The organism is Bacillus sp. 275 (genome assembly GCF_001999205.1).
In the GTDB taxonomy this organism is placed as follows: domain Bacteria; phylum Bacillota; class Bacilli; order Bacillales; family Bacillaceae; genus Bacillus; species Bacillus velezensis.
Genome location: NZ_CP019626.1, coordinates 1397501 through 1511087, shown reverse-complemented (window position 1 = coordinate 1511087; position 113587 = coordinate 1397501). Strand labels below are relative to the sequence as shown.

Here is a 113587-nt window from a genome sequence, read left to right as displayed (position 1 = left end):
GAGACATCCAAAAATCCCGATCCTGAAACTGTATAACTGCTTATTGGTATCCATCCAATGGGAACTTGACGACCAGACAGCTTTGCATTTTCAAGAAGATCTGCTGAACAAAATCTATGAAACCGGCGCAAACGGGGTCGTCATTGACCTGACATCCGTTGACATGATCGATTCATTTATCGCGAAAGTGCTCGGCGATGTCATCACCATGTCTAAATTGATGGGCGCAAAGGTCGTATTGACGGGAATTCAGCCGGCTGTGGCGGTCACATTGATTGAACTCGGAATCTCACTTGAGGAAATTGAAACGGCGCTCGATTTAGAGCAAGGGCTTGAGACATTGAAGCGGGAATTGGGGGAATAGCGATGAACGACCAATCCTGTGTGAAAATCATGACAGAATGGGATATCGTAGCCGCAAGACAGCTTGGCCGCAACGTTGCGAAGGAATTAGGCTTCGGCACGGTGGACCAGGCCAGAATCACGACGGCTATCTCAGAATTGGCCAGAAACATTTACTTATATGCAGGCAAGGGCCAGGTCAGCATAGAACAAGTAAACGACAGAGGGAAAAAAGGCCTTAAAATTATAGCGGAAGACAAAGGACCCGGAATCCCCGACATCCGTAAAGTGATGGAAGACGGCTTTTCAACGTCAGGCGGACTGGGAGCGGGACTTCCGGGCGTCAAAAGGCTGATGGACGAATTCAGCCTGCAATCTGTTGCAGAGGAAGGAACAGAGATTCAAGCCGTGAAATGGCTTCGGTAGGAGGTTAGAACGTGGATTTCAGGGAGGTTATTGAGCAGCGGTATCATCAGCTGCTTAGCCGATATATAGCCGAATTAACAGAAACATCTTTATATCAAGCCCAAAAATTCAGCCGAAAAACGATTGAACATCAGGTTCCTCCGGAGGAGATTATCAGCATCCACCGAAAAGTAGTAAAGGAACTGTATCCGGATCTGCCGGAAGATGTTTTTCATTCGCTGGATTTTTTAATAGAAGTCATGATTGGCTACGGGATGGCTTATCAGGAACATCAAAGTCTGAGAGATATCCAGCAGGAGCTTCGTTCGGAAATTGAAATTGCTGCAAATGTTCAGCAGACGCTGCTGGGTACAAAAATTCCTGAAGAAGAAGAGCTGGATATCGGGGCGATCAGCGTCCCCGCCAAACAGATGAGCGGGGACTATTATCACTTTGTCAAAGACAAGGAATCGATTAACATCGCGATAGCCGATGTCATCGGAAAAGGAATACCCGCCGCATTGTGCATGTCGATGATCAAGTATGCCATGGACTCTCTTCCGGAGATCGGCATTCACCCCTCCCAAGTGCTGAAAAACCTTAACCGCGTTGTAGAACAGAACGTGGACTCAAGCATGTTTATCACCATGTTTTACGCAAACTATAATACGGAAAATCACCAATTTACATATGCCTCTGCGGGGCATGAACCGGGCTTCTACTACTCTGAAAAAGAAAAAAAGTTTTATGATCTGGAGGCAAAAGGATTGGTGCTGGGAATTTCTCAGGATTTTGATTACAGCCAATATGAACAGCACATGGACGAAGGAGACATGATCGTTCTTTTTTCTGACGGCGTCACCGAATGCCGTACCGAAAACGGTTTCTTAGAACGCAGCGACATTCAGCGCATGCTGGAAGAACACATGGACTGCTCCGCGCAGGATATGGTCAAAAATATTTACGACAGCCTGCTGAGACTCCAGGACTTTCAGCTTCATGACGATTTTACGTTAATTGTTTTAAAAAGAAAGGTTTAAAAAAACAGCAGCACGGGTAAAAAGCCATTAGCACGAGTAAGGATAACTTTCAGAGGTGATACGATGAATTTAACGGTAGATATGAAGGAGAATCTTTCAGATATACAAATCAATATCGCTGGAGAAATCGATGTATACTCAGCTCCGGCGGTTCGTGAAAAGCTGATGCCCCTGGCAAACGAGGGGAAAGACATGAGAATCTGCTTAAAAGATGTAAATTATATGGACAGTACGGGTTTAGGCGTTTTTGTAGGCGTGTTTAAAACGGTGAGCAAGGAAGGCGGCTCTCTGAAGCTTGAGAATCTTTCCGACCGGCTCGTCCGTCTGTTTGAAATTACGGGGCTTAAGGACATCATCGACATTTCGGCAAAGTCAGAAGGTGGCGTGCAATGAGTACATCAGTTGATTATATAGAGATGAAAATTCCGGCTGAACCGGAATATGTAGGAATCGTCAGGCTTACGTTATCAGGGGTCGCAAGCAGAATGGGCTATACCTATGATGACATTGAAGATTTAAAAATCGCTGTCAGCGAAGCTTGTACAAACGCTGTCCAGCATGCATACAACGATGAAAATAAGGGAGAAGTATCCGTGCGGTTCGGTGTGTTTGAGGATCGGCTGGAGGTCATTGTCGCCGATCAGGGAGACAGCTTTGATTTTGATCAGAAGCAGCAGGATCTCGGGCCGTACACTCCTTCGCACACAGTCGATCAATTGTCAGAAGGAGGGCTCGGTCTGTATTTAATGGAAACGCTCATGGATGAAGTCAAAGTTCAAAGCAACTCTGGCGTAACCGTGGCGATGACAAAGTATTTAAATGGGGAGCGAGTTGATCATGGCACAACCATCAAAAACTACGAAACTAACTAAAGATGAAGTTGATCGGCTCATACGCGACTTTCAAACACATGATAATAAAGAAGCCCAGGAAACACTCGTCGAGGTGTATACCAATCTCGTCGAAATGCTGGCAAAGAAATATTCAAAAGGAAAAAGTTTTCATGAAGACCTCCGCCAGGTCGGGATGATCGGACTTCTCGGAGCCATTAAACGGTATGATCCCGAGGTCGGCAAATCCTTTGAAGCATTTGCGATTCCGACCATCATCGGCGAGATCAAACGCTTCCTCAGAGATAAAACATGGAGCGTACACGTCCCGCGACGGATTAAAGAACTCGGGCCGCGCATTAAAATGGCGGTGGATCAGCTGACGACAGAGACGCAGCGGTCGCCGAAAGTCGAAGAAATCGCAGCCTTTCTCGATGTGTCAGAAGAGGAAGTGCTTGAAACGATGGAGATGGGTAAAAGCTATCAGGCGCTGTCTGTCGATCACAGCATCGAAGCGGATGCGGACGGAAGCACCGTCACGATTTTAGATATCGTCGGGTCGCAGGAGGAAGGATACGAACGCGTTAACCAGCAGATGATGATCAAAAGCGTGCTTCATGTGCTGTCCGACCGCGAAAAACAGATTATCGATCTAACATTTGTGCAAAATAAAAGCCAAAAAGAAACAGGGGACATTCTCGGAATATCTCAAATGCACGTCTCGCGCCTGCAGCGGAAAGCGGTGAAAAAACTGAGAGAGGCCTTGATTGGAGATCCCTCCATGGAGCTAATGTAATGATTCAGGTTGAAGAAAATGAACATGTTCAAACTCTTGTATACCAATTAAATAAAGAAGGCAAGTCCATATGCGGCGACAGCTTTTTTATGAAGGCGAATGAAGAAGAATTAGTTTGCGCGGTAGCGGACGGTCTCGGCAGCGGATCTCTTGCCAACGAATCCTCGTCAGCCATTAAAGACATCGTGGAAACGTATGCGGATGAGGATGTGGAAAGCATCATTGAGCGCTGCAATCAAGCGATGAAAAACAAAAGAGGGGCGACTGCCTCCATCTTAAAAATCAATTTCATCAAAAGGGAATTGACATACTGCTCGATCGGCAATGTCCGTTTCTTCCTGCACTCCCCATCAGGCGAAGTCTTTCATCCGCTGCCGATTTCGGGTTACCTCTCAGGCAAACCGCAAAGATACAAAACGTATACGTCATCATACGAAAAAGGGGCGAGGTTCATCATCTACACGGATGGGCTTGAGGTTCCGCATATCCGCACCTGCTTAAAGCAGGGACACTCAATAGAAGATATATCAAAATCACTTCATCCGTACACAACATCCAGACGTGATGATTTGACCTATATTCTAGGGCAGCTTTTATCGTAAGGCTGCTTTTTTTATGTTCCGCCGTTTTTTGATACACTAGAGAAAGAATGAAGAGATGGAGGCTTTTGTGATATGGAAACGTTAGCCCTTTTGAAAAAACAAATTGCTGAAGAAACAGCGTTATCCCAAAAACATGTCGAAAGTGTCATCCGCCTGCTGGAAGATGGCAATACCGTCCCGTTTATTGCGCGGTACCGAAAAGAGCAGACCGGCTCAATGGACGAGGTGCAGATTCAGGCAATCTCCGAGCGGTGGCAATACATACAAAACCTGACGCAGCGGAAAGAAGAAGTCATCAGATTGATCTCTGAGCAGGACAAGCTGACGGAAGGGCTGAAGCAAAAAATCGAACAAGCGGTCAAGCTTCAGGAAGTCGAGGATTTATACCGTCCCTTCAAACAAAAACGGAAAACAAAAGCCACCGTCGCCAAAAGCAAAGGTCTTGAACCGCTTGCGGACTATATTCTTTCTCTCCCGAAAGAAAACCGCTTTCACGACATCGCTGACCAATATATCAGTGCAGAAAAAGAAGTCGCTTCAAGAGAGGAAGCCATTGAAGGCGCGAAGCACATCATAGCCGAACAAATCTCGGATGATCCTCATTTCAGAAAGTGGATCCGCCAGGAAACGTATAAAAAAGGAATTCTCACTTCCGCGGCAGGCAAGTCAGCCGCTGATGACGAGAAAAACGTCTATGAAATGTACTACGAGTACGAAGAGCCGATCCAAAAGGTCGTTCCTCACAGAGTGCTTGCGATGAACCGCGGTGAAAAAGAAGGCATTTTAAAGATTGCGATCGAACCGCCCGCCGATCAGATAAAAGCTTATTTAGAAAAGCAAATTATCAAACACCGTGAAACGCCTGTGATAGAAACGCTGAAAGAAGCCATTGAGGACAGTTACAAGCGCCTGATCCAGCCGGCTATTGAGCGTGACATCCGCAAAGAGCTGTCAGAAAAAGCAGACGCGCAGGCGATTCATATTTTCGCTGAAAACCTGCGTAAGCTCCTGCTGCAGCCGCCGATGAAGGGGAAAGTTGTGCTCGGCGTCGATCCGGCCTTCCGTACGGGGTGCAAACTGGCAGTTGTTGATGAGACGGGAAAAGTGCTGAAAATCGACGTCATTTACCCGCACGCTCCCGTAAAAAAGACAGCGGAAGCCCGGAAAAAAATCAAAGAATTGCTGGATCGGTACGAAGTCGAGGTTGTGGCGATCGGAAACGGCACGGCATCACGGGAGACAGAGCAATTCGTCGTTGATGTGCTGAAAGAAACAGAGCGTGACATTTATTATGTCATCGTCAATGAGGCCGGAGCAAGCGTGTATTCCGCGTCAGAAATCGCCCGTGAGGAATTTCCGGATTTTCAGGTCGAAGAGCGCAGCGCCGTCTCCATCGCGCGGAGGTTGCAGGACCCGCTGGCCGAGCTTGTAAAAATTGATCCTAAATCCGTCGGCGTCGGGCAATACCAGCACGATGTCAGCCAAAAGCAATTAAACGAATCTCTCCGTTTTGTCGTAGAGACCGTCGTCAACCAAGTCGGGGTGAATGTCAATACAGCTTCAGCCGCGCTGCTCCAATATGTAGCCGGGTTATCCAAAACCGTTGCCGGCAATATCGTCAAAAAAAGAGATGAACTAGGCAAATTTACAAATCGCAAAGAACTGAAAGAAATTCCGCGTCTCGGCGCAAAAACATATGAACAGTGCATCGGCTTTTTGAGAGTGCCCGGGGGACCGGAGCCGCTCGACCGCACCGGGATACACCCGGAAAGCTATAAAGAGACAAAGGCGCTGCTCAAAAAACTGCAGCTCACTGCGGATCAGATCGGAAGCGCGGACGTAAAAGAGAAAATAAGCGCATTGCCGCTGTCTGAAACGGCTGAAGAGCTCGGTATAGGGGAAATTACGCTTGCGGATATTTGCGGGCAGCTGACAAGGCCGGAGCGCGATCCTCGTGACGAAGTGCCGAAGCCTTTGCTGAAAAAAGACGTTCTGCAGCTTGAGGATTTAAAGGAAGGAATGGAATTGCAGGGCACCGTCCGCAACGTTGTAGACTTCGGCGCTTTCGTCGATATCGGCGTCAAGCAGGACGGGCTTGTGCACATTTCAAAACTGAGCAATCAATTCGTCAAACATCCTCTCGACGTCGTATCGGTCGGAGACATCGTCACCGTATGGGTTGAAGGGGTGGACGTGCAAAAAGGCAGAGTGTCGCTGTCTATGGTAAAATAAAAGCACTGCTTACGAGCAGTGTTTTTTTCTGTAGAAATACCAGCACTGATTCAGCAGTTTGATTTGGTAATTGTCCTTTTCTAAAAACGCTTTTTGCATTTGTTTCATCAGCCAATTCGGCATGGCTCATTCCTCCTCAGCTTTTAGTTAGAGGTCGGTTTTAACTCATTGTATGCGAACGGTGAATTGTCCCGTTCAATGTTTTTAAAGCGGGGTGCACTTATGGATAACGAACAACTTCAAAAGCTGACGGAAGACATCTCTGAACAAGATTTCGGAAAGCCGTTCCGTCACAGAGCCTTCTTCAATGACCGGCTGAAAACGACAGGCGGCCGGTACATGCTGTCTTCCCATAACATTGAATTAAACCGAAAATATCTGCTTGAACACGGACGGAGCGAGCTGGTAGGCATCATCAAACACGAGCTGTGCCATTACCATCTTCACCTTGAAGGAAAAGGGTACAAGCACAGAGACAAAGACTTCAGAGAACTGCTTCAGAAAGTCGGAGCGCCGAGATTCTGCAAGCCGCTCCAAACCAAAAAGACACAAAAGAAAACATATATGTATAGATGCGCGGCTTGCGGCCAACAGTATATAAAGAAGCGGGCAATGAATCCGGAAAGATATGCCTGCGGAAAGTGCAGAGGAAAAATCAAAAGAATTTTTTAAAAAGGCTTGACTCATTTTAATGTTCTATGTTAAATTATAAAAGTCGTTGAGAGACAACGACACTTTCTCAAAAAAATAAATGTTGCTTCTTGACACAATATGTCGCATCATTTATAATGAAGAAAGTCTGATTATTCCACAGTAGCTCAGTGGTAGAGCTATCGGCTGTTAACCGATCGGTCGCAGGTTCGAATCCTGCCTGTGGAGCCATATGGAGAAGTACTCAAGTGGCTGAAGAGGCGCCCCTGCTAAGGGTGTAGGTCGCGTAAGCGGCGCGAGGGTTCAAATCCCTCCTTCTCCGCCAGATAAGTTCTCAACCAGACGGCCCGTTGGTCAAGCGGTTAAGACACCGCCCTTTCACGGCGGTAACACGGGTTCGAATCCCGTACGGGTCACCATTTACCTTCGTTGGGCTATAGCCAAGCGGTAAGGCAACGGACTTTGACTCCGTCATGCGTTGGTTCGAATCCAGCTAGCCCAGCCATTTTATTTAAAATTTTTGAATCACTTTTAGAGCGAGCCATTAGCTCAGTTGGTAGAGCATCTGACTTTTAATCAGAGGGTCGAAGGTTCGAGTCCTTCATGGCTCACCACTTGTCACGCGGGTGTGGCGGAATTGGCAGACGCGCTAGACTTAGGATCTAGTGTCTTACGACGTGGGGGTTCGAGTCCCTTCACCCGCACTTTCTTTTCAAAGTGCTGATCATCATCACTAGCTTATATGCTTAGTGGAAAGACAGCTTCATAACACGCGGTCGTGGCGGAATGGCAGACGCGCTAGGTTGAGGGCCTAGTGGGTGAATAACCCGTGGAGGTTCAAGTCCTCTCGGCCGCATCTCAATGATACCAAGGGTTTAATCACCTTTGGTATTATTTTTTTATGCTGAAAATACGGCCTTTAAAAAGGACTTGCTCACCAAAACTCACCAGTTACTTAAAGTAAGTTGTCCAAACGGTCGGCAGTTTCCTTCTGCTTATTAGGAAAAAGATGTCCATAGGTGTTCATTGTAAAGGCAACTGAACCATGTCCCAGTCGTTCTTTTATCACTAGATAATCTTCGCCTTGGTTGATAAGCAAAGCGACGTGTGAGTGTCTCAAATCATGAAAACGAATAGGTTCAATATTTCCTCTTTTACATATCTGTTTTATCTTTCTGCTGAAAATATCCTTTGTAGGCGGTCTATCTTTGTACTGAAACATATAGGATCCCTCTGTTTGTTTAATTCCTAATCCATCAAAAATTTCTTTTTGTTTTTGCTTCCACTGATCTAGCAGTGCTATAAGTTTTGAATTGATACTTATTCTGCGAATTGAGTTTTTGGTTTTTGGTGGAGTAATAATGTATTCTTGGTTGATGTACGTTATTGCTTTGTATACATTGATTTCTCTTCTGAAATTGTCTAAGTCTTTCCATTGGAGTGCTAAAATCTCACCTAAACGCATTCCTGTTAAATAATCAGTAGTATAAAACACTTTGAATATAAACTCGTTATTACTGATGAGATTAATAAATTCTTTGAATTGATCAGGAGTCCAAAACTTCATTTGTTTTTTTTCGACACTTAAATTTTTTACTTTTGCACAAGGATTCTTGATCAAAACATCTTCCACTATCCCTATATCGAAAATCTTACTTAGGATAATCATCGTATTATTTATTGTCTTGTTCTCAAGTCCTTTTTTGATAAGTAATCTTTGAAAGTCTTGAATCTCATTATGAGTTACTTTTTTTACAATGCAGTTTTCAAAATGGGGGAGGATATGTTTTTCAATCGTGTATTTTTCTATATTGAAGTAATTTGGCTTATGATGAAGCTTACATTGCTCAAGATAAATGCTAACTAACGTTGGAAAACTTACTTCCTTATAGCTGGTCAATAAACCATCACTATTTGCTTTCTTAATTGCATGGTACATTTCTTCTGCTTGTTTTTTTGTTTTTAGTGTCATTGTTTTTCTCTTGCGTTTGCCTGTAACAGGATCAAAGCCAAGGCTCACATCAATTCTATATCTTCCATCCTTTGTTTTTCTTATTGACATTCCTCTGCTCCTTACCGCTGCGTTATTAAATTAAATTCATCAAAATTAAATGATTGTGGAGGTGAGAATTTCATCTGGTCAAGCTTGTATTTAATGATAAAGGGAGGTACTTTAAAGTAAGATGCAATCTTGTTTAGCGAGCATCCTTTGAGGTTTAAGCCTGCTTCAAGAATCATCTTGTCTGTGACTAGAAGCTCAGAAGCAAAAATGTTAGCTTGCTGTTCTAATTTTTCTTCCAACACGACTGAACAATTAGATAATTTAAAAGAGTTTAATTTCTTATGGAGGAAAAAATGCCCTAATTCATGGGCAATTACAAAATTCCTGCAAGAAGCATTCTCATTAATATGAATGAGGTATTCGTCTTCATCTTCAAAATACTGAAGAAATCCATTAACGTTGCCTAGATTACCTTCTAAGCGTGAAATGTTAAGATTTTTGCATATAGTTGATACATTATTTGTTTTATGTTCTCTTATGACTTTTTGAGCTTTGTGTTTGATGCTTTTTGTTGTATAAATAACCATCACTCTTTCAATATTAATTATTATTTGTCTTTACGTTTCATTTCATTTATAAATCGGACTCCATTCTTTAAAGCCTTTTTTATTAACTCGGCTGTCTCTTCATCAATATCTCCGTCTTTCATAAAAAGAAGCGTTTCTTCATCTTTGAGTTCTTTAATGGCTTCGTTAAAAGCCTTCTCAAGATTACTGTTTTTCTTTTCAAGTTGAGGTCTGTTTAATAAATAATCAATGGACACATCAAAGAAATTTGCTATTTTATTCAAAGTTTCGCTTGTTGGTAGGATTTCATCCTTTTCAAACCTTGTTATTGAACTCTGACTTAAAAATAACTTTTCAGCAAGTTGTTTTTGGGTTAATCCTTTTTGTTTTCTTAAAGTTTTTAAATTATGACCAAAACTCATTATTTAGCCCTCATTTTTATTTTTATATTACAATTAGTCATATTTTTTTAAAAGTAAATATGCGTATTTTGCATTTTTTTGGTTGACATTATGCGCATGAGCATTTATTATAGAGTTAGTTAATGATTATACGCATTTTCTTGGGGGTGGGAAAATTGAGTGAATTCCTTACTGCAAAAGACATTCAAAGAATTTTAGGTGTGAAGCAAGCCAAAGCATATGAAATCATTAGGGTTTTAAACACTGAAATGAAGAATGACGGTTACATGGTTATTCAAGGTAAGGTCAACCGTTCAAAGTTTGAAGAAAGATATTGTTACAGAAGCAGATCACAAGAACAGGGTGTTCAAAATGAATCAATTTCAAACTCAATCATTTATGCGTAAAGCTGTGCCACTAGCCAGGAGAATGGAAGGCCATTGGACGGCACGAATGAAGATTGCTCTTAATTTGGTAATCACAGATTATTATTTAAACCTTCCTCTGACACCTGCGAATGTTACTGAGCTTCTACAAAGAGGAGTATCGTACCGGCGCATTTGTAAGAATTACGGTATCGGCAGAAAAGATCTTTCTGCACTTCAACAAAGGCTTATAGTGTGAAGTCATACACCACTATCGGTATTGTTGGAAAAATTGAGAGGGGGAATGCGATGAAAGTAAAAGTGAATGCGACGATTGTTATGGATATTGAAGCCTTAGAAGCTGACAAGAATTTTGAACATTTTGCTGATTATGTGATTTCTGAATCTTATGTAGTGGAAGCACCAACTTATGATTTAGCCAATGTGGAAGTGTCAAAACAGCTTGAAGGATGGCATTGGTGGTGCATATGGTCGGTTGAACCGACAGGCAAGAAAGATAACCGAGTGTTCGTCTTGTACAATGATGAATTGTACGAAAAATGCCATTAGAAAGGATTGTGCTCTTTGAAAATTACATACAGACAAAGAAAGCGCCTTGATGATTACCATCAAGAACGCCCGCAATAAAACCTCAACAATTTTATTATAGGGCATTTTTGATGAAAAGTCATGCGTGAGTATTTGAGTGATGAACAGCAATCACTTTAAATGCTGTAGCAGGCTAGAATAAGCGTGCGGCATGGCTGTGTAATCAGCCTGATGGCTATAAATAGCCTACTAGGTCGCCATGAAGGAATTTTCCGTTAGCGACTGACAAGCGCCACGATGGAGACACCGGAGCGAATCTTTGAATATAAAATTGAAATTGAAATAACCGAATAAAAATAACGGAATGGAGATGTAAAAAAATGAATTTAAATTTTATCGTGCCAGACATCAATATGACTTTTGGAGAAATGAAGTACATGGGACTCAACAGAGAAAGATATGTGTATGATCGGGAAAATAATAAGCGTACTGACGTACTGGAATCACGAATTTATAACATTGCTAGTGCTGTTCAAGGTGGTCAAATTGAGGTAACTATTCCTGAGTATGCTGGAGCAAAAGAAATCCCTGCTTTTGCTGATGTTGAGTTGAAAAATCCTAAAATCAGCGCTATGGCAACTAGTCAAAGGGATTCAACCTTTGCCAATGTAATGTGGAAACTTGAAGCTGATGATATTGTTGTTAAGGGCAGCTCTTCTGTAAAACCTGCGGCGGCAACTGGCGGGAATGATAAGAAATAAATAAAAAACAGCGTGCTCATAGTTGAAAATGGGCACGCTATTTCTCAGAATTAAGGTTAATCTTTCTCGTCAATAATAGTTCCAAAACCAGACATGATTAAATTAACGCAATTAAGAATAGCTCCTCCTATACCGATGCAACAGAAAAGAAAAACAAACGGAGCATTCTTAAGTAAATTTAATATTAAATCTTTAAAAGGTGAAAATGATGTAACATTTGTTTGTATAAACAAAGTAATACTGAGTAGGAAAAGAGTAGTTAACTCAGAACTTTTATTATGAATTGAAGCCATATGAAATGATGGATACTCTTTTATGTCTAAACCGACTTCTCTCATTTTTCTAATATAATTTCTAGGGAAAAAATATCTCCAAATAATTCCTATCCCTGAAATAGCTGAAACGATGGTGAAAACGTAAAATACATCAGTCTGATCTATATTTTTTTCTGCAAAATAGTTAATAATTGATACTGGAATAAATTTTATAAGTGCATTAAAAAAGTGTATGAAAACTTGGGGGTGAAAGGAAGCCAAGATAATACTAAACAAAAGAAGATGGGTTAAGTAAATTGAAAATTTGAAATAAAATCCTATAAGTTTATCAAACATATAATATTCCCTTTCAAAGTTATTAATTTTGTATATTTTATCATTTTTAGAATGATTGGTAAAAGTTAAGGGGGTATGTCCATTTACTGTAAAGTGGAAGGGGTTTTAAAAATTATAAAAAAATCTCTAGAAACATTTAAAACAAAAACAACTCTCTCAATAATCATTCGTGTTGTTTTGTGGGCCGTATTTTTCGTGTTTTACGCTTGGTATCGTAAGCCTGTGGGTTGGTTGCCTTTTGATATTTTCATCACCGTTTTTCTGTCAATTTGTATATTTGCTTTGTTTGGTGGCCGGTTTCTAATTATGGACATAAGGGAGTTGTGGCGTGAGAAAAAGAGGGATAAATCTAAACGTTAGGAGTGTATTATCATTTCTAGGCTTAGAACAATGCTTTGGAAGTATAGGGGGGTTCGAATCCGGCCTAGAATGAGAAACAATGTAATAATGACAGGTGCAATCATATTTGTACCTGTTTTTTTATTATCTATGTTTTTCTTCTGGGAAGATCATTTGCTCCACTTGGATGTTATGAAAACCGTAAAGCAATTTGAATGGAATGTCCCGTTGCTAATTAAAAGTGTGCTGTGCTCTCTTTTATCCGCGGCGGGAGCTGTCATCCTAGCTTATTTTCTGTTTCATGATGCGTATAAAAAGCTGTATCATAGGCAAAAAATTGCGAGGATGATCTTTTCGAATAAGTTTTATGAAAAGGAAAGCGTTCAAGTGAAAAAGCTGTTTTCGAATGACACGGCTGCTAAAGAAAAAATCACTTACTTTCCAAGAATGTATTATCGAGTCAAAGACAATCACATTTATATCCGTATAGCTATGGACATGGGCCGTTTTCAGAATCGCTTCCTAGACTTGGGAAAGGATTTGGAAAACGGCTTATTTTGTGACCTGGTGGATAAAGAAATGGAAGAAGGCTTTGTCTGCTTTAAATTGCTTTATGATGTGAAGAAAAACCGAATTTCAATAGATGACGCAGTGGCGAAAGATGGTGTCTTGCCATTAATGAAACATGTGTCGTGGAAGTTTGATAAGTTGCCGCATATGCTGATCTCCGGCGGTACAGGCGGAGGGAAAACTTATTTCATGTTAACGATCATAAAAGCGTGTGTAGGGCTTGGGGCCGATCTGAAAATCTTAGACCCGAAAAATGCCGATTTAGCCGACTTGGAAGAGGTGTTGCCGAAAAGAGTCTATTCGCAGAAAAATGGCATCCTTATGTGTTTGAGAAAGTCGGTTGATGGCATGATGGAGCGAATGGATGAAATGAAGAAAATGCCCAATTACAAGACGGGTGAAAACTATGCCTATTTAGGGTTGAAGCCTGTATTTATCTTCTTTGATGAATACGTGGCGTTCATGGATTTGCTGGACATGAAAGAGAGGAATGATGCTTTATCCTACATGAAACAATTGGTTATGTTGGGACGACAAGCTGGTTATTTTCTTGTTTTAGGGGCACAGCGTCCGGATGCAAAATATCTAGCGGACGGAATACGAGATCAGTTTAGTTTCCGTGTATCGTTAGGCTTGATGTCTGATACAGGTTACGGAATGATGTTTGGTGATGTTGACAAAGCGTTTGTGAATAAAAAAGTGACAGGGCGAGGATATGCCGATGTCGGCACAGGTTCGGTTTTAGAGTTTTACAGTCCAATTGTGCCGAAGGGGTATGATTTCATGTCATCTATTAAGGAATCGCTGGTTGGAGTCGAGGGAGCGCAGGCGACGGCAGTCGCCAGCGGCAGCGTAAGCGACCAGACGGCCAGCGGTGAGCGAAGGAGCGAAGCGAGTGAGTGAACTACAAAAACCCCCCCACGCTAACAGGGGGGTAGTAATCGTAAAAGAAAAAGAAGAAAACGCTGAAAAGCCTTTAACATCAATGGTTGACTATATTCGTGTGACTTTCAAAACGCATGATGTTGATCACATTATCGAGAACATTCTTCACTTGAACAAAGATTTCATGACAGAAAAGCCAAACGGCTTTTACGGATATGTCGGAACGTTTGAACTGGACTTCATCAAGGTTTTTTACTCTCCGCCCGGAGATAATAGGGGTATTCTGATCGAGTTATCGGGTCAAGGCTGTCGACAATTTGAGTCGTTCTTAGATTGCCGGAAGAAAACATGGTTTGATTTCTTTCAAGACTGTATACAGAATGGCGGTTCATTTACTCGCCTTGATCTGGCAATTGACGATAAAAAAACATACTTTTCAATACCGGAATTGTTGAAAAAAGCCCAAAAGGGCGAATGTATTTCACGGTTTAGGAAATCTGATTTCAATGGCTCATTCGATTTATCGGATGGCGTAACAGGCGGAACGACAATTTATTTCGGCTCAAAAAAATCAGAAGCGTACCTCTGTTTTTATGAGAAAAATTATGAACAAGCTGAAAAATACAATATCCCGTTAGAAGAATTAGGCAATTGGAATCGCTATGAATTGCGCTTAAAAAGTGAACGGGCGCAAGCCGCAATTGATGCTTTGATGAAAACGAAAGACTTAACATTAGTCGCCATGCAGATCATTAATAATTATGTAAGGTTCGTTGATGCTGACGAGGAAGTCACTCGGGAGCATTGGAAAACGAGCCTTTTTTGGTCTGAATTTATAGGTGATGTAGGGAAACTTCAACTGTACATGAAGCCGCAAAGAGACTTTTACCAAAAAACAAGGAACTGGCTGAAAAACTCATGTTCCCCCACCATGAAAATGGTGCTGGAAGCTGACCAACACTTGGGACGTAATGACCTCTCGAACATGATTATGGAAGCCGAGCTGTCAGAGAAACAAGAAAAGATGCTGGATGTGTTTCTTGCTGAAGTGGCGGACATGGTCGTTTAAAGGTTTAAATAGACTGCTATCGCTCTTAAGCACAGGTGATGCGATTAAACGTATGTGTCAACGGTACCGGAACGAAGTGAGGATAAGGAGTTGACATATTCAGCGCCACCAAAACCCTCTTGGCATTGAACAAACAACCGTTTGTTCCTGCCTACCGGCGAGGGAGTCCCCCGATGATTCGGGGGAATAGGGGGATAGATTATTAGCGATCCAACGGGCTACCGTTGGTGGGTTTGGGTGAAACCCAAGATATTAAACAAGAAAGGTGTGCTGTCATGATAGTGCATCATCTAAAGATACTTCCGGAAGAGTTTGAAGCTATTTCTAAAGGGGCTACAGAGGTTACAGTCAGCGAAAATATTTATAAGGCCAATGATGTTTTGTGCCTTCATGAATGGAAGGGCGAGTGTACGAAGCGAGTCATAGAAGTGCTTGTTTTGGATAGGCGTCAGTCATTGACTCCTGGTCTTATAGTGCTAAGCGTCGAAAAAATTAAGGAAGGAGAAAATAATAGCGTCTTATTCAAATAATTCATGCATGAGGGAGGAATAAAGGTGAATAATGTCAATCTTCTCAATCGGGCGGCTTTGGAAAGTGCATTGGAGGCACTTGGATGTGTGCATGATGCTGAAAGTATAGTAGAGAAAATGCAGGACTACGTCATTTATTACACAAGAGAAGCTGAACGATTTTCAGTTGAAATCTTAACCGTTGTAGAGAATTACACAAGGAAGCTGTTTGTAATGTTCAACATCTTAGAAGATGAAGATGGTGAAACAGAAGGAAAAAACGTGGAATTTGAAAGTGCTCACTTAGATAAGGGGTGAGCAGTATGTCTGCTGTTGACGATCAATTCAGGAGCTTGGGGTTTAACGTAGGTATCCCGTCGTTGGTTTTTGTAAGGAGTCTAAGCAGAGATTGTATGTTGGTTGTGGAAGGTCAAAGGGTCAAAGGTTTTTCTGAGTACAGATACACCTTTTATAAAACGAGGTATCTACCGGATGGACGAATGACAAGTGTAAAAGTGTATATAGAGAATCAAGCCATAAAAAGGGTGTTACTTCGTGTAGCATCCTTTTTATCTTTCCTTGAGAGTACAAGGCAAATAGAAAGCGAGGTTTTAAGATGAGGGAAGTCTTGAAAAGTATTAATGGTAGGCCTGTAAAGTTCCTTGTTGGGGATGTAAATGAGCCGAATTATGAAAAAATCGCTCGTTCTATATTAAGGCTATCCCGAAAAATAAAACAGCCTGAAAGTGAGAAAGGCACAGCTTAAAGGGGTGAAAAGATGCTTCAAAAGGAAAATGAAAACGAGAAAAAAGAAGAATCATTTTTTAAGGCTGCTTTCAAAAAAATAAAACAAGTCCGTCGGCCTGAGAAAGCAAATATAAAAGTGCCGCGAGACCGTACCCGGCTGGTCGCAGGGACGTTGTGGACGTGTGTAGGAGCATTACTTCTCTTTTGTCTCCTGTCTGTTTTGTTGTCTGTTAACACCCGATCTGCTGTAAATGATTTAAGGAATCAATCCAGTAAGCCTGCTGATAGCGAAAAACAGAATATGTCTACAACGGCGGCTGAAAATTTCTTGTCAGGCTTCATCAATGAATATATCAACGTGAAAAACAATCAAGACGCCATCGACGAAAGAAAAAAGAATCTTGAGAGTTACATGGTGAAACAGACACAAACAAGCTTTGATGAAGGCGATCGCTTCGATATGGATGGCTTTAAGGGAGATCGTCAGCTAAATGATTACAGCTTGTATAACGTGAAAGAAGGTGATAAAGGAAAGCTTTTTCAGTACAAAGTGACATATACGAATCTCTTTCCGGTAGAAAAAGAAGTTGAGAAAAAAGTAAAGGATGGAAAAAAGGAAAAGAAAGTGAAGGAGAAAGTCACAGAAAATGAAAAAGCTGAAAAACAAGTGCTGTTAAATATTCCTGTAGTCAATAAAGGCGATGCGTTCGCTGTCTCTGCTGTCCCCTACTTCACTGAGATATACGACTTAAAGGGCAGTGTATCAGCTTCAGAGAAGGAAGAAACGAGGGATGAATACGCAGGAGATAAAAAGGAAGCGATTGAGTCATTTCTTACATCTTTCTTTGAAAAATATGCTTCTGAAAAACAAGAAGAAATGGTGTATATGATGAAAAAGCCGGAAGCGCTTCAAGGAAGCCTTGTATTCGGTGAAGTGAAAAGCGCTAAAATCTTCGGGACGAAAAAAGGTTTCGAGGTTATTTGTGCTGTCCAATTTAAAGAAAAAGAAAACGAGATACCTGTCAATGAAAGCTTTACGCTCGAATTAACAGAAAACAGCGGTCAATTTTATGTGAATGAATTAAAACACAATTAGAAAGGGGAAAACAAAATGGATTTATTCAACCATTTGATTATGGGGGCTGGCCTCCCTACTCTTAGCGGGGTTAAAGGCTGGGTTTTGGACATTGTCTCGCAGTTTATTGTGATTGTTGTCGTTGCTTTGGCTGCTAAGCACTTCGTGAAATTGAAAATAGGCGGAATTGTGGCGGCTTGTGTTCTAGGAAGTGCTGTTACATGGACTATTCGTCACTGGTCGCAGTTCTCCGGCTGGGTTGACGCACTCATGAACAAATTGTAAGGAGTGATATTGTGGGGCGTCTAGTTTTTAATTATCGGAAGGCAATGCGGGAGCCGAAAAAAATTCAACAGCTTACCGAGAATTTTTCATTGCCGTTTGCTATTGAGTTGATACCTGCAATCAACTACTTTATTTTTGTGGCTCTATGCTTCGGTTTTTGGTACGGCGTGAGGATGATTTTCCCTCACGCTTTTGAAAATACATTCTTTATCGTGATTTTTGGTACCCCGGTATTGTTAACCATGCTTGTAACGAAAATTAAACCGGAAGGAAAAAACATCTATCTGTATTTCTTTGACTTTGCAAAATACTATTTTCTGATTAAGCTTCCTGAAAAGAAGTTTTGTAATGACCGCAAGGTAGATTTAAGTAATGAAAAACAAATTGAGTTCCGAAAATTAGTAGAGGTGGTGGGAAAATCGAATGAAATTAAGAACACCGATGAAAGCCATTTACAACAACCTGTTATTGACAAGAACGGGAGACGTTTGGGCGTATTACCGCATAAAAAGCAGTTCCATCCCAATGCAGAATAAAGAAAAAGTCGAGAATTACAAGCAAAAATGGAAACACTTATTCGAAGAAATTACATCATATGATGACTTTCATTTAATGATGTATCCAAGTGAATATGAGTTGAAAAAACGATTTGAGGATTTAGAATCTGATCTTGCCGAAGATGCTTTGGATGTGGCTCGTTATTACAATGAGGAAACGGTAAGGCTCTTGGAACAACGTTTAGGACGGCTTACCAAGTATGATTTTATCTTCGGCATTAAATTGAAAAACAGCCTTGTTAACATCAGCGTTGAAATGAAAGACAATGTATTGTCATTGTTCAATACGGCGACTGATACAGTCGTTAAAATGTTGGGGTGGGAACAAAATGTTCCGACCTCCTTTTTTTATAAGTATGAAGAGGTTGAAGAGACATTAGCCAATGTAATGGCGTCCATTCGGGGCGAACGGCTGACGAAGCAGGAAATGACGTATATGAATCGTTATCATTTTGTGCGTGGCTTAAAGCATCGAATCGAAGAGGAAAGCGAGATTAGAAACGTCAGATCGCTCACGAATACACTTATTGATCCTACAAACCCTTCTGTATTACATCTCCATAGTGATCAAGATGAAGGCTTCACTTCTTTTGTTGTCGTTGATGAATTTTTGCACAACATGTCTGAAAGTGATTTGTTTTATGAAGCGCAGGCTCTTCCGTTTCCAGTAGAAGTACAGATCAAGGCACAGACAGAATCGAAGTCTATCACTAAACCAGCCCTAAATATCAAGAAGCAACAATTGAAAGAGGAACAGCGTGAACAGCATAGCACAGGTGACCGCAGTGACGTTTCAACTGTGACAAGTGCGACGATGGTGCGGCATCTGCAAGATGAAATAAAAAAAGAAGAAGTGTACTTGATGAACTGGCTGGCCGTCATTGTGGTTCATGGCAAAGATAAAAAGGACAGTACCCGAAAGGCTACGATTGTTAGGCGTCATTTAAAAGGGGCAGGCATCACATGCAGGCTTCCTGTGGCGGATCAATTGAAACTGTTTTATAAGATGCTGCCCGGCGAAAAGTTAGATATAACGGATAAAAACTGGATTCAAAAAACAACACAAGATGGGCTGGCTGAAGGTTTGTTTGCTGTTAACTCTGATATAGGTTCAAAAATAGGATTCTTTCTTGCTTGGGTAGATCGCTTTATAGAACATACTGACTTGGAAAGCGCCATTTTATCAAGTCGTGATTTTGTCTTATTTCACCCATTCTTAGCGAACCAACAGTTAAAAGGATCGAAGACACGCTCTCCTCACTGTCTAATTACAGGAGACACAGGGAACGGGAAGTCATACCTCGCAAAATTGATTTTTAATTATATCAGCATGCTGAACGTTAAGGCGCTTTATATTGACCCGAAAAAAGAAATGAGGAAATGGATACGCCGAGTTTTAAACGATCAAGAGATCAGAGAAAAGTTCCCTCTGTATATCGCTCATTTAGAAAAATACAACTATATTACGTTAGATCATGAGGATAAAGGAAACTGGGGCGCATTAGACCCGATTTCCTTCCTCCCTCCTATGAAAGCGAAAGACCTCGTTCAAGTCATCTTTGAGCAAGTCTATGACTTTAAAGGAAAAGACGATGTGAATACGGCGTTTCTACGTGCGACATCAAATGTCATTGAGATGAAACAAAAAGGGGAACAAGTTGGCTCCCTCCATATCGTGAAGGAAATGCAGAATCATCCGGAAGAAGCCGTGAGAAAAGCAGGCGATTATTTAAATGAAGTTGTGGCGGACTCCATCCTGAAATTATGTATTCATGATGGATCAAATCCGGCTCTATCACTTGAAGAAAGAATCACGATTTTAGAAGTGGAAAATATGGATTTGCCGGAGCACTCGGAGCGATTTGAGAATTATACAACCACACAATTAAAATCAAGTGCGGTTATGTTTGCGCTCGGTAAATTCTGTGAGCTGTTTGGAATGAATCAAGATGAACAGACAGTTGAGTTTATAGATGAAGCGTGGATATTCACCACTTCCCAGCAAGGGAAAAAAGTCGAACGTCAAATGCGGCGTATAGGTCGCTCTTATAATAACGCTGAGTATTTTATTTCACAGTCTACAAAAGACGCTTTGAAAGAAGAGGACAACGGTAACTTTGGTGTTGCTTTTGCTTTTGATGAACCGAACGAACGTGAAGACGTGTTGAAATGGATGAACATGGAAGTCACAAAAGAGAATCTAAAAATGATGGAATCCATGTTTCAGGGGCAATGTCTCTTTAAAGATTATTATGGCCGTACTGCCAAAATATCAATTGAATGCCTGTTTGAAGAATGGGAAGGCGCATTGAAAACAGTTGAGAAAAAAGCTGTCGCATACGCCGAGGAAAAATATTTATAAAGGGGATGGAGAAATGGAGGTTGCGCTCTTAAATTCTTTGGTACTGACCAACTCTGGTTTTTATAAGGCTGACGAAATCACGATACAGGAAGTGTATGGAGTGTTAGAACGTTGCGGTTGGTGCTATAAAAGCTTTATTGGGCACAGGTCAACGGCTCTATTTATGCAAGCGCTGCTAGGAATCAGAGTGGAGCATAATCGCAAAATGTTCAGGCACATGAGGTATCAAAAAGCAATTTGTTTTAAATTGTATGATCGTTTTCCTGAATGGAAGGTGCTGACCGAAAGGGATTTAGCGAACGCAAAATATCAGTTCTATTTACTGACAAGGCTGGATTAGGAGGAACGACATGAAAAAGAAAAAAATTCTTATAGTGTCAGCTGTCATTTTGCTGTTTCTCACCATCATTACAGCAGTGTCTACCATTGCGGCGGATGGAGACATAACCACACAGCCCAAAATTGAAAAGTCGGGAGGCGTTGAATTAGAGTCGAAACGATTTCCGATTTCCCGGTATCAGGCGAATAATGAAGCATCTGATAAATTTCTTGAAGGACCATTTGTGGGGATGACAAATGTGACATTCTCTTTTGCCGCAAATATCGTTCGTGTGGTCGATGCGGGTATGGATGTCATGTATAACCTTAAGCCGATAGATAAATTTGCGGACAGCATCACGAATGTATCAAAAACGGTATATAAATCGCTGAAAAAGAATTTTGGGGAAGCGCTTTTTATCTTTGTAGGCGGTTATGTTGTGTATCTATTTTTTGTAAGAGGAAGTGTGAAGGATGCTATGAGACGTAGCATTCTTTTTATTGTTGTATTAGTTATTGGGGGCTTATGGGTATCAAACGCTGGCTATTACATGAAGGCATTGAATGCCCTTTCTGTTGAGATACAAGGGAAGCTGTTAAAAGCAGGAAACGGTTTGATTGGAATAGTAGAAAATGAGGGCATTTATGCTGATGCTTCAAAAATAGAGAAAGGTAAGGAAATGGAAGGAACAGTCGCTGTAATGCGTAATGTGTACTTTGAGATTGCCTTGAAAAAGCCCTATCTCATTGTGAATTATGATCAAACAAGTGCGGCTAAAATCAATGAGAAAGGAGACAGCAAAGAAGAGTTAAGTCGTGTTGATAAGCTGTTGTCCTATAAATTGTCTGATGAAGGACAGAAAGAGAAGATGAAATATATAAAGGAATATGAATCGGATAAATATAAAAATGACGCAATGACAATAGGAAATGTGTTTAACCAGTTGGGGGAATCGTTTATAGCTGTTGCGGCGGCGTTAGCGATTGGAATCCCTTTTCTTGGTTTGGCGTTTCTCAGTTTCTTATTACAGATTATCGCCTTAGCGATTGTATTTTTTATTCCGTTTGCGTTTATTATTGCCTATGTCCCGCAACTTGCTATGTCGGGCTTTGTTGCTTTAGGACGTTTGGGAAGCGTTTATCTCTTAAAAGCAATGTTGGGTATTTTAATACTTTTTGTATATGTCCTCTGTTTCATGGTTGATACACTCATCCCTCCTAACGGTTTTGGAATGTATCTGTTAAACACTGTTGTATTGGCGGCTATAATGTGGATTGCAATTAAGAAAAGAGATTCGATTGTTCAATTTGTGACTGCCGGAAAAGTTGTATCTGTTGATAATAACATGGTAGACAACATGAGAAAGGAATATGTACAGCCTTCTTGGGAAGCCGCAAAAAAAGGTGCAGGCAGACTATCTGGGGCAATTGGACAAATTGGAAAGGTGTTTGGCAACAGAAAAGGAAAAGGCGGATTCGAAGATCAAGAATCGCCATCTTCTGAGGGAGCGAGTGCAGGCGGAAGCAGTCCGGGGATGGTGACTGGATTCAACAAGGGAACTATTTCGAGGACGCCGCAACAAAATGAAAAAGCATCTGTAGCCCCGCCATCTGATCAAGAGAGAAAGGCACTTGAAAGAAAGCCGCAAAACATGAGAAAAGAACAGCCTAGATTAACGCCGAGTGAATTACAGAAAAAACAACAGCTTAACTCTTCTACAAGAGACTGGCGGCGAGAAGGTGTTAAAGCTCCTATGATGGATGATGTTTTGAAAGAAGAGCAGGAAGGCGCTTATAAGCGTGCACCAATGCTTCAAGAGAAGATGGATGAAAAAGACCGGTCTGACCAAAGGCAATTTGTTGAGAATGCTGCTTCTCATGAGACGAACGGAAATCTTCATCAGCAGGAAGAAGAAATAATAAAAAGAGCACCTTTACATCAAGAAACGATGACGGAAGAAGAACGAACAGACCAACAACAATTGAGTGAAAGAGAGCATCGGGCAAAGGGTTATGGTCATCAAGTAGCAAAAATGCAACGAGAGAACGTTTCTCTGGCTTATCAAGAGGTTCAGAAAGAAACACAACACACTCCGTATTCAACTGTTAAGCAGGAGAATAAACAGCCGAATCAACCAGTTATAAAACCATCTGAGACACCTTCAAAAGTCCGAACAGATGGTTTTTCTATGGAGAAAAAACAATCTGTGTCTTCCAGCGGTGAAAGCAGATTCTTAAATCGTGAAGTTCCAAAAAAGGTCACTGGAAAGCCTGTGACGCTGAAGCGTAATAGTCCAAAAGTGGTGAATAAGGTGGAAACTCTTCCCCTGCATGACATTGTCGGACGCTCATCAGAGAAAGGCATAGACAGACTAAGAGAGGATGAAAGGACATGACAGTTTTAAGTAAGACAAAGTCAAAAACAAAGCTTTGGATATTCATATGTTCAACTCCTGTCATCCTCTTCTTTCTTTTGGGGGTGGCTGTCGTTATGTTGATTTCGAGAGAACATGATGTTGGAAACGATGAAATCGGGGGCGGAGATGGAGAGTTTGAAACGATCGGCATTGCCCCGGAAGTTGAACGTTTCCGATTTGCGTTTGAAAGATACGCTCGTCAAGAGGGCGTATATGATCAAGTGAATGTGATTATGGCGCTCACCATGCAGGAAAGTGGTGGGCGTTCTTTAGATATTATGCAAAGTTCAGAAAGCATAGGGTTGCCGCCAAATACCATTACAGACCCGGAATATTCTATTGAAGTCGGTATCAAACATTTTAAAAAAGTGTTTAAAGAAGCTGGAGGAGATGTCCGGCTGGCTTTACAATCGTATAACTTTGGCTCTGGCTTTATCGGATATGTAAAGAAGCACGGCGGCAAATACACAAAAAAACTGGCTTTAGATTTCAGTCGTATTCAAGCCATTAAGATGGGCTGGAAAAGCTACGGTGATCCGAGTTATGTAGATCATGTGATGCGCTATCTCAAAGGCTCTAATAAGGATGTGAAGCCTGTTGATGGCGCAATAGATGGCTATGAAAACATTATGAAAGAAGCTCTGAAATATGAAGGACAGCCATATGTATGGGGCGGTTCAAACCCAAAAAGCGGCTTCGACTGTTCAGGACTTGTTCAATGGTCATATGCGAAGGCTGGCATCACTCTTCCAAGAACAGCACAGGAACAGCATGGAGCAACGAAAAAGATCAGTGAAAAGCAGGCCGTACCGGGTGACCTCGTATTCTTTGGCGGCACATATGAAGGAAAGGCAATTACTCATGTCGGCATTTATGTTGGTGAAGGTCGAATGTTCAATTCGAATGACAGCGGTATTCAGTATTCTGATCTAAAATCCGGCTACTGGCACAGTCATCTGGTTTCATTTGGGAGAATAAAATTTTAAGGAGTGGAAGCATGAAAACACATATTTCATGGATTTGTGTTTGTTTCTTTGTAGGCTTGGTAACAGCGTATTGGTTTCATGGGGCACAGCATTCTAAAATTGACCAACTCAATAAGAAAAATGATGTGTTAATAGAGAAAAACAAGGAATTGAGTCAGATTCAGAATGAGGGCAGCGCAAAAAAGAACAAGGCATTTTTTGAAGCGTTTCTGAATTACAGTGATATTGATAAGCGATACGATGCGGTAAAAAAATACACCACGGAAAAAGGTTTTGATTATGCCTTCCCTTCTCGATCTGACAAAAAGCATTCTATCAGTGTAAAAAGCAAATTACGTTCATTGGAAAGCTATTCAAAGCCGATTGATGATTCGACTGAATTGTTTTTGAACATTGTAGAGGTATCAACTACTGCGAATTCAGTAACCAGTCAGCAAGTGCTGATTGTCCAAACAAAGATGAAAAAGAAAAAGAACAAGTGGCTGGTAGATGATGTACAGGTAAAAGGAAATGGATAAAAAGTGGAAAAACATCTATATTTTGAGTATAATGAATATTGAAAAAAGAGGAGGTGCATACTTTGAAGAACCTTTTTATTTTCCTTAGTATATCCGCCATTCTACTGTTAACTGCATGTGGTGGAAATAAATATGATGATGCGATTAATAATGTAATAAAACAGGAGAAAAAAACCAGGAAAGAAACAAATATAGATTCGGATGAGTATAAGAGGGAGAATTCTATAGTTCGTGTATATAATAACGGAAAGTATATTCAATTGGCATTTTATAAGCCCGAGGATAATTATAAAAAGCTCACCGCATTTTCGTATTATGAGAAGCTTGGTGATTCATATGAAGAGCTGACCCATATGCCTGTCGACGGAGATCAAGATCGTCTAGGCTTGTATAAAAAAACACCAGATTATGAAGAGGTTAAAGGCAAGGAAATAAAAAACTAAGGAGTAGACTTTATGTCTGCTCTATTTTAGTACTTAAGATTGTTTATATCCATTTTACAGATAATTCCGTCAGTACTTTGTTCAAAGTAGTTCAGATAAAGTAAAGGGAACAAAAAAGAGCGGAAAGGGGTTTCCACTCTTTTTAAAAGAAAACTATAATAAGTTTTTAAGGACAATTTTTAATGCTTTTACATAATTATCATTAAAATCACTAGTTCCCTCTACTTTTATACTTATAGGACGTAAACCTGCTTTAATCATATCCCTTGCTTCATCAGGATGGAGATTATTTTGTATAATAAAATGTTGTCCTCCTAAGTTTTTAAAAGAGTTATCATAGATATCTTTGAAATATTCGTCATCAAATGAAAAACCAATGAATAAAAGGTTTTTCGTTCCCATAATAGCATTAAGATAAGATTTTATTCTGTCATCCTTATATAGCTTCTCATAGTCTTCTTTAGTTATTATCATAGATCTAGGGGATCTTATATGACCATGTAAATGTAGAACAATTTGTTTTCCTTTGTTAAGTAATTCATGAGCGTCTTCGATTTGATCTAGTGTATAAGGGTATGTATCTCCCTCTTTATAGTCTATCAAAGAAGAATCATAATTAGTTGTTATGAAAAATGCAGGTTCTAAGTTAATAATATCCTTTATATTATGATAATTTTCAGCCAACCCACTTTTATACTTAGCCTCGATTTGACGTACTATATGTTTTTTTATATCTTCATCAGTTGAAAGGTTTAAGGTGTTATTTTTAAGAACATCGATTGCTCCTAAATAGTCTCCTTTGTTAATACGTTTGTCAAAAAAATCTCTATCTTGTTGTTTTAAAGAACCACCCATTCCACGCAATAAATTTGGCCAATTATCTAAACCCAAAGGAAGTGAAGTTCCAGCTCCGAGAAAAGGTATAATAGTGTCTATAGTATCTTTTAATTCATAAAAGATACCTAAGAAATGGTCGTCAATTACTGATTTTAATATTTCTTCATTTCTCAAATTAAGTTCCTGACTTAATTCATTTTTCAGTTTGAATAAATCTGTTATTTCATGCACAAAGGTGTTTTTTAACAACTGATTGCAATAATCGCAGTGTGTAGTCTTCAGAGGATAGATTTCTGTTTCTTCTCCACAATCACATTGTATGTATTCATCAATATAACCACTACTTTTTAATGTGGAAAAGAGAATTTCAACATCATCCTGTATATTCTTTAATTGATTTTTTCTAAAAAAGTTATTTTTAAAAGTGTTTGATATTTTGGTCAATAGAGCTACTGCTTCTTCTTCACTCATCGACAGGTTTAAGTGAACGTTGTTTATTAAGTTGTCTAACGACATAGTTTATTATCTCCTCATTTAGTGGTTTTTTAGGTAAGAATACTATCTTGAAATATTTTGAGGTGCTATATACAGTAGTTTGTATAACGTCAATATTTTTTTCGTCAGAAAATTTCGTATCCGTAAACCATGAAATGCCCCAATGTTCTAGTTCCTTTGCTCCTTCAAAATTTATATATAAACTGTGAAACATATCACTTTGAGATACAGGGTGTTTTGAACTTGAGGAGCGAGTGGAGCCTGTATTAGAGTTGTTTCCCTTGAATTTTAATTTAGTCGTATATCCAATCAAACTTAGCTTTTTAGCCTTTTTCACTAATTGTTTAGCATCAAATTTGTTATTAATATAATTCGATAATAATAAAGACTGAATATTTTTCACTAATTCTTCCCGATCTTGTTTTCCTGGACGTTCGTTTACTGTATATAATTTTTTCATATAATTATTAACACTCTCAACTATTGTTGTGTAAGCTTTATCAGTTACTTCTTGTCTAACATCTTTAAGTAAATCTTCATCAAGTTTCTTGCAGATTCTATACATCGATTCTCTGTCACTGTCTCTATTTATAACGATAAAATTACCAAGCAATTTTTTTATTATTCGTTCCTTTACATAATTATAAAGTTTGCTGATTGATCTATTATAATCACTTGTATTTTCATCTGGCTCTTTTATATTTGGAATGTTTCGAATCAATATTAGACAGGTTCTCTCTATAAAATTAACCTCAATACCAGCAATGAAATACTTATTTTTGTTTTTCTCATTTTTTACTGTTTGAACTAATAAAAGCCTTGCTTTTTGAATTTCACCATTGTTTTCCACGTAATCTAAGCCACCAATAAATGTTGATCCAGGTACAGTGATATTTAACGCATCCATTAAATAAAAACCATCTTTATTCATGTACCTTCGAAAATTTGTATGAATATTTGAGTCAGTTTTAAATTCACCTAAAATTTTATCCATATTTTGTTTGAAAAGGTCTATTGATAACTTGTTAAATGTATGTACGTATACATTTTTTAGATGGCTGTATAATATAGATTCAAAATATATCTTATCAACAATTTTTTTGGAACCCCAATCTTCTTCATTAACTATATATTTATAAATATCCTCGATATTTTTTTTGTCATTTACTTCAAATCCAGCTTTAATTACTGCTTCTTGAAAAAGGTTAAAGTCTACATATTCTTCAAATAGAGAACCACCGTAAAAGTACTGGATATTTTCTTCCTGGCTGAGAGTTGTCTTCATTAAGAAACCTCCAAAATCCCTTGTTTGGTATAGGAAGATTATAACACAATTCTGACAAAAGAAGGCACATCAAAACTTTATGTTGCAATATATAGGAGAGGAAATGAATATACGAGTAGAAGAGATGAATGAACAAAAGCTTACGATAATATGTATTTTCGATTAACAGCCTAGTGGGTAGATGACCTGGGATGTATGTCTGTTTTGGATCAGACGTTATGTCTGCCCTTATTTTGTTTGCTTTATAATCTGTCAAGACACAAAAGCCTTACAATAACCGCAATAAAGACGAAAAGAATAATTCCTTCAATAGACAATTCGTACCTTTTTACATTTTAACTTTGTAAAGAAATGTCCGATCTGCCATAATACAATTAATGTAAATATTCCAACAATTTAGTGGAGATGGGGGAGCTTTCTTGCAGCAGGGTTTTTTAAAGAGAAGCAAAATTCCATATGATTTGGTGACAAAAAAACTAAATGCTTGGTACATGGCGATAAAGAGTGATTTGGTTGAGGAAGCAGAACGAATTAAAGCTGAAGCTGAAGCTGAACTAGCTAATATGGAAGAAAATCAAGATGCTCTATTATATTATCAGCTGCTAGAATTCAGACATGAGATCATGTTGAGCTATATGAAGTCAAAGAATATGGATAGCTTGGAAAATGCATATGAGACGCTAAGGGAAATTGAATCCCAAGGTCAATTAACCGGTATGTTGGAGTATTATTTTTATTTCTTTATGGGAATGTATGAATTTAGAAGGAAAGAACTGACTACAGCAATAAGTGCTTATCGAATCGCGGAGAAAAAGTTGTTTGAGGTGGAAGATGAAATTGAAAGGGCGGAGTTCTTCTTCAAAGTCGCCCATGTGTATTACTATATGAAACAAACTTATTTTTCTTTAAATTATGCCAATCGGGCGCTTAAAATTTTCAAACAGTACGATGCGTATGCAGTTCAAACCATAAGATGTCAAAATATAATTGCTGGTAATTTAATTGACTCTTTGGATTATGAAAGAGCACTAGATGTGTTTAGAGACACATTGCGTATAGCTGAATCAGTTGGAGCGGATTACTTGATTGGTATGTCTCGAATGAATATTGGTATTTGTTATGATTATATAGGTGAATATGATAAAGCCGCTGAGTATTTACAAACATCACTAGAATTTTTTGAAAAGACTGAACACGTCTTTTTGACAAAAACATTGTTCAATATTGTAAATGTTAAAACGAAACAGAAAGCTCTGGCTGAAGCCTTACTTTATTTAAAAAAGGGGCAATCTGTCGCAAAGAAATACGGAGATTCAGAATATGAAGCAAAGTTTAAGATTATAGAAGGACTTTATTTTAGTGATGATGAATATTCTTTAATTGAAGAGGCCTTTTCGTATCTGAATGAAAAAAGAATGTTCGGAGACATTGAAAATTTTGCAATCAGAGTAGCGGATTATTTTTATGAAAAAGGGGATTTGTCACGTTCAAATGAATATTATCGACTGAGTATTGAAGCGAGACGAAAAATAAAAAAAGGGGAGATTATTAATGAAGATCAGCCGGACTTTGTTTTCAGTCATTTTATTGGGTAGCATCGCAGGAGTAATTTTAACAAATGATGCCCTTGTTATCAAAGCTCCTTTCCATGTTGCTGACGACAGAGTAGGTGCTTAGTAAGCGGGATAAAAAAGTATAAAAAAGCTCTAACTAGCAACCTTTGTGGTTTTGTTAGAGCTTTTTTATTTGACCATGTTTTCCGCTGTAATCCTGCATTTAGAAACGACAAAACAGAATTCGTTTAGGAAGAGGAAAATCGGTCATTACGGTTTAGATATAACATCAAGCTGATTTAAGGGTTTCTTCTCATTAGTTATGATTTTTTATCAGCAGTTGGATACAAGAACAAATTTCAATTTCTTAAGTGTCTATTTAATGAATCAAAAATCTCCTTGGATTGGTTCGCCAAATCTGATCACTTAATAGGTTTAATACTTCGAATTATGTCTAGTAGCGCAATAGCGTTCTACTAAAAGTAAAGCTTGCAATGTTCACTAAAAAAGATAGGCAGAAGAAGGTATAGTTATTGCACGTTTTAATTCTAATTAATGCAAATCTTCTAGAGGGTCCACTTCAACCAATTTTTCTTCAAGAATCTCTATGCTTTTTAGTAACTTAATGTTTGGTAAGATCGCTTTTTGTTCAAAAAAAGGCTTCAGACGTTTATAATATAAATCAGCTTCTTCGGGATCGTAATATGCAAATCTACCTAACAATGCCTTGACTCTTCTGGTGATATTTGCAGAAGATTGTTTTAAGCACCACCTGTATAATTGCTCCATATCTTCATCTTCTGTGTCATCAAGCCTATTATAGAATTCTTCTATTTTTTCTTCAGGTAAAAGATCTATCAATTTCCTTCTTATATTGCTTGAGCCAAAGAATTTTTGGATATAGTCTGTAGCATTAATTAACTTAGGATACTCAGTAGAATCTTTAAAACTATTATTTTGCTCTAGTGTTCGGATGTTTTCAATGTCTTTAGTAACATTTTCAACTTGTTCTTCTGTAATATCAGTATAGAGGTGCTCTTTTGCATATTTAACAAATCTCTCTGTTCTATACATAAAAAACTTTTGTTTAGTTTTATTGATGAATTCCTGAATTAATAGGGGATGAGGTCTTTTAATATTATCTTGTTCATCTTTTTCCCACCAATCTTCTTTTTTCTCTTCAGTGATAAATATTACTGGTTTTGGATTTTCGGAGTTTTTGATTTTATCAATTATTTGATTCCAAAGAATTAAGTCACCATAGATTTGTTTGTATCTAAAATCTCCATACGTTCTATAGCCTTCTTTCTTTTTATTGCCTTTATCTTTGAAACCGGGGGGGACATCAAATTCGTAGCGTTCTTTTCCTGCAATTTCAATCTTATCAATTTTTGTTTGAACATAGGGATCACCAATAATATTTTCAAGTAAGTTGCTTAGATCGTCTTTTATTTTTTCAGTATTCGGTAAGTTTTCTAACTCTTTTTTTAGAATCTTATCAAGTTTATAATTTAGTTTATCTATTTGTTCAATATAAAATTTGAATTGCTTTGTATTTATATATGGATAATCACTTTGAGCTGTCCGCAAAGTTTTCTCTGCCTCATGTTTTAATTTGTGGAGTCCGTCACTTAAAAAGAGATAGCCCTCTTTTTGTTTGGACATATTAGAATCAAGATTGAAAAAGTATTCTAGCGCCACTTGATGGGGAATCCATAGTCTATCTGAATCCTTTAAGGATTTTAAAATTTTCAGTAAACTTTTGGTTGCCTCTTTTGATGTATACTTATAGAAATTCAATAAAACATTTGTATCAACTACAAATATTGCATTTTCCCATATTTCCTTGAATTCAGAATCATCATAACCTGTTAATCCTTTGAAGTTTTCTAGCAATTAAAATTCCTCCATTCCCTCAATTTTCATATATTTAGAAATCGTTTCATTCAATTTATATACTTCACCATGTTTTCAGAATTTTTTCTTTGTCAAAAAACAAAAGTTTATCTAATACAGCAAAAAACACGCAACCATGTATCAAAATTAGCTAAAATGTACTTTCTACATTATAAATTGTAATTGGCTTTTTGATCTGACATAAAACAATTACATAAATATTAATATTTACACAATATGGATAGTGTGTTAATCCATTAGAAACCTGAAATATAACTTTATTATGAATATAAATGACTTAAAACTAAATCTATAATGTCGTCATAAGTTTTAAACATGATGTTTCTATAATCATTTTCTAACTTTCTCCAATCTGGGGTATCTAGCATCCATCTTCTTCCCATTACCAAAATTCTTTTCGGATAATGAACTTTTATTCCATGCTGTTCTTCCGCAAACTCTCTATTTTTAGGGTCCTCAAAATACTCCTCATAGTTTCTTGTTTGACTAATATATGAATTAATCTCCGCGCTGAAGGTTTCTCTATTCTCCCGCCCCACTATGCTTTTTGTATTTTTTAAATTATGTAATTTAAATTCAACAATATCCGAATAACCATTTGGTCCTTCTACAAAAAAATCTGGTCTAATTGCTTTGCATTCTACTGATTGCCATTCTAATTCACATTCAGAATATATATTTTTACCCATAAAAGCCATTTTTAATATAAACTGATTTTCAGGCTTAGCTAGAAAAGCAGTTATTTGGAGTTCACTCGTATCCTTAGAACTAATCAACTCAACAAAGCGATTTAAACTATACCATTTTTCTTCTCTATATCCAGAAGGAAGAGGGTATTGAAAGTGGACATCATGTATTATGACATCTGAAATATTGGGCCACATATAAAATTCAAATGTATCTACTTCTACGTCTGTATCATCTAACTGTAGTGGAAACAAATCTAACCATTTTACATTTCTGGTAACTAAGCCAGACCTGTTAGTTCCATAAAAGAAACCATTAACTATTCTATGACACATACCTTCCTGTAATACAAATTCGCCTGCATTGAGACCTATTATCATTGACTGACCATCTAAATTCCATCCATTCTTTAACATGATGTCCATGGCTTCATTGGTAGGATGAACCAAATCAACATTATACTCCGGTAATGGCAGTACTGGACCTGTTTGTTTACTATAATCAATGCCTAAAATATCTGTTAAAAGATTATCTCCTGTTGAATAGTCTGAGAACTGACACTCAAACTTATGATTCAAACTAATTTCTTTAGAATTAACATTTCCTATATACTCTACACCCCAATGAGTTTTACCTAAGTATAATATTACTTTCTCTGGGTTCACTAAGAATTTTGTAAAATTCTTTTTTAATTCAGGATTTAATTCTAGAAACATCAATAATTTTGTGAAATATTTATTCTTAAGCATTGTTATCAACGAATTAGCAACATCCTTCAATGTTGATATTTCTTTTCTCTCCATCTTATCATCCTCCCTTTAAATTTAAACGAGACTCTTTGATCTATTTTTCAACACATCAATACAACAAATCATATATATTATAAATTATATAACCCACTTATGCTGAGTTTAGTTTATAAGATGGAAAATTACGAGGGTTATCTTTTTCTATTTGCAAGGGTAACTAAACGAACATGGCATCAATGACATGTTTGCAATCTATATGGGCACAATTTAATCACCGATTTTTAACCATAATTCATGAAAACATATAAAAATGATGAAAGTGGAGGATAGAGAGTGTAATGAAAACAAGCTTTCATAACCAGTGATATGGATTCACTATGTTGAGGGCCTAGTGGGTGAATAACCCGTGGAGGTTCAAGTCCTCTCGGCCGCATCAATGATACCAAGGATTATAGAGATCCTTGGTATTTTTTTGTGCTTATTTTTAAATGATCTACTGCCCACAAACTGCCCACTTACCTAAAGTAAGTCATCTGCAGTAGACATCGCACAAATATTTTCATCATTATAGGTAGTTACTGATGCCTCAAACTCAAATTTGCAAAAGCAGAGAAAGTATTGCTAAGCATGGAAGACCTTGTTATATGATCAGCTATTAGAATTTAGACACGAGATAATAGGGTAGGGTCATAAGGGTACTGAAAAGGCTTAATCTTTTTTAAAAGGTTAAGTCTTCTTTGGGCTATAAATGTAATCGGTGTCCAATAGTTGCCCTGAATTCATGAAAAAGGATAAAATAGGTGTAAATAAGTTGTGATTTTAAAATTAGAATCAAATCCTTATCAAAACTAATCGGCGAAGAAAGGATAACAGTCAAATGAAAACATTAGTTATCGTTATACACCCTAATTTGGAAACGTCTGTTGTCAACAAAACCTGGATGAATCGTTTAAAGCAAGAGAATGACATTACGGTTCATGACCTGTACGGTGAATACCCTAATTTTATCATTGATGTAGAAAAAGAGCAGCAGCTCCTGTTAGATCATGAGCGTATCGTTTTTCAGTTCCCAATGTATTGGTACAGCAGTCCCGCGTTACTCAAACAATGGGAAGATGATGTGTTAACACATGGCTGGGCTTATGGAACTGGAGGTACTAAATTGCATGGAAAAGAACTGCTCTTAGCTATCTCCTTAGGCGCACAGGAATCTGATTATCAAGCAGGCGGAGAATATAATATCACGATCAGCGAGCTTATCAGACCGTTTCAAGTCACTGCTAACTATATAGGAATGCGTTTTCTTCCTGCCTTTACACAATATGGGACACTTCACCTTTCAAAAGAAGATGTTAAGAACAGTGCGGAGAAATTGGTTAACTATCTTAAAGCTGAGCATTGATCCGGTATTCGCGAGGGAAGCTGAAATAAATGATGTGTTGTGAAAATAAGGATTTGTGATAGATGTTAATTAAACTTTATTTCAAAGTTACATCGACTGAATGCAGGAGGGCATAGAGCGAGGACTTAATTATAAAAAAGAGACCAAGCTATTCACCTGGTCTCTCACTATTTCAACTTTTTACTGTTAATTAACGCCAAGCTGACGGAGAATATCATGCACATCCACATGAGATCTATGTTCAATAATTTTACCGTCAACAATACGTAACAACATCATAAGAGAGAATTTAACGCTTTTTCCTAAATTCAATTGTCGGTGATTGGCCTGTTTAAATGCATCCATTATTTCATACCCGGTGCTACTTATTTCTGTTGTAGTCTGTATCCTGATTAATAGGTAAAGAAAGTCGAAAAGGTATACGAAATTCTTCATACAAATTAAAGTTTTGAATGAAAGAGCAGGATTACTCCTGCTCTTTTTCTTTCTGATTGGGCTGGATTAAACGCAGACGGTTATTCCTTGGGAAAAACAAAAAAATTTCTTCTATCCATTGACTAGCTGGGCTTTAGCCGGGTTTCTATCACCCTGTTGAGCTTGTCAGATTTTAAAAAGATATGGTACGTTTATAGTGTTTTGTTTCACCTGATTGTGGGGTAATAAAGATAGGATCAGTAAATAATTCTTAGGAACGACCTCAATCTTATAATAAACATATTGGAAGACGTAATGGAAGAACTAAAATAAAGGTTTAGGATACTTTGAAGAAATAAAAGTTTTTGTTCGATTGTGATAATATTCACAATGGAGCTTTATTAAGGGGAATCATTTCTCCAAATAGTCTGCAGAAAATACCAACCACAGCCCAAGGATATATCACTAACCGCTTTGCTGGTATTATCTGTTGGATGTTTCTCTTTTTGTTGCTTTTTGTATTATTTTTAGTCCAATCGGCAAAAATAAGTTAAGGAAACCAGCGAAAAAACTGAATTTCATCCTTCTTTCCTGGTTTACAATGTTATTTGGCGCTGATATGGATATTATTCTAGTCTTTTAAGGTACAGTTGAACCAATCATCCACTATGCCGTTAGCTCTCCATCAGGTGAAACAGAAACCCCCGGACTTTTAGAGAAGCATTACGCTATACATTCTGGGACTGCATGCTTGGACCGTTTATGCGCTTGTATAATGTGGATTTGATAATTAAGGAGTCGATATTATTAAATGAAGTTTAACAAGAAAAAAATTAACGTTGTAGACATTCAAAAAGCGAAGAAAAGCGTGTTTGCTACAGGGATAGGAAACGCGATGGAATGGTTTGATTTTGCTTTATATTCTTATTTGGCAGTTATTATTAGTAAAAACTTTTTCAGTCCAGTTCAAAACGATGAATTAAAGTTAATATTTACTTTTGCTACATTTGCAATTGCCTTCTTACTTAGACCGGTAGGCGGAATTATTTTTGGTAAAATGGGTGATAAATTTGGTCGGAAAATAGTATTAACAATTACTATTTTAATGATGGCTTTATCTACTTTAATAATTGGTGTGCTTCCTACCTATGAACAGATTGGTGTATGGGCCCCTATATTATTACTCTTAGCTCGTATTCTGCAAGGTTTTTCTGTGGGTGGAGAGTACGCTGGTGCAATGGTATATATCGCAGAATCTTCTCCAGATAATAAGCGTATAAGGTTAGGCAGCGGTTTAGAAATCGGCACATTATCTGGTTATATAGTAGCTTCTGTTTTAGTTACAGTACTTTTCTGGACTTTATCTGATGTTCAAATGAATAGTTGGGGATGGAGAATTCCTTTCTTCTTAAGTATTCCAATAGGATTATTTGGTTTATATTTGAGAAGTCATTTAGATGAATCACCAATTTTTGAAAATGACATCTCTGAAAGCCAAGAACAACAACCAGGTTTATTAGAAGTCATTAAAACATATAAAAAAGATATCTTTTTATGTATCGTATTTGTGGCATTTTTCAATATAACCAATTACCTATTGTTAGGTTATATGCCTTCTTATTTAGATGAGAATCTTGGTATAAGTGATAATATAAGTACACCGGTTACAGCAATTGTATTGATTATTATGGTACCGTTCGCTTTAACTTTTGGTAAATTGGGAGATAAATTAGGAAATAAAAAAGTTATAACAATTGGATTAGTATTAGGAATTGTATTTTCGATTATCTCTTTTCAATTTCTTAATATGGGGAATATAACATTCTTATTTATAGGACTTTTAATGTTAGGGATTGTATTATCTGTATACGAAGGTACTATGCCAGGATCTTTACCTACGTTGTTCCATACTGACATTAGATATCGTACGTTATCCTGGACATTCAACTTATCAGTTTCTATTTTTGGTGGAACAACACCTTTAGTTGCTTCTTGGTTAACCCATGTGACAAGAAACAATTTGGCGCCGGGTTTCTATTTATTAGCAGTTAGTTTAATTGGCTTAATTGTTGTGTTAACCTTATTTAAAGATACTTCAGGTAAATCTTTAAAAGGTTCTTACCCAACAGTTGCTTCTAAAGCTGAGTTTCAAGAAGCTGTTGAAAATCCAAAAGATTCACTGTGGTGGAAAATGGAACAAACAGAAAAGGAATGAAAAAAACATCCATTTAATTGACCGGCTACTCGACATACAGACTCAGAATAAGCTGGGATTATCCGAGCAGCAATGATTGCAGCTCTTTTATATTCTGGAGGGCTTACTGCTTTGCAAAAGCAGCGTTGTTATTCTCGATCGTCATTATTTTATTGGTTGTGTCCTAATAATAAAACGTTGACGCAAGAACGAAGAGAAATTAAAAGGTCCGAGCAATACAGCAAAATAAGAAGCAAGAAGCTTTGTTATGCCAGTTCTTCTCCCGAAGGAGAGCTGGCTTTTTATTTTCTATATGGGGTCCAAAGCAGAAAACGAGAACTTGTACGCTAATCACAGTACTTGGTTCTTCTTGTTTTATGGGAGAAGGAAAAAATATCTGTTAAAGGTTTAGGCGAAGAATTATATCTAGACTCCGGAACATTAACTCCAGTTTTAAAACGACTTGAGGAGCGAGGTCTTATTATAAGAGAGCGTTCAAAAGAGGATGAACGAAGTGTAATTATTACGTTAACAACTGAAGGGAATGAGTTTAAAGAAAAAGTCACAATGATACCTAATGCAGTATTTGATAAAACCGGTTGTAATGAAGAAGAAATTAAAAGTTATAACAAGGAAATTCGTAATTTACTTAACATGCTGACAACTGAGCAATAGTTTTATGAATATAGATGGCGGGCCCAGCGGGTGAATAACCCGTGGAGGTTCAAGTGCCTCTCGGCCGCATCAATGATACCAAGGGTTTGACACCCTTGGTATTTTTGGTTTATAGAAATTTATCTGTTACTGTCCACTTACTTATAGTAGGTCGTATGATTTGTCAGTCACCTTCATCCTTCTGCTGACTGCGTGCGGCGGTAGTAAATATGATAATGCAATTAATGAAGTGATGAAGCAGGAGAAGAAAGTCAGAAAAGAAATGCGAGCAGATTCAGATGAGCACAAAAGAGATAACGCCATAATTCGTGTATATGATGACGGGAAATATATTCAACTTGCGTTTTATCAGCCAGAAGAAAGTTCTCGTAGGCTGACTGCTTATTCTTATTATGAGAAGCTTGGAGATTCTTATGAGGAAATGGCACATATGCCGGGTGATGGTGATGGCGACCGCCTTGGTCTTTATAAGAAAACGCCTGATTATAAAGAGGTTAAAGGCAAGGAAACAAAAACAATGTGCTTGTTCATTCCTGATAGGGGAACAATTGTTTTACCGTTAAGTTGTTGTGTGAGAGCCAGTATGTTAAAATGCTACGTAGATTTAATAATAAAGTTTAGATTCAAGGAGATTTATTTATGAAGTTGGATGAATTTACCATCGGGCAGGTTTTTCAAACTAAATCTTTTGAATTAACAAAAGAGAATATAATGAATTTTGCAGAAGTGTATGACCCACAGTACATGCATTTAAATGAAGAAAAAGCAAAAATGGGCAGGTTTAATGGAATTATTGCTTCTGGAATACAAACGTTATCTATTACTTTTAAGCTTTGGATTGAAGAAGGGTGTCATGAAGACGATATTATTGCTGGGACAGGAATGAATAATATAAAATTCCTAGCACCCGTTTACCCTAATGATAAACTGAACACTATTGTTAAGGTTATTGATAAAAAACCAAATAAAAGCCAGACGGGGATACTTACTGTATTGTTATCTACCTATAATCAGAAAGAGGAAAAAGTGTTTGAAGGTGAGTTATCAGTATTAATTAAACGCTAAATGACCTTTGCGGCATATCATCGTCACCTTTCATTTTTTATAGGTGTCTGCATGAAGTGAGCAATCATCTTAATTAATAAAGTGGACTTTGAGTCTGCTCTTTTTTTATTTGTTCAACCTATGTCGAGAAACAAAGGGCTCACAATAACGAAAAAATCATCTCGTAAATACGAATTTAAAAATTGCTGCCTTGAGGTTTTTTGCATATTCCTCTGTATCATTGCGCCGGGTGAATATCTATAATGAGCGTTCTATCCTTCGATGTTATGTTTTCTTTTTACTTTTTGGTTTTGTCAGTTCAAAGCTGTACTTTACCATGTCATGGATTTGGTGCTCTGGGAGTCCCTCATCTAAGGTAAGCGTATTCCAATGCTCCTTGTTCATATGGTATCCGGGCTTGATTTCTTCAAAAAGACCACGCAGAAAATCAGCCCTTTCAGGTTCGCATTTAAGGTTGACACATAAGTGTTCGTCGCGAGTGAAGATAGATGCAAATATTTTCTTATTCCCTTTGTGCCGAATTGCAGTCCAACCATCTCCAAAAGGGTGGTCTTCATAAGAGTTTGGAAAGGTTAGGCAGTAATCTTTTATTTCATCATAATTCATTATCAATTCACTCCATACCTCATTATTTTTATATACAGAACATATTCGTTCAAACTAAGATTTGCGGTTTCTTTTATACCAATCCGAGATTTCCTCAAGTCTTTGTTTGAACTTAGCTTCTCAACCTTGAGTTGTTGGATAGTAATACTCACGCCCTATTAAAGAATCTGGCATCGTGTGCATTGTCGTTAATTTTTTCTCTTTATCATGAGCATATTTATATCCCTTACCGTAATCTAAATCTAAAATCAATATCAATTCGGGGCTGGATTCAATATGACCCAGTCCATTTTTGTTTTATTGATTTTTCTTATCCCCAGTCTGATAAAAGATTTTCTGTGAAATCATTTAACAATTATTGGTCAATTTTTCTTTTTCAATAATATCCTTTACCACATCCTCAATTGTGATATGCCCAAGAGCTTTTTCCAAGGCACATTGTGCGATTTCAAATATTGGACCAATTGTACTTTGAATGTTCCGGCCTACAGGACATTGAGGATTGGGATTTTCATGTATACTAAACAATTCTTTATCTTGAACAACATTAACTGCTCTATAAACATCAAGTAAGTTGATTTCAGTTAAATCCTTCGCTAATTCAGCTCCTGCAATACCTGGCCGAACATTTACTAAACCTGCTTTTTTCAGCATCCCCATAATTTTTCTTATGAAGGCGGGATTTGTATTTACACTTCCAGCTAAAAATTCAGAAGTGCTAATTCCGTCTTCATTTATTTCAATAAGAGCCAATATATGAATTCCTACAGCAAAACGGCTGCTAATAGACATGATTTCTTCACCATCCTCATTACTTTACACTCTTTATAGTACACTTGTAACTGAATGAATTACAAGTTCTTTTACTCTAATATGCTCAATTAACAAGTTGACAAATAAATAAGGTGTAACTAAACTTATTACATGTAATCGATATGGTTACATTTAAAATTTTGAATGATTAGGAGGACTTTAAATTGAAAATTGGAATCATTGGTGCAACCGGAAAAGCTGGAAGTCTTATCTTGAAAGAAGCGGTAAGCAGGGGACATGAAGTAACTGCAATTGTAAGAGATGCTGCAAAACTTAAAGAGGAAAAGATTGCAATCATTGAAAAAAATATAATTGATCTTACATCGGATGATCTAAAAAAATTAGATGTAGCAGTTAATGCCTTCGGTGCTCCATTAGGAGAAGAACAGGCACATGTAGATGCTGGCCGGGCATTAATTAGGGCATTAAAAGGAACGGGTACAAGAGCCGTAATTGTAGGTGGAGCAGGGAGTCTTTATGTAGACGAAAATAAAACTGTCAGTGTAATGGATACACCTGATTTCCCGGAGATTTTTATTCCGACAGCTAAAGGGCAAGGTCGTAACTTGCAAGAACTAAAGGAAACTTCTGATATGAACTGGACATTTATCAGTCCTTCAGCGGTATTTGACCCAGACGGGAAAAGAACTGGATTTTATCAGTCAGGAAAAGATCATCTTCTTGTGAATTCGAAAGGCGAAAGTTATATCAGCTATGCAGACTATGCAATTGCAGTATTGGATGAAATTGAAAATCCAAAACATATAAATGAACGCTTTACAGTTGTTGGAGAAGCTGAATAAGTGATTGAGTAGAAACAAAGGGTGCCATTAGTGTCATCGCTAATGGTATCTTCCTTCTAAGAATGTACGGAGACATTGAAAACTTTGCAAACAGAGAAGCGGATTATTTTTATGAAAAAGGGGATTTATCACGTTCCAATGAGTATTATCGACTGAGATTAAAACGGGACGGAAAAATAAAAAAGGGGAGATTATTAATGAAGATCAGCCTGACTTTGTTTACAGTCATTTTATTGGGCAGCATCGCAGGAGTGGTTTTAACAAATAATGTCCCTGTTATCAAAGCTCCTTTTCATGTTGCTGATGACAGAGTAGGTGCTTAGTGAGTTGGACCAAAAAAATACGTATAAATAGCTCTGACTAAAACCTTTGTGGGTTAGTTAGAGCTTTTGTAAACCCACTCGTTTTCGTGAGTGGGCTTTTTTAAAATACATCTATCAACACGATATTTATTATTAAGTACGGTAAGGGGTCCGTCCAAACTTCTAAATTACAAATGAAGGTTCTCACTAAAAAAACCTGCCGCACGTTTAACAAATAAAACCCTGAATGAAACATAATATTAATTTGCAGTTATTTCCGTTTCGTGCTATGATAAAGGAGAATTATTTTTGTTCGTGTAAAGGATAGTATGAATATCGACTTTTCGTCTTGATGATACTTTGGGCAAGGATAGTAATACAATGTGTAACACACTAGGAGGCAACAAAAATGGAACAAGGTACAGTGAAATGGTTTAATGCAGAAAAAGGTTTTGGATTTATCGAACGTGAAAATGGAGACGATGTATTCGTACACTTTTCTGCAATCCAAAGTGACGGATTCAAATCTTTAGACGAAGGTCAAAAAGTAACGTTTGACGTTGAGCAAGGTGCTCGCGGAGCTCAAGCTGCTAACGTTCAAAAAACTGCTTAATCTTCAATCGTTTATACAAACAGGCTCTTTATATAGGGCTTGTTTTTTTATGTTCTCTGTATCATACTGAATAAAAAAACCCTACTCAACGTTCGAGTAGGGACAGTTGCTACAAGGTAAGAAAAAGGTTTAAAACCTCAAAGGATTGTTTACAGTATAACATACCGGATTGACGATATGTGGAATATATATAAATGATTTGTTTTTATGTTCTCAAGATAACTGTATGTTATTCTTTGTTACAATTCGCATATCTCTTTTATGAAAAGAAGAAAACAACTGCTATTCACTGTGGAAGCAGATGTAAGAAATTCTTAAAGATAAAGAGGGGAGTGGTTGTTTTTTCTTCCGGAAATAATCACTTAGACCTAAAACAATGAAAGCCCTGCCTCTCTTCCATCCTTACGGCTCCTTGTCCGTGCCAGTGTGAATCAGGATTACAAAAATCAAGTGACTATTTCATCGAGTTTTTTGATAAAACATCAAATGTTCGTTGAAGAAATTTTTAATAATAAAAACAGATTAGATTGTAGGAATAATAAAAGAGGTTAATGTTCTAAAAGTAAGTTGAAGAAGTTAAAGCGTCTTTGAAATATTTTAATCGTAATATTCCGAAAACTCGTGGGTGCTTTTTGGAATGCAAAACATTATTTAAAATTAACCTTAGCAGAAACTTTTTATTTGTTTTTCAGTGATTCCTTTAATGACTTCCAGTTCACTAATCAAAAATTCATATGCATCATCCAACATTTTTTTTTCGCTTGAATTAAGTGCTTTTTCTTTCTTCATTCGCATTAAATCACGTACAACTTCAGCGCCTTCTTGTATTTCACCCGTTTTTATTTTGTTCGTGTTTACTATATACCTTTGCTTCCACGGCAGTAACCTATCTGATTCTCCATGCTGAAAAATGTGTATAATGTGTTTTAATGCACGTATATCAGTAACTGGCCGTATATTTGAACTCAATATTTTACGCGTTGGAATCATAACTGTCATATTACTTATTGACATTCTTATGACATAATACTGTTGTTTTTCCTCTAAGAATTGTTTTTCTTCTATGGCTTCAATTGTACCTGCTCCGTGCATTGGATAAACAATGTTATCGCCAATTTGAAACATATAATCCACCTCCATATATGGGAACTTAACTTAAGGTTATCATATATGGAGTTAGATATCAAATTTTTAATGATAACATGGTCATTTATTGGTGTCAATAACTTTTTTGAAAAAACAACATCAAAACAAGAGGGAACCTGTGGGATTCCCAAAAAAGGAAAGATCAATTCAATTGGTCCGTGTATATCTTGGAATCTCGACTAATTAACAGAGATCAGTTTTTCGTTGAAAATGAGTTATTAAATCTCCTTTAGGAGTCCATGCCTTGACATCAATGACAGGTTTACTAATCTATATGGGCACAATTTAATCACCGATTTTTAACCATAATTCAATTAATGAAATGATAAAATAGGAGAAGACAGCCAAAAAGAAATGAGAGCAGATTCAGATGCGAAACACAAGAATAACTTATCGTGGTCGTATTCGTACACATTTTTACAGAGGAGGACAATTATGATTGGAATACTGGCAGGAATGGGGCCAAAATCTACTGGGCCATTTGTAGATAAGGTAGTAGACGAGTGCCAAAAAATATATGGAGCAATACATGACATGGATTTCCCTCATATGATGATTTATTCTTGTCCGACTCCTTTCTATATGAATAAACCTCTCAATCATACGGACATGGAAAAGGCAATTATTGAGGGGGCTGTAAAGCTTGAAAAAACGGGTGTTGATTTTATTGCCATCCCATGTAATACCGCACATATTTATTTTAACCAAATAAAAAAATCGCTTTCAGTCCCTTTACTAAACATGGTTGATGAAACCATAAAAAAAATACCTAAAGGCTCCAAAAAAGCAGCTCTTTTAGCCACCGTTCCTACGGTTCAATCTGGAATATTTCAAGAAGCGTTAAACAGAGAAAATTATGATTTTTTACATCAAGATAGTTGGCAAATCTATGTCGATCACATAATAGAAAAGATTAAACAAGGTCAAATCAATGAGGCTCGTACATTATATGATGAATTACACCGTGACTTAGCAGAAAAGGTTGATACGGTTATCATTGCATGTACGGATTTAAATATGGTCACGGATCAAAAAAGCAGCGGACTTACCTTTGTTGATTCATCAGCTTGTCTCGCTCAAGCCATTGTAAATAAGTATGTATTATTAACAAAATAAGCCGTCTGATTTATCAGCAAATTCAGGGCGCTTTTTTTCCGTTAAAGCGCCCGGATTCGGCAAATACATGATCCTCGATTACTTCTTTGAATGTAACTTCCCCCGCGTTATTGTTCTTTTAACAGTGAATACTTTCGATACGCTTTATAGAAACTGCAGCCAAATAGAACAGCCATAAGGGCGGGAAGCGACCTCAAAAGGGCAAATGGAGTTTCAAATAAAAATGCTTTCCAAAACATTGCGCCTTCCATACTCCACAGACCTTCAGCTAAATACAAACCTGAATTCGTGTAAAGCATATTACAATAAAACAAGCACAGTAACCCAAAACAAGATGAAAAACTCATTAGTCTTTTATAATAATTACTCTTTGATTGGCGATCCGAGAAGATTTCATTTTGATCATCATCTTCTTTTTGCCAATATCGAGTTCCAAGCCCCCAAGGGCCATTTATATAAACCCAGCCGAAGTCTTCATAGATCTCTTTGTAGTCTTTGAACTTTTTCTTTGATAAATAATCTTGATAATCCAGTCGCATCACATATTTTTTGTCGGTTTTTTCGAAAGTGTATATTCCTAATCCGCTGATATTTGTACAGCGATAGCCTTTTTGTAATTGCTCGTTCAGCCATTGCTCCTCTTTTTCAATATCAAAAAACACCTTAAATTTCTTCATTCGATTCACTTCCTTCGTACAGGGATAAAATATGCAGTAACCTGTTTTGTTCCATTTTCAAAATGGCGCTTCCTTCCGCAGTTATCATATAAACTTTTCTCCGGCCCGACTCTCCGACAGGTTCAATCCAGCCATGCTTATTCAAGTTTTCAATCGCGCCGTATAATGTGCCGGCCGCTAAAATAACAGTTCCGTTACTCATCTTTTCGATCTTCTGCATGGCGGCATAGCCATGAAGCGGCTCCCGCAGAGCTAATAAAATATAATGCATGGTTTCAGACAGCGGTAATAATTTATGTTTCATATCCTCATCCTCTATTCAGTCTGACTATATAGTTAAACTTAATACAGTTCAACTGAATAGTCAAGAGTCTTTTCAAAATTTGTCAAAGGAACTTGAAATTCAAATCTAAAAAGCCGCTTTTCTTACGTAATGGGAAGCGACTTCTGGGTAGTCCTATTCAATTAAATGGCCCGATTGTTGGTTGTAATGCCTAACTTCAGTGTTTGAAATGCCGGGCGGTAATAAGCTTTATCGAATGCCCAGGGTATAAATATCCCGTGAAGGTCCTAATTCTCTCAGCCGCATTAATAATACCAAGGGTTTTGAGTCCCTTGGTATTTTTTGTTCATTGTTTTAAGATGTGAATTTCCTTAGTGGCTGTCGTTCCAGTTTTTCTCTAGAAATGTATTCACAGGCTGTAAGTTGGTTTTGTTCGCAATTTCAATGACAGCGGGAACCACGGAAGGGTCTGTTTTGGAGAAGTTAGGAATCCGCGGATCTAACCGGAAAAAGCGATCTCCCAGCAGATTCGCACTGACCATGGATTCATAGTAGCCATTTCCGCCGGAGATCATCTGAAGAAATGGCAGTAATGGTTCATTAGGCGACCTGTCCAAAAGGACTCCCCAATTTGGAGGAAGGTTCTTCAGATTTTCGGGACGTATGTTATCCGCACTTACCATTCCCCACCCCCTCGTATCTCTTCTTAACCGAGTCGGGGCTTCGCCTGTACCGATGGATAGCGCCGCAATTTGATCCAATGGCACGTTGGCTTTACCAACCGCAAACGCGATACTGGCCGTACTGGGGTTCGTTGCCACTACATATCCGTCCACGTAATTTTGATAGGCTCGCTGCGTCGCGGGGGCACCGCTGCTCCGCAGTATGACATCACTCACTTTCTCATTTAAATAGGGAGAGCCGGGAAAGTTGTGAAATAATACGGGCGTCCAACGATCCAGTGCTGGGGAGTATAGTTTGAATGAAGGGACAACAATTCGTTTTCTTAGATCTTTAAGGCGAAGGCCTGGCGGGAAAAAGTTTCGTACCGCTTTAATAAAACCGGAATATGGTAATTGTTGATTGAAAACAGGTCCTCCCGGCCGGGAAGTGCTGAATGCGGGCAGGATTTCATCCTCAAAATACTGAAGTGTTTCCTTCGGAGATCTTCCGCTTGCTAATGCAAGGGCAGTAAATGAACCGATTGAATTTCCCGCAAATACATGGGTTCGGCTTATTAATGCTGGATTTTCTTCAGCCAGTCTGTTCAATAGCTGTAAACTTAAAGCACCTAAGGTACCGCCCCCGTCAAAGGTCATGATCCGATACTTTGCCAAAGCTGATTTCTCCTTTCTGATGAAAACTATCATTCAGTATATGTTCAGCCAGAGTCTATTGTATGGATGAATGAATATCTTCTTATCTTAAATTACCAATCCAGCGAGTTGGGAAAGAATACGTTTTTTATTTAAAGAGGTTTTTTCCGGGAAGAAGGAGAATTATTTAAAAATAAAAGGGGGAAAACACTTGAATACGATTGACCTTATTATTTTAAATTTTGAAGAAGTAAGACGGCGAAGCATCAAGTTATGGACAGCTATACCTGGGGAAAAAATGGACTGGCGCCCGGATTCCGAAGCCATGTCGTGTAAGGAAATGATAAGACATGTATTAGAAGCAGAATTTCTTTATCATCACATTTTACTAAAACAAATGAATGAGTCTTCAGAGGAATCTAAAAACCCGTATGAGTCAAAAACGTTTACCACAGTAACCGAAGAATTAGAATTTGCAAAACCGTATCGGGCCGAGTTTTTGACATTCATCAAATCGTTAAACGAAGCAGATTTAACAAATATAAAGATTGACAGGTCTGATGTTGGATATATTCGCGAACTAGGAGACATGTTATTAAGAATCGCTTATCATGAGTCCGTACATACCGGTCAGCTTTTAGACTATCTCAGAACTGCTGAAGTGGACAGGCCTTTAATTTGGGACTAGTTAAATGATAGAGTTTTACAAGGAAAGCGGAAAGAATGGAATATAAACCGATTAATTTTCAAGAGAAATTAGCTGCGTTCCAAGATCAATGGTCTCCAAAAGTAATCGCTGAAATGAATGATTATCAATTTAAACTTGTTAAAGTACAAGGGGATTTTGTTTGGCATAAGCATGACGAAACAGATGAAGTCTTCATTGTCATTAAGGGTAATTTGATCATTGAATTTCGTGATGGAGAAGTAACATTAAATGAAGGTGAAATGTTTGTCATTCCGAAAAATGTTGAACATAAACCTTATGCAGAATCAGAGTGTAACATTTTGCTTGTAGAGCCTAAAGGTGTTGTGAATACGGGGCAGGAAATAACTGATCAAACAGCTGAAAATGATGTCTGGGTCTAGCCTGTAACAAAAAACGATCAAAAATCCGAAAGATCGAATGACGATTAGAGAAAATGATCAGGAAAACCAATTAAGAATGATTTAAGGTTAAATATTGAAAAATTGTGTTAATATTATAATACATTGTTTGGAAATGTAATCATTTTATAAGGAGTTTTCTAATTGCGTTGGAGTAAATGGTTCAATATTTGTTGCATAGCAGCATTGGGATCAGTATATGGCTATAAATTGTTTACTAACCAAGAAGTCAGTACGGCTCGTTTGATCATAGCTGCTGCAATTATCTTGTGGAACATTGTCGGACTTTTTAGCAAAGAACCAGTAAAACAAACACAGCAAGCAAACTAAAAGTCAAAAACACAAAAAGTTGGTACAGAAGGATGCTGCAGCGCGCAGCATCCTTTTTACGCTGCTTATTATAATCGTCAAAAATCATTCAAGTTTCATCAGGCATCCAGAATCTGTTGTATCGATAAATCAAAATTGCCCTAAAATGTGCCGGTTCATCAAAATACCAGTCCAAGCTGCAGTTATTTCTTTACATAGTATGTAAAGATTAAAAGATGAGAGAAGGAGTGGCGTAATGTATTATAACGAAGGTGAAGATCAACAGTACGTTCAGAAGAAAAAGCCATACAACGAAGCCTGTGACCTTGGCCATGATTTTGATATGGCGGAAGACGAAGCAAGAGCAGAAGCAGCAAGAGAAGCAGAAGCGAGAGCCAGAGCGGAAGAGGCGATAGCCAGAGCGGAAGAAGCAAGAGCCAGAGCAGCAGAAGCAGCAAGAGCAACGGCAGAAGCAAAGGTAAAAGCGGCAAAATTAGCAGCAAAAGCGAAATGTAAAAAACGTCATAAGAAAGAGAAAAAACAGGATTGCAAACGTAAGCACAAGAAGAAAAAATAAGAGCTTTTCATAACGTAAAAGATAAGATTTTTGACTGAGAAAATCAATACAGGGGTGCAAAAACGATAAAGAATAAGATTCTTGTCGGGGGATCAAGCAGAAAGATTGCTCAGCCGGTGTCTCAGCAGAACCATGCATGGCAGGGCAAACATAATTTTCTATGGACTTCCATAGTTTGGTCGGGATATCACGCCAATAAATGTAAGTGCCTATCATGATAAAAAAGGCAGGAGAGACAAGAGTTTCGGCAGCTTGCCGCTCTTGTCTTTTTTTTGTTTTTATATCATCTTCGCGTATATGTATCTATTTTTAAGTTTGCAGAACATCTGTCTAAGAATTTGTCCCATTCCTACATATACTGGTATCGGAATCAAATGCTTATTGGGAGTGAAATAGATGGGATCAGCACAGTTAACAGGACGCGTCATCTTCAAAGGGGACCCCGGCTATACACAGGCGGTTAAGAATTGGAACCCTTATGTTGATGTCTGTCCGCTTGTCTTTGTTTTTGCACAAAATTCATACGATGTAAGTAATGCTATTAAATGGGCTCGTGAGAAGAATGTGCCTATGCGTGTCAGAAGCGGCCGCCATGCTCTGGATAAAAATCTTTCCACGGTAAGTGATGGAATTGTTATTGATGTGAGTGACATGAATAAAGTTTTCTTAGATGAAAAAAACGCGGTAGCAACCGTTCAAACCGGCATTCACGTCGGCCCGCTTGTAAAAGGTTTAGCTCGGGAAGGTTTTATGGCCCCGTTCGGAGACAGTCCAACCGTCGGAATCGGAGGAATCACGATGGGAGGCGGATTTGGAGTGCTTTCACGATCGATCGGCCTGATAAGTGATAACCTTCTCGCACTGAAAATGGTAGATGCCAAAGGCAGGATCATACAAGCAAATCATTCCCGCAATGAAGATTTACTGTGGGCTTCCAGAGGCGGCGGGGGAGGCAATTTCGGATATAACACCCAATATACATTCAAAGTTCACCGTGCCCCTAAAACCGCAACCGTCTTTAATATTATTTGGCCGTGGGAACAGTTAGAAACGGTATTTAAAGCGTGGCAAAAATGGGCGCCGTTTACAGACGAACGATTAGGATGCTACCTTGAGATTTACAGCAAAGTAAATGGCTTGTGCCATGCGGAAGGATTGTTCCTCGGTTCAAAACCAGAGCTGGTTCAATTATTAAAACCTTTATTAAATGCCGGAACGCCGGCACAAACAGTAATCAAAACACTATACTATCCGGATTGTATAGATTTCTTAGATCCTGACGAACCGATTCCCGGCAGATCTGATCAGAGTGTTAAATTCTCCTCGGCGTGGGCGCTCAATCTTTGGCCGGAAGAACCTATTGCAGTAATGAGACAATTTTTAGAAAAAGCGACTGGGACAGAAACCAATTTCTTTTTTATCAATTGGGGCGGCGCGATAAGCAGAGTACCAAGCAGTGAAACAGCCTTCTATTGGCGCCGTCCGTTGTTTTATACGGAATGGACGGCCAGTTGGAAAAATAAATCACAAGAAGCTTCGAATCTTGCATCAGTTGAAAGAGTGCGTCAGCTGATGAAACCATATGTAACAGGTTCATATGTGAATGTTCCGGATCAAAATATCGAGAACTTCGGAAAAGCATATTATGGCTCAAACTTTGCAAGGCTTCAAAGAATAAAGGCGAAATACGATCCCGAAAATGTATTCCGTTTTCCGCAAAGCATCCCGCCATCGTATAAATAGTTTGATCGTTTTGGTAAACAAAATAAAAACGCTGCGTTTTGATCTGCATTCTAAACATTATCTCAAACACACCAGAACATTCAGGTGTGTTTTTATCGTTGCTAAATTTGGTTATTCAATTGCATCCCAGTGCGGATTCCAAACGATTTCCCATAAGTGTCCATCGGGGTCTTGGAAGTGACCGGAGTATCCGCCCCAAAAAGTATCATGAGCGGGATCAGTTATCGTTGCTCCTGCCTGTTTTGCCTGTTCCATGACTTTATCGACTTCAGCTTTACTGCCAACATTATGTCCTCATGTAAATTCTGCAGGGCTTGGCGCAGTTAACGTAACGTTTGTTTCATGTGCGATGTCTTTGCGGTTCCAAATGGCAAGTTTCAGTCCTGTTTGTAAGTCAAAAAAGGCAGCTGCGCCATGTTCAAATTCTGTACCGGCTATTCCCTCTGTAGGCAGACCCAAGCCATCTCGATAGAAGTGAAGCGATTTTTTTAAATTGTCTGCGCCTAAGTAATTACTGTAATCCGCGGCTTCATAGCAATCATTGATCAAGAGCAATATAAAGTATTGGACATTTTCATTGAAAAGATTTTGACATTTCAGTAAAGAACCTATATATTCATATATGAGCACATAATCATATAAGGTTATTTTTTTGTCCATGTTAGAATGCTTCATAACAGAAAAGAAATAATAAATGCAGTGTATGAGATAAGGAGGAGATTTTTATGGGGCACAATCACAATCACGCTGGCGGAGCCAATAAGAAGGTTTTATTGATCTCTTTTATCATGATTACAGGTTATATGATAATAGAAGCGATAGGCGGATTTGTAACCAATAGTTTAGCGCTTTTGTCAGATGCAGGCCATATGCTGAGTGACTCGATCTCATTAATGGTTGCTCTGATTGCTTTTAAATTGGCCGAAAAAAAGGCAAGTCATCATAAGACATTCGGCTACAAACGATTTGAGATTCTCGCAGCTGTGATAAACGGTGTTGCATTAATATTGATTTCCCTTTACATCATTTATGAAGCAATCAAACGTTTCTCTCATCCGCCGGAGGTAGCAACAACCGGCATGCTGACGATTAGTATCATCGGGTTAGCTGTAAATATATTGGTCGCTTGGATTATGATGAGTGGCGGAGATACAAAGAATAATCTGAATATAAGAGGAGCTTATTTACATGTAATAAGCGATATGCTCGGCTCTGTAGGTGCCATTTTAGCTGCCATACTTATCATCTTCTTTGGATGGGGCTGGGCAGATCCATTGGCTAGTATCATTGTGGCTATTCTTGTTCTAAGAAGCGGTTACAATGTGACTAAAGATTCCATTCACATCTTAATGGAAGGAACTCCAGAAAATATCGATGTCTATGATATCATTCGTACAATTGAAGGGACAGAGGGAATTCAAAACATTCATGATTTACACATATGGTCTATCACAAGCGGATTGAATGCTCTTTCTTGCCACGCAGTTGTTGACGGTCAACTGACCATTTCAGAAAGTGAAAATATTTTACGCAAAATTGAACATGAACTTGAGCATAAAGGCATTACACATGTAACCATTCAAATGGAAACAGCAGCGCATAATCACGACAATACGATTCTTTGTCAGGCCCAGACTGAGAATCCGCGTGACCATCATCATCATTAAAGGAGGAAATAGGGACTCACTTTGTCTGCTGACAATTAAGATAAAACCGGAGGGGGGATTCATATGTACGACGCGATAGTAATCGGAGCCGGTCAGGCAGGAATCTCAGTAGGATATTATCTAAAGAAGTCGAAACAAAAGTTTATCATTTTGGATAAAGGTCATGAAGTGGGAGAAAGCTGGAACAACCGGTATGACTCATTGGTTTTATTTACTTCTCGAATGTACAGCTCTTTGCCTGGAATGCAGCTTGAAGGAGACAAGCATGGACTCCCTTCAAAAAATGAAATTGCTGCTTATCTGAAAAATTATGTTGAAAGATTTGAAATCCCGATCCAATTACGGACAGAAGTAATAAGTGTCCAAAAATTAAACAACTATTTCTTAATAAAAACAAACCGGGAAGAATATCAAACGAAGAATCTTGTGATGGCCGCAGGTCCTTTTCATACCCCTAACATTCCATCAATATCAAGGGATGTAGCCGATCATATTCATCAATTACATTCTTCACAATATAAACATTCAAAACAACTGGCGCCTGGGAATGTACTGGTAGTCGGCGGCGGGAATAGCGGGGCTCAGATAGCTGTTGAATTATCCAAAGAAAGAGTTACATATTTGGCTTGCAGTAATAAATCGGTTTATTTCCCTTTATGGATTGGAAAAAGAAGTATCTTTTGGTGGTTTGATAAATTAGGAGTTTTACATGCAAGTCATACATCCATATTAGGCAAGTTCATTCAGAAGAAAGGCGACCCCATATTTGGGTATGAATTAAAACATGCAATAAGACAGAAGAAGATCATCTTAAAACAAAGAGTCATAGCCGGAAAGCAAAATGAAATCATTTTTAAAGATTCATCTTCATTAGAAGTAAACAATATCATTTGGGCAACTGGTTTTAAGAATCCGCTTTGTTGGATGAAAATAGAAGGTGTTTTGGATAAGGAAGGCCGAATTATACATCACCGGGGTGTTTCAGCTGCGGAAGGATTGTATTTTATTGGTTTGCCTTGGCAGCATAGGCGAGGTTCAGCGCTGCTTCAAGGTGTAGGAAATGATGCTGAATACATTGTAAAACAAATGAACGGCGGATAGACAGAGGAGAGCAGTAACTTACGTGTTTACTGCTCTTTTTTGTGTTGAATAAGTCCGGTTATGTGACTGTGTAAAGCCGAAAAAATCTTTTGGCTTAATTAATAAGAAGATCCCTGACTCATTGATTGTGCAACATTCTGACGTACTTCCCGAGCTAACTGCGCGGCACGTAAGGAAGCCTGCCAAATAGCCGGACTCACTGCAGATTGACTGATGGATAATGCCTGTTGTGTGGCTGGAACCATTGGTCTTAGGAGATTTTCCGCCTCGTCTACAGATGACGCGTATTGGTGACCGGCTGCTCTTCGCAGGTCTGCTATCGCTGCGGGGAAGTTTGACCATAGACGAAGTATTGAATTCATGCAGCCTACCATAAGAGGAAAATGAGGAGCCCGGCCTTGTCCGGAGGCGAGAAGCTCTGCTGCGCCTAAAGCAGAATAAACGTGATAGCTCAACGGAGTAAGATATTTCGCGTGTACAGTATGAAGTTCTCGTAATCCCCAAGTGTCTGGAAGAAATCTGAATTCTGAACTCATACCGCATCCCAGAGCGAGTGCTCTGCTGACAGCCTGCAAGTGTTTCACTACCGCAGCCATTGATTGTTGAAAGGAGGATGAGTGTATTGGAATTTGTTGAATCGCAGATAAATGGCTTCGCATTTTATGATTTGCCTGACTTAAATCAGGCTGCTGTCTGTAATCATATACATAATACGGATAATAATAATAATACATATCTAAACTCCCTTTATGAATGGCTTTTAGGAGCAGGATATGCACCCAGATTGTTTTTGATAAGGGCATGTGCCTAAATGAATCCGTCAAATGTTGTTGAGTCTGAATATTTTAGCCCGCCAAAACCAATGGGTAAAACAGTTAAGGCCGAAGCTATGAAGCAGGCTCTCTTTGCCTGCTTTTTTTGTGTGTCGGCCTTTACATCTGACATGTAAAGTTATCTGAAACTGTATCTTTTTAAATGTCAGACAGTGTTATATGATACTCTGCAGATATTCAAGAATATGTACTTGGAGGACATTCTCATGCGAAATTTTAATGTTGCTATCCCTACGCCTTTTCATGAAGATGAAAGTTTATATGTAGAAGGATTTGATGCTATTGTCGAACATTTGAAAAACAGCGGTATCCATTCGTTACTCATATGCGGTACGACTGGTGAACAGCATTCACTCAGCATAGATGAGCGTCTTCAGATCATTGAGTATGTTCATCAGCGAAAATTTGAAGATGTTGAACTGATGTTCGGTGTTTCAGCCGTAAGAACCAGTGATGCCGTCAAACTGATGAAACACATCGAGAAAACCAATATTGATTCTGTACTGATTGGTTTTCCTCCTTATATAAGACCGACACAGCAGCAAGCCGTTTATTACGTTGACGAACTTCTCAGTCATACCTCTAAAGAGGCTGTGCTTTATAATAACCCCGGCCGGACCGGTTTTAATCTGAGTGAGAAAGCGCTTAAAGACTTAATAAGCCGGCATCCCCGGATAAGGGGGCTGAAAGAAGGAGGAGACGTTCTGCGTCATAAACAAACAGAGTTCCCTGATCACTTTATTTTGTTTGCAGCAGGAGACGTTGAATTTCCGAAGATGCTGAGTAACGGGTGTAACGGCCTGTCAAGCATGGCCGGAAATGTCTATCCTGAAGAAATCAGAGAAAGCTTCAGCAGCTTATCAGAAAATAAACCGATTAATCTGGATCGAATAAACGATCTGATTGCTGAAGTGACAAATCATCATACTGTCATGAATATAAAAAATCACTATAGGAAGATTGGGATTCAAGCAGGCAGCTGCCGGTCACCCATTATATAAGAAATGTTCCGTCGCGGATAAGTGAAAAATGTGATCAGCGCGCTTTCTGTACTTGGATTAGGCTTAATAAGCAAGTTATATAATACTGTCATTAGCGGGGGCGTAAGCATTTGTTTAGCTTTACATAAGGGAAACCTTATGATATGGTGATTATTGCTAATATTGACAAGAAAGAGGTGAAAGCGATGATAACGATTTATGGAATTTTGTATGGTGAAAATGCAAAAATTGGAAATGCCTTGGCGGACAAAGGGAGCAGTCTGTCCTTTTTTAAGCCAAATCACCATACAAAAACAGTTATCGGTGCTTTTTCTCTATGTCAAATAAACGATAATCCAATGACATAATGTCCTTGTTTATTTGTGCATGATGTTATTTAAGCGTAACACCGATAATTGTGTCGGTGTTTTTTTGTGCCTGATTTTAAAAAAAGGTTAGATTGATCACTCCCTTCTATTTACTCAAACAAACAAGAGTATTATGGAAGGATGAGAAAACATGCAACAAAAAAACAAGTATATAAGAATCCAAGAGTTCCTGAAGCAAAATAAATTTCCTGATTTTAGAATGAATCAAATCAAAAATGCTGTATTCCAAGGGAGAATAAATCATTTCAATGAAATAACGGTTCTTCCTAAATCCTTGAGAAAATTGTTAATAGAGGAGTTCGGAGAGTCAATTATAAATATTGCTCCTTTAAAAGTGCAGCATTCTGAGCAAGTTACAAAAGTCTTATTTGAAATTTCAGGAGACGAAAAAATAGAAACGGTTAATATGAAATATAAAGCCGGTTGGGAGTCATTTTTTATATCCTCGCAGTGCGGCTGTCATTTTGGCTGTACATTTTGTGCAACAGGAGATATTGGTTTAAAACGCAATTTAACGTCAGATGAAATGACTGACCAAATTTTGTACTTTCACTTAAAAGGACATTCAATTGACAGTATTTCTTTTATGGGAATGGGAGAAGCATTAGCGAATGTACAAGTTTTTGATGCTTTACATGTGCTTACAAATCCGGAGTTGTTTGCTTTAAGCCCTCGCAGGTTATCTATTTCGACCATAGGTATTATTCCGGGCATTAAAAAAATCACTCAGGATTATCCGCAGGTCAACCTGACGTTTTCATTACATTCTCCTTTTAATGAACAGCGAAGCAAGTTAATGCCGATTAATGAACGCTACCCGTTATTGGAGGTAATGGACACATTAGATGAGCATATACGTGTGACCTCAAGAAAAGTTTATATTGCTTATATTATGCTGCCGGGAGTTAATGATTCTATTGATCATGCGAATGAAGTAGTAAATCTTTTAAGAAGCAGATATAAGAGAGGGAACTTGTTCCATGTAAACATCATTAGATATAACCCGACTGTTAGTTCACCTATGAGATTTGAAAAAGTAAATGAGAAACAAGTTGTAAATTTCTATAAAAAATTAAAGTCAGCAGGAATTAACGTGACCGTCAGAAGTCAATTTGGCATTGATATAGATGCTGCTTGCGGACAATTATATGGAAATTATCAAAAAAATAAGAACCAATAAATCAGGTGCAGAACTCGGTTTGACTTCATATTATTTCATTTGATAACATAAAATGGTTATCGTGATTGAAAAAAAGATACCCGTTTTTATAAAAAAAGGAGTCATAACGTTGCTGAAAAGGTTTTTTCTTGTTTTTCTTACGCTGATGATGTCTATATTTGCTGTATTCGCGGCTGCTGAAGAGTCTCCCGGCGATCGTGTCATTTCTTTTGACGAGCCTATGATTTTATTGATCTCACTCGGAATCATCTTATGTTTGTTCATTCCGCCATTCGTCATGTCCTTTTTTGGCAGTTTGGTTGTGAGAATCATATCCGGAGTCTATCAATGTTTTATCGTCCTCACGTTTGCGGGGCTCATTCCGATTGGATTTCTGATCCCCAATGGCTTTTTGACAATTCTTGCCGCCGTACTGGGGACTTTGGTCAGTTCAGCGAGTGTTGCCGTGACCTTATTCGTTGGCAGGAAAAAAGAGGCCGGAAGGTTTTAAAACTAGTGGGTAAGCTGCAATATTTGAAGGGAAAGTCATTGTTTGACTATTTATATGGAATAGCATAGAATTAAAGTAAATATTTATAAAAAGTCACTAGGGGAGCTTTAATAGCTGAGAAGAGACAATACGTCCTGACCCTTTGAACCTGATTTGGTTAATACCAGCGTAGGGAAGTGAAAAATTAGAGAGATTCTTTATCTTATCTATATTTAAGCCACTTTCCATAGAGGAAAGTGGCTTTATTTATTTTGAAAGGGTGATATGAAGTGGCGACTAAAAAAGTTTTTCTGGCAGGGCCTTTTAAAAGTTTAGTAGATGAGAAAACTGGATTGATGAGTACGTATGAGAGGGGAAAGCTGGAATCATTAATTTCCTTTTTTGAGAATGAAGGATGGCTGGTTCATAATGCTCATAAGCGGGAAGGGTGGGGGAAAGATTTCATGACACCCCTTCAATGCACTAAAATTGATTTTGATGAAATAAGTACTTGCGACCTTTTTGCAGCATTTCCCGGATCACCCGCTTCTCCTGGAACACATATAGAAATTGGATGGGCTTCCGCCTTGAAAAAAAAGATCGTGCTATTTCTAGAAAAGGACAAGGATTATGCTTTCTTAATTCAAGGGTTACATGCAGTGGCGGATGTTGAGTACATCAGCTATAAAGATACAGATGATTTAATAGAGAACATTAAAAATACCTTTGCAGCATATAAGGCGGAATCTCAATGAGAAAGAGAACTTTTCATGAAGCATATACGGAAACGCTGTATGACATCTATCACAACCCTGAATTTTTCAATTCACCGCGCGGACAAAAAAGCAGAGAACAATTGAACTACCATCTGACTTTGGAAAATCCAATAGAACGTGTTACTTATTTATCCTCAAGAAAAACCAATATCGTGTTTAATTTTGCTGAAGTGCTATGGTATTTATCGGGGAGTAACGACTTAGATTTTATCAGTTATTACAATAAAAAAATGCCCTCATATTCAATGAATAAAAAAACATTAACAGGCACTGCGTACGGGCCTAAAATATTTGAATTCGGAAATGCAAAACTAAATCAATGGAATAGAATAAAAAATCTTTTGACACAAGAAGATATTGATTCAAAAAGGGCATTTATTCAAATATTCGATGCTTCGGAACTCTTCGTTTTAGAAAATATAGATGTTTCCTGCACAATCGGTTTGCAGTTTTTTGTGAGGGAAGGCGAATTATACATGTCTTCTGTCATGCGTGCAAATGATGCTTTTCGCGGGATGATCAGTGATCTTTTCTCATTTACCTTCATGCAGGAATTAATGGCCAGAGAACTGCGTGTAGAAGTCGGAGAATATTTTCATAATGCGGGATCAATCCATATTTATGATTCAGATCATGAATGGGCGAAAACGGTGCTTGAAGAAGCTGAAAATTACCATGATATTCCGGAATTTGAATTCCCGAAAATGCCTGAGGGAAATAACTGGCCGTCCATTGAAACAGTCTTAAAGTACGAAGAATTACTTAGGAAAGATCAAATTTCTATGACTAAAAACGATATTGAAATGCTTGATTTACCTGATTACTGGAAACAGATTCTTTTCCTTTTCAGTATATACCAGCATATTGCATATAAACGTGATATGGATCATTCTCTATTTCAAAGTTTACTTCCTGTATATCAATTTTTCGTCAGGAATAAGTGGCTTCATTATTTCTCAACTGAGCAAAAGGAGGAAATTCAATGAAAACTTCATGGAAAGAAGACAGTGTTGCTGGTAAATTCGATGCTTATAACGACGTTTTAGAACAAACGTTAGGTTTTGAGTTTGTTTTTCGTACTTTTGATAAAGCGGAGATTAAAAAGGTGCTCGATTTCGGATGCGGTCCAGGAAAGGTAGCTTATAGGCTGGCTGACAGAATAGGCTGCAATGTGATCGCAGTCGATGAATCAAGGAAGATGTTAGATATAGCAAAGGCAAAAAGACAACATCCTCATGTGGACTATCATTTAATTGAACACGATAATCTTTCCTTCTTACCAGATCACTCAGTTGATGCTGCAATGGCCTGTTATGTTTTTATTAATACGGATAGTGACCAGCGTATCAAAGGTATCATAGATGAAATTTTTCGTGTGTTAAAACCAGGAGCTTCATTTGTCATACTCGATACGAATCCTGATTCAACCGGAATTGAATTTTCAACCTTCCGTAATGGAATACCGGGGAAAGAATATTCTTACGGAGAAGAAAGAAATGAATGGCTCCATGTTCCCGGACAAGCAGATTTAATTTTAAATGATTTTCATTGGCCGAAGTCAATGTATTATAAACTATTAACTCTTGCAGGTTTTGAAAATGTAACTTTATCAGAACCAACGTTAAACGATATTGACCAAGAGCATGTAAAAGCCATAGAGAAAGAGTTTCAATTTAATAATTGGAAATGTGAAAAGGAATATCCGCCTTTTGTCATTTTTAAAGCAGTGAAACCTGCCTGAAGGAGGAGTGTAAATTGACGGATACTTATAAAGCGCTTTCGATTGCTGGGACTGATCCTTCCGGAGGGGCGGGAATTCACGCGGATTTAAAAACATTTCAGGAACAAAAGGTATATGGAATGGCAGTTATTACATCAGTTGTTGCACAAAACACACTTGGTGTGAAAAGTTTTGAGGAAATGTCTCTTCAGAATATATCTCAGCAAATAGACTGTGTCATGGATGATATAAAACCGGATGCTGTCAAAACCGGTATGCTTGCAAGTATAGGAATTATTGAATTGCTGGCAGAAAAGTTAAAAGACGCAAATATTCAATCGTATGTGATGGATCCGGTTATGATTGCTAAAAGCGGACATCATCTTCTCCATAAGGACGCCATTGATCATTTGAAGAAATTATTAATACCCCAAACAACTGTTATTACACCGAACATTCCGGAAGCGGAAGTAATCATCGGCAAATCAATCGAGACTGTACAGCAGATGCGTGATGCGGCGAAAGAAATAGTGGAGGTATACGGGGCAAAAAGTGCTGTCGTAAAAGGGGGGCACCTGAACGGAGAAGCCCGTGATATTTTGTACTTTGACGAGGACTTCGAGGAATTTGTTTCTCCCCGCTTTGATACAAAGCATACTCATGGAACAGGCTGTACGTTTTCAGCTGTGATAACTGCAGAGCTGGCAAAGCAGCACAGCATACCGGAATCAGTGGCAACTGGAAAGGAATTCATTTCAGCAGCCATTAAACATCCCTTAGGAATCGGGAAAGGACAAGGCCCTACAAATCATTTTGCATATCGCTCAACTATTAACCAAGAGACAACCGCTTAAGGAGTGTTATGATGATCTCCGAGAATTATGATGTATTTTTATTTGATTTAGACGGAGTGATATATATAGGAGATAAAGCTTTACCAGGAGCTGTGGCCTCTTTAAAACGACTCCGTGAAGAAAAGAAAGCCATTCGCTTTTTAACGAATGATCCTTGTGTTACAAGAGAAACGATTGTGAAACGCCTTCATAAACTGGGGATTTCAGCAAGTATTGATGAAGTGTTTACTGCGGGGTGGGCAACAGCTGATTACCTTGTCAGTGAAGGAATAAAGAAGGCATATATATTGGGAAATGACCAACTTAAAAGTGAAATTCAAAAGGCCGGTATTGATCTTACGGAAGATCAGGCGGAGGCTGTTGTCATTGGATGGGATCAAAATATTACATTTCAGGATGTGCATAAGGCAGTAAACCTCATCCGCTGCGGGGCTTCATTTATTGCTGCAAACGGGGATAAAACATTTCCTGCCGCTAACGGACCAGCTCCCGCGACAGGCGCTATAGTCGCGGCTGTTAAAACAGCAGCTGCTAAAGAGCCGATTATAATTGGAAAACCGGCGTCTTCAATATTTGAAAAAGTACTCGAGTCTTTTGAAGATAAAGAGAGATGCGTTTTGATTGGGGATACGCCTGAAACAGATATTGTCGGAGCAAACCAAATAGGCATCACTTCCGTATTAGTTTCTGAACAAAATACTTTATTTCCTGCAAAACATGATTTTAGAAATCCGGATGTTGTGATCCGCGATCTGAAAGACTTGTTCGATAATGAAATAAAGGCAGAAGTACGGAAAAAACCGGATTTCCAATGGACAGAACAAGTGAAAGCCGGAGTCGCTGGAATTATAATTAAAGAATCAAGTTCCGTTTTATTAATGAAGCGTGCTGATAATGGTTTATGGGGCATTCCTTCAGGACATGTGGAACCTGGTGAAACAGTTGAACAAGCAATTATAAGAGAAATAGAAGAGGAAACTGGATTAGTGGTGAAAGTCTCTAAAATGATAGGCGTTTATTCTGATCCGAGTTCACAAACCTTTATATACCCTGACGGCAGAGTCAGCCATTTTATTACCAATTGTTTTCAATGTGACGTCATCGGCGGCACTTTGAAAAAGTCCACTGAGGAAGCCATGGAAATCAGATATTTTGATATCCATGAATTACCTGAACATCTCTTGCCGATGCACCCGAGATGGCTGGATGATGCTTTGGAAATGAAAGAGAATGCTTTTATTCGATAAGGAACAGTATGTCAAAAATACTTTTTGGGGGTTATTTACAAGGATTAACGGTTTTCAACCCGTTTTTCTCGGCCGCGTTCCAAAAAACACCAAGTGTCACAGACCCTTGGTGTTTTTTAATTCCGGCAGAACCATAATGCAAGAGCGGCAGAAAAGAAGGTATAATGGGCGGAGAAGAGGTGTCAGCCAATGAAAATAACCAGAGAGACATTAGAAAAACAGCAAATTTGGATATATGGTGTGACTCTTGTAATCGGCGGAATAGCGGGGATCGCCGGGAAAGATTCAGGACTTCGCTGGGGATGGACGATATCACCGCTTATCGCTGTTCTCATGTATGCCATGTTTGCCCAAATCCCATTCTTGAAGCTGAGGGAAGCCATGTCAAACCTCAAGTTTATGGCGGCTTTATTGATCGGTAATTTCTTAGCTGTACCTGTCGTTGTATGGGTGTTAACCGCCATTTTTCCTCAATCTCCTCCTATATTATTAGGGGTTTGTTTGGTATTGCTTACACCTTGTATTGATTACGTCATCGTCTTTACTCAGCTCGGCAAAGGAAATGAGAGATTAATACTGGCTTCCACGCCGGTTTTGTTCACCGTTCAGATGGTATTGCTTCCGTTATACCTGTGGCTGTTTATCGGGAAAGAAGTGATAGGGGCTGTTCATGCGGGACCGTTTCTGGAAGCATTCTTATTGTTAATAGCAGTGCCGCTGCTGGCGGCGGTGATGACTCAATTATGGGCTGATAAGAAGCCGGCGGGAGATAAGGTGCTGGAATGGACGGCGTGGCTGCCTGTTCCTTTTATGGCTCTGGTCTTACTGGCGGTCGTCGCCACACAAATCGGAAAGGTCATCAGTGATGCTGACATCATTATATGTGTGATTCCGATCTATCTGTTATTCCTGCTCATTATGCCGTTTGTCTCCCGGCTTATCGCATATGCGTTCCGTCTGGATACAGGTGAAGGAAGAGCATTGATCTTCAGCACGGGCACAAGAAATTCTATCGCAGTCCTTCCGTTAGCGCTGGCTTTGCCGGATGCTTGGGCCTCATTAGCCGCCGCTGTAATCGTCACACAGACGATTGTTGAATTGATAGGCGAATTGGTTTATATAAAAGCGGTGCCCGGTTGGCTGCTGAAATAAAAAATAATTTGAACTGAAAAAAACATACCAACAAATATTGGTATGTTTTTTATGTCGATTATAAAGTTGAAATATCAATGACGAAACGGTAGCGGACATCGCTTTGGAGAACCCGTTCGTACGCTTCGTCAACTTGATTGGCCGGTATCACTTCAATTTTAGGAGCAATGCCGTGCTCGGCGGCGAAATCAAGCATTTCCTGAGTCTGCGGAATACCGCCGACGAGTGAACCCGCAATGCTGCGGCGGCCCGTGATTAAGGAGAACACACTGTATGAGTCCGGCTTAGCGGGCGCTCCCACATTTACCAATGTACCGTCAATGCGAAGCAGGGATAAGTAGGCATCTACGTCAAGGTTCGCGGATACTGTATTTAAAATAAGATCAAATCGTCCGGCCAGCTCAGTAAATGTATCCGGATCGCTTGTTGCAAAGTAATGATCGGCTCCAAATTCAAGCGCTTCGTCTTTTTTGTTCATTGAGCGGCTGAGGACGGTGACCTCTGCGCCTAAAGCGTGCGCGAATTGAACGGCTAAATGTCCAAGCCCGCCCATTCCGACAATCGCCACTTTTTTGCCGGGGCCGGCATTCCAGTGTTTCAGCGGAGAATAGGTGGTAATGCCCGCGCACAATAGCGGGCTGGCAGCATCCAAATCCAGCTGATCCGGAATCCGGACAACGAATCTGTCAGTGACAACTATTTTCTGGCTGTAGCCGCCGTACGTAGGGTTTCCGTCGTAGTCCAGGTTATTATAAGTCTGAACAACGCCTTTTGTGCAATATTGTTCGTCTCCGTTCAGGCAGTATTCACATTCCCCGCAGGAGTCTACAAAACAGCCGACACCCACACGGTCGCCGACGGCAAATGTGGTGACTTCTTCACCCACGGCCTCCACAACTCCGGCAATTTCGTGTCCGGGAACCATCGGAAAGATTCCGCCGCCCCATTCATCGAATGCACTGTGGATGTCTGAGTGACAAATCCCGCTGTACTTAATATCAATCAGGATATCGTGCGGCCGTAATGCTCTTCTCTCAATCGTTGTCCGCTCAAATTTAGCTTTTGCATGCGGAGCGCTTAATACACGAGTCGGATGATTATTGCACATGGTTATCTTCCTTTCCAAGATAAAGTGATGAATCCTCTGTTCGATTTTACTTTAAATGTTAAAGCGGACTTTAAGTCAAGGAGTTTGGTTTATTTTTTTATGAAATGATATTCTATAATGGCACGCTTATGAAAGGTATGAAGGACGGGTGGTAAAAATATGAAGATTGCGCAGGCTGCAAAGCAGGTTGAGTTATCAGCCGCAACGCTTAGGTATTATGAAAGTATAGGACTGATTCCTCCGGTAAAACGCGATGAAAGCGGCATCCGCGATTATGACGAAGATGATGTGAATTGGATTCAATTTATAAAATGCATGAGAAGTGCCGGGCTGTCGATTGAGGCGCTGATTGAATATACCGCTTTATTTATTGAAGGAGCCGATCATACGATCGAACCCCGAAAAAACATCCTTATAAATGAAAGGAAAAGGCTGACGGAGAAACAGAGGGAAATTGATGAAACCATAAAACGATTAAACAGGAAGATTGAGGATTACGAAGATATCCTTGAAAATGAAGCGAAACTTAAAAACAGATTGAAAGCTGAATGTATTTCTGAATGAAGAGAAGGTGTCCCGGACGCGGGGCCGCATGAAATGTACCAAGGGAAACGAGCCTTGGTTTTTTTATTTTCTAAAGAGTGGAAACAAAACAGCCTTTTCTATCTTATCAATCATTACTTATCCTTTTTTCAGCTTGACTTTTTTACTGCAGACTTTTAAAGTGTGAAATGTTGCTTAGACTGTGATTAGCGACTTTAATGCTGAAAAGAGGTGGTTTACCCAGATGAACAATAAAAAGAACCCTTGGGCGTTATTGCCTTTAGTCTTATTCGTAGGGCTTTTTGTCGGCTCTGGTCTGGTGACCGGAGATTTTTATAAATTGCCGATCTTGATTGCCGCGATCATTGCGTCAGCTTTTGCGCTGTTATTTAACCGGAAGAAATCGCTCAATCAAAAAATAGAATGGTTCGCTTCCGGTGCGGGACATCCTGATATTATCATTATGGTTTTGATTTTTATATTGGCAGGTGCCTTTGCTTCAGCGGCTGAAGCGATGGGAGCGGTGCATTCAACTGTCAATCTTGCTTTGAGCGTTATTCCGCAGCAGTTTTTGCTGCCGGGGCTGTTTATCATTGCCTGTTTTATTTCTATATCGATGGGAACATCAATGGGCACGATTGCGGCGGTTGCGCCGATCAGCGCGGGTTTGAGCGGCGAGCTTGGCATCTCCGCCGCGATTCCGATTGCGGCTGTGGTCGGCGGAGCTATGTTCGGAGATAATCTTTCTTTTATTTCCGATACGACCATCGCGGCAGTCCGGACGCAAAAAACACAAATGAGGGATAAATTCAAAACGAACTTTCTGATTGTTTTGCCCGCTGCCATTGTGACTGTTATTATCTTATTTTTTATTCCGGCAGGCCACGCCGTCCATACGGGAACTGCATCTTACAGCTGGATTAAGGTGCTTCCTTATATCGCCGTGTTGGTTTTTGCGTTAATCGGTATTAATGTGATGGCTGTCATATTCGGCGGATTGATTTTGACGGGAATCATAGGGTTAGCGTGCGGCAGCCTTACGTTTGATTCTTATTTTAAGGCGATTACGGATGGAATTGCCGGAATGAGCGATCTGATCATCCTGTCCATGCTGATCGGCGGGATGGTCGGCGTGATGAAACAAAACGGCGGGATCGACTTTTTACTGGAGTTCATCACGAAACGAATCCGTTCGAAAAAAGGAGCCGAAGCCGGCATTGCCGGACTGGTCAGTGTGACGAATCTGGCTGCGGCCAATAATACGATCTCGATTATCGCAGCCGGGCCGATTGCAAAGAATATCGCTGATAAATTCAACATCGACAACAGAAAATCGGCAAGTATTCTGGATATCTTTTCGTGCATGATTCAAGGATTGATTCCTTACGGCGCGCAGCTGTTATCAGCCGGAAAATTCGGGAATATTTCACCCGTCAGCATCCTGCCATACTCTTTCTATCCCGTTTTAATCGGAATCTGCGGCATCGCCGCCATCATATTTGGACTGCCGAAATTCACAAGAAATACGAAATGAAAAAAGCGCCGTTCGGCGCCTTTTTTCTTTCATGTCAGCCAAGCATTTCTCAAAAGCTGTACGCCCTGTGTGATCTGATCCGTATCGAGATGGGCGAAACCCAGCTTTATGATCGGCGGTTCGGGTTTTTCGGCAACGAAATAAACGGCGGTAGGATATACCTTCACTCCGTACTGAAAAGCGCGTTCGATTAATGTTTCTTCTGTATAGTTCAGGTGAACTCTCACCAATATATACAATCCCGACTGCTCGCCGATGATCGTCACATGATCGCCGAACTGCTGCTTTACATGTGAAATCAAGTGCTGCATTTTTCGCCTGTAAACAATGCGCATGCGCTTAATATGGCGGGTCCATTCACCGGCCTTCATCAATTCAGCCATGGTCAGCTGGTTAAGCGAAGAAGCGGTGCCTTCGAAATGAATAAACCGTTCTTTATACCGGTGCAAAAGGCGCTGCGGCAAAACCATATAGCTTATGCGGATGCCCGGAAGAAAGGATTTTGAGAAATTCCCTAAATAAATCACCCGGTCTGATTGAATGGAAGCAAGAGCGGGAAACGGCTGCTGTGTATAACGGAATTCACTGTCATAATCATCCTCAAGAATATAACCCTCTCTATGATTCACCCAATTGATCAGAGTTTGGCGCTGCTGAATGGACATGCTTACGCCGTAAGGGCTGTGATGGGATGGGGTCACATAGATTAATTTTTCTTTCATTGCATGTAATTGAGAAAAATCAGCTCCGTTTTCATAGACAGGCATCGTTTCCAGAGAAAGCCCGTGAAATTGAAAAGCCGCTCTGGCACCGTCAAATCCCGGGTCTTCAACGATCATTCCCGAAAAATCCTCTTTCAGAATCCGGCTGAGATATATCAGCATCTGCTGCGTGCTGCTGCCGATGATAATGGAATCCGCATCTGTTTTCACTCCGCGGGATTCCAAGAGATAAGCGGCAATTTGTTCACGCAGGTCTCTCTCGCCGAACGGTTCACCGTACAGGAAGCTTTTCTCTGATGTCAAAACTTGATTGTATAATTTTCTCCATGTTTTCAGAGGAAAATGTTTTTGATCAACGGCTCCGGCGCGAAAATCAATCAGGACCGGCTGAGTTGATTTGGTTTTTTCAGCGTAAACAACATCGTTTTCTTTTTGAAATATAGAAGGTTCTACTTCATTTACAAAATAACCTTTGCGTGTTTCTCCGCGAATGTATCCCTCCGCTAAAAGAAGATCATAAGCCATCAGCGTTGTATTACGGCTTACCCGCAGGGAATCTGCCAGCTCCCGAATCGAAGGCAGCCGCTCATCTGCCTGAATATTTCCTTGCTCAATCAAGGTTTTAAATTGCTCGTAAATTTGTTTGTATTTCGGGGTGTCGCTTTCGAAAGCGAAAATCATATTTTTCATCAGATGTTCTCCTCTGACATGTGTATTTATTCCTAACTGTACCTTTTTAAATGTCAGTTGATATCTTATTATAGCGGAAAGCGCTTTATCAATCCATGTTCGAGAGGAGAGTTTTGTATGTATATTCCGGCTCCATTTCAGCTGAGTGAAGCTGAAGCGTGCGATGTCATCAAAGAGTATGGTTTCGCAGCATTGTTTTCAACGGCGGAAGGCATGCCGTATGCAACCCACCTGCCATTGATGATGAGTAAGAATCACGAATGCTTATACGGTCATTTTGCATTGCCGAACCCCCAATGGAAAGAGATTGATGGCCAAAACGTGTTAGCCGTTTTTCAAGGGCCTCATTGTTATATCTCACCTAAATGGTATGAGACGAATCAGGCTGTACCCACTTGGAATTATGTGGCGGTTCATGTTTACGGAGAGGCGGAGCTTTTGGATGAGGAAGAAACCGTGCAGTCGATGAGTGATCTCGTATTGAAATACGAAAGCCCCGACAGCCCGTACAAATTAGAGGATGTCGATGCGAAATTGCTGGCAGGCATGAACAAAGGGGTAAAAGGCTTTAAAATCAAAATCAGCAAAATAGAGGGGAAAGCAAAGCTGAGTCAAAATCATTCAGCTGCAAGACAAGGGCTGGTCGTACAACAGCTCAAACAGATTCCTCATACAAACGAACAGCTCATTTCCGGCTTGATGGAAGAAAACATCAAACGGATCACTGCGAACAACTGACAAGCATGTTAAAAACATACCGGCAGCATGCGGTATGTTTTCGCAGGTTATGAAGCTTTTCTCAGGATGAATAACGACTCAAACAGCACATAAATCAACGGCGCCATTAAAATGAAGAAAGAATGAAAAATAGCATACGGTATGAGTAAGTAAACGATAAGTTTCAATAGAATGGTTGACGGTTTATTGAATGTCCAGCAGTTCTTCAAGATATCAGTCATACAAGCTAAAACAAGGCCGACCGTCAAATATCCGGCTGCGATGTAAAGATAAATAAAAAGGTAAAACGGGTAAGAAGACAACGGCGGTGTGTCTTCCTGTGTCAATTTTAAACCCACATAAAAGACCAATAAAAAGCAAACGGACGAAACGAGAGCTAACAAAAGGTGTTTATATAAATACTTCTTCATGTGTTTCACCTGCCTATGGCGTAATTATTTCTTAACATATTATGACATGGTTTTACCGTTTCTGCTATGTGAGCGGGGCGTAAAGAATCAATATCATCTTTTTATGAATCCGGATTTTTTGTTCGGATAGATGTAAAGAAGAATACATCAAAAAAAGCTGTCAGCTTGGTTCTGACGGCTTATTTTTGGTGAAAGGCTTATTTCTCCGTGGTGAAATAAAGCAATGCGATGACCGGAAAAGCGATTCCAATCCATAATGTGATACTCCACCCGCCTGAGGCGTATGCCCATCCTCCGATTGATGACCCTACAGCGCCGCCCAGAAAGAAGATGGCCATAAATAATCCGTTTAATCGGCTGCGAAATTCAGGTGCCAACGAAAAAATAGCACGCTGACTGAGTACCAGATTGGCAGATACACCCATATCCAACAGGATAGCTGCGGCCACCAGAACTGCTATGCCGACGGGGGAGCTGCTTTGAATCATGAGCGGGAGTAATAAAGAAACGATGACAGCACCGAGAGCGATTCCGGTGGCAAGCCGGGTCAAGCCGCGATCAGCCAGAAGGCCGCCTATCGGTGCAGCCGCTGCACCTGCAATGCCCGCTAATGCGTACAGCGCGATTGCCTTTTGAGAAAAATGAAAAGCAGGACCGGACAATAATAAAGGTACAGTCGTCCAGTACAAGCTGAAAGCGCCAAATACAAACGCATGATAAATGGCACGGCGGCGTAAGACCGGAGTCGTGCGCAGCAGCTTCCACATTGAGCCGAGTAAGACGGTATAGCTTGTGTTTGCTGTTGGTTTTCTGGCAGGAAGCACTTTTGATAAGACGATTGCCAGAACAACACTTAACGCGGCGGATAAAGCAAATATGGCATTCCACCCCCATATATCAGCGACCAGACTGGATATCGGACGGGAAAGCATAATACCGAGCAGCAGGCCGCTCATCACATTGCCGACAACCCGGCCGCGTGCGGCGTCCGGTGCAAGGTATGATGCGAACGGAACTAGCACTTGGGCTGCGATGGATCCCAGTCCGATGAAAAACGCAGCGGCTAAAAACAGTGTTCCATGCTTCGCAAATGCTGTCAGTGTCAAAGCGGCTGCGCTTAGAAGGAGCGATACAACGACAAGTTTTTTGTTTTCGATAATGTCTCCCAAAGGGACGAGAAACAGTAAGCCGGAAACGTATCCGATTTGAGTCAGTGTGACAATTAGTCCGGCGCTGCTTGGAGAAAGCCCGATTGCCGCACTAATGATTCCTGCCAAGGGCTGTGCATAATAAAGATTAGCGACAATGATTCCGCATGCAGTTGCGAGTAGAAGGGTTAAACCAGCTGAAATTCCCTGATCTGCTGTCTGTTTGTTTTCTTTAGCCATATGAATGAACTCCTTTTTAAGTGGTTTTTATGATGCTTGATAAATGATTTGCTGATTCATCTCCTTTACGCAGAGGCTTTTGGAGTCTGCATTTCATCAAGACTTCCATCAGGTTACTTTGTAAACTGAACGTTTAGTTTTATTATAAACAAATAATATACTAAACGTTCAGTTTTGTAAATGGGTTTCTGTTTTCTTTTTTTATACAGGTTAAGTATACTGAACGTATCGTTTATAATTCGGGAAGGAATGATTCATGTGCAGAGTAAACGAGGACGGCCGCGCGATGAAGGAACACATAAGGCGATTCTTTCTGCAGCCTATGATCTATTGTTGGAAAATGGCTTTGACGCGGTGACAGTCGATAAAATTGCTGAGCGTGCCAAAGTAAGTAAGGCAACGATTTATAAATGGTGGTCAAACAAGGCTGCCGTTATCATGGACAGCTTTCTTTCGACCGCTACGGACAGACTGCCCGTGCCCGATACAGGATCAACAGTGCAAGATATATTGACCCACGCCACGAATTTAGCAAGGTTTTTGACGAGCCGGGAAGGAACCGTTATTAAGGAATTAATCGGTGCGGGGCAGCTGGATGCAAAATTGGCGGAAGAATATCGCACGCGATTTTTCCAGCCCCGCCGCCTCCAAGCGAAAGGCCTTCTGGAAAAGGGAATTCAAAAAGGTGAATTAAGAGAGAATCTTGATATTGATGTAAGCATCGATCTCATTTACGGACCGATTTTCTATCGTCTGCTTATTACAGGTGATGAGGTGAATGATTCCTATGTGCATGATCTGGTGATGAGTGCGTTTAAGGGAGTTCAGCCTGCCTGAAAAATAGCCGGATCATGTGAAAGAGATACAGACTTCTGCTGCCTACGGGCGGAATATAATGAAAAGGCCGAACAAGTTCATTGTTCGGCCTTTTCTGATTGATTTGCGAACTGCCGGGCGGCCGCCACGCAAGCGATAACGCCGGCATTCACCGCCGCAAGTTCCCATCCTGCTTTTTCATGGAGAATCATGGCGGCCAGTAACAGTCCGAAGAAAGGCTGCAGAAGCTGCAGCTGTCCGACCGCGGCGATGCCTCCCTGGGCGAGTCCGCGATACCAGAATACGAAGCCGATCAGCATGCTGAATATTGAGACATATGCAAGACTGAGCAGTGCGGGCGCGCCGATGTTTGACCATGAGTCCGGCATGAAGCAGAAAGACAGGATGAACATAAGGGGAAGCGATAAAACGAGTGCCCAAGAGATCACCTGCCAGTTGCCAAGCCGCCGGGAGAGGCGGGCGCCTTCAGCATAACCGAGACCGCACACGATAATCGAAGCGATCATGTACGTATCACCGAGCGGAGAGGATTCTCCTCCTTGCAGCAGAGCATATCCGGCTACGAGGATGCTGCCGGCAGCCGAGAAAATCCAAAAGACCGGCCTGGGCCGTTCGCCTCCTCGCAGTACGCCGAAGATCGCCGTCGCAAGCGGGAGAAGCCCGATGTAGACAATGGCATGAGCGGATGTGACATGCTGAAGCGCTAAGGCTGTAAGCAGCGGGAAACCGATCACGACGCCGAGCGCTACTGTTATTAGTGAAATGATGTCGCTTTTAGCAGGGCGTTTTTCCTGAAAAATGAGGAGCAGAGCGCCTGCCAATATACCGGCTATCGCGGCGCGGCATACGGTGAGAAATACCGGGTCAAAGTCCGCTACAGCCAAGCGGGTCGCAGGAAGCGAGCCGCTGAAAATGAGCACGCCGATAAATCCGTTAATCCAGCCGTTTGCGGTTTTCTTCATTCCAATCACTCCAATATATATTTCTAAACCCATTTTCAAAGTTTATAATGACTATAAACTGAAATTGGCCTTATACAAATGGCCAGTTTTTATAAAAAGAAGAATGCCAGTTTGGAGGGAGCAAAAATGGATATCACGCCATTTTTAAATAGAGATCTGAATATTCCGCTTTATCAGCAGCTTTATCGGCATTTTAAGGAAAATATGCATCAGGGCCGTCTTCCTAAAGGACTGAAGCTTCCTTCAAAAAGGCTTTTGTCAAGTCAGCTTTCCGTCAGTCAGACGACTGTAGAGCGGGCCTATGAACAGCTTGCCGCCGAAGGCTATATTGTCAGTAAGCCGAGAAGCGGATGGTTTGCCGATTATGACTCGGACGCCGTCTATGTGAAAAAGCCGGGCGCTTCGCCTGTTCAAACAAAGGCGAAGGAAGACCGCCAATGGATTGATTTTCACTACGGCACTGTGGATGCCGCTCATTTTCCTTTTTCGGCATGGCGCAAAAGCATGGTTGCAAGCTTAGATCAATACGGGCATGAGCTGTATCGGCCCGGGGATGATTTGGGCGAGCTTGAACTGAGAACGCTCATTTCGGAGTACTTATATCAGTCGCGCGGCGTGAATTGTCTTCCTGAACAAGTGATAGTCGGCGCCGGGAACCCTGCTCTTTTGCAAATGCTGTGCAAAATATTTGAAGCAAATCTATCCATCGGATATGAAGATCCGGGTTATCCGAGAGCGAGGGAGATTTTTAAAGCCAATCACATGAAGATCATTCCGATACCCGTCGATGATGAAGGAGTCTGTATCCGGAAGCTGAATGAAGAGCGGCCGCGTCTTGTATATGTCACGCCTTCTCATCAATTTACGTTAGGAACGGTTATGCCAGTAAACAGAAGGATTCAGCTGCTGAAATGGGCGGAGGAACATCAATCGTTCATTATAGAAGATGATTATGACGGTGAATTCCGATACACCGGCCAGCCGATCCCATCATTGCAGGGGCTTGATCAGCATCACCGTGTTATTTATATGGGGACGTTTTCCCAATCTCTGCTTCCTTCGCTGCGCATCAGCTATATGATTCTTCCTTTGCCGCTTATCGAAAAAGGCAGGGAAATCGCTTCTTTATATAAACAGACCGTCTCCTGCCACAGTCAGCTGACGCTGGCTCAATTTATCAAAAGCGGAGAGTGGCAGAAACATATTAACAGAATGAGAAAGCTGTACCGGAAAAAAAGAGCGGTATTATTAGAGGCCGTGCGGCGCGAGCTGGGACAATACGTCAGGATTCGCGGAGAAAATTCCGGGCTGCGGATTTTACTTGACGTTCATCTGCCTTTCAGCGAAAAAGAGCTGATTGAAAAGGCGGAGGAACAAGGCGTCAAAATCTATCCCGTGTCTCTCACCTATCAAAAACAGGTCCCTGAAAAAACAGTTTCTCTCGGTTTCGCGGGGGTTTCTGAAACTGATATACAAGAAGGCATAAAAAAACTGAGAGCCGCCTGGGTGCTGTAAAAGGCAGCTCACAGTTTGAAATACTGAAGCTTGAGTCAGGGGTGCTGTCACAGCAGCAAAACGATTTATAGGACGGGCAGGCGGAGCGCAGTATCAATATTTTGCAAATTGAGCCGGACTTGTTCATTTGTGTTCCACGGGTGATACCAGCCTTTTTCCATCATATAGCGTGAGATTTGCTCGTGCATGTCAAGGGCTTCTTCTAAGTGCCGGGTGAGGATCGCTTTCACTTCAGGCGTTCCGGCTTCCGTCGCCGCCATCGCATAGTTTCTGACACCGCTTTTTGCCGAATTCAATAAATCCATTGCGACAATTTGGTCTGTCAGTGCATTCATTCCCGTCAAGTATTCAATAATCGGATTCATTCGTCATTCATCTCCTCATTCATGCTGTGCATCAGATAAAATTGAGGCAAATTCCTGCAATTGCCTTGTTGATGTATCCGCATCCTGCTGCATGATTTCTTTCAGCTGCGGATCGGATACGAGCGCTTTCATGGTTTTAGATTTCGTCAGACAAAGTGACTTAAAAGAAGCCATCTCCTGAATTTCAAGTAATTCATGTAAGGCGCTGGTCATTTCTGTAGCCTCCGTTCTCTAAGGTTTGAGTACAACTTTTATGCAATCATCTGTTTTCGTGTCAAACATCTCATAGCCGTGCTTCGCTTCGCTGAGCGGAATGACATGGCTTACAACATCGCCCGGATCAATTTTGCCGGTTGACACCAGTTCAAACATATACGGCATATAGTGGGTGACGGGAGCTTGTCCTGATCGGATATTGACGTTTCGCTGCATGATATCGCCAAGGGGAAACCCGTTGTATCTGCCGCCGTACACGCCCGTAATCTGGATCGTTCCGCCTTTTCGCACCGCTTGGGACGCGATGACCAATGCGCTCATCGCCCCGCCCTGAAGTTTTAATCCGCTGGCGAGGAACTCAAGATCCGTCATTTTTCCGTCCATGCCGACGGCGTCAATGACCACGTCGGCGCCGCCTTTGGTGATTTCCTTCAGGTAGCTGCCCGTATTTTCGTGGTCTTCGAAGTTCACGATTTCCACTTTATTCGTCCGTTTCGCATGCTGGAGACGGTAGTTGACATAGTCTACGGCTATTACGCGTTTCGCTCCCTTTAACCAGCAGAATTTTTGAGCGAAAAGGCCCACGGGTCCGCAGCCGAGAACGATAACTGTATCGCCTTCTTTTACGCCGGCATTGTCAACGCTCCAAAAGCCGGTTGTCATCGCATCGGAAATAACACTCAGTTTCTCATCCGGTTCTTCGCATGTTTCGGGAACTTTAAAATGGGTAAAGTTCGCAAATGGAACGCGCAAATACTCCGCCTGTCCTCCCGGATAGCCGCCGGCATTTCCTGAATAGCCGAAATAAGCGCCTATATCGCCGTTCTCATTTGATTGATCACATTGGCTTTCCAGGTGATTTTTACAATAAACGCATTCTCCGCAGGCGATATTAAAAGGAATAATGACGCGGTCGCCTTTTTTGACTTTCGTCACGCCGGGACCGGTTTCTTCCACGATGCCCATCGGTTCATGGCCGATGATGTAGTCTTCCTGCAAGTTCGGGATGAGTCCGTGGATTAAATGTAAATCTGATCCGCAAATTGCCGTACTTGTGACTTTTATAATCATGTCATCGTGTTTTTCAATCTTCGGATCAGGCACGTCTTTGACAACGACGTTTTTCACTCCTTGATACGTTACGGCCTTCATGCTGTAATACCTCCAGTGTTAGTGTTCATCAGGTGTGCGGTCAAACATCCCTTTTCTGTTTGTTTCAACGGGAAACAGGTTCATGCTTCCGACCATGAGGGTATTTTTCGCAGAGAGCTGATCCAATTTATACTGTTCGCTCAGATTATGCGGGTGAAACCACTTTTTGCTGACCATCAAGTCTGTTATCTCCTGATGCATCGTGATTCCCTGCATGAGCTGTTTGCGCAGCAAAGCTCTTACATCAGGTGAAGCGGTTTCTGTTAAAGCAACGGCGGTATTTCTGACGCCTTCTTTGGCGCGTATGAGAAAATCCATTGCGAATGTCATATCCGCAAGTTCAGGGACATGTAATGAATTGATCGCATCTAAATGGTCATGATTCAATGATGCTTACCTTCCTTTCAATTGATGATCGAAGTCGGCCGGTTTTGAGGAACGGGGGCCTGAAACGTTGCCCGTTCATAAACCGCCTGCAGATCAGCAAGGTCTTGAGAGGCTTGCTGAACGTCTTTTTCCATTAACGTTTTCAGATCCTGATCAAACACAAGGCCTTGCATGAGCTTGGATTTCGCGACACAAAGCGTCTTGAAGTTAATGATTTCATGTAAGTCCAGCGACTCGTGAGCCGCTAATTCACGCTTATCCATAATCGTCTGAAACCTCCCTTTGTAGAAATACGTAGTTAATTTCCCCTGAGAAAAGAGGTCTAGTCTTACAAATTTTGTTTATCAGAAAAAGCGGAGAGTCAAAAAAAAGAGGAGGCACAATCGCTTCCTCTTGTTCACATGGAACGGCTGTTGGTGTCATGAACATTTTTCTGATGCGCGGGCGGTTTTGCCGCGCGGGAGACGAGCCCGCTGAAACCCGGGAAAGGTCATAAAAAAGATATGAACAAAAAAGCAGCTTGCGAACAATCCCGCAGGCTGTTTTTCCTTTCACCCGTCATGCAGGAAAGAAGGGGAAGGTGAGAAGCAGGCACTTATGGTATGATGACAAATAGAATAAAACCTCGTGAGGCCGGTCGGCTAAAAGGAAGTGGACAGAGATTGTTTGGTACAAAACATCAAGAAGACTATGTCTCCCGTGACAGACGTTCATTGCATATGCTTGCGCTTCGGGTGCCCGGTCTGGCGTTTATTTTAATGGTATATGCCGCATCAGTCTCTTTGCAGTACATTTATGAAAGCTGGACGGTTTTTTTGCTGCTGTTATTCACGATATTGATCGTCATTTTTACCGTGCTGCACTGGCATTCCCATCGCTGGGTGAAGAAAAAAACGTTTCTTTATTTCATCATACAGGGATTTATCATATATACATCGGCTAACTTGATGACCGGGGGCTATATCGCGGTTGTCGTCGGTCTCTATGCCTTTTTAATCGGGCAGATTATCGGAATGGCGGATAAGGGAAAAACGCTGCTCATACTCTATCTTTTCATTTTAATGTCCATAACAGCCCTGCACCAAGAGCATCCGCATCATCTGCTACGTTTCATCGTTATCGCCGCTCCCATCATGATCGTGATTATCACGTATGCGGCCACATTTTTCGCGCAAGTTGATGAAAAAATAAAAACACAGATGACGCTTGAAAAATTAGAGCTCGCTCACCGGCAAGTGAAACAGCTGACGCTTCAGAATGAAAGGCAGCGGATGGCGAGAGACTTGCACGATACGCTTGCGCAGGGATTGGTCAGCTTGCATATGCAGCTTGAAGCGGTGCATGTTCATCTTTCAAAAGACAACACTGACAGAGCGAAAGACATCATCAGCCAGTCAATGGACAGAGTGAAAGGCACATTGGCTGATGCGCGCTCGGCCATTGACAACCTTCGCAGCACATCAGAAAAGATCGGGTTCTTAAAAGAAAGCATCACTGAACAAATCAACCATTTTACAGAAGCTTCCGGGCTGTCTTGTTTTTTAGATTACAGCGTGCATCATGTGCTTGACGTTCATACGGCGGAGAATTGCCATTACATGATCGGAGAAGGCCTGACAAACGCCGCCAAGCATGCAGAAGCAAAGAATGTCTGGGTATCCGTTCAAGAAGAAGAGGGACAGATCTGCATAACCGTCAAAGATGACGGGAAAGGCTTTGATGCCGGGACAGAAATGAGAAAAAGCGGACATTACGGGCTGCTTGGGATACAAGAACGCGTCAATATGATGAACGGCACTTTCCGTATAACAAGCGCCAGATCAGCGGGAACTCAAATTGAGATCATCATACCAATTCAAGGAGAGGCGGAACATGTATAAAGTGTTAATAGCAGATGACCATCTTGTCGTCAGAGAAGGTCTGAAGCTTTTGATAGAAACAAATGACCATTACACCATAACGGGAGAAGCGGAAAACGGGAAAACCGCCGTCCGCCTCGCAGAGGAATTAAAGCCAGATGTCATTCTCATGGATCTGTACATGCCGGAAATGAGCGGGCTGGAAGCCATTAAACAGATAAAAGAGCATTCTGATGTGCCGATCATTATTTTGACGACCTATAATGAAGATCATCTGATGATAGAAGGCATTGAATCAGGCGCGAACGGTTATCTGCTGAAAGACACAAGCTCAGAAACCTTATTTCATACGATGGATGCGGCGGTCAGGGGAGAAGTGCTTCTGCAGCCGGACATCTTGCGGCGTTTCCGGGAAATGAAAATGGAACGGGCAAATGCCAATGAAACACAGCTGACGGACAAGGAAATCATAGTTCTAGAAGCCGTTGCGAAAGGACATAAAAGCAAAGCGATCGCCTTCGATTTAGGAATCTCAGAGCGGACGGTAAAAGCGAGATTAACATCGATTTATAACAAATTAGGCGCTGATTCGCGGACGGAAGCCGTCACCATTGCCATGCAAAAAGGCATTCTGAAACTGAATATATAATGAAAAACTGCCCAAACGTACATGCCCCTATGTACGTTTTTTTTATGTGAATGTGAACTACAATTAGGCAGAAAGTAATGATTGGAGAGGAGTATTCGATGTCTGGTTTTTTATATAAATTAGGGGGATGGTCTGCCCGCAACCGATTAAAAATGATCAGTGCGTGGCTCGTGATACTGATCGCTTCGATTGTGATCGCCATCTCGTTAAAACCTGCTTTTTCTGAGGATATGTCCATTCCCGACACACCTTCTGAAAAGGCGATGGATATCATTCAAAAAGAATTTTCAAAGGGTCCCGATAAAGGAAGCATACGGGTTATTTTCGGAGCTGAAGACGGGAAGAAATTGACGTCAAAACCGGAAAAACAAGCGATTGAAGAGACATTAAAGAAGATCAAAACAGATCATTCAGTCGCTTCGATTGCAAGTCCTTTTGAGACAGGAACCATTTCTAAAGACGGATCAGTGGCATATGCCGATATTACGTACAAAAAAGCGGCGGATGACATTACGGATGCGTCTGTTTCACATATTAAACACAGTCTGTCCGCCGCAGGAGACAAGGGTCTGCAGACGGAGCTCAGCGGCGATGTGCCGGGGGCCGGTGTTGAAATCGGCGGTGTATCTGAAATTGTCGGCGTTGTGCTGGCATTCGTCGTACTGGCTATTACATTTGGTTCATTAGTCATCGCGGGGCTTCCGATTGTCACCGCCCTGATTGGGTTAGGTGTAAGCATCGCGCTGACGTTAATTGGGACACAGTTCTTTACGATAGCTTCGGTCAGTCTCTCATTATCCGGAATGATCGGACTGGCCGTCGGAATTGATTATGCGCTGTTCATCTTTACGAAGCATCGTCAGTTTTTGGGCGAAGGTGTACAAAAAAATGAATCGATCGCGAAAGCTGCGGGAACGGCAGGCAGCGCCGTCGTTTTTGCGGGACTGACCGTGATCGTCGCGCTTTGCGGATTGACTGTTGTCGGCATTCCGTTCATGTCTGCCATGGGATTGACTGCGGCACTCAGTGTGCTGATGGCTGTATTGGCTTCAGTAACGCTGGTGCCTGCGGTGTTGTCAATCGCAGGAAAACGAATGATTCCGAAATCATACAAGAAGAAAGAAAAGAAAAGCGCCGACACGAATGCCTGGGGGCGCTTCGTTACAAAGAAGCCTATTCTGTTAAGCATTTTCAGCATCATTCTTTTAGCCGTCATCAGTCTGCCGGCCATGCATTTAGAGCTGGGGCTGCCTGATGCGGGAATGAAAGCGAAAGACAGCCCGGATCGCCGCGCCTATGATCTGTTGTCTAAAGGATTCGGAGAAGGCTTTAACGGCAAGCTGACAATTGTTGCCGATGCAAAAGGGGTCAAGGGGAACAAAAGTGAAGCTTTTCAAGGCGCCGTGAAAGAAATGAAGGACTTGCACAATGTGGCGAGCGTCACCCCTGCCATGCCGAACGAAAAAGGGGATTATGCCATTATTACGGCAGTGCCTGAAACCGGGCCGAATGATAAGGCAACGAAAGAGTTAGTGCAGGATATACGGAAACGATCAGACAAAAACGGCATCCGCCTGCTCGTCACCGGGTCAACCGCGGTGAACATTGATATTTCAGACCGGTTAAACGATGCGATTCCGGAATTCGCCATTCTCATTGTCGGGTTTGCGTTTGTATTGCTGACCGTTGTTTTCCGCTCGCTTCTCGTGCCGCTTGCCGCCGTCGTCGGCTTTTTGCTGACGATGACTGCTACACTCGGCTTATCGGTATTCATATTGCAGGATGGGAATTTCACCGGCTTGCTCAGCATTCCGGAAAAAGGCCCGATTCTCGCCTTCCTGCCTATTTTGGCGATCGGTATTCTTTTCGGGCTGGCGATGGATTATCAAGTATTCCTTGTCAGCAGAATGAGAGAAGAATATGTCAAAACAAAAAATCCGGTACAAGCCATTCATGCCGGATTGAAACATAGCGGACCTGTCGTAACAGCGGCGGGACTGATCATGATTTTCGTCTTTGCGGGATTCATCTTTGCGGGAGAAGCTACGATCAAATCCATGGGCTTGGCAATGACCTTCGGTGTTCTTTTTGATGCGTTCATTGTAAGAATGACCATTATTCCGAGTGCCATGAAGCTGATGGGACATGCGGCCTGGTACTTGCCGAAGTGGCTGGATAAAATCATTCCGAACGTGGATATCGAAGGCCATAAGCTGACACAAGGCAAAACACCGGAGAAACCGGAAGAATAAAATGAAAAAGCAGATCGTTATGATCTGCTTTTTTTTATGTGCTGACCGCATCCATGAAAAGAGAAAAAAGCTTTTTCATGTCTTCATGTTTTTTTGTCAGCATTTCAGGATGCCATTGCACGCCGACGACAAATAATTCACCCGTCCGTTCAATCGCTTCAATGGCCCCGTCTTTCGCATAAGCCGCCACTTTAAACAAAGGCGCCGTCTCTTTTATGATCTGGTGATGGAATGAATTCACCCGCGCTGAATCGCCAAACAAGGAATGAAGACGTGTCCCTTTTTCAAAAGAAACATGATGGGTTTTTAGCGGCGGATCTTTTTCTTGATCATGCTTAATGTCAGCAAACGAAGCGTGTGTCAGGTCTTGATATAAAGTTCCCCCGTAAGTGACGTTTAACATATGCATCCCCCGGCAGATGGCCAGAATCGGCTTTTCTAAAGCAACCGCCGTGAGAATCAGCTCCTTCTCATAGGCGTCCCGATCAGGAAAGGTCTTTCTTAAAGCCTGTAAAGGTTCTTCACCGTAAAACAGCGGGTCTATATCCTGGCCGCCGGACAGAATGATTCCGTCAACATGAGAGACCTGTTCCTTTAAAAGCGCCGTCTCTTGAATCACCGGCAATATAAACGGCACACCGCCGGCCTCAGAAACAGACTGAATATAATCATTATTGACATATGCCCGATTATAACCCGGGAAAGGGCCGGATTGATCAGCCATAATGTTTCCCGTAATTCCGATGCGTTTGGCCATTCTTCGCCCCCCTGAACCATGCTCATAATTAATCTGAACGTAGGTTGTACAAATCAGTTTGAAATTATTCTTCATGATACGTGAGCTTTCCAAAACAAAACCCGTGACAATCACGGGTTTTTACATTCATTTCAATTTCTTGATTTCTTCCGTCAGCTCTTTGAATTTTTGATCAAGCTCACGATATTGTTTATCAGCCGGAGTCATGAAGCTGAGTTTTCCGAGGACTTCCTGCCGTTCGGTCTCAAGCTTTAATCGCAGTTCTTCAGCATCGTCCCTTACGGAGGGAGATTCTTTCCATTGTTTTCGGACGCTGCCATTTGAGATATCAAGCCGGATGTCCGTCGTCTTTTCGACAAAGTAACGATCATGAGATACGATGATGAGCGTTCCGTCGTATCGGGCCAAAGTGTCTTCAAGCTGCTCGCGTGACGGCAGATCAAGGTGGTTTGTCGGCTCATCCAGAATCAGCACATCTTTCTCCTCTAAAATAAACGCCATCAGTTTGCATTTGACCCGCTCTCCCATGCTCATCTTGCCGATGGGTTCCGTCCATTGCGCTGCGGTAAATCCTAAATGCTTCATGAGGGATTGAACATTTCCCCTTGCTTCGAACGTTTCTTTGTAAAAAAGCTGTTCGGGGGTTTTATCAAGCGGAAGGTCGAATACTTCCTGGGTTAAATATCCGACGTTTGCAGACGGAGAAATCCATATGCTGCCCTGCGCTTTTTCCTGCCCGAGGATGACCTTCAATAATGTTGTTTTCCCGCTGCCGTTCGGGCCTGTAATTGCGATCTTTTCACCGTGCATCACAGTGAAATTCACGTTTTTGAAAAGCGTTCGGCCGTCATATGACTTTGCGGCATCCCTTACTTCTAAAAAACGCTTTCCCGCTTTTTTGCGGTGCTCAATGGAAAAACGGACTTCATACTCCGCTTCAACCGGTTCTGCTTTCGCTTTTTCAAGCTCTTTTTCAAGGCGCTTCTGCTTTGATTTAATCTGGGCGTCCGTGCGTTTTGCTTTTACGCGATGGTATTCTTTAAAGCCTTCTATTTTCGTTGATTGGGCGTGGGCTTTTTTTGACCAGGCGCTCAGCTCGTTCATTTGAGCTTCAATCCTTTTGACCATATTCTGCTGATTCTCATATTCGCGCTGCTGTGTCAGCCTTCTCTGTTTGCGGACCTCCATATAGCTTGAATAATTCCCTTTATGTTCAATGAGTTTCTTTCCTTCGATGGCCCAGATTTTTGTCGCCGCTGCATCTATAAAAGCACGATCATGCGAAACAAAAATAATGGTGCCTTTGTAATTCTTGATCTGATTTAGCAGTATTTCCAAACTGTGCTGATCGAGGTGGTTCGTCGGCTCATCTAATAACAAAAGGCTGCTTGAGGAGGAGAAACCTTTGGCAAGACGGGCTTTCAATTTTTCTCCGCCGCTTAATTGCGAAAAGGCGCGTGCGGGTACGTTCCACTTTTCTAACAAGGCTGCCTCCGCAGGCTCCGGATGGCCGGAATCATAAGCTTCTGTTTCTTGTTCCACCATATATATGTTCACATCTTGCGTCATCTGGATCTGTCCTTGTGACGGCGCTTTTTGATTGCAGATCAATTGCAGCAATAACGATTTGCCGGCGCCGTTTTTACCGATAACGCCGATGATGTCACCTTGCTGAACGCTCGCGCTGATTTGTTCAAAAAGGGGAACGCTGTTGATTTCATAACTGATGCCGCTTATTTTTAACATTTCTTTCATATGTCAATCCCTCGCTTTAAAGGGAGGACCAAAAAAATCCTCCCAATTGATTTGGAAGGATTAGCCGTACCTGTGCATGATCAAATAAGCTATTTTTACATAGCTTTCGTATCGTATAGAAAATGGGCAGACTAATCCTATTTTTTCTGATTTGAAATATTTGATTTCAAACGGTCAAAATAAGATTAGTTAATCATTGTCCACCCATCATCCCTTCGTATTTGTTACGAACAGTGTAGCACACACTTATCTGTAAAAGCAAAGGGTATAAGCCTTTTTATTCCAGGTTGGAGACTTCCCACTCTTCTTCTAAAACGGCATAATAATATTCGTCCCACCATTCATTATCATGGGGGATGCATTTTTTAAAAAAGCCTTCCCGTCTCATCCCGATCTTTTCCATCACCCGGTGCGAAGCCATATTTTCCGGCTGACATGTCGCAATGATCCGGTGTAATTTCATCTTGTTAAACCCGAATGCCAGCACGGCGCGCGCCGCCTCTGAAGCATATCCTTTGCCCTGGTATTCCGGGTGAAACACCCAGCCGATTTCATACGTATGATCGCCAAAATACTGAAAAAAAGCAATGTGGCCAATGACCGTTTTCTCATCCTTCAATAAAACGGGAAACTTCCCGGCATGTTCACCGCTGTTTTCAGTAACGAATTTCCTGGCATCTTCTTCGGTAAAGGCACCCTCCGGTATATATTTCATGACATTCGGATTTGAGGTGTACGCATAGACATCCTGCCAATCTTCCGGTTCAAATGTCCGAATTACGAGCCTGTCAGTTTTGATATTCATTTTTTATGTTCCTCCATCAAAAAAGGTTTCATTTACTAATTCGATTGAAAGATGTAAAAACCTTTAAGCGGGGCAGAGACGAATAAAAAAAGCCTGCAGCTATACACTGCAGGCGGTTATTTTTCATTTCCGGCGGCGGGCAGGTTTGTAAACCCGAATTGCCCTCCGACAGCTTCTTTTACTTCATGAATAACGATAAATGATTTCGGATCAATTTTTTGAACATGTTTTTTGATTTTCAGCAATTCGTTCTTTTTAATGACAACATAGATAATGCGCTTGTCTTTGCTGCCGTAATACCCGTATCCGTAAAAAATCGTCGCCGCGTTGCCGTACTCGGAGGTGATGGCTTTGGCGATTTCTTCGTATTGGTCAGACATAATGGTGAGAGCTTTTTTATTATGGAAACCCTCAATGACAATATCGACGATTTTGGCGCACAGATATACGAATATAAACGTATACAGCATATGATTGATACCGATCGCTAAAACGGATGCGAAAATGATGACACAATCCATATAAAACATGCTTTTCGAGATGTTAAAGCCCTTTGTGTAATTTAATAAATACGCCAACAGCGTGGTCCCGCCGGTAGATCCGTCAGCGATAAAGATCAATGCCAGCCCCGCTCCCATCAGCAGAGCGCCGAATACAATCCCGAGCACCATATCGTGCACGCCGAACGGAATAAAGCTGACGATGCTGAGAAAAACAGAAGTCATTCCCGTACCGAGTATCGTGTATAAAATCGTTTTTTTCGTTAAAAATTTATAAGCCAGCCCGATAAAAATCAAATTTACGACCAGAGTCGTAATACTTGCAGGTATATGGAAAAGATAATATAACACGAGAGCGATTCCCACGGTGCTGCCGTCCCCTAAATGATTCGGGATGACGAAAAATTCCACGGACGCCGCAATAAGAAAGGCTCCGGCCATAATCATCAGTATATCCTTGCAAATGTTCTTCATGTGCAAACCTCCTCCGCAGTCAAAAATATATAAAAAACAAAAACGCCTCAAAAATTATCCAGCAGAACTAAATAATTTTTAAGACGAATCATTTACAATCTCGTTTGTTCATTCAGTAAAGAATGATCAGCTTCAATATCGAAGATTATATAGACACCTTCACATCTTGTCAATGTCGTGAAAATTGATTTTTCTGCAGTGTATATGAGGTTTAAATCAAGTTAAAACGAGGAATTATATCAGAAGAGTTTTCATTTCTGCTCTATCAATAAGAGAAATGTAATGAGAGACAACGAAGAAGGGATGATGACATTGGAACGAATTTTTATCAGTCCGGCCAAATACGTGCAGGGAAAAAACGCCATTAAAACGATCGGCGGACATCTGGAGGGCGTTGGTGAAAAAGCCGTCGTCATCGCGGACAAAACCGTATGGGATATCGCGGGCCACAAGGTGACGGCTGAATTAAAGAAAAGCAATATCTCTTCTGAAGAGGCGGTTTTCAACGGCGAAGCCTCCCAGGAAGAAATGAAAAGAATTGCCGGCATCGCAGAAAAAGCAGGCGCGACTATTGTCATCGGAGTCGGCGGCGGTAAAACGCTTGATACGGCCAAAGCCGTATCAGATGAAATAAACGGCTATACCGTTATCGTGCCGACGGCCGCTTCAACGGATGCTCCGACAAGCGGGCTGTCTGTCGTGTATTCTGAACAAGGCGCGTTCGAAAACTATCGTTTCTATCATAAGAATCCTGACCTGGTTCTGGTCGATACGAAAATCGTCGCGGAAGCTCCGCCGCGCTTTTTAGCATCAGGGATTGCCGATGCAATGGCGACGTGGATAGAGGCGCGCAGTGTCATCGCCAATGGCGGTAAAACGATGGCAGGCGGAATTCCGACAATCGCCGGAGAGGCTATCGCGGAAAAATGTGAAGCGGTATTATTCAAATACGGCCGTCTCGCTTATGAGTCTGTGAAAGCGAAAGCCGTTACGCCCGCATTGGAAGCGGTGGTTGAAGCCAATACACTTCTGAGCGGACTGGGATTTGAAAGCGGCGGCTTAGCTGCGGCACATGCTATTCATAACGGATTTACCGCGCTTGAAGGTGAAATCCATCACTTGACCCACGGTGAAAAAGTGGCATTCGGCACGCTCGTTCAATTGGCGCTGGAAAAACGTTCGCTTGAGGAAATTGAGCGGTATATCGCGTTTTATATCAGCTTGGGGCTGCCTGTCACACTTGAAGACATCAAATTGAAAGACGCATCTAAAGAGGACATTATGAAAGTGGCAGAAGCCGCGACGATTGAAGAAGAAACAATTCATGCCGCTTTTGACGTGACGGCTGACGACGTGGCGGATGCCATTATAGCGGCTGATCAATACGCAAAAGCATTTAAAGAAAAACACGCGTAAAACCTTTTACCGCGTGACCCGGACCCAAGGGCTGTTACAGCCCTTGGTTTTTTTATGCCCTTTGAAAACTTTTAAAAATAAAGAAAAAATTATGATACAATATACAAATGTTTTGAGAGATTGACAAAGGAAAGGTGGGAACGATATGCTGCATAATCCGACCGGTAAGGAGCGGCTTGCGCTGGCTTTTCTTCTCGGAATGCTTGCGATACTGGGGCCGCTCAATATAGATATGTATCTGCCGAGTTTCCCTGAAATCGCTGAAGATTTAAGCGCCCGCGCATCGCTTGTCCAGCTCAGTTTAACCGCTTGTCTGATCGGACTGACAATCGGACAGGTTGTTGTCGGCCCGTTAAGTGACGCGAAGGGAAGAAGAAAACCGTTATTACTATGTATTTTTTTATTTGCTTTGTTTTCTCTGTTTTGCGCGCTTGCACCGAACATTACTACATTAGTGATTGCCCGTTTTCTTCAAGGATTCACCGCTTCGGCAGGACTCGTTTTATCCCGTGCAATCGTCAGAGATGTGTTTACGGGAAGAGAGCTTTCTAAATTTTTCTCACTGCTGATGGTCATTACCGCCGTCGCGCCGATGGTGGCGCCGATGACGGGAGGCGCGATATTACTGCTTCCGTTTGCATCATGGCATACGATTTTTCTCTTTTTAACTTTTATCGGGTTTTTGCTTGTTCTCATCATTGCGCTCAAGCTGACAGAAACCCTGCCGCCGGAAAAGCGGATTCCGAGCTCCATCGGAAATTCCGTGCGGACAATGGGAAGCCTGCTGAAGGATCGGTCATTTATCGGTTATGCGCTGACGGTCGGTTTTATTCACGGCGGGAGCTTTGCGTATGTCTCCGGTACGCCTTTCGTGTATCAGGATATTTACGGAGTCTCGCCTCAGGTATTCAGTGTTTTATTCGGCATAAACGGTCTGGCGATCATTACCGGAAGCTTTATCATCGGGCGTTTCGGCGGGATCATTCACGAAAAAAGCCTGTTGAGAATCGGCGTGATTACAGCGATGACGGCGACTGCCGTTCTGCTCGTCATGACGATCATTCACGGACCGCTGGCGGCACTGGTGATTTCAATTTTTATTTATATGATTACGATCGGCATGACGCTGACAAGCACCTTTACATTGGCGATGGAAAAGCAGGGACACCGCGCGGGAAGCGCAAGCGCACTGCTCGGCATGCTTCCGCTTCTTCTCGGTTCCATCGTGTCGCCGCTTGTGGGGATGAATGAAGCGACGGCCGTCCCGATGGGGGCAATTATGTTCACGACATCCGTTATCGGTTCCATCGCTTTTTTCGCCTTAACAACAAAACCGGAGAAAGCAAAAAAGGAGTGAAATGATTCACTCCTTTTTTTGATGCCCGTTATTCATATGTCTTCAGCACGATCGCCGAATTATGCCCGCCAAAGCCGAATGAGTTGGAAAGGCCGATCGTTAACGATTGATGGAGGGGCCCGTCTGCTACATAGTCCAAATCACATGCCGAATCAGGGTTTTGCAGATTGATTGTCGGCGGGATGATGCCGTGTCTCAAGCTCTCTGTCAAAGCGATGGCTTCAACGCCGCCTGCCGCGCCAAGCATGTGGCCGAGCATTGATTTGTTGGCCGTAACCGGAATATCATACGCAAGCTCCCCGAATAATGTCTTGATGGCCAATGTTTCAGAAAGATCTCCGGCTTTTGTGCTTGTCGCATGGGCGCTTACGACATCAATGTCTTCCGCTGAAACATTCGCCTTTTTCAAAGCGTTTTTCATCGCCAGGTATGCGCCCGTTCCTTCCGGATGGGAGGCCACCATATGATAGGCGTCAGAGCTCGCACCGTAGCCGAGCACCTCACAAAGGATCGGGGCATTTCTGCCGATTGCACTATCCAATGATTCCAATACTAAGATGCCCGCGCCTTCACTCATGACAAATCCATCGCGATCCGCGTCAAACGGCCGGCTTGCAGCGGCGGGGTCTTCGTTTCTCGCTGACAGCGCGTGGGCATTGCCGAAGCTGGCTAATGACAAATTCGTAATCGCCGCTTCCGCTCCCCCGGCAAACATGATATCTGCGTCATCATTCCGAATGGCGTTGAATGCTTCCCCGATCGACGTATTGCCGATGGAACACGCGGTGACGGGAGAAAGTGAGGGGCCGAGCGCGCCTAATCTGATGCTGATTTGAGCGGCGGCCGCATTTGAGATCATCATGGGGACAAGGCTTGGGCTCACTTTTCGCGCTCCCCGTTCATTTAAAGTATGAACGTTATCAATCAAAGTCGTGATGCCGCCGATTCCAGAGCCGACGTACACGCCGAGGCGTTCACGGTCAATCTGATCGAGCTGAATCCCGGAGCTTTCAAGCGCCTGTTCCGCTGCAGCTAAAGCAAACTGGCTGAAACGGTCAAGCCGTCTCGCTTCTTTTCTGCCCCATCTTTCTTCTGCGTCAAAATCACGGACGGTACCGGCTATTTTTGTCTTTGAGCCGGAGACATCAAACGAATCGATGAAAGAGATTCCCGATTTTCCTTCCGTCAGGTGTTTCCAAAATGTATGCACATCATTGCCGAGAGGTGAAATCACTCCCATTCCGGTGATCACAACTCTTTTCATGGTCATTCCTCCTTCGGTATGTATTTATTGTAACTCGCAATTATCCTATTACAAGTTGTTGATTATCCTAGTATAATAAATACCAGGGTAAGAGAGGAGAGATTCGGTATGATACCAGAAGGAAGATTGCAGGCGCTCTCAGAGTTTTTAAAAACGCAGCGGGCCAAAATTTCTCCGCAGATGGCCGGGCTGCCGATGGGCACAAGGAGAAGAACGCCCGGACTCCGAAGAGAAGAGGTCGCGCAATTAGCCGGCGTAAGCACCACGTGGTATACGTGGCTGGAGCAGGGCAGAGACATTAAAGTGTCCGCAGCCGTATTGGACGCCGTTTCCGATGCGCTGCAGCTGAACAAAGATGAGAGAAATTATTTATACGCGCTTGCCATTGAGGAGGGCGTAAAGCAGCCGTTTGCTGCGGAGGAAGAAGCGGTTATCAGCCCGTCTCTTTCAAAAATCCTGCAGGAGCTCCGTTATTGTCCCACCATTATCTCGGACAGGCGGTGTCATATCGTAGGGTGGAACCAGGCTGCGGCGCACGTGTTTTTAGATTTTGAACAAATTCCTCCTGAAAAGCGGAATCTCATAGAGCTATTGTTTTCCAGAAAAGAATTAAGAAGTTTAGCCGTGAACTGGGAGCACTTTGTGAAAGGATTCATCGCCATTTTCAGAACGTATTACGGCCAATATGTAGCTGATACGTGGTATTCTCAGTTTATAGAAGAAATGGAGAAAACGTATTCGGAATTTCATACGCTGTGGAATGAGAGCGAAGTCAGCTCGGCACCCGAAGTATTAATTGAGTTCCGCCACGCGAAGGCGGGAAAAATGGTCTTTAACCTGACTTCATTTCAGGTTCAGGGCAACAGTGATCTGCGCTGCAGTGTGTATACACCGGTAGATCATACCGAAACGGAAGCAAAGCTGAAAAAGCTCTTCGAAAACAGATGAAGAACAGAACAAAACGGGAGGCGGCCGCCTCCCGTTTCAGTTTAAAATAAAAGCATGAGACCGGCGATGGCCGGTGTTAAAAAGATGGCTGATTTCAGAATGACTTTCGGCACGAGGTTGGTGAATTTCGCTCCGACATATGCGCCGCACATCGTTCCGATCAGCACTTTGACCAACAGCATATAATCGACAAATCCTTCCGTCACATAACCGAGTCCTCCGCCGACCGCAAGCGGGATAATGACAAGCATGGTGGTGCCGACCGACTGGCGGATGGATAAGCGCAAAAGAATCATTAAGCCGATTTGGATGAAAGGGGCAGAGCCGATCCCGAACGTTCCGGACAAGATTCCTGCGATGACACCGAGTACAACGGCTTTCACCCATATGTTCAGATTGCTTTGCCGTCCGGAATCTTCTTGTGTTTCTTTTACAATAAATAACCGGACTAAAATAAGCAGAGCAGATAAAAACAGCATGCCCGCCGTCAAGTAATGCAGCAAATCTGCGGGGATAAGGGAAGTAAGCCTTGCCCCGAAAAACGAACCGAATGCCGCAAAAACGCCGACGATGAGACCGATCTTCATCTGAATATTGCCTTCACGGTAGTGGCTGAAAGCCCCCGATAAACTTGTGAAAGCCATTCCGGCGAGGGAGGTGCCTAAAGCCGTATGAATCGGTACGTGAAACAGTATAGTTAAAAGTGCAATGACAAAACCGGCTCCCCCGGCGCCGATAAACCCGAGAATAATCCCGAGAAGAAACATAACGAGTATAATAAGCACAATCTTCTCCTCCATTTAGATGCCTGATCACCATGTTCCGCTCCGCTGTACCAGGTTTTAATAATCGACCGTAGTCCGTCGACCGTCGTCTAATATCTTTATGTTACCTCAAATTTAAGGTATTGACAAGAAGACGAATTGCTTTTATACAGAGGGTTTACAGCTCTTTCACCATCACTTTTTCACCATTGAAGTCCAGCTCTCCAGTGAATGAAAAGCCGAATCTTTGATAAAGCCGCAATGCGTGCACATTATCTTCAAACAGGCTTAAATAAATCCGTCTGCAATCATATATTCGAACGAGATGGCGGATAAGGGCATCAAGCAACAGCTTGCCCAATCCTCGTCCCTGATAACGTTCATCAATAAAAAAACGGTCAAGCCATACTCTGCCGTTTTCATTTTCCTCATCATATTCCGGAAACCATCCGTACATGGCAAAGCCGACCAATTCCCCGTTAACATAAAGACCGGCCGGCTGATAATGCCGGCAATCCTCAGCATCTTGTAAGCACTCTTCCGCGGTTTCAATAAATGAAATCTGGCTTTCCCTTACATGAAGCGCCAGTATATCGGCACGGTTTTCTTCCGTGACTGTTCTGATTTCAATCGTCATACTTGATACTCCTCTTCCGCTTTTTTTGAGACGGTAAAGCTTTCATTACGTAAGCCATTTGTGAATCAGCCTTCTCAATGATCATCATAAAGGATATGGTTACCGTATAGTCAAGGAGGCATTATGAGCGAAGACGTCAGAAAATACTTCACAACGGGTGAATTTGCAAAACTGTGCCACGTAAAAAAACAAACCCTGTTCCATTATGACGAGATCGGCCTGCTTTTTTCTGATTTTCCGGCAGGATTCGCTCCGTCATACACAGAAAACAAGGAGCAGAAACGGATCATGGGCACCGGTACTCTCAAGGTGCAATACTCGGACCCTCAGGGTTTCGTCAATTAACATAACGGGCGGTGAAAAAATGGAGCCAAAATGGCTTGAATGGGCAAAACAGCTTCAATCCGCGGCGCAAGCGGGGCTGGCTTATTCCAAAGACATATATGATATTGAGAGATTTGAAGAAATAAGAAAAATAAGCGTGGATATCATGGCGCATCATACCGGCATCGATAAAAGGGTCATCAAAGACGTATTCGCCGGTGACACGGGCTATCCCACTCCGAAAGTTGATATCAGAGCGGCAGTTTTTAAAGATCAGAGCATATTAATGGTAAGAGAGAAAAGCGACGGCAGATGGGCGCTGCCGGGCGGATGGGCTGATATCGGGATTTCTCCGGGCGAGACCGCTGTCAAAGAAGTAAAAGAGGAGTCAGGAATCGACGTAAAGCCCGTTAAACTGTTAGCTGTAATGGATAAGAAATGCCATTCCCATCCGCCGTCCGCCGCCCACGTTTACAAAGTGTTTATCAAATGCGAGATCATCGGCGGCCGGATCAGGGAGGGAACAGAAACAAGCGCCGCCGGCTTTTTTGCGGAAACGGAACTGCCGCCGCTATCTGAAGCCCGCAATACAAAAAGTCAGATTGATAGGATGTTTGCATATCTCAAACATCCGGACGAACCCGTTTATTTTGATTAAGGCAGCAATCAGAAAGAAAAGGGGGCCCGAGTATAATGGAGGATTCAATTAAACAGCAGGCGCAGCGGCAATTTGCCAAAAACGCCGCGAAATATGTGACTAGTCCAGGACACGCCGCAGGAGAGGATTTGGCGTATCTCGTTTCAGCTTCCGGTGCCGAAAAGCATATGGACGTGCTGGATATCGCGACGGGAGGCGGACATACGGCTAACGCTCTCGCTCCTCTCGTACGCTCTGTTATCGCCTATGACCTCACGGAAGAAATGTTAGCAGCCGCTGAAGCATTTATAACCGGAAACGGATGGACGAACGTGTCATTCGAAAAAGGCGATGCTGAAAAGATGCCGTTTTCCGATGCTGCTTTCGATATCGTCACATGCAGAATCGCGGCGCATCATTTTCCCGATGTCAGAGCCTTTGTTCATGAAGCGTTTCGGGTTGTCAAACCGGGCGGCAGACTGCTTCTCATTGACAATACCGCACCTGAAAAGGATGAATATGACCATTTTTATAATGACATTGAGAAGAGACGGGATCAGAGCCACTTTCGGGCGTGGAAAAAAACAGAATGGCTCCGTTTTCTGGAGACAGCCGGCTTCCGGATTGAATCCGCTGTCTGCTTTTTGAAACCATTTCAATTTACCGTCTGGTGTGAACGGGCAGGCCTGACTGAAGAGAAAGCCGCATTACTGGAAAAACAGATGCTGGATGCTCCTCATGATATACAGCGGTTTTTTTCTGTAGAAAAGGATCAATCAGGCCGTATTGCGGGCTTCACAGGTGAATCGGCCTGTTTCTGCGCGATCCGTCCCGTCTGAGACGAAAAAAATCGCTGTGCAGTTTTTCTGCCCGCGGTTTTTTCGTATTATCTGTTCTTGATTTGAGAAATAATAGCGGAAGTGACATCTTCCGTTGAATGTTTTCCGCCGACATCAGGAGTCAGAATGCCGCTGTTTGTGACCGTTTCAATAGATTGTAAGAGGAGATGGCCCAGTTCCTCTTCTCCGAATGAATCGAGCATTAATTTCGCCGTCCATATTTGGCCTATAGGATTGGCAATTCCTTTTCCGACAATATCCGGGGCGGAGCCGTGAACAGGCTCAAACATGGAAGGATATTTGCCGTTTACATTGATGTTGGCTGCGGGAGCGATTCCGATGCTTCCCATAATCGCCGCACCGATATCTGTCAGCACATCTCCGAACAGATTCGAAGCGACAATGACATCAAAGCGTTCCGGCTGCGTGACAAAGAAGGCCGCCAGTGCATCGATGTGCTGGGAATCCGTCTCAATCCCGGCGTACTCCCGGCTGACCTCTTTAAAGATGTCATCCCAGAACGGCATCGAGTGAACAATACCGTTTGATTTCGTCGCGCTTGTGACGTGTTTCCGCCGATTGAAACAAGTTTGTTTGAATGCTGAATGAGTGAGTCAACTCCTTAACCCTCCCTGCAATCCGGATGCCGTTGACTCACGCTAGAAACGCATCATCACACAGGCTCCCTGACATGCAGATCGATTTCCACTTCAGTTTTCCTTTTTCATTTTGCACATTTCTCCTGTAATAAAAAAAGCAGGCTATTGCCTGCTCATTATGTATTACTTAGTCTTATCTATATTTATATTTTACTCCAGATACCTTAGTAGATGCATTTGACCACTTATAAACGGTAACCGTGTAAGAAATCTCTAAACCCTTTTTCTTAGAATTAGCAGTTTTAAAAGGCTTAATCATATTATTAGCTCCTACTTGATACATTAAAACACTTAAACCAGTAGAAGGGTGTACCAACCCAATAATATAACCGAGAATAAGCCCTTTATTAGACCCCATGCTGTTATATCTGGAAACAACTTTTTTTACCTGATTTTTTGTGTAATAAACCTTTACCCTTTTTTTAAGAAGAACATCATTATCACACTGAGTCCCAAGATTTGTCCGTCGACAAGCTGCTTCAGAACTTGGAGCGAAAGCAGACAGCACAGTAGCGAGAATACACCCCGCTATAAATAATTTAGTAACCTTCTTTAACACTTTTTTCTCTCATCACCTTTACTCCGTTTCGCAATGCTATAAATCACTAATGCACCAACGAATATAGCAAACAAAACAGTTAATAATACATTACTTAAATCAAATACAGAATTAAGTAATAGTACTATAATTATATATAATATCAAAAAAAAGTAAAATGTTTTTTTCATATTTTTTACCTCTCTAACTTTATTGTGTAAAGACATATTGTGGTTGTAACTTTTAATGTGAAGATGCCCTTAGACCGTCATCAATCGTCCTGTCTTGTACGTATATCCTCTTTTTTCACCACATTTAAAGGATTGGTTACCGTTTCCTTGCAGTCCCCTGCTGCGATTTGTCATACAATTTTCTCTCTCTATCTCTTAAAAAAATTGTGTCATTTCTTTGGCAAAACCCCAGCCGAACGCTGCCGGTTCCTAAACAGATCACTCTTTCCGTACCCCGTCGGGAAAAGACCGCGTTTTGTATGGCGATTTCGTCCTCACCCTGATAGATTCTGCCGCCGACAGAGCTGTACTCGCCCTCACTGTTTTCGCGGACGACTATCAGATCAAAATCCTTCGGGTTAACGAGGGGGGAGTGATTCCCGGCAGGAGCTTTGCCGGCCGCACATTAATCACCTGTTCAAATTCTCGGCGTATCTTGATGAGCAGCCCCCACAGCGAAACATGATCGGGGACGAGTTTTTGATTCCCCGCCGCTCCCAAAAACAAAGCATCAAAGTGCTGTAACCTTTCTAATCCATTATCCGGCATCATAGTCCCGTGCTCCAAATAATACTCGCAGCTCCACGGAAAAGAAGTGAAATCAAAGGCAATGCCTCCATGTAATTCGGCGATCGCGTTCAACACCCGCTCCGCTTGAGGGACTGTTTCTTTCCCCACACCGTCCCCCGGTATGCTGGCAATCTTGTATGTTTTCATGTTTCCGTCACCTCTGAATGAATTGTTTTCGGTTTACGGAATACCCTCGACCAACTATAATTCCATATTACGCCACCTCCGATATGCTGACAAGCTCGGGAATGTTGCTTCCATAGATAAACTGTTATATGATCTTGGTAACAATAAGGCCTAAATTGTATGAAGAGGTAGGAAAGATGGATAATTTTAAATTAGATAAGCCAATCCCGTATTATCTGCAATTTTATTCCCAATTGAAAAAAATGATATTTGACGGGATTTTTAAACCGGGTGAACGGCTGAATGAGACTCAGCTGGCCAAGGATTTCGGAGTCAGCCGGTCGCCGGTCAGAGAAGCCATGCGGCTCCTTGAAAAGGACGGGCTTCTGACGGCAGACGATCGAAACGGCTTTGTCATTTATTCTTTGTCCGTTAAGGATGTTGAAGAGATTTATAAAATCAGAATGTTACTTGAATCACTGGCGGTCGAACTGGTTATTGATGAAGCGGCTGAGAGTGAAATTGACCTCATTGAAAAACAGCTGCGCGAGACGGAAGAAGCCATCAATAAAGGCGTCAAAGAGACTGAGATTATTTCCTTAAACGAGTCGTTTCATCGGCTCCTTGTGGATTTCAGCCGCAACAGCCGGCTGGCCATGCTGCTTGAGCATGTCAATGTGCTGATTCATTTTTGCAGAGTTCTTAATTTTAAAGGCGATGAACGTGCGGAGGTTATTCTGCATGAGCACCGAAAAATCTTTGAAGAAATAAAAAAGGGCGACAAAACAAAAGCCGTGCAATATATGACGGAGCATCTCAAGCATGATGAAGAACATCTGAAAGGCGTGCTGAGAGCGGAAGAAACAGACGAATCATCACGATAGACAAGGCGAAAAGCCTTGTCTTTTTTTTGCCGATGTCATCGAACCGTCATAAAGACCTGACGGATGTTCCTTGCATGATTTTTTCCGCGTCATTTATGATGGATATGGAAGAGACGCAAAAAAGGCAAAGGAGTTTGAAAAATGGCGAAACATATTCTGATGATCAATTTTCCTGCAGAAGGACACGTAAATCCGACATTGGGTATGACAAAGGCCTTCAGCGAACGGGGCGATCACGTTCATTATATCTCAACGGAAAAATACAAAAGCAGACTGGAAGGAGTAGGGGCGAAAGTTCATCTTCACAGCGATCTGCTCAGAATGACACCTATTGATCCCGGCAGTCCGTCCGGCATACTTGCATTTTTAAAGGTTCATATCAAAACGTCACTGGAGATTTTACATATTGTGCAGCGGCTGGCAGAGGACATTCAATTCGACGCCGTCTATTATGATAAATTCGGTGCGGGAGAGCTGGTGCGGGATTATCTCAACATTCCCGGCATCTCTTCTTCAGCGTCCTTCCTGTTCAATGAAGACCGTCTGAAAATACTGCCGCTCCACCCGGAATCGGGCGTGCCGTTTCAGCCGGACAGGGAATGTGAAGAGCTGTTGGCCGAGATGAAAGACAAATACGGTGTCGCCCCTGACAGCATGGTTCAATTTATGAACAACACAGGTGAATTGAACGTCGTCTATACAAGCAGATATTTTCAGCCCGAAAGTGAGACATTCGGAGATGAGTATTTATTTATCGGTCCGAGTTTTCCGAAGAGAAAAGGGCGCGTCGACTTCCCGATTGACGCATTAAAGAATGAAAAAGTCATTTATATCTCAATGGGAACGGTGCTCGGGGACACGGAAGCGTTTTTCAATCTGTGCATAGACGCGTTCTCAGATTTTGAAGGAAAAGTAGTCATTGCCGCCGGGGAAAAAGCCGATCTGTCGAAAATCAAACAGGCGCCGGAAAACTTTATCATCGCCCCGTACGTGCCGCAGCTTGAAGTGCTGGAGCAGGCCGACGTGTTTGTCACGCATGGCGGAATGAACAGTGTAAATGAAGGCATTCATTATCAAGTGCCGCTGGTCGTCATCCCGCACGATAAAGACCAGCCGATGGTTGCGCGCCGCCTGACTGAATTGGATGCAGGCTATACCGTGCAAAAAGATGAAGTAAGCGCTGAAAAGGTAAGGCTTGCAGCGGAAGAAGTGCTGCATAACGGAAAATACAAACAAGGCATTCAAGCCATTAATGAAAGCTTTAGAGAATGTACGGACATGAAGGATGTCCTTGCCCGGATCGACCGGTTTATTGAACAAAAACATGCTCAATAATACATGGAAAAAGCCTGTTTCCTCTGCCAAAGGGAAACAGGCTTTTTATAATGGCTTTTAGATGATGTGATGTTCTTCATTTGCAAGTTTCACAAGAGTCAGAAGAGATTCTGCCTCACGTGCGTCGAGTGTTTTTGCCAGACGGTTTTTTTCAAAGATCTGCTGGCCGAAGACATTCACAGACGCCTGGTCAACCGCCGTGTGCCAGTCCTTTTGTGAATGATTCTCAGAAAAAGAGAAAACGAACACGGCAAAGACCGCTATAAGCATCGCCATGACCCAAAATTTTTGCCGATTTCCTGCTGCTGACATAGGCCGCCTCCTAAACATTTTACTGGTATTAGATCATATATGAGCTGTTTTTAACAGAGTAAAGAAGTCATTTTTTCATGTAGTCCAAATGAAACGGAGTACAGCCGAAAGCCCGCCGGTCAGGCCGATGAGCCAATTCATATTTTGTTCATATTTTATTAAAAGTTTATCCAAGCCTGTCCTTTACAGTAGATATAACCACAAAATGCTGCTGAAAGGAGCCTTTAAAAAATGCATATTCATATGATCAACAAAAACCAGTTTGAGAGTGACTTGGAGGCGGCCGGCTTCAGCCGTCAGGCAGATGATATTATCGGCAAAATGAAAGAGTACGTAACGGAATACGCGGCTTCATCCGAACGGTTCCTGATTGAAATTCAAACCGTCATGAACGAATACAAAGCTGTCGTCTGCGCGATGTTTTCGACCATGGAAATTGCCGGTGCAAATAAAGACGAGAAGCATGTTGAATTCGAAGCCTGCACAGTATTGTGTGAATAAAAGACCTTCATCAAACCTCCGCGGCTGCCTGAACGGCAGTATACCGACTGGTGTTTTGAGAAGGGAAAATATTGAAACTTCTAAAGCGGCCGCTCGTATAAAAGAGTAAATCAGCTTGTATATGGGGGTTCGTGAAATGAACGATAAGAAAAAACAAGCGTTTGAACAGCTTTTCAGCACTTTAGACGAAAGACATGAAATAAACGGCGCTGTATTGGCAGCGGAAAACGGCCGCATCTTATACCAGGGTTCATTCGGCGCTGCAGAACTGAAAACAAAGAGGATGCTGAATGACCAATCGGTCTTTGAATTGGCCTCAGTATCGAAGCCGTTTACAGCTTTAGGCGTTATCATTTTAGAGCAGCAAGGGAAGCTGCGTTATGACGATATGATAGAGCGATGGCTTCCTGATTTTCCTTATCCGGGCATTACCATTCGGCATTTACTCCATCATACGTCAGGATTGCCGGACTATATGGAGTTGTTCTTAACACATTGGGACCGGGACAGAATTGCCGTTAATCAAGATGTGATCAATATGCTCAAGCAGCATAAGCCGGATGCTTATTTCCCGCCGGGCAAGGAGTGGCTTTACAGTAATACGGGGTATGTGGTGTTAGCGGTTATTATAGAAATTGTATCAGGCATGAGTTTTGCTGAATTTATGAAACAAGCCGTATTTCATCCGCTTCGTATGCACGATACGCGGATTTATAACAGAAGGCTGAGTAAAGAAAACATTCCGAACTATGCATATGGCTATGTGTATGATGTTCATTCCGGAGAATATGTGCTGCCGGATGAACTTGAGGAAACTGATTATGTCGTCTTTCTTGACGGAATTCAAGGTGACGGAACCGTTAACTCCGCTATTAGAGATTTATATCTGTTTGATCAGGCTCTTTATACGGAAGCAATCATCGGCAAAGAGTCTAAAGATCAAGCGTTTACACCGGGCTATTGGAATGAAGAAGAGCAATTCGGATACGGATTTGGCTGGATGATTCAAAACAGCCCCCAAAAAGGGAAGGTTATCAGTCACGACGGAGGCTGGCCGGGCTATTCAACTCTGATGATCCGGTATATTGACCAGAATAAAACATTGATTTATCTCAGCAATATGGAACAATCGTATCAATTTGAACAAGCTGTAATTGCCGCGGCTGTAAACATCTTATTTGATCAGCCATACGTGATTCCGAAACGTCCGGCAGATCAGAAAAAAGCAGATATCGATCCTGCGATTTACAGCAGATTTACCGGCAATTACTCATTTCAGGATGACACACATGCATCGGTGGCGGTAAAAGAAAACCGATTGTATCTTACAATAGTCGGGCAGACTCCATTCGAATTATTCCCAATGACGGAAACCCGTTATTTTGTCAGGGCGCTGCCGCTTGAAATTGAATTTGCAGGTGATAAAGCACAAACAGCCCCGCATTTCGTTTTATATCAGGACGGCACAGAAGAAACGGCTTTGCGGATAGACTGAGTGACATGCAAAACAAAACCGCCGTCCTGAGAAGACGGCGGTAATAGAAAAGTCAAACCTCTTTGATGACGCGAAATTTTCTTTTCGGCTCTGACATAAATATAGAAGAAAAAATCATAGCTCCGAGCATTGTGATGTATTCCATATAAAGCGAAACCTCTGCCAAAACCAACCCCGCAATCATTAAAACAGCGCCCAATACCACCGCAAAAACCTTCGTTTTCATGATGAGTTCCCCCTATTATCTGATAATTGAATTATACTGCATCTCCATTAATGTGTACATTTTGTGAACAATTTCACCTGATGAAAGGCAATAAAGAGAGATTTGAAGAATTAGGAGAAATGACAGGCCATCTTTTTGTTTTACTGAAGAAACGAAAGGGAAAGTGAAAAATCAAAAAGGCAAAGGAGTTCTTGAAATGAAAGCGAGACTATTTTTATTCAGCATGTTTCTCCTGATCCCCGTTCTGGCGCTTGCCGGATGCAACAGCCAATCTTCAGGAGGAAGCGAAAAAGCGAAAGACAAAGAAACGCACTCTCACGAAGACATGAATCACTCGGGTTCATCCGAGGTGCCGAAAGGTTTAAAGAAGGCAGAAAATCCGACTTATAAGGTCGGCAGTGACGTCATGATTTTAGCTTCTCATATGAAAGGCATGAAAAATGCGCAAGGAACCGTAAAAGGTGCTTATGATACAACGGTTTACAGTGTATCTTACACTCCGGAAACGGGAGGAAAGCGCGTCGAAGATCATAAATGGGTCATTCAGGAAGAGCTGAAGGGCGCCGGTGATAAAACGTTAAAACCGGGTGACAAGGCCGTGATCGAGGCATCCCATATGAAAGGCATGAAGGGCGCCGAAGCCGTTATTGATTCAGCCAAAAAGACAACCGTTTATATGGTCGACTATACACCGACTGACGGCGGCCAAAAAGTAACCAATCATAAATGGGTGACAGAAGACGAGCTTGCTGCCGCAAAATAAAAAGACCGCAAAAGCCGAAGGAACTCCTTTGGCTTTTTTGCGGTCTCACATTTATGCGGATTTTCTTTTCAAAGCGGGTCTCGTTAAAGAGAATACAGCTAACGCGACAGCGATAATGACAATCAAACCGCCGCACCAGGCTGTTGCTGTGACTGAACCGGTTTGTCCGATCACGCCGCCGCCGATGGCTGACCCGAGCGCGATGCCGATCTGCAAAGCGGACGTGTTGAAGCTTTGCTGAATATCGGAAGACTCAGGCGCAATTTTGATTAAATAACTTTGCTGCGCAGGCGCAAGGCTCCAGCTGAGCAATCCCCAGATCACCATCGCAGGCAGGAAAATGATTATAGAAACCGTTGTCAGCGGAAGAATAAACAGGATCAGAGCGAAAGAAACGGTCACAAGCATGATGCTTTTAAATGCTCCTAAACGGTCATACAGCCAGCCTCCGAACGGGCCGCCGCATACCGCTGACAGACCGAACAAAAAGTAGCATACACTGACCCAAACGGAACTCAAATGAAGCGTTCTTTCCAAAAAAGGCGCAAAGTAGGCATAGAGTGTGTAATGCCCCGCCAATGTAAACAAGGTGACAAGATGTGCGCTGGCAATTTTGGCGGTCCCGATCGTCTTGATCTGCTCACGAAACGGAATCATTTTTTCAGCAGGTATTTTTTCGAAAAAGACGCTGATGATCAGCATGGAAACGAGAGATAATACGCCGATTCCCAAGAACAGAACGCGCCATCCGAAGGCATTGCTGATGATAATGCCGACAGGCACGCCTAAAGCGATTGCGGAGCTGAACCCCATGAAAATGATGCCGATCGCCCGCGCTCTGTATTCAGGCGCCACGATTTTAGGAGCAATCGTTAAAGAAAGGACGACAATCAGCCCTGTGCTCATGGAAGCGAGCACCCGTGACACCATAAGTACGGCGAAATTGGGACTGAAATAAGCCACCAGATTACTTAGGAAGAAAATAAACAGTGCGATTAAATAAAGCCGCTTTCGTTCAGCCTTTGCCGTCACCGCCAAAAGCAGCGGGCCGGATACCGCGTAACCGAGCGCAAACACGCTGATCAGCTGCCCCGCGCTGACGATAGATATATCTAAGTCGGAAGCGATTTGCGGAAGAATACCGCCCACAATTAATTCAACCAATCCGACTGCGATGGTAGATGCTGCAAGCAGAAATACTTTGAAATTCATGTACAGATACTCCTTTTTTTATTTTTTAGAAAATAAAAAATCCTGATTACAAAAAGTGTACGGGACAATTTTTGTAATCAGGATTTTACGGTTCCTGGTAGACACCCTCAAACCATATCATTGAGGTTATACAATGTATGCAATATTCGGTTGTGTCCGTTTCTGCAAAAAATTCTACCATAATAGTGAGGGAGATTCCATAGAAAATTCAAGGAAATCCTTTCATTTTCAATATCGGCGGCTGTAACGTCATTGATGAAGCAGGGAAAAAAATTTATGATAACCGTAAGGAGTCTATACAGATCAAACATTATACAGCCGGAGGAAACCGATGAATAAGTACGAAAAAATCGCCAACGAAATGAGAAAGAGGATTAAAAGCAGTGTATATGACATAGATCAGCCGATCCCGGATGAAAAGACGCTCGCTGCGGAGTTCGGGTGCAGCCGGATGACAATGAAGCGGGCGCTTGATACACTTGCGGCTGAAGGGATGCTTTTCAGAAAAAGAGGGCACGGCACGTTTATCATTCAATCAGCCATGCAGGATGAGCACGTTCACGTAGTCAGCAACGAAATTCTCGGCTTGAGCAATTTGTTAAAAGGAAAAAATATCAAGAGCAAGGTCATCCGGTTTGAAGTGCAGTTTCCGTCTCAAGATGTCGCCGCACATTTGGCCATCGATGAAAAGACTCCCGTCTATTATGTAGTAAGGCTCAGAATTGTTGAAGGCGAACCGTACGTTCTTGAAAAAACGTACATGCCGGCGAGCCTTATACCCGGCATTAATGACGAGGTGCTCAACCATTCCATCTACGATCATATTACACGGGAACTCCAGCTCAAAATCGCAGGCTCACACAGAAAAATCAGAGCGTGCAAGTCGGATGATATGGATCAGCAATATCTCGGCTGCCGGCCGGATGACCCGATACTTGAAGTCGAGCATGTAGGCTTTTTGGACAACGGCACTCCCTTTGAATATTCATTTTCCCGCCACCGTCATGACAAGTTTGTCGTGACCTCAGTCAATATAAAACGTTCATAAAAGCGCCGAAGAGTGAGAGAAAAACTCACTCTTTTTTTGTTGCCGCTGATTTACATCTTCGCTTCTTTTATGTTATATTACCCAATGATAGAATCATCCTACAAATTTCAGAGGTGTTTTGATGGAGATATCCAAAACAAGCAGACTGTCGCTCGTAGAACAAGTGGTGACGCAAATTGAATCGTTAATTCAATCGGATAAATGGCCGGTCGGGACGCGCATTCCCCCTGAGCTGGATTTAATGAAGCAATTTGATGTGAGCCGAAACACATTGCGTGAGGCCATTCGGGCGCTCGTACATGCCGGCCTGCTTCAGACAAGGCAGGGGAGCGGTACGTATGTCAGCTCATCCAGTGTTCTCGGCGCGGCATTTTACCGCCATATTAAAAAATCAAATTTGCTTGAAACATTAGAAGTCAGATACGCACTCGAACGAGAAGCTGCGCGATTGGCGGCGGAAAGGCGTAATGACGAAGACCTGAAAGCACTGAAGGCATGCTTGGATGAATGTGAAGCGGCCTTGCAAAATGAAGATCGAAAACGGTATGCCGAGGCTGACATTAAACTGCACAAAACCATTGTACAGGCGGCCCATAACAACATGCTTTCTGATCTTTACGAGCATATGACGGAGGCGCTTTGTGCGTCAGTCCATAACCTGTTGGAAATCACCCCTGCTATACGGATTCACACCCAGCTTGCCGCCGCGATTATCGGACAGAAACCGGATCAGGCCATGGAGGCCGTCAACCAATACATCACAGTATTTAAAGATACAATACACATGGAGGATGAACATGAAAATTAAAGACGAACATCAAATTCTGCAAGCAAGTCAGCGTAAAAAACTGATATTGCTGGTCATCGGAGTCATATTGATAGGGGCCAACCTCAGAGCGCCTCTGACATCGGTCGGGCCGCTCGTTTCCTCAATTCGGGACAGCCTCGGCATGACCAATGCGGCTGCCGGCACCATTACGACAGTGCCGCTTTTGGCATTTGCATGTCTGTCACCGTTTGTTCCTTTATTGTCCCGGCGCTTCGGTACCGAGATTGTCTTACTGTCATCATTAATTGTCCTGACAGCCGGAACTCTGCTGCGCTCCATCGCCGGAATCGGCACTCTCTTTTTCGGAACGATTCTGTTGGGATTGTCGATCGCCGTATGCAACGTCCTGCTGCCGAGTCTCATTAAACATAAGTTTCCCGGAAATTTAGGCATCATGACCGGCGTCTACTCGGTTTCTATGAATCTGTGCGGCGCGATTGCATCCGGCATCAGCGTGCCGATCGCCTCTTCAGCGGGGTTAGGCTGGAAAGGCGCGCTCGGCTGCTGGGCTATCCTTTCTTTCATTGCGTTTGTCATGTGGATTCCGCAAATGCGAGGACGCGAACTGCCCGTCCGCACGACTGGGACAAACGGAGAGAAGAAAAGCAGTCTGCTGCGGTCTCCGCTTGCTTGGAAGGTGACGATGTTCATGGGGCTGCAATCCCTTATTTTTTACACCGTCATCGCTTGGCTGCCGGAAATTCTTCAGCAGAATGGTCTCAGCTCAAGTAAGGCGGGATGGATGCTTTCATTAATGCAATTCTCAGTCCTGCCGATTACTTTTATCGTGCCGATCGCTGCCGCTAAAATGAAAAATCAGCGCGCACTCGCCGGACTGACGGCTTTATTTTTCCTTATCGGCATTGCCGGCGTTCTTTTCGGAAGCCCGGCTCTCACTCCGCTATGGGTCATTTTGATCGGAATTGCGGGAGGATGTGCGTTCAGCTTGGCGATGATGTTCTTCAGCCTGCGGACACGGCATGTTCATGAAGCCGCGGCGCTTTCCGGCATGGCTCAGTCATTCGGATACCTGCTTGCCGCGTTCGGGCCGCTCGTATTCGGTTTGCTGCATGACATCACGCACGGCTGGACGGTTCCGTTATTCATGCTGATCGCAGTCTCCGTTCTGATATTTATTTTCGGAGTCGGAGCGGGAAAAGCGGAACAGATCAAAACAGCATAAAAAAACAAAGGGCCCGTTTAGGGTCCTTTGTTTTTTATTTGAAAAGCTGTCTCAGGCCGTCACGCTGTCAGTTTTAAGCCGATGACACCGATGAGGATAAGCCCCAGAGACACCAATTGTGACAGATTGAATTTTTCTTTAAACCAAAGTATGCCCACGGCCGAAACGCCGATGCTTCCCATGCCGGTCCAAGCCGCATACGCGACACCTGTGGGAAGAACCTGCATCGCTCCGGAAAGGCAAAAGAATGAAAGCATAAAGCCTGTTACCATGACAATCAGCGGCCACTTTTTTTTAAAACCGTCAATATGTTTCATGGCAACGGCCGCTACAATTTCCTCCGCTCCGGCAATAAATAACAGCAGCCATGCCATTAATGTTCACCCCTTGTTTCAGTTTCTTTCGTAAATACCTTCATTCCTAAAATGCCGGACAACAGCAAAGCCAAAAAGAATATTTGCCCGATTGAAAACGATTCGCCTAAAATGACGCCCGTTACATATGTGCCGACGGTGCCTATTCCGACAAAAACGGTATATGCGGCAGCCATCGGAATTTTTTTATAAGAGCGGATCAGCATCAGAAAGCTGACGGCAATCAGAAGGAAAATACCAATCCAATCAAAGAGCGAATCCGCATGCTTCAGGGCGGACGCCCAAACTACTTCTAACAGTCCGGCTATCAATACAAGCAGCCAATACATGATACAGTCACCTCAGTTATGAATGAATGTCAGTCATTTTTACGGCGGTCAAAAATGATCGGTCTCCGCCAATCATTTCTGCAAGCTTCTTTTGAGAAAGCTGAATATTTCTTTTTTATATACTTCGAGATCGACATCCTGTTCACAGCCGATATAAAACCGTTCAGCCGCGTTCTCGACAACGTTGATAATCGTTCTGGCCGTCCATCTGACATGAATGCCGCTGTGAACCTCACCCTGTTCAATGGCCGTATTGATCACGCCTTCCAGCCAGGAATAATAAGGCTGATAAATGGCTTCCCATTTCTCCATTGAATGATCAATGGCAAGACCGGAATAACAGAGAACGATAATATCTTTATGAAGCCGGGTGATGTGAAATGTCTCATCTACCAAAATGTCCAGCAACGTCCAAAAATCTTCAGAACCGTCCGTTTTCCCTTTTATTCTGTCCAGCGTAGTGTCGAGCAGGTTTTCTGCAATCGCGGATATCAGTGCGTTTTTAGAAGAAAAATATAAGTAAAACGTACCTTGGGCCGTTCCGGCTTTTTTGACGATTTCTGAAATGGATGCTTTGTCTAATCCTTTTTCAGAAATGACTTCAATCGCGGCTTGCAGGATCTTTTCGTATTTTCCCGAGCTTTGTTTTGCCAATAGAGGGGTTCCTCCTTTTATGAATGACTGTCATTCATTTTATCGCATGTTCTCTTTTTTGTCATCCCTTAAAATAAAAATACCGGAAAGAAGACCATACTTCTTTCCGGTATTCGTCATTTATCACTGTCGATCATAGCCTTCGGCAGACCCGTATATTTTGCCCAGTAATAAATACCGAGCGAACCGATGGCGATCAGAATCAGGTCAAGCGGATTGCTGATAATGCCCAATCCGTGGCCGAACGAGCCGAGATAGGAGAAAATCAGCATCATGACATAAAAGCCGACGATCCACCATGCTGACTTCAGCTGCTGCCGTATGCTGACATCATCTTTGGGAGCATATTTACTGAAACAGAGATAGATCAGAAACATGACAATTTGAGAACCGAGAAGCCAGGATACGGTGCGCCATCCGGACCAATATACAATATAAGAGGTAAAAATAAACGACAGCGGCCCGATGATGCTCATCCCTTTTAAATAAAACGGTCTGTTAATATTCTTCGCGTTGACTCTCAGCGCCGCAGAAGAAATCGGCGCAATCGCATAAGACAGAATCAATGCGACGGAGCATACGTTGACAAGAGCGTTCCAAGAAGGGAACGGAAGCGTCCAAAAAACAGCCAGACCGAACGAAAGCCAAAGGGAGGCGCGCGGTGTCCCGGTTTCTTTATTGACTTTAGAAAAAATGCTGAATAATGTTCCGTTTCTGGCCCAGGCATAGACGAGACGTGAAGTCGTATTCATAAAGATATTTCCGTTACCGCCCGGTGATAAAATCGCATCTAAAATGACCAATGTCGCCAGCCACCCCAAACCGAGCAAAACGGCGATATCTTTGAACGGAAGGGAGAATTCAGTCCCGATAGCCGGCCATCCGTGCTTCAGGGTATCCGCCGGGATCGCCCCTATAAAAGTGAGCTGCAGCACGGTGTAAATAATAGTAGACACGATAATACAGACAATCAATGCGATCGGAATGTTCCGCTTCGGGTTCTGCACTTCACTCGCGACAGCCACAATCGGATGCAGCCCAAGATATGCAAACATGACGCCGCCTGTGGAAATCGCGGCCTGAATTCCGGTGAAACCAAAAGGCGAGAATCCGTGAACGGTCATATTGCCCGGGTGAAAATGAAAAATCAGTACCACAATTACCGTAATCGGTACGACATATTTAAAAATCGAAATAATGAAGTTTGCTTTCGCAAAGGTTTTGACACTCCAGTAATTGAGGAGGAAGAACAGGCAGAGCAGCGCAAATTGCAATATCCACCCGGCAATTGTCGGAGAATCGGAGCCTTTTACGGTCAAACCGGGAAACCAATACGCCACGTATTGGCGGACTGCCGTGACTTCTATAGAAATAAGACTCGTGTATGCCACAATGGTGACAAAGGAAATTAAATATCCGACGAGGTGTCCGTGTGAATATACGGGATACCGGATAATTCCCCCGGTCCGCGGCAGCGCGGCGCCCAGTTCCGCATAAACCAAGCCGATCAATAAGATGATTCCCCCGCCGATCAGCCAGGAAAAAACGCCTGATGGACCCGCTTTAGAGGCGACGTTACTGACGGCAAACAGCCATGCCGAACCGAATATGGCTCCCATGCCGATTAAAATAAGATCAAAAAGTGACATAGTTTTCTGGAAGTTTCCTTGCTTAGACATTCGCTGCCTCCTTAGAAAAGACATTGTTCTCTTTACATAATTCCCATTATCATTCAAACATACCCAGCCGGCCGGCTGGAAAATTAGGACAACTTTCGAAACGAAGTATGTACAGCAATGTGCTCACATTATAATAACGGCCGTATGGCAAGATCTCCCGGCTTATATTCCCCGTTTTAAACACATTCAAACCTCATATTCAGAAAAACAAAAAACGCCCGAAACAGGCGTTTTTTGTTACAAGTTCATATCTTTCAGTCCGGGGCTGTGCTCATTCGGAAGCTCAGGAAGTTCCGGCACGGGGAAACCTTTAGGAGGCTCGGACACACTTAATTCGCCGCCGTTTCGGCTCGGCGTCGTTCCCTGCAGAATTTCTCCGATCCGTGTCGGATCCAGTCTGAAATTAAATTGGGTATTATGATAACCCATCTCAACGAATTTCCGGCATTCCGGGTATTTTTCAATATCATAATTCGGCACGGGAAATAATTTGCCCCATTCGACACCCAGTGTTTCCAACGCTTTTGTAAATGCATTTTGATGGGCGTTGTCACGGACGATCAGAAAACCGAGTGTTTCTCTGAACGTCTGATTTGAACTCATTTCATAAATGCGTGTCTTTTGCAGTACGCCGGTTGATTCCAGCACGACATTGTCCAATAAATCGGAAATCAGATTCCCGTGGTTGTATACCCAAGACCCGTTCCATGGATTGCCGCCGGCGTCTACAGGAAGAGAACTTTGCGCTCCGATGATAAAATGGTGCGGATTGGCGTGTTTCACTGCTTCGTCAAGCGGCGCCTGATCTGCCGCCTGATTTCCGGGGCCCTCAGCGCCGCTTTCGTCGAGCAGCGCATTGATCGTATGCTGTACAAGCTCAACGTGTGCGATCTCTTCTAAAAATACACCGCGAAGCAGGTCACGGAACTGTTTTTCTTTTCCTCTGAAATTAGAGCTTTGGAAAAAGTATTGCATCATCGTCCGCATTTCTCCGTAGTGCCCGCCTAAAATTTCCTGAAGCACCTTGGCCGCGGCCGGATCCGGCTTGTCCGGTTTAATGATATTGATCAGCTCTTCTTTGTAATAATACATAAACAGCGCCCCCTGAAAGAAGTTTTCGGTTCTTCTGTTAGTGTCTTTGCAAAGTCAGTTTTTATGTATCGGCATCAAAAAAAGGACGGAAAGCGTGTCCGTCCTTTTGTGTTAAGCCTCAACCGCTCCGCGAAGTTTCGTGTTGACAAGCCCGTTCCATCCTTGATCCATCGTACTGTGAATCTCGGAGCTTTTCCGATTGACTTTATTGATGACGGCTTCCGGCTCTTTCCATCCGCCGTGAATGAGAGTGAATTCCGTATCTCCGCTTTCCGTTTCCTTTAAGACAAAAGAAACGATCCAGCCTTCCGTATCCCACGAAAAAGAAAGGCGGTACGGCGCTTCAATATCCAGCAGCTTGCACGGAGACGGACCGAACGGAGATTCCAGCTGAAACTCACTGTCTTCTTGAGGTGTGAAATCATTCGGCATAAACCAGAGAGACAGGCCGTCCGCAGTGGAGACCGTATCCCAGACAACTTGTATCGGCGCCTTGAAAACGGCGGTATGAATAATGTCCGGTAATGGCTGATTGCTGCTGTTGTTGTTTTTGTTATCTTTGTTTTGTTTATCAGACATGATGCGTAACCACTCTTTCGCTGTTTTTACTTTTGATCATACTACACGGGGCAGGACATTTGAAAACAAATCAAACTTATTTTATGCTTTTCCAAAGCCATTCAATTCATTTTAAGGAGACGTAGTAATGACAGATCAATTTAAAGCGTTAGTAGTCGATCAACGTGAAGACCGGTTTTCAGTCAGCGTACGGGAGCTGGCGCTTCAGGACCTTCCCGAGGGTGAAGTGCTGATTAAGGTTTGCTACTCAGGGGTGAATTATAAAGACAGCTTGGCTGCCATTCCTGACGGCAAGATCGTAACGTCGTATCCTTTCGTGCCGGGAATTGATTTAGCAGGAATCGTCGTTTCCTCAGATGACGCCCGTTTCAAAGAGGGGGATAAAGTCATTGCGACAAGCTACGGCATAGGTGTTTCCCGCTTTGGCGGTTATAGCGGGATGGCCCGCATTCCGGCAGATTGGATCGTGCCGCTGCCTGAAGGTCTGACACTTAAAGAAGCCATGACGATCGGAACCGCCGGCTTCACTGCCGCATTGTCCGTCCAGCGTCTTGAAGAAAACCATGCCGCTCCTGAAAAAGGGAAGGTGCTGGTGACAGGAGCGACAGGCGGCGTCGGAAGCTTTGCCGTCTCCATTCTTTCAACCTTAGGTTACGAGGTCGAGGCCAGTACGGGAAAAGAAGACGAAAGCGGCTATTTGAAGAGCCTCGGGGCAAAGACGGTCATTCACCGTGACGAAGTGTATAACGGCACGTTAAAACCAATGCAAAAACAAAAATGGGCAGCGGCCGTCGATCCGGTCGGAGGTGAGCCGCTTGCTTCAGTTCTCAGTCAGATTCAGTACGGCGGATCAGTTGCTGTGAGCGGACTGACAGCGGGAACGAAACTCTTGGCTACAGTCTTTCCGTTTATATTGCGCGGCGTCAGTCTCTTGGGAATCGATTCCGTATTCTGTCCGATGGAGACAAGAAAGAAAACATGGCAGCGTTTAGCTGATGACTTCAAGCCTGCAGATCTGGAGGCCTTTATTCAAAAGGAAATTACACTTGAAGAGCTGCCGGATACGCTTCCTGCTCTTTTAAAAGGAGAAGCGAGAGGAAGAACGATCGTTACAATCAACGAAGAATAAATCAAAAACCCCCAACTGCTGATTGGGGGTTTTCACTATATGATCAATTGTTTATCGAAAAGAGATTAACTATTGATCATATAGTGAAAATGAGTTGATTAAAAACATAAATTGATTACATATAGGTAATATAAAGGTAAGTTATAAAATTTTCTGAAATATTCATTGACTGAAAGCGCTTTTAAAATTATGATAATAACATAAATGCCAATAATATTATTATAACTTCACTACAAAGTAACTATAAAATAACAATTTGACGAGAGGGGAGAGCGGATAATCACTATAAATGATAACGCTTTCGGATTATTTTCTTCTTATATAACTGTTTTGGACGGTCAGAACTTGTATGCAGACGTTATAGGTGCAAATATTGATAACTGAATATTCCGATATTATCTCTATGTAAAAACTAGGAGGATTTGAAGATGAATAAAAATAGCAGCCAGCATTCATTTTTGAGAACCATCATTTTAGTATCGACGTTCGGGGGTCTGCTTTTCGGCTACGATACAGGTGTAATTAATGGGGCGCTGCCGTTTATGGCGGAAGCTGACCAGCTTAATCTTACCGCTTTGACTGAAGGGATGGTGGCGAGCTCCCTGCTCTTGGGGGCTGCGATCGGAGCAGTTTTCGGAGGGAGATTGTCGGACTATAACGGCAGACGTAAAAATATCCTTATCCTTGCCGTTTTGTTCTTTGCAGCGACGCTTGGATGTACACTGGCGCCTAACGTATCTGTTATGGTCATCTCCCGTTTTCTGCTGGGGCTTGCCGTCGGGGGAGCATCCGTAACCGTTCCAGCGTATTTGGCTGAAATGTCGCCGGCGGAAAGCCGAGGGAGAATGGTTACCCAAAATGAATTGATGATTGTAACAGGCCAGCTGCTTGCCTTCACGTGTAATGCTATCATCGGCAATGTGCTTGGTGATACCTCTCACGCCTGGCGCTATATGCTCGTTATCGCGGCCCTTCCGGCGGTATTCTTGTTTTTCGGTATGCTGAAAGTTCCTGAAAGTCCGCGCTGGCTGGTTTCTAAAAGAAGAAAAGAAGATGCTCTGCGCGTTCTCCGGCGAATAAGGAATGAAGAGAAAGCGAAGTCTGAGCTCGCTGAGATTGAATCTGCCTTTCATAAGGAAGCTGAGATGGAGCAGGCCGCCTTTAAGGATCTTGCCGTTCCGTGGGTGCGCCGCATTGTGTTTATCGGGATCGGAATTGCGGTAGTGCAGCAGCTCACCGGCGTGAATTCAATTATGTATTATGGAACTCAAATTTTAAAAGATGCCGGTTTCGAGACAAAAGCCGCATTAATCGGCAATATCGCTAACGGTGTGATTTCGGTGCTCGCGACTTTTGTAGGAATATGGCTTCTCGGCAAAGTCGGCCGCCGCCCGATGCTGATGACGGGGCTGATCGGAACGACTGCGGTGCTGCTTTTGATCGGAGTTCTGTCTGTCGTGCTGAAAGGATCGCCTGCTCTTCCTTATGTGGTTCTTTCATTAACAGTCACTTTCCTTGCGTTTCAGCAGGGGGCTGTCTCTCCGGTGACCTGGCTGATGCTGTCGGAGATATTCCCGCTTCGATTGCGGGGACTTGGTATGGGGGTCACTGTCTTCTGCCTCTGGATCGTGAACTTCCTTGTGGGTTTCACTTTTCCGGTCCTGCTCGCAAACATCGGATTGTCTGCAACCTTCTTCATTTTTGTCTTGTTAGGGATAGCGTCCGTTATATTTGTGAAAAGGTTCCTTCCGGAAACGAAAGGTCTGTCGCTCGAACAGCTTGAACAAAACTTCCGTGCTTATGAAAAAACAGATCGTAATAGCGCGGAAGCCAAGGTGAGCGGGTAATCTGAATAGACGCGGGGTTCCTAGGAATCCTGCTTTTTTATTTATTATATAGAAGGGAATAACAAGTGAGAAAAAAGTTTCGTAAAAGTGTTGACCTAATTTAAAGTGCGTGGTATATTATTAAACGTCGCTGATGAACAAAGCGAAAACGACAAATGAGAAAATGATCTTTAAAAAAAGACTTTACAAATTCTCAAAAGCGTGTATAATGAATGAGGTCGAGAAAAAGACTTCGAAAAGAAATAAAAAAACACTTGACATCATAACTGATTGGTAGTATGATAGTTAAGTCGCCTGATAAGCGCCCGTAGCTCAATTGGATAGAGCGTTTGACTACGGATCAAAAGGTTAGGGGTTCGACTCCTCTCGGGCGCGCCAATTCAAACGCGGGTGTAGTTTAGTGGTAAAACCTCAGCCTTCCAAGCTGATGTCGTGAGTTCGATTCTCATCACCCGCTCCATTATAATGATCTTTGAAAACTAAACAAGACAAAACGTACCTGTTAATTCAAAGTTTTAAATAAATCGCACAGCGATGTGCGTAGTCAGTCAAACTACTTTATCGGAGAGTTTGATCCTGGCTCAGGACGAACGCTGGCGGCGTGCCTAATACATGCAAGTCGAGCGGACAGATGGGAGCTTGCTCCCTGATGTTAGCGGCGGACGGGTGAGTAACACGTGGGTAACCTGCCTGTAAGACTGGGATAACTCCGGGAAACCGGGGCTAATACCGGATGGTTGTTTGAACCGCATGGTTCAGACATAAAAGGTGGCTTCGGCTACCACTTACAGATGGACCCGCGGCGCATTAGCTAGTTGGTGAGGTAACGGCTCACCAAGGCGACGATGCGTAGCCGACCTGAGAGGGTGATCGGCCACACTGGGACTGAGACACGGCCCAGACTCCTACGGGAGGCAGCAGTAGGGAATCTTCCGCAATGGACGAAAGTCTGACGGAGCAACGCCGCGTGAGTGATGAAGGTTTTCGGATCGTAAAGCTCTGTTGTTAGGGAAGAACAAGTGCCGTTCAAATAGGGCGGCACCTTGACGGTACCTAACCAGAAAGCCACGGCTAACTACGTGCCAGCAGCCGCGGTAATACGTAGGTGGCAAGCGTTGTCCGGAATTATTGGGCGTAAAGGGCTCGCAGGCGGTTTCTTAAGTCTGATGTGAAAGCCCCCGGCTCAACCGGGGAGGGTCATTGGAAACTGGGGAACTTGAGTGCAGAAGAGGAGAGTGGAATTCCACGTGTAGCGGTGAAATGCGTAGAGATGTGGAGGAACACCAGTGGCGAAGGCGACTCTCTGGTCTGTAACTGACGCTGAGGAGCGAAAGCGTGGGGAGCGAACAGGATTAGATACCCTGGTAGTCCACGCCGTAAACGATGAGTGCTAAGTGTTAGGGGGTTTCCGCCCCTTAGTGCTGCAGCTAACGCATTAAGCACTCCGCCTGGGGAGTACGGTCGCAAGACTGAAACTCAAAGGAATTGACGGGGGCCCGCACAAGCGGTGGAGCATGTGGTTTAATTCGAAGCAACGCGAAGAACCTTACCAGGTCTTGACATCCTCTGACAATCCTAGAGATAGGACGTCCCCTTCGGGGGCAGAGTGACAGGTGGTGCATGGTTGTCGTCAGCTCGTGTCGTGAGATGTTGGGTTAAGTCCCGCAACGAGCGCAACCCTTGATCTTAGTTGCCAGCATTCAGTTGGGCACTCTAAGGTGACTGCCGGTGACAAACCGGAGGAAGGTGGGGATGACGTCAAATCATCATGCCCCTTATGACCTGGGCTACACACGTGCTACAATGGACAGAACAAAGGGCAGCGAAACCGCGAGGTTAAGCCAATCCCACAAATCTGTTCTCAGTTCGGATCGCAGTCTGCAACTCGACTGCGTGAAGCTGGA

At 42.0% G+C, this 113587-nt stretch carries 121 protein-coding genes, 9 tRNA genes, 1 rRNA gene, 7 pseudogenes and 2 riboswitches (2 of these 140 cut by a window edge); of the genes and pseudogenes, 90 read left to right on the top strand and 48 right to left on the bottom strand.

Annotated elements, in window-relative coordinates:
- From rsbS to BZ167_RS07155, 8 genes are all read left to right on the top strand, one after another.
- Positions 1 to 364: the 3' portion of an RsbT antagonist protein RsbS gene (gene rsbS / locus BZ167_RS07190; protein ID WP_003156180.1), read on the top strand. Its footprint begins 2 nt before the window's first position; only the last 364 of its 366 coding nucleotides appear in the window; only part of the start codon is in view: it crosses the left edge, with 1 base visible at position 1; the stop codon is at positions 362 to 364.
- A 2-nt stretch (positions 365 to 366) separates the two neighbouring features.
- On the top strand, positions 367 to 768 hold the full coding sequence (locus tag BZ167_RS07185) for an anti-sigma regulatory factor (protein ID WP_003156178.1): 402 nt from the start codon (positions 367 to 369) through the stop codon (positions 766 to 768).
- 11 nt (positions 769 to 779) lie between these two features.
- A complete protein-coding gene (locus BZ167_RS07180; RefSeq protein WP_015416875.1) occupies positions 780 to 1787 on the top strand; it encodes a PP2C family protein-serine/threonine phosphatase in 1008 nt (335 codons plus the stop codon).
- A 63-nt stretch (positions 1788 to 1850) separates the two neighbouring features.
- Positions 1851 to 2180: an anti-sigma factor antagonist gene (locus BZ167_RS07175; protein ID WP_033575044.1), complete on the top strand. Its 330-nt coding sequence runs from the start codon at positions 1851 to 1853 to the stop codon at positions 2178 to 2180.
- Entirely contained in the window at positions 2177 to 2659 is a 483-nt protein-coding gene (rsbW, locus tag BZ167_RS07170; protein WP_007609591.1) for an anti-sigma B factor RsbW, read from the top strand. Before BZ167_RS07175 ends, rsbW begins: the two co-directional genes overlap by 4 nt.
- The gene (sigB, locus tag BZ167_RS07165; protein ID WP_003156171.1) at positions 2625 to 3413 is read left to right on the top strand and encodes an RNA polymerase sigma factor SigB; all 789 of its coding nucleotides are present in this window, start codon (positions 2625 to 2627) and stop codon (positions 3411 to 3413) included. Before rsbW ends, sigB begins: the two co-directional genes overlap by 35 nt.
- On the top strand, positions 3413 to 4015 hold the full coding sequence (locus BZ167_RS07160) for a phosphoserine phosphatase RsbX (RefSeq protein WP_007410234.1): 603 nt from the start codon (positions 3413 to 3415) through the stop codon (positions 4013 to 4015). The genes sigB and BZ167_RS07160 overlap by 1 nt, the downstream gene beginning before the upstream one ends.
- 72 nt (positions 4016 to 4087) lie before the next feature.
- A complete protein-coding gene (locus BZ167_RS07155; RefSeq protein ID WP_033575043.1) occupies positions 4088 to 6247 on the top strand; it encodes a Tex family protein in 2160 nt (719 codons plus the stop codon).
- A 9-nt stretch (positions 6248 to 6256) separates the two neighbouring features.
- Here the strand turns inward: BZ167_RS07155 and cmpA are convergent, their stop codons facing one another.
- Complete coding sequence (gene cmpA / locus BZ167_RS20120) at positions 6257 to 6370, bottom strand: cortex morphogenetic protein CmpA (RefSeq protein WP_003156164.1); 114 nt, start codon at positions 6368 to 6370, stop codon at positions 6257 to 6259.
- A gap of 99 nt (positions 6371 to 6469) precedes the next feature.
- Here cmpA and BZ167_RS07150 point away from each other — a divergent pair, with 99 nt between their 5' ends.
- The 8 genes from BZ167_RS07150 to BZ167_RS07115 all read left to right on the top strand — a co-directional run bounded on the left by BZ167_RS07150 (position 6470) and on the right by BZ167_RS07115 (position 7754).
- A complete protein-coding gene (locus BZ167_RS07150; protein WP_061861178.1) occupies positions 6470 to 6919 on the top strand; it encodes a SprT family protein in 450 nt (149 codons plus the stop codon).
- A gap of 135 nt (positions 6920 to 7054) precedes the next feature.
- A tRNA-Asn gene (locus tag BZ167_RS07145) sits at positions 7055 to 7129 on the top strand.
- Positions 7130 to 7132: 3 nt separating this feature from the next.
- Positions 7133 to 7223, top strand: a tRNA-Ser gene (locus BZ167_RS07140).
- Between the two features lie 19 nt (positions 7224 to 7242).
- Positions 7243 to 7317, top strand: a tRNA-Glu gene (locus tag BZ167_RS07135).
- Positions 7318 to 7328: 11 nt separating this feature from the next.
- A tRNA-Gln gene (locus tag BZ167_RS07130) sits at positions 7329 to 7403 on the top strand.
- 33 nt (positions 7404 to 7436) lie between these two features.
- Positions 7437 to 7512: transfer RNA gene (locus BZ167_RS07125), tRNA-Lys, on the top strand.
- A gap of 8 nt (positions 7513 to 7520) precedes the next feature.
- A tRNA-Leu gene (locus tag BZ167_RS07120) sits at positions 7521 to 7602 on the top strand.
- Between the two features lie 68 nt (positions 7603 to 7670).
- Positions 7671 to 7754: transfer RNA gene (locus tag BZ167_RS07115), tRNA-Leu, on the top strand.
- A gap of 99 nt (positions 7755 to 7853) precedes the next feature.
- On the opposite strand, the gene BZ167_RS07110 is transcribed toward BZ167_RS07115, so the two are convergent.
- From BZ167_RS07110 to BZ167_RS07100, 3 genes are read right to left on the bottom strand one after another with little or no spacing between them, the layout of a single operon-like run.
- Positions 7854 to 8960 carry a tyrosine-type recombinase/integrase gene (locus tag BZ167_RS07110; RefSeq protein WP_077392008.1) on the bottom strand — a complete coding sequence of 369 codons (1107 nt, stop codon included), beginning with the start codon at positions 8958 to 8960 and terminating at the stop codon, positions 7854 to 7856.
- A gap of 11 nt (positions 8961 to 8971) precedes the next feature.
- Complete coding sequence (locus tag BZ167_RS07105; RefSeq protein ID WP_077392007.1) at positions 8972 to 9487, bottom strand: ImmA/IrrE family metallo-endopeptidase; 516 nt, start codon at positions 9485 to 9487, stop codon at positions 8972 to 8974.
- Positions 9488 to 9507: 20 nt separating this feature from the next.
- Complete coding sequence (locus tag BZ167_RS07100; RefSeq protein WP_060560259.1) at positions 9508 to 9888, bottom strand: helix-turn-helix domain-containing protein; 381 nt, start codon at positions 9886 to 9888, stop codon at positions 9508 to 9510.
- A 122-nt stretch (positions 9889 to 10010) separates the two neighbouring features.
- Between BZ167_RS07100 and xis the strand changes: the two genes are divergently transcribed.
- From xis to helP, 5 genes and pseudogenes are all read left to right on the top strand, one after another.
- Positions 10011 to 10274, top strand: coding sequence for an ICEBs1 excisionase (gene xis, locus BZ167_RS07095; RefSeq protein ID WP_100001220.1), 264 nt, complete (start codon positions 10011 to 10013; stop codon positions 10272 to 10274).
- Entirely contained in the window at positions 10240 to 10491 is a 252-nt protein-coding gene (locus tag BZ167_RS20475; RefSeq protein WP_150941010.1) for a hypothetical protein, read from the top strand. The genes xis and BZ167_RS20475 overlap by 35 nt, the downstream gene beginning before the upstream one ends.
- Before the next feature lie 50 nt (positions 10492 to 10541).
- The gene (locus tag BZ167_RS07085) at positions 10542 to 10802 is read left to right on the top strand and encodes a hypothetical protein (RefSeq protein WP_077392005.1); all 261 of its coding nucleotides are present in this window, start codon (positions 10542 to 10544) and stop codon (positions 10800 to 10802) included.
- A gap of 207 nt (positions 10803 to 11009) precedes the next feature.
- A pseudogene (locus BZ167_RS20725) lies at positions 11010 to 11098 on the top strand (hypothetical protein); the annotation flags it as partial.
- A 63-nt stretch (positions 11099 to 11161) separates the two neighbouring features.
- Positions 11162 to 11542, top strand: a complete 381-nt coding sequence (gene helP / locus BZ167_RS07080) for a helicase processivity factor HelP (protein WP_077392004.1) — start codon at positions 11162 to 11164, stop codon at positions 11540 to 11542.
- A 56-nt stretch (positions 11543 to 11598) separates the two neighbouring features.
- Here helP and BZ167_RS07075 read toward each other — a convergent pair whose 3' ends face one another.
- Positions 11599 to 12153, bottom strand: coding sequence for a hypothetical protein (locus BZ167_RS07075; protein ID WP_077392003.1), 555 nt, complete (start codon positions 12151 to 12153; stop codon positions 11599 to 11601).
- Positions 12154 to 12543: 390 nt separating this feature from the next.
- Here BZ167_RS07075 and BZ167_RS07065 point away from each other — a divergent pair, with 390 nt between their 5' ends.
- From BZ167_RS07065 to BZ167_RS07000, 14 genes are all read left to right on the top strand, one after another.
- Positions 12544 to 13965: a DNA translocase FtsK gene (locus BZ167_RS07065; protein ID WP_100001222.1), complete on the top strand. Its 1422-nt coding sequence runs from the start codon at positions 12544 to 12546 to the stop codon at positions 13963 to 13965.
- A complete protein-coding gene (locus tag BZ167_RS07060; protein WP_077392000.1) occupies positions 13958 to 15016 on the top strand; it encodes a replication initiation factor domain-containing protein in 1059 nt (352 codons plus the stop codon). Before BZ167_RS07065 ends, BZ167_RS07060 begins: the two co-directional genes overlap by 8 nt.
- Before the next feature lie 275 nt (positions 15017 to 15291).
- Positions 15292 to 15546 (top strand): DUF3850 domain-containing protein, encoded by a 255-nt coding sequence (locus BZ167_RS07055; protein ID WP_077392208.1) that lies wholly within the window; start codon positions 15292 to 15294, stop codon positions 15544 to 15546.
- A gap of 24 nt (positions 15547 to 15570) precedes the next feature.
- The gene (locus BZ167_RS07050) at positions 15571 to 15843 is read left to right on the top strand and encodes a hypothetical protein (RefSeq protein ID WP_077391999.1); all 273 of its coding nucleotides are present in this window, start codon (positions 15571 to 15573) and stop codon (positions 15841 to 15843) included.
- 5 nt (positions 15844 to 15848) lie between these two features.
- Positions 15849 to 16145, top strand: a complete 297-nt coding sequence (locus BZ167_RS07045) for a hypothetical protein (RefSeq protein ID WP_077391998.1) — start codon at positions 15849 to 15851, stop codon at positions 16143 to 16145.
- A 158-nt stretch (positions 16146 to 16303) separates the two neighbouring features.
- Positions 16304 to 17368, top strand: a complete 1065-nt coding sequence (locus BZ167_RS07040; protein ID WP_077391997.1) for a conjugal transfer protein — start codon at positions 16304 to 16306, stop codon at positions 17366 to 17368.
- A 15-nt stretch (positions 17369 to 17383) separates the two neighbouring features.
- Positions 17384 to 17632, top strand: coding sequence for a hypothetical protein (locus tag BZ167_RS07035; protein WP_025649948.1), 249 nt, complete (start codon positions 17384 to 17386; stop codon positions 17630 to 17632).
- Between the two features lie 11 nt (positions 17633 to 17643).
- Positions 17644 to 18168, top strand: coding sequence for a conjugal transfer protein (locus BZ167_RS07030; protein ID WP_077391996.1), 525 nt, complete (start codon positions 17644 to 17646; stop codon positions 18166 to 18168).
- On the top strand, positions 18056 to 20551 hold the full coding sequence (locus BZ167_RS07025) for an ATP-binding protein (protein ID WP_156886062.1): 2496 nt from the start codon (positions 18056 to 18058) through the stop codon (positions 20549 to 20551). Before BZ167_RS07030 ends, BZ167_RS07025 begins: the two co-directional genes overlap by 113 nt.
- A gap of 13 nt (positions 20552 to 20564) precedes the next feature.
- Positions 20565 to 20891 (top strand): YddF family protein, encoded by a 327-nt coding sequence (locus BZ167_RS07020; RefSeq protein WP_077391994.1) that lies wholly within the window; start codon positions 20565 to 20567, stop codon positions 20889 to 20891.
- A gap of 10 nt (positions 20892 to 20901) precedes the next feature.
- Positions 20902 to 23265, top strand: a complete 2364-nt coding sequence (locus tag BZ167_RS07015; RefSeq protein ID WP_077391993.1) for a CD3337/EF1877 family mobilome membrane protein — start codon at positions 20902 to 20904, stop codon at positions 23263 to 23265.
- Positions 23262 to 24272, top strand: a complete 1011-nt coding sequence (locus BZ167_RS07010; protein ID WP_077391992.1) for a bifunctional lytic transglycosylase/C40 family peptidase — start codon at positions 23262 to 23264, stop codon at positions 24270 to 24272. Before BZ167_RS07015 ends, BZ167_RS07010 begins: the two co-directional genes overlap by 4 nt.
- An 11-nt stretch (positions 24273 to 24283) precedes the next feature.
- A complete protein-coding gene (locus BZ167_RS07005) occupies positions 24284 to 24790 on the top strand; it encodes a hypothetical protein (RefSeq protein WP_077391991.1) in 507 nt (168 codons plus the stop codon).
- A 62-nt stretch (positions 24791 to 24852) separates the two neighbouring features.
- A complete protein-coding gene (locus tag BZ167_RS07000; protein WP_077391990.1) occupies positions 24853 to 25233 on the top strand; it encodes a cystatin-like fold lipoprotein in 381 nt (126 codons plus the stop codon).
- A 153-nt stretch (positions 25234 to 25386) separates the two neighbouring features.
- On the opposite strand, the gene BZ167_RS20470 is transcribed toward BZ167_RS07000, so the two are convergent.
- A complete protein-coding gene (locus tag BZ167_RS20470) occupies positions 25387 to 26586 on the bottom strand; it encodes an SIR2 family NAD-dependent protein deacylase (protein ID WP_232324422.1) in 1200 nt (399 codons plus the stop codon).
- Entirely contained in the window at positions 26534 to 27850 is a 1317-nt protein-coding gene (locus BZ167_RS06990; RefSeq protein ID WP_077391989.1) for a hypothetical protein, read from the bottom strand. Before BZ167_RS06990 ends, BZ167_RS20470 begins: the two co-directional genes overlap by 53 nt.
- Positions 27851 to 28269: 419 nt before the next feature.
- Here BZ167_RS06990 and BZ167_RS06985 point away from each other — a divergent pair, with 419 nt between their 5' ends.
- The gene (locus BZ167_RS06985) at positions 28270 to 29445 is read left to right on the top strand and encodes a Rap family tetratricopeptide repeat protein (RefSeq protein ID WP_077391988.1); all 1176 of its coding nucleotides are present in this window, start codon (positions 28270 to 28272) and stop codon (positions 29443 to 29445) included.
- A gap of 510 nt (positions 29446 to 29955) precedes the next feature.
- On the opposite strand, the gene BZ167_RS06980 is transcribed toward BZ167_RS06985, so the two are convergent.
- Both BZ167_RS06980 and BZ167_RS06975 read right to left on the bottom strand, forming a co-directional pair.
- Positions 29956 to 31299, bottom strand: a complete 1344-nt coding sequence (locus BZ167_RS06980) for a PIN-like domain-containing protein (RefSeq protein ID WP_077391987.1) — start codon at positions 31297 to 31299, stop codon at positions 29956 to 29958.
- A 281-nt stretch (positions 31300 to 31580) separates the two neighbouring features.
- Positions 31581 to 32810 (bottom strand): Shedu anti-phage system protein SduA domain-containing protein, encoded by a 1230-nt coding sequence (locus tag BZ167_RS06975; RefSeq protein ID WP_032863960.1) that lies wholly within the window; start codon positions 32808 to 32810, stop codon positions 31581 to 31583.
- Positions 32811 to 33633: 823 nt separating this feature from the next.
- Between BZ167_RS06975 and BZ167_RS06970 the strand changes: the two genes are divergently transcribed.
- Entirely contained in the window at positions 33634 to 34158 is a 525-nt protein-coding gene (locus tag BZ167_RS06970) for an NAD(P)H-dependent oxidoreductase (protein ID WP_015416878.1), read from the top strand.
- A gap of 186 nt (positions 34159 to 34344) precedes the next feature.
- Here the strand turns inward: BZ167_RS06970 and BZ167_RS20115 are convergent, their stop codons facing one another.
- Entirely contained in the window at positions 34345 to 34503 is a 159-nt protein-coding gene (locus tag BZ167_RS20115; RefSeq protein ID WP_076982829.1) for an ester cyclase, read from the bottom strand.
- 434 nt (positions 34504 to 34937) lie between these two features.
- Between BZ167_RS20115 and BZ167_RS20665 the strand changes: the two are divergent.
- The 5 genes and pseudogenes from BZ167_RS20665 to BZ167_RS06940 form a co-directional block, all read left to right on the top strand.
- A pseudogene (locus BZ167_RS20665) lies at positions 34938 to 35345 on the top strand (BCCT family transporter); the annotation flags it as partial.
- Between the two features lie 38 nt (positions 35346 to 35383).
- The gene (locus BZ167_RS06955; RefSeq protein WP_007409580.1) at positions 35384 to 36787 is read left to right on the top strand and encodes an MFS transporter; all 1404 of its coding nucleotides are present in this window, start codon (positions 35384 to 35386) and stop codon (positions 36785 to 36787) included.
- Between the two features lie 339 nt (positions 36788 to 37126).
- Positions 37127 to 37441: a MarR family winged helix-turn-helix transcriptional regulator gene (locus BZ167_RS06950; protein WP_072588824.1), complete on the top strand. Its 315-nt coding sequence runs from the start codon at positions 37127 to 37129 to the stop codon at positions 37439 to 37441.
- A 160-nt stretch (positions 37442 to 37601) separates the two neighbouring features.
- Positions 37602 to 37955, top strand: a pseudogene (locus tag BZ167_RS06945) (cystatin-like fold lipoprotein); the annotation flags it as partial.
- Positions 37956 to 38080: 125 nt separating this feature from the next.
- Positions 38081 to 38506: a MaoC family dehydratase gene (locus BZ167_RS06940; RefSeq protein ID WP_003156152.1), complete on the top strand. Its 426-nt coding sequence runs from the start codon at positions 38081 to 38083 to the stop codon at positions 38504 to 38506.
- Positions 38507 to 38770: 264 nt separating this feature from the next.
- Here BZ167_RS06940 and BZ167_RS06935 read toward each other — a convergent pair whose 3' ends face one another.
- The 3 genes from BZ167_RS06935 to BZ167_RS06925 form a co-directional block, all read right to left on the bottom strand.
- Entirely contained in the window at positions 38771 to 39112 is a 342-nt protein-coding gene (locus BZ167_RS06935; protein WP_077391986.1) for an MmcQ/YjbR family DNA-binding protein, read from the bottom strand.
- A 120-nt stretch (positions 39113 to 39232) separates the two neighbouring features.
- Entirely contained in the window at positions 39233 to 39364 is a 132-nt protein-coding gene (locus BZ167_RS20460) for an AAA family ATPase (protein ID WP_225562071.1), read from the bottom strand.
- A gap of 96 nt (positions 39365 to 39460) precedes the next feature.
- Entirely contained in the window at positions 39461 to 39904 is a 444-nt protein-coding gene (locus tag BZ167_RS06925) for an Rrf2 family transcriptional regulator (RefSeq protein WP_015416888.1), read from the bottom strand.
- 185 nt (positions 39905 to 40089) lie between these two features.
- On the opposite strand from BZ167_RS06925, the gene BZ167_RS06920 reads away from it, so the two are divergent.
- The 3 genes from BZ167_RS06920 to cspC all read left to right on the top strand — a co-directional run bounded on the left by BZ167_RS06920 (position 40090) and on the right by cspC (position 41643).
- A complete protein-coding gene (locus BZ167_RS06920) occupies positions 40090 to 40728 on the top strand; it encodes an NAD(P)-dependent oxidoreductase (protein WP_015416889.1) in 639 nt (212 codons plus the stop codon).
- 197 nt (positions 40729 to 40925) lie between these two features.
- Positions 40926 to 41051, top strand: a complete 126-nt coding sequence (locus BZ167_RS20585; RefSeq protein WP_257787082.1) for a hypothetical protein — start codon at positions 40926 to 40928, stop codon at positions 41049 to 41051.
- A 388-nt stretch (positions 41052 to 41439) separates the two neighbouring features.
- On the top strand, positions 41440 to 41643 hold the full coding sequence (cspC, locus tag BZ167_RS06910) for a cold shock protein CspC (RefSeq protein ID WP_003156143.1): 204 nt from the start codon (positions 41440 to 41442) through the stop codon (positions 41641 to 41643).
- Positions 41644 to 42306: 663 nt separating this feature from the next.
- On the opposite strand, the gene BZ167_RS06905 is transcribed toward cspC, so the two are convergent.
- Complete coding sequence (locus BZ167_RS06905; protein WP_015416890.1) at positions 42307 to 42768, bottom strand: CarD family transcriptional regulator; 462 nt, start codon at positions 42766 to 42768, stop codon at positions 42307 to 42309.
- Between the two features lie 456 nt (positions 42769 to 43224).
- Between BZ167_RS06905 and BZ167_RS06900 the strand changes: the two genes are divergently transcribed.
- Positions 43225 to 43905 (top strand): aspartate/glutamate racemase family protein, encoded by a 681-nt coding sequence (locus BZ167_RS06900; RefSeq protein ID WP_033575037.1) that lies wholly within the window; start codon positions 43225 to 43227, stop codon positions 43903 to 43905.
- Between the two features lie 107 nt (positions 43906 to 44012).
- Here the strand turns inward: BZ167_RS06900 and BZ167_RS06895 are convergent, their stop codons facing one another.
- The 3 genes from BZ167_RS06895 to cotR form a co-directional block, all read right to left on the bottom strand.
- Positions 44013 to 44582, bottom strand: coding sequence for a DUF2812 domain-containing protein (locus tag BZ167_RS06895; protein ID WP_033575036.1), 570 nt, complete (start codon positions 44580 to 44582; stop codon positions 44013 to 44015).
- Complete coding sequence (locus BZ167_RS06890) at positions 44569 to 44886, bottom strand: PadR family transcriptional regulator (protein WP_015416893.1); 318 nt, start codon at positions 44884 to 44886, stop codon at positions 44569 to 44571. The genes BZ167_RS06895 and BZ167_RS06890 overlap by 14 nt, the downstream gene beginning before the upstream one ends.
- A 350-nt stretch (positions 44887 to 45236) precedes the next feature.
- Entirely contained in the window at positions 45237 to 46202 is a 966-nt protein-coding gene (gene cotR, locus BZ167_RS06885) for a sporulation hydrolase CotR (protein WP_015416894.1), read from the bottom strand.
- Between the two features lie 190 nt (positions 46203 to 46392).
- On the opposite strand from cotR, the gene BZ167_RS06880 reads away from it, so the two are divergent.
- The 5 genes from BZ167_RS06880 (at position 46393) to BZ167_RS06860 (ending at position 49917) form a co-directional block, all read left to right on the top strand.
- Entirely contained in the window at positions 46393 to 46869 is a 477-nt protein-coding gene (locus BZ167_RS06880; RefSeq protein ID WP_033575035.1) for a DinB family protein, read from the top strand.
- Between the two features lie 35 nt (positions 46870 to 46904).
- Positions 46905 to 47270 (top strand): cupin domain-containing protein, encoded by a 366-nt coding sequence (locus tag BZ167_RS06875; protein WP_015416896.1) that lies wholly within the window; start codon positions 46905 to 46907, stop codon positions 47268 to 47270.
- Positions 47271 to 47432: 162 nt separating this feature from the next.
- Entirely contained in the window at positions 47433 to 47618 is a 186-nt protein-coding gene (locus BZ167_RS06870; protein WP_031378630.1) for a hypothetical protein, read from the top strand.
- A 235-nt stretch (positions 47619 to 47853) separates the two neighbouring features.
- On the top strand, positions 47854 to 48174 hold the full coding sequence (locus BZ167_RS06865) for a hypothetical protein (RefSeq protein WP_015416897.1): 321 nt from the start codon (positions 47854 to 47856) through the stop codon (positions 48172 to 48174).
- Between the two features lie 396 nt (positions 48175 to 48570).
- Positions 48571 to 49917, top strand: a complete 1347-nt coding sequence (locus tag BZ167_RS06860) for an FAD-binding oxidoreductase (protein ID WP_033575034.1) — start codon at positions 48571 to 48573, stop codon at positions 49915 to 49917.
- 111 nt (positions 49918 to 50028) lie between these two features.
- Here BZ167_RS06860 and BZ167_RS06855 read toward each other — a convergent pair.
- Positions 50029 to 50450: pseudogene (locus BZ167_RS06855) on the bottom strand (VOC family protein).
- A gap of 192 nt (positions 50451 to 50642) precedes the next feature.
- On the opposite strand from BZ167_RS06855, the gene BZ167_RS06850 reads away from it, so the two are divergent.
- A complete protein-coding gene (locus BZ167_RS06850; protein WP_033575033.1) occupies positions 50643 to 51584 on the top strand; it encodes a cation diffusion facilitator family transporter in 942 nt (313 codons plus the stop codon).
- Positions 51585 to 51647: 63 nt separating this feature from the next.
- Positions 51648 to 52685, top strand: coding sequence for a flavin-containing monooxygenase (locus tag BZ167_RS06845; protein ID WP_033575032.1), 1038 nt, complete (start codon positions 51648 to 51650; stop codon positions 52683 to 52685).
- 98 nt (positions 52686 to 52783) lie between these two features.
- Here the strand turns inward: BZ167_RS06845 and BZ167_RS06840 are convergent, their stop codons facing one another.
- Complete coding sequence (locus tag BZ167_RS06840) at positions 52784 to 53419, bottom strand: hypothetical protein (protein WP_033575031.1); 636 nt, start codon at positions 53417 to 53419, stop codon at positions 52784 to 52786.
- Positions 53420 to 53724: 305 nt separating this feature from the next.
- Between BZ167_RS06840 and BZ167_RS06835 the strand changes: the two genes are divergently transcribed.
- The 10 genes from BZ167_RS06835 to BZ167_RS06785 all read left to right on the top strand — a co-directional run bounded on the left by BZ167_RS06835 (position 53725) and on the right by BZ167_RS06785 (position 62285).
- Positions 53725 to 54519, top strand: coding sequence for a dihydrodipicolinate synthase family protein (locus BZ167_RS06835; RefSeq protein WP_033575030.1), 795 nt, complete (start codon positions 53725 to 53727; stop codon positions 54517 to 54519).
- Positions 54520 to 54662: 143 nt separating this feature from the next.
- Complete coding sequence (locus tag BZ167_RS06830) at positions 54663 to 54866, top strand: hypothetical protein (protein WP_077391985.1); 204 nt, start codon at positions 54663 to 54665, stop codon at positions 54864 to 54866.
- A 151-nt stretch (positions 54867 to 55017) separates the two neighbouring features.
- A complete protein-coding gene (locus BZ167_RS06825; protein WP_077391984.1) occupies positions 55018 to 56067 on the top strand; it encodes a Cfr family 23S rRNA (adenine(2503)-C(8))-methyltransferase in 1050 nt (349 codons plus the stop codon).
- Positions 56068 to 56176: 109 nt separating this feature from the next.
- Positions 56177 to 56557, top strand: a complete 381-nt coding sequence (locus BZ167_RS06820; RefSeq protein WP_031378624.1) for a hypothetical protein — start codon at positions 56177 to 56179, stop codon at positions 56555 to 56557.
- An 88-nt stretch (positions 56558 to 56645) separates the two neighbouring features.
- Positions 56646 to 56749: riboswitch (TPP riboswitch) on the top strand.
- Positions 56750 to 56826: 77 nt separating this feature from the next.
- A complete protein-coding gene (locus BZ167_RS06815; RefSeq protein ID WP_015416904.1) occupies positions 56827 to 57291 on the top strand; it encodes a TIR domain-containing protein in 465 nt (154 codons plus the stop codon).
- Entirely contained in the window at positions 57288 to 58298 is a 1011-nt protein-coding gene (locus BZ167_RS06810) for a thymidylate synthase (RefSeq protein WP_015416905.1), read from the top strand. Before BZ167_RS06815 ends, BZ167_RS06810 begins: the two co-directional genes overlap by 4 nt.
- Positions 58295 to 59053 carry a class I SAM-dependent methyltransferase gene (locus BZ167_RS06805; protein WP_039252583.1) on the top strand — a complete coding sequence of 253 codons (759 nt, stop codon included), beginning with the start codon at positions 58295 to 58297 and terminating at the stop codon, positions 59051 to 59053. Before BZ167_RS06810 ends, BZ167_RS06805 begins: the two co-directional genes overlap by 4 nt.
- Positions 59054 to 59067: 14 nt before the next feature.
- Complete coding sequence (gene thiD, locus BZ167_RS06800; protein WP_061861198.1) at positions 59068 to 59886, top strand: bifunctional hydroxymethylpyrimidine kinase/phosphomethylpyrimidine kinase; 819 nt, start codon at positions 59068 to 59070, stop codon at positions 59884 to 59886.
- 8 nt (positions 59887 to 59894) lie between these two features.
- Positions 59895 to 61133: an HAD-IIA family hydrolase gene (locus tag BZ167_RS06795; protein ID WP_061861199.1), complete on the top strand. Its 1239-nt coding sequence runs from the start codon at positions 59895 to 59897 to the stop codon at positions 61131 to 61133.
- Positions 61134 to 61322: 189 nt separating this feature from the next.
- Entirely contained in the window at positions 61323 to 62285 is a 963-nt protein-coding gene (locus BZ167_RS06785; protein ID WP_061861201.1) for an arsenic resistance protein, read from the top strand.
- Positions 62286 to 62343: 58 nt separating this feature from the next.
- Here BZ167_RS06785 and BZ167_RS06780 read toward each other — a convergent pair whose 3' ends face one another.
- Positions 62344 to 63393: an NAD(P)-dependent alcohol dehydrogenase gene (locus BZ167_RS06780; protein ID WP_007609682.1), complete on the bottom strand. Its 1050-nt coding sequence runs from the start codon at positions 63391 to 63393 to the stop codon at positions 62344 to 62346.
- 159 nt (positions 63394 to 63552) lie between these two features.
- Between BZ167_RS06780 and BZ167_RS06775 the strand changes: the two genes are divergently transcribed.
- Together BZ167_RS06775 and BZ167_RS06770 are read left to right on the top strand one after the other, a co-directional pair.
- Positions 63553 to 63957 (top strand): MerR family transcriptional regulator, encoded by a 405-nt coding sequence (locus BZ167_RS06775; protein WP_007409338.1) that lies wholly within the window; start codon positions 63553 to 63555, stop codon positions 63955 to 63957.
- 223 nt (positions 63958 to 64180) lie between these two features.
- Complete coding sequence (locus BZ167_RS06770; RefSeq protein ID WP_015416909.1) at positions 64181 to 65470, top strand: Na+/H+ antiporter NhaC family protein; 1290 nt, start codon at positions 64181 to 64183, stop codon at positions 65468 to 65470.
- 29 nt (positions 65471 to 65499) lie between these two features.
- Here the strand turns inward: BZ167_RS06770 and pdxR (BZ167_RS06765) are convergent, their stop codons facing one another.
- On the bottom strand, positions 65500 to 66882 hold the full coding sequence (pdxR, locus tag BZ167_RS06765; protein WP_061861202.1) for a MocR-like pyridoxine biosynthesis transcription factor PdxR: 1383 nt from the start codon (positions 66880 to 66882) through the stop codon (positions 65500 to 65502).
- A gap of 117 nt (positions 66883 to 66999) precedes the next feature.
- On the opposite strand from pdxR (BZ167_RS06765), the gene BZ167_RS06760 reads away from it, so the two are divergent.
- Complete coding sequence (locus BZ167_RS06760; RefSeq protein ID WP_061861203.1) at positions 67000 to 67620, top strand: FMN-binding negative transcriptional regulator; 621 nt, start codon at positions 67000 to 67002, stop codon at positions 67618 to 67620.
- Positions 67621 to 67667: 47 nt separating this feature from the next.
- Here BZ167_RS06760 and BZ167_RS06755 read toward each other — a convergent pair whose 3' ends face one another.
- Both BZ167_RS06755 and BZ167_RS06750 read right to left on the bottom strand, forming a co-directional pair.
- Positions 67668 to 68030, bottom strand: coding sequence for a hypothetical protein (locus tag BZ167_RS06755; RefSeq protein ID WP_061861204.1), 363 nt, complete (start codon positions 68028 to 68030; stop codon positions 67668 to 67670).
- A gap of 197 nt (positions 68031 to 68227) precedes the next feature.
- Positions 68228 to 69418 carry an MFS transporter gene (locus BZ167_RS06750; protein ID WP_061861205.1) on the bottom strand — a complete coding sequence of 397 codons (1191 nt, stop codon included), beginning with the start codon at positions 69416 to 69418 and terminating at the stop codon, positions 68228 to 68230.
- A 258-nt stretch (positions 69419 to 69676) separates the two neighbouring features.
- Here BZ167_RS06750 and BZ167_RS06745 point away from each other — a divergent pair, with 258 nt between their 5' ends.
- Complete coding sequence (locus tag BZ167_RS06745; protein ID WP_021495037.1) at positions 69677 to 70255, top strand: TetR/AcrR family transcriptional regulator; 579 nt, start codon at positions 69677 to 69679, stop codon at positions 70253 to 70255.
- 77 nt (positions 70256 to 70332) lie between these two features.
- Here the strand turns inward: BZ167_RS06745 and BZ167_RS06740 are convergent, their stop codons facing one another.
- A complete protein-coding gene (locus tag BZ167_RS06740) occupies positions 70333 to 71217 on the bottom strand; it encodes a DMT family transporter (RefSeq protein WP_061861206.1) in 885 nt (294 codons plus the stop codon).
- 126 nt (positions 71218 to 71343) lie between these two features.
- Between BZ167_RS06740 and pdxR (BZ167_RS06735) the strand changes: the two genes are divergently transcribed.
- Positions 71344 to 72732, top strand: a complete 1389-nt coding sequence (gene pdxR, locus BZ167_RS06735) for a MocR-like pyridoxine biosynthesis transcription factor PdxR (protein ID WP_061861207.1) — start codon at positions 71344 to 71346, stop codon at positions 72730 to 72732.
- A gap of 65 nt (positions 72733 to 72797) precedes the next feature.
- Here the strand turns inward: pdxR (BZ167_RS06735) and BZ167_RS06730 are convergent, their stop codons facing one another.
- Genes BZ167_RS06730 through BZ167_RS06710 form a run of 5 tightly spaced genes read right to left on the bottom strand, consistent with a single transcriptional unit; the run spans position 72798 to position 75115 of the window.
- Entirely contained in the window at positions 72798 to 73097 is a 300-nt protein-coding gene (locus BZ167_RS06730; RefSeq protein WP_014417026.1) for a spore coat protein, read from the bottom strand.
- Positions 73098 to 73112: 15 nt separating this feature from the next.
- Positions 73113 to 73310, bottom strand: a complete 198-nt coding sequence (locus BZ167_RS06725) for a hypothetical protein (RefSeq protein ID WP_015416916.1) — start codon at positions 73308 to 73310, stop codon at positions 73113 to 73115.
- Between the two features lie 18 nt (positions 73311 to 73328).
- A complete protein-coding gene (locus BZ167_RS06720) occupies positions 73329 to 74465 on the bottom strand; it encodes a zinc-dependent alcohol dehydrogenase (RefSeq protein WP_061861208.1) in 1137 nt (378 codons plus the stop codon).
- Positions 74466 to 74483: 18 nt separating this feature from the next.
- A complete protein-coding gene (locus tag BZ167_RS06715; RefSeq protein ID WP_060675343.1) occupies positions 74484 to 74852 on the bottom strand; it encodes a spore coat protein in 369 nt (122 codons plus the stop codon).
- Positions 74853 to 74869: 17 nt separating this feature from the next.
- Positions 74870 to 75115: a hypothetical protein gene (locus BZ167_RS06710; protein ID WP_015416919.1), complete on the bottom strand. Its 246-nt coding sequence runs from the start codon at positions 75113 to 75115 to the stop codon at positions 74870 to 74872.
- Positions 75116 to 75514: 399 nt separating this feature from the next.
- On the opposite strand from BZ167_RS06710, the gene BZ167_RS06705 reads away from it, so the two are divergent.
- From BZ167_RS06705 to BZ167_RS06695, 3 genes are all read left to right on the top strand, one after another.
- A complete protein-coding gene (locus BZ167_RS06705) occupies positions 75515 to 76732 on the top strand; it encodes a sensor histidine kinase (protein WP_077391983.1) in 1218 nt (405 codons plus the stop codon).
- Positions 76725 to 77360 (top strand): two-component system response regulator YdfI, encoded by a 636-nt coding sequence (locus BZ167_RS06700; protein WP_031378615.1) that lies wholly within the window; start codon positions 76725 to 76727, stop codon positions 77358 to 77360. The genes BZ167_RS06705 and BZ167_RS06700 overlap by 8 nt, the downstream gene beginning before the upstream one ends.
- 98 nt (positions 77361 to 77458) lie before the next feature.
- Positions 77459 to 79612, top strand: coding sequence for an MMPL family transporter (locus BZ167_RS06695; protein WP_031378614.1), 2154 nt, complete (start codon positions 77459 to 77461; stop codon positions 79610 to 79612).
- A gap of 34 nt (positions 79613 to 79646) precedes the next feature.
- Here BZ167_RS06695 and BZ167_RS06690 read toward each other — a convergent pair whose 3' ends face one another.
- The 4 genes from BZ167_RS06690 to BZ167_RS06675 form a co-directional block, all read right to left on the bottom strand.
- On the bottom strand, positions 79647 to 80369 hold the full coding sequence (locus BZ167_RS06690; protein ID WP_015416922.1) for a gamma-glutamyl-gamma-aminobutyrate hydrolase family protein: 723 nt from the start codon (positions 80367 to 80369) through the stop codon (positions 79647 to 79649).
- Between the two features lie 126 nt (positions 80370 to 80495).
- Positions 80496 to 82124 carry a ribosomal protection-like ABC-F family protein gene (gene abc-f, locus BZ167_RS06685; protein ID WP_061861209.1) on the bottom strand — a complete coding sequence of 543 codons (1629 nt, stop codon included), beginning with the start codon at positions 82122 to 82124 and terminating at the stop codon, positions 80496 to 80498.
- A gap of 277 nt (positions 82125 to 82401) precedes the next feature.
- Complete coding sequence (locus BZ167_RS06680) at positions 82402 to 82929, bottom strand: GNAT family N-acetyltransferase (protein ID WP_061861210.1); 528 nt, start codon at positions 82927 to 82929, stop codon at positions 82402 to 82404.
- Positions 82930 to 83045: 116 nt separating this feature from the next.
- A complete protein-coding gene (locus BZ167_RS06675) occupies positions 83046 to 83903 on the bottom strand; it encodes a YitT family protein (protein WP_032866769.1) in 858 nt (285 codons plus the stop codon).
- A gap of 282 nt (positions 83904 to 84185) precedes the next feature.
- Here BZ167_RS06675 and BZ167_RS06670 point away from each other — a divergent pair, with 282 nt between their 5' ends.
- Together BZ167_RS06670 and BZ167_RS06665 are read left to right on the top strand one after the other, a co-directional pair.
- Complete coding sequence (locus tag BZ167_RS06670) at positions 84186 to 85319, top strand: glycerol dehydrogenase (RefSeq protein WP_015239268.1); 1134 nt, start codon at positions 84186 to 84188, stop codon at positions 85317 to 85319.
- A 145-nt stretch (positions 85320 to 85464) separates the two neighbouring features.
- Complete coding sequence (locus BZ167_RS06665; RefSeq protein WP_012116945.1) at positions 85465 to 86676, top strand: Bcr/CflA family efflux MFS transporter; 1212 nt, start codon at positions 85465 to 85467, stop codon at positions 86674 to 86676.
- Positions 86677 to 86704: 28 nt separating this feature from the next.
- Here the strand turns inward: BZ167_RS06665 and fabF are convergent, their stop codons facing one another.
- Complete coding sequence (fabF, locus tag BZ167_RS06660; RefSeq protein WP_060675345.1) at positions 86705 to 87940, bottom strand: beta-ketoacyl-ACP synthase II; 1236 nt, start codon at positions 87938 to 87940, stop codon at positions 86705 to 86707.
- A 108-nt stretch (positions 87941 to 88048) separates the two neighbouring features.
- Here fabF and BZ167_RS06655 point away from each other — a divergent pair, with 108 nt between their 5' ends.
- A complete protein-coding gene (locus BZ167_RS06655) occupies positions 88049 to 88888 on the top strand; it encodes a helix-turn-helix transcriptional regulator (protein ID WP_007409314.1) in 840 nt (279 codons plus the stop codon).
- Between the two features lie 41 nt (positions 88889 to 88929).
- On the opposite strand, the gene BZ167_RS06650 is transcribed toward BZ167_RS06655, so the two are convergent.
- Together BZ167_RS06650 and BZ167_RS06645 are read right to left on the bottom strand one after the other, a co-directional pair.
- Positions 88930 to 89673, bottom strand: coding sequence for a sulfite exporter TauE/SafE family protein (locus BZ167_RS06650; protein ID WP_007409313.1), 744 nt, complete (start codon positions 89671 to 89673; stop codon positions 88930 to 88932).
- Between the two features lie 157 nt (positions 89674 to 89830).
- Positions 89831 to 90289, bottom strand: a complete 459-nt coding sequence (locus BZ167_RS06645) for a GNAT family N-acetyltransferase (RefSeq protein WP_061861211.1) — start codon at positions 90287 to 90289, stop codon at positions 89831 to 89833.
- 123 nt (positions 90290 to 90412) lie between these two features.
- Here BZ167_RS06645 and BZ167_RS20110 point away from each other — a divergent pair.
- The 3 genes and pseudogenes from BZ167_RS20110 to BZ167_RS06630 all read left to right on the top strand — a co-directional run.
- A pseudogene (locus BZ167_RS20110) lies at positions 90413 to 90511 on the top strand (MerR family DNA-binding transcriptional regulator); the annotation flags it as partial.
- Positions 90512 to 90653: 142 nt separating this feature from the next.
- Entirely contained in the window at positions 90654 to 91271 is a 618-nt protein-coding gene (locus tag BZ167_RS06635) for an NUDIX hydrolase (RefSeq protein WP_015416929.1), read from the top strand.
- 35 nt (positions 91272 to 91306) lie between these two features.
- Positions 91307 to 92089, top strand: coding sequence for a class I SAM-dependent methyltransferase (locus BZ167_RS06630; RefSeq protein ID WP_015416930.1), 783 nt, complete (start codon positions 91307 to 91309; stop codon positions 92087 to 92089).
- A 47-nt stretch (positions 92090 to 92136) separates the two neighbouring features.
- Here BZ167_RS06630 and BZ167_RS06625 read toward each other — a convergent pair.
- From BZ167_RS06625 to BZ167_RS06615, 3 genes and pseudogenes are all read right to left on the bottom strand, one after another.
- Positions 92137 to 92670: pseudogene (locus tag BZ167_RS06625) on the bottom strand (isocitrate/isopropylmalate family dehydrogenase); the annotation flags it as partial.
- Between the two features lie 211 nt (positions 92671 to 92881).
- Positions 92882 to 93307, bottom strand: coding sequence for a hypothetical protein (locus BZ167_RS06620; protein WP_020955408.1), 426 nt, complete (start codon positions 93305 to 93307; stop codon positions 92882 to 92884).
- A gap of 426 nt (positions 93308 to 93733) precedes the next feature.
- A pseudogene (locus tag BZ167_RS06615) lies at positions 93734 to 94233 on the bottom strand (isocitrate/isopropylmalate family dehydrogenase); the annotation flags it as partial.
- A gap of 176 nt (positions 94234 to 94409) precedes the next feature.
- Between BZ167_RS06615 and BZ167_RS06610 the strand changes: the two are divergent.
- Both BZ167_RS06610 and BZ167_RS06605 read left to right on the top strand, forming a co-directional pair.
- Positions 94410 to 95096, top strand: a complete 687-nt coding sequence (locus tag BZ167_RS06610) for a GntR family transcriptional regulator (protein WP_060675347.1) — start codon at positions 94410 to 94412, stop codon at positions 95094 to 95096.
- Positions 95097 to 95237: 141 nt separating this feature from the next.
- Positions 95238 to 96431: a macrolide family glycosyltransferase gene (locus BZ167_RS06605; RefSeq protein WP_060675348.1), complete on the top strand. Its 1194-nt coding sequence runs from the start codon at positions 95238 to 95240 to the stop codon at positions 96429 to 96431.
- A 57-nt stretch (positions 96432 to 96488) separates the two neighbouring features.
- Here the strand turns inward: BZ167_RS06605 and BZ167_RS06600 are convergent, their stop codons facing one another.
- Positions 96489 to 96743, bottom strand: coding sequence for a hypothetical protein (locus BZ167_RS06600; RefSeq protein WP_031378602.1), 255 nt, complete (start codon positions 96741 to 96743; stop codon positions 96489 to 96491).
- A 231-nt stretch (positions 96744 to 96974) separates the two neighbouring features.
- Here BZ167_RS06600 and BZ167_RS06595 point away from each other — a divergent pair, with 231 nt between their 5' ends.
- Together BZ167_RS06595 and BZ167_RS06590 are read left to right on the top strand one after the other, a co-directional pair.
- Positions 96975 to 97244, top strand: coding sequence for a hypothetical protein (locus tag BZ167_RS06595; RefSeq protein ID WP_007409303.1), 270 nt, complete (start codon positions 96975 to 96977; stop codon positions 97242 to 97244).
- Positions 97245 to 97380: 136 nt separating this feature from the next.
- On the top strand, positions 97381 to 98739 hold the full coding sequence (locus BZ167_RS06590; RefSeq protein ID WP_060675349.1) for a serine hydrolase domain-containing protein: 1359 nt from the start codon (positions 97381 to 97383) through the stop codon (positions 98737 to 98739).
- A 52-nt stretch (positions 98740 to 98791) separates the two neighbouring features.
- Here the strand turns inward: BZ167_RS06590 and BZ167_RS20320 are convergent, their stop codons facing one another.
- Positions 98792 to 98965, bottom strand: a complete 174-nt coding sequence (locus BZ167_RS20320) for a hypothetical protein (protein WP_165458413.1) — start codon at positions 98963 to 98965, stop codon at positions 98792 to 98794.
- Between the two features lie 196 nt (positions 98966 to 99161).
- Between BZ167_RS20320 and BZ167_RS06585 the strand changes: the two genes are divergently transcribed.
- Positions 99162 to 99728, top strand: coding sequence for a YdhK family protein (locus tag BZ167_RS06585; protein ID WP_007409300.1), 567 nt, complete (start codon positions 99162 to 99164; stop codon positions 99726 to 99728).
- 51 nt (positions 99729 to 99779) lie between these two features.
- On the opposite strand, the gene BZ167_RS06580 is transcribed toward BZ167_RS06585, so the two are convergent.
- Positions 99780 to 100940, bottom strand: a complete 1161-nt coding sequence (locus BZ167_RS06580; protein ID WP_031378599.1) for an MFS transporter — start codon at positions 100938 to 100940, stop codon at positions 99780 to 99782.
- A gap of 54 nt (positions 100941 to 100994) precedes the next feature.
- Positions 100995 to 101094, bottom strand: a riboswitch (purine riboswitch).
- 177 nt (positions 101095 to 101271) lie between these two features.
- Here BZ167_RS06580 and BZ167_RS06575 point away from each other — a divergent pair.
- The 3 genes from BZ167_RS06575 to BZ167_RS06565 all read left to right on the top strand — a co-directional run bounded on the left by BZ167_RS06575 (position 101272) and on the right by BZ167_RS06565 (position 104000).
- Positions 101272 to 101988, top strand: coding sequence for a GntR family transcriptional regulator (locus BZ167_RS06575; RefSeq protein ID WP_007409298.1), 717 nt, complete (start codon positions 101272 to 101274; stop codon positions 101986 to 101988).
- 121 nt (positions 101989 to 102109) lie between these two features.
- Positions 102110 to 102796, top strand: coding sequence for a FadR/GntR family transcriptional regulator (locus tag BZ167_RS06570; protein WP_007609773.1), 687 nt, complete (start codon positions 102110 to 102112; stop codon positions 102794 to 102796).
- On the top strand, positions 102786 to 104000 hold the full coding sequence (locus BZ167_RS06565) for a CynX/NimT family MFS transporter (RefSeq protein ID WP_012116961.1): 1215 nt from the start codon (positions 102786 to 102788) through the stop codon (positions 103998 to 104000). The genes BZ167_RS06570 and BZ167_RS06565 overlap by 11 nt, the downstream gene beginning before the upstream one ends.
- A gap of 59 nt (positions 104001 to 104059) precedes the next feature.
- Here the strand turns inward: BZ167_RS06565 and BZ167_RS06560 are convergent, their stop codons facing one another.
- From BZ167_RS06560 to BZ167_RS06535, 6 genes are all read right to left on the bottom strand, one after another.
- Positions 104060 to 104374, bottom strand: a complete 315-nt coding sequence (locus tag BZ167_RS06560) for a DMT family transporter (RefSeq protein ID WP_061861214.1) — start codon at positions 104372 to 104374, stop codon at positions 104060 to 104062.
- Positions 104374 to 104703: a DMT family transporter gene (locus BZ167_RS06555; protein WP_003156023.1), complete on the bottom strand. Its 330-nt coding sequence runs from the start codon at positions 104701 to 104703 to the stop codon at positions 104374 to 104376. The genes BZ167_RS06560 and BZ167_RS06555 overlap by 1 nt, the downstream gene beginning before the upstream one ends.
- 72 nt (positions 104704 to 104775) lie before the next feature.
- On the bottom strand, positions 104776 to 105357 hold the full coding sequence (locus BZ167_RS06550; protein WP_007409294.1) for a TetR/AcrR family transcriptional regulator: 582 nt from the start codon (positions 105355 to 105357) through the stop codon (positions 104776 to 104778).
- 116 nt (positions 105358 to 105473) lie between these two features.
- Entirely contained in the window at positions 105474 to 107036 is a 1563-nt protein-coding gene (locus BZ167_RS06545; protein WP_015239284.1) for an APC family permease, read from the bottom strand.
- A gap of 237 nt (positions 107037 to 107273) precedes the next feature.
- Positions 107274 to 108128 (bottom strand): manganese catalase family protein, encoded by an 855-nt coding sequence (locus BZ167_RS06540; RefSeq protein ID WP_007409292.1) that lies wholly within the window; start codon positions 108126 to 108128, stop codon positions 107274 to 107276.
- 111 nt (positions 108129 to 108239) lie between these two features.
- The gene (locus tag BZ167_RS06535; RefSeq protein WP_020955414.1) at positions 108240 to 108707 is read right to left on the bottom strand and encodes an SRPBCC family protein; all 468 of its coding nucleotides are present in this window, start codon (positions 108705 to 108707) and stop codon (positions 108240 to 108242) included.
- 127 nt (positions 108708 to 108834) lie between these two features.
- On the opposite strand from BZ167_RS06535, the gene BZ167_RS06530 reads away from it, so the two are divergent.
- From BZ167_RS06530 to BZ167_RS06510, 5 genes are all read left to right on the top strand, one after another.
- On the top strand, positions 108835 to 109836 hold the full coding sequence (locus tag BZ167_RS06530) for an NADPH:quinone oxidoreductase family protein (protein WP_061861215.1): 1002 nt from the start codon (positions 108835 to 108837) through the stop codon (positions 109834 to 109836).
- A 428-nt stretch (positions 109837 to 110264) separates the two neighbouring features.
- Positions 110265 to 111683: a sugar porter family MFS transporter gene (locus BZ167_RS06525; RefSeq protein ID WP_077391982.1), complete on the top strand. Its 1419-nt coding sequence runs from the start codon at positions 110265 to 110267 to the stop codon at positions 111681 to 111683.
- A gap of 301 nt (positions 111684 to 111984) precedes the next feature.
- Positions 111985 to 112061: transfer RNA gene (locus BZ167_RS06520), tRNA-Arg, on the top strand.
- A gap of 8 nt (positions 112062 to 112069) precedes the next feature.
- A tRNA-Gly gene (locus BZ167_RS06515) sits at positions 112070 to 112143 on the top strand.
- A gap of 98 nt (positions 112144 to 112241) precedes the next feature.
- A 16S ribosomal RNA gene (locus BZ167_RS06510) occupies positions 112242 to 113587 on the top strand; it runs 204 nt beyond the window's last position.

Coding starts and splice junctions, on each gene's coding strand:
- BZ167_RS06835 (WP_033575030.1), top strand. CDS start 53,725: ATGCGAAATTTTAATGTTGCTATCCCTACGCCTTTTCATGAAGATGAA.
- BZ167_RS06540 (WP_007409292.1), bottom strand. CDS start 108,128: ATGTATTATTACAAAGAAGAGCTGATCAATATCATTAAACCGGACAAG.
- BZ167_RS06725 (WP_015416916.1), bottom strand. CDS start 73,310: ATGACCAGCGCCTTACATGAATTACTTGAAATTCAGGAGATGGCTTCT.
- BZ167_RS06560 (WP_061861214.1), bottom strand. CDS start 104,374: ATGGCATGGCTGCTGTTATTTATTGCCGGAGCGGAGGAAATTGTAGCG.
- BZ167_RS06605 (WP_060675348.1), top strand. CDS start 95,238: ATGGCGAAACATATTCTGATGATCAATTTTCCTGCAGAAGGACACGTA.
- BZ167_RS06675 (WP_032866769.1), bottom strand. CDS start 83,903: ATGAAGAACATTTGCAAGGATATACTGATGATTATGGCCGGAGCCTTT.
- BZ167_RS06900 (WP_033575037.1), top strand. CDS start 43,225: ATGATTGGAATACTGGCAGGAATGGGGCCAAAATCTACTGGGCCATTT.
- BZ167_RS20115 (WP_076982829.1), bottom strand. CDS start 34,503: ATGGATGCATTTAAACAGGCCAATCACCGACAATTGAATTTAGGAAAA.
- BZ167_RS06975 (WP_032863960.1), bottom strand. CDS start 32,810: ATGGAGAGAAAAGAAATATCAACATTGAAGGATGTTGCTAATTCGTTG.
- BZ167_RS06940 (WP_003156152.1), top strand. CDS start 38,081: ATGAAGTTGGATGAATTTACCATCGGGCAGGTTTTTCAAACTAAATCT.
- BZ167_RS06635 (WP_015416929.1), top strand. CDS start 90,654: ATGGAGCCAAAATGGCTTGAATGGGCAAAACAGCTTCAATCCGCGGCG.
- BZ167_RS07045 (WP_077391998.1), top strand. CDS start 15,849: ATGTCTGCTGTTGACGATCAATTCAGGAGCTTGGGGTTTAACGTAGGT.
- BZ167_RS06700 (WP_031378615.1), top strand. CDS start 76,725: ATGTATAAAGTGTTAATAGCAGATGACCATCTTGTCGTCAGAGAAGGT.
- BZ167_RS06805 (WP_039252583.1), top strand. CDS start 58,295: ATGAAAACTTCATGGAAAGAAGACAGTGTTGCTGGTAAATTCGATGCT.
- BZ167_RS06825 (WP_077391984.1), top strand. CDS start 55,018: ATGCAACAAAAAAACAAGTATATAAGAATCCAAGAGTTCCTGAAGCAA.
- BZ167_RS07065 (WP_100001222.1), top strand. CDS start 12,544: ATGCTTTGGAAGTATAGGGGGGTTCGAATCCGGCCTAGAATGAGAAAC.
- BZ167_RS06925 (WP_015416888.1), bottom strand. CDS start 39,904: ATGTCTATTAGCAGCCGTTTTGCTGTAGGAATTCATATATTGGCTCTT.
- BZ167_RS06730 (WP_014417026.1), bottom strand. CDS start 73,097: ATGAATCCGATTATTGAATACTTGACGGGAATGAATGCACTGACAGAC.
- BZ167_RS07025 (WP_156886062.1), top strand. CDS start 18,056: ATGAAATTAAGAACACCGATGAAAGCCATTTACAACAACCTGTTATTG.
- BZ167_RS06780 (WP_007609682.1), bottom strand. CDS start 63,393: ATGTGCAATAATCATCCGACTCGTGTATTAAGCGCTCCGCATGCAAAA.
- BZ167_RS06670 (WP_015239268.1), top strand. CDS start 84,186: ATGAGAGACAACGAAGAAGGGATGATGACATTGGAACGAATTTTTATC.
- BZ167_RS06690 (WP_015416922.1), bottom strand. CDS start 80,369: ATGGCCAAACGCATCGGAATTACGGGAAACATTATGGCTGATCAATCC.
- BZ167_RS07155 (WP_033575043.1), top strand. CDS start 4,088: ATGGAAACGTTAGCCCTTTTGAAAAAACAAATTGCTGAAGAAACAGCG.
- BZ167_RS07040 (WP_077391997.1), top strand. CDS start 16,304: ATGCTTCAAAAGGAAAATGAAAACGAGAAAAAAGAAGAATCATTTTTT.
- BZ167_RS07020 (WP_077391994.1), top strand. CDS start 20,565: ATGGAGGTTGCGCTCTTAAATTCTTTGGTACTGACCAACTCTGGTTTT.
- BZ167_RS20320 (WP_165458413.1), bottom strand. CDS start 98,965: ATGAAAACGAAGGTTTTTGCGGTGGTATTGGGCGCTGTTTTAATGATT.
- BZ167_RS06575 (WP_007409298.1), top strand. CDS start 101,272: ATGAATAAGTACGAAAAAATCGCCAACGAAATGAGAAAGAGGATTAAA.
- BZ167_RS06590 (WP_060675349.1), top strand. CDS start 97,381: ATGAACGATAAGAAAAAACAAGCGTTTGAACAGCTTTTCAGCACTTTA.
- pdxR (WP_061861207.1), top strand. CDS start 71,344: ATGGATATCACGCCATTTTTAAATAGAGATCTGAATATTCCGCTTTAT.
- rsbW (WP_007609591.1), top strand. CDS start 2,177: ATGAGTACATCAGTTGATTATATAGAGATGAAAATTCCGGCTGAACCG.
- BZ167_RS07185 (WP_003156178.1), top strand. CDS start 367: ATGAACGACCAATCCTGTGTGAAAATCATGACAGAATGGGATATCGTA.
- BZ167_RS06525 (WP_077391982.1), top strand. CDS start 110,265: ATGAATAAAAATAGCAGCCAGCATTCATTTTTGAGAACCATCATTTTA.
- BZ167_RS06645 (WP_061861211.1), bottom strand. CDS start 90,289: ATGACGATTGAAATCAGAACAGTCACGGAAGAAAACCGTGCCGATATA.
- BZ167_RS06830 (WP_077391985.1), top strand. CDS start 54,663: ATGGTGATTATTGCTAATATTGACAAGAAAGAGGTGAAAGCGATGATA.
- BZ167_RS06530 (WP_061861215.1), top strand. CDS start 108,835: ATGACAGATCAATTTAAAGCGTTAGTAGTCGATCAACGTGAAGACCGG.
- BZ167_RS06970 (WP_015416878.1), top strand. CDS start 33,634: ATGAAAACATTAGTTATCGTTATACACCCTAATTTGGAAACGTCTGTT.
- BZ167_RS06585 (WP_007409300.1), top strand. CDS start 99,162: ATGAAAGCGAGACTATTTTTATTCAGCATGTTTCTCCTGATCCCCGTT.
- BZ167_RS06865 (WP_015416897.1), top strand. CDS start 47,854: ATGTATTATAACGAAGGTGAAGATCAACAGTACGTTCAGAAGAAAAAG.
- BZ167_RS07015 (WP_077391993.1), top strand. CDS start 20,902: ATGAAAAAGAAAAAAATTCTTATAGTGTCAGCTGTCATTTTGCTGTTT.
- BZ167_RS06840 (WP_033575031.1), bottom strand. CDS start 53,419: ATGTATTATTATTATTATCCGTATTATGTATATGATTACAGACAGCAG.
- BZ167_RS06665 (WP_012116945.1), top strand. CDS start 85,465: ATGCTGCATAATCCGACCGGTAAGGAGCGGCTTGCGCTGGCTTTTCTT.
- BZ167_RS06580 (WP_031378599.1), bottom strand. CDS start 100,940: ATGAATTTCAAAGTATTTCTGCTTGCAGCATCTACCATCGCAGTCGGA.
- BZ167_RS07035 (WP_025649948.1), top strand. CDS start 17,384: ATGGATTTATTCAACCATTTGATTATGGGGGCTGGCCTCCCTACTCTT.
- BZ167_RS06710 (WP_015416919.1), bottom strand. CDS start 75,115: ATGGATAAGCGTGAATTAGCGGCTCACGAGTCGCTGGACTTACATGAA.
- BZ167_RS06760 (WP_061861203.1), top strand. CDS start 67,000: ATGTATATTCCGGCTCCATTTCAGCTGAGTGAAGCTGAAGCGTGCGAT.
- BZ167_RS06655 (WP_007409314.1), top strand. CDS start 88,049: ATGATACCAGAAGGAAGATTGCAGGCGCTCTCAGAGTTTTTAAAAACG.
- BZ167_RS07160 (WP_007410234.1), top strand. CDS start 3,413: ATGATTCAGGTTGAAGAAAATGAACATGTTCAAACTCTTGTATACCAA.
- BZ167_RS07175 (WP_033575044.1), top strand. CDS start 1,851: ATGAATTTAACGGTAGATATGAAGGAGAATCTTTCAGATATACAAATC.
- BZ167_RS06600 (WP_031378602.1), bottom strand. CDS start 96,743: ATGTCAGCAGCAGGAAATCGGCAAAAATTTTGGGTCATGGCGATGCTT.
- BZ167_RS06935 (WP_077391986.1), bottom strand. CDS start 39,112: ATGAATTATGATGAAATAAAAGATTACTGCCTAACCTTTCCAAACTCT.
- BZ167_RS06740 (WP_061861206.1), bottom strand. CDS start 71,217: ATGAAGAAAACCGCAAACGGCTGGATTAACGGATTTATCGGCGTGCTC.
- BZ167_RS07085 (WP_077392005.1), top strand. CDS start 10,542: ATGAAAGTAAAAGTGAATGCGACGATTGTTATGGATATTGAAGCCTTA.
- BZ167_RS06680 (WP_061861210.1), bottom strand. CDS start 82,929: ATGAATATCAAAACTGACAGGCTCGTAATTCGGACATTTGAACCGGAA.
- BZ167_RS06565 (WP_012116961.1), top strand. CDS start 102,786: ATGAAAATTAAAGACGAACATCAAATTCTGCAAGCAAGTCAGCGTAAA.
- BZ167_RS07075 (WP_077392003.1), bottom strand. CDS start 12,153: ATGTTTGATAAACTTATAGGATTTTATTTCAAATTTTCAATTTACTTA.
- BZ167_RS07105 (WP_077392007.1), bottom strand. CDS start 9,487: ATGGTTATTTATACAACAAAAAGCATCAAACACAAAGCTCAAAAAGTC.
- BZ167_RS06905 (WP_015416890.1), bottom strand. CDS start 42,768: ATGTTTCAAATTGGCGATAACATTGTTTATCCAATGCACGGAGCAGGT.
- BZ167_RS06795 (WP_061861199.1), top strand. CDS start 59,895: ATGATGATCTCCGAGAATTATGATGTATTTTTATTTGATTTAGACGGA.
- BZ167_RS06570 (WP_007609773.1), top strand. CDS start 102,110: ATGGAGATATCCAAAACAAGCAGACTGTCGCTCGTAGAACAAGTGGTG.
- sigB (WP_003156171.1), top strand. CDS start 2,625: ATGGCACAACCATCAAAAACTACGAAACTAACTAAAGATGAAGTTGAT.
- BZ167_RS06955 (WP_007409580.1), top strand. CDS start 35,384: ATGAAGTTTAACAAGAAAAAAATTAACGTTGTAGACATTCAAAAAGCG.
- BZ167_RS07010 (WP_077391992.1), top strand. CDS start 23,262: ATGACAGTTTTAAGTAAGACAAAGTCAAAAACAAAGCTTTGGATATTC.
- BZ167_RS06990 (WP_077391989.1), bottom strand. CDS start 27,850: ATGAAGACAACTCTCAGCCAGGAAGAAAATATCCAGTACTTTTACGGT.
- BZ167_RS06810 (WP_015416905.1), top strand. CDS start 57,288: ATGAGAAAGAGAACTTTTCATGAAGCATATACGGAAACGCTGTATGAC.
- BZ167_RS06770 (WP_015416909.1), top strand. CDS start 64,181: ATGAACAATAAAAAGAACCCTTGGGCGTTATTGCCTTTAGTCTTATTC.
- cmpA (WP_003156164.1), bottom strand. CDS start 6,370: ATGCCGAATTGGCTGATGAAACAAATGCAAAAAGCGTTTTTAGAAAAG.
- BZ167_RS07110 (WP_077392008.1), bottom strand. CDS start 8,960: ATGTCAATAAGAAAAACAAAGGATGGAAGATATAGAATTGATGTGAGC.
- BZ167_RS06595 (WP_007409303.1), top strand. CDS start 96,975: ATGCATATTCATATGATCAACAAAAACCAGTTTGAGAGTGACTTGGAG.
- BZ167_RS07005 (WP_077391991.1), top strand. CDS start 24,284: ATGAAAACACATATTTCATGGATTTGTGTTTGTTTCTTTGTAGGCTTG.
- BZ167_RS06555 (WP_003156023.1), bottom strand. CDS start 104,703: ATGTATTGGCTGCTTGTATTGATAGCCGGACTGTTAGAAGTAGTTTGG.
- BZ167_RS06875 (WP_015416896.1), top strand. CDS start 46,905: ATGGAATATAAACCGATTAATTTTCAAGAGAAATTAGCTGCGTTCCAA.
- xis (WP_100001220.1), top strand. CDS start 10,011: ATGATTATACGCATTTTCTTGGGGGTGGGAAAATTGAGTGAATTCCTT.
- BZ167_RS06720 (WP_061861208.1), bottom strand. CDS start 74,465: ATGAAGGCCGTAACGTATCAAGGAGTGAAAAACGTCGTTGTCAAAGAC.
- BZ167_RS06850 (WP_033575033.1), top strand. CDS start 50,643: ATGGGGCACAATCACAATCACGCTGGCGGAGCCAATAAGAAGGTTTTA.
- BZ167_RS06695 (WP_031378614.1), top strand. CDS start 77,459: ATGTCTGGTTTTTTATATAAATTAGGGGGATGGTCTGCCCGCAACCGA.
- abc-f (WP_061861209.1), bottom strand. CDS start 82,124: ATGAAAGAAATGTTAAAAATAAGCGGCATCAGTTATGAAATCAACAGC.
- BZ167_RS06860 (WP_033575034.1), top strand. CDS start 48,571: ATGGGATCAGCACAGTTAACAGGACGCGTCATCTTCAAAGGGGACCCC.
- helP (WP_077392004.1), top strand. CDS start 11,162: ATGAATTTAAATTTTATCGTGCCAGACATCAATATGACTTTTGGAGAA.
- BZ167_RS07055 (WP_077392208.1), top strand. CDS start 15,292: ATGATAGTGCATCATCTAAAGATACTTCCGGAAGAGTTTGAAGCTATT.
- BZ167_RS07150 (WP_061861178.1), top strand. CDS start 6,470: ATGGATAACGAACAACTTCAAAAGCTGACGGAAGACATCTCTGAACAA.
- BZ167_RS07100 (WP_060560259.1), bottom strand. CDS start 9,888: ATGAGTTTTGGTCATAATTTAAAAACTTTAAGAAAACAAAAAGGATTA.
- BZ167_RS06545 (WP_015239284.1), bottom strand. CDS start 107,036: ATGTCTAAGCAAGGAAACTTCCAGAAAACTATGTCACTTTTTGATCTT.
- BZ167_RS06750 (WP_061861205.1), bottom strand. CDS start 69,418: ATGGCTAAAGAAAACAAACAGACAGCAGATCAGGGAATTTCAGCTGGT.
- BZ167_RS06845 (WP_033575032.1), top strand. CDS start 51,648: ATGTACGACGCGATAGTAATCGGAGCCGGTCAGGCAGGAATCTCAGTA.
- BZ167_RS06890 (WP_015416893.1), bottom strand. CDS start 44,886: ATGAAACATAAATTATTACCGCTGTCTGAAACCATGCATTATATTTTA.
- BZ167_RS20585 (WP_257787082.1), top strand. CDS start 40,926: ATGAAGATCAGCCTGACTTTGTTTACAGTCATTTTATTGGGCAGCATC.
- pdxR (WP_061861202.1), bottom strand. CDS start 66,882: ATGAAAAATATGATTTTCGCTTTCGAAAGCGACACCCCGAAATACAAA.
- BZ167_RS06630 (WP_015416930.1), top strand. CDS start 91,307: ATGGAGGATTCAATTAAACAGCAGGCGCAGCGGCAATTTGCCAAAAAC.
- BZ167_RS06535 (WP_020955414.1), bottom strand. CDS start 108,707: ATGTCTGATAAACAAAACAAAGATAACAAAAACAACAACAGCAGCAAT.
- BZ167_RS20470 (WP_232324422.1), bottom strand. CDS start 26,586: ATGTCGTTAGACAACTTAATAAACAACGTTCACTTAAACCTGTCGATG.
- BZ167_RS06785 (WP_061861201.1), top strand. CDS start 61,323: ATGAAAATAACCAGAGAGACATTAGAAAAACAGCAAATTTGGATATAT.
- BZ167_RS06775 (WP_007409338.1), top strand. CDS start 63,553: ATGAAGATTGCGCAGGCTGCAAAGCAGGTTGAGTTATCAGCCGCAACG.
- BZ167_RS06895 (WP_033575036.1), bottom strand. CDS start 44,582: ATGAAGAAATTTAAGGTGTTTTTTGATATTGAAAAAGAGGAGCAATGG.
- cspC (WP_003156143.1), top strand. CDS start 41,440: ATGGAACAAGGTACAGTGAAATGGTTTAATGCAGAAAAAGGTTTTGGA.
- BZ167_RS06610 (WP_060675347.1), top strand. CDS start 94,410: ATGGATAATTTTAAATTAGATAAGCCAATCCCGTATTATCTGCAATTT.
- BZ167_RS06755 (WP_061861204.1), bottom strand. CDS start 68,030: ATGAAGAAGTATTTATATAAACACCTTTTGTTAGCTCTCGTTTCGTCC.
- fabF (WP_060675345.1), bottom strand. CDS start 87,940: ATGAAAAGAGTTGTGATCACCGGAATGGGAGTGATTTCACCTCTCGGC.
- BZ167_RS20475 (WP_150941010.1), top strand. CDS start 10,240: ATGAATCAATTTCAAACTCAATCATTTATGCGTAAAGCTGTGCCACTA.